Annotated in this window: 102 protein-coding genes, 1 rRNA gene, 2 pseudogenes, 2 riboswitches and 1 other annotated feature; of the genes and pseudogenes, 32 read left to right on the top strand and 73 right to left on the bottom strand. The window is 37.1% G+C overall.

Annotated elements, in window-relative coordinates; translation table 11 throughout:
* A partial coding sequence (locus ACFTQ7_RS16765; protein ID WP_386830022.1) for an IS3 family transposase occupies positions 1–804 on the top strand: 804 nt, incomplete at its 5' end.
* 121 nt (positions 805–925) lie between these two features.
* Here the strand turns inward: ACFTQ7_RS16765 and ACFTQ7_RS16760 are convergent.
* The 6 genes from ACFTQ7_RS16760 to ACFTQ7_RS16735 form a co-directional block, all read right to left on the bottom strand.
* Positions 926–1,393: a hypothetical protein gene (locus ACFTQ7_RS16760; RefSeq protein ID WP_386830021.1), complete on the bottom strand. Its 468-nt coding sequence runs from the start codon at positions 1,391–1,393 to the stop codon at positions 926–928.
* Positions 1,390–1,653 (bottom strand): hypothetical protein, encoded by a 264-nt coding sequence (locus ACFTQ7_RS16755; RefSeq protein ID WP_386830020.1) that lies wholly within the window; start codon positions 1,651–1,653, stop codon positions 1,390–1,392. Before ACFTQ7_RS16755 ends, ACFTQ7_RS16760 begins: the two co-directional genes overlap by 4 nt.
* A 152-nt stretch (positions 1,654–1,805) precedes the next feature.
* A complete protein-coding gene (locus tag ACFTQ7_RS16750; protein ID WP_386830019.1) occupies positions 1,806–2,507 on the bottom strand; it encodes a hypothetical protein in 702 nt (233 codons plus the stop codon).
* A 408-nt stretch (positions 2,508–2,915) separates the two neighbouring features.
* Positions 2,916–3,593: a hypothetical protein gene (locus ACFTQ7_RS16745; RefSeq protein WP_386830018.1), complete on the bottom strand. Its 678-nt coding sequence runs from the start codon at positions 3,591–3,593 to the stop codon at positions 2,916–2,918.
* A gap of 10 nt (positions 3,594–3,603) precedes the next feature.
* Positions 3,604–3,924, bottom strand: coding sequence for a hypothetical protein (locus ACFTQ7_RS16740; protein WP_386830017.1), 321 nt, complete (start codon positions 3,922–3,924; stop codon positions 3,604–3,606).
* A complete protein-coding gene (locus ACFTQ7_RS16735) occupies positions 3,921–4,328 on the bottom strand; it encodes a hypothetical protein (RefSeq protein WP_386830016.1) in 408 nt (135 codons plus the stop codon). The genes ACFTQ7_RS16740 and ACFTQ7_RS16735 overlap by 4 nt, the downstream gene beginning before the upstream one ends.
* 49 nt (positions 4,329–4,377) lie before the next feature.
* On the opposite strand from ACFTQ7_RS16735, the pseudogene ACFTQ7_RS16730 reads away from it, so the two are divergent.
* Positions 4,378–5,560 (top strand): annotated as a pseudogene (locus ACFTQ7_RS16730) (site-specific integrase).
* A 225-nt stretch (positions 5,561–5,785) separates the two neighbouring features.
* On the top strand, positions 5,786–6,721 hold the full coding sequence (locus ACFTQ7_RS16725) for a threonine ammonia-lyase (protein ID WP_386830015.1): 936 nt from the start codon (positions 5,786–5,788) through the stop codon (positions 6,719–6,721).
* Positions 6,722–6,783: 62 nt separating this feature from the next.
* Here the strand turns inward: ACFTQ7_RS16725 and ACFTQ7_RS16720 are convergent, their stop codons facing one another.
* The 3 genes from ACFTQ7_RS16720 to ACFTQ7_RS16710 form a co-directional block, all read right to left on the bottom strand.
* Positions 6,784–7,545 (bottom strand): CPBP family intramembrane glutamic endopeptidase, encoded by a 762-nt coding sequence (locus ACFTQ7_RS16720; RefSeq protein WP_386830014.1) that lies wholly within the window; start codon positions 7,543–7,545, stop codon positions 6,784–6,786.
* A complete protein-coding gene (locus ACFTQ7_RS16715; protein WP_386830013.1) occupies positions 7,542–8,111 on the bottom strand; it encodes a TetR/AcrR family transcriptional regulator in 570 nt (189 codons plus the stop codon). The genes ACFTQ7_RS16720 and ACFTQ7_RS16715 overlap by 4 nt, the downstream gene beginning before the upstream one ends.
* A gap of 204 nt (positions 8,112–8,315) precedes the next feature.
* Complete coding sequence (locus ACFTQ7_RS16710; protein ID WP_386830012.1) at positions 8,316–8,720, bottom strand: winged helix-turn-helix transcriptional regulator; 405 nt, start codon at positions 8,718–8,720, stop codon at positions 8,316–8,318.
* A gap of 165 nt (positions 8,721–8,885) precedes the next feature.
* Here ACFTQ7_RS16710 and ACFTQ7_RS16705 point away from each other — a divergent pair, with 165 nt between their 5' ends.
* The gene (locus ACFTQ7_RS16705; protein ID WP_349660674.1) at positions 8,886–9,602 is read left to right on the top strand and encodes a 3-ketoacyl-ACP reductase; all 717 of its coding nucleotides are present in this window, start codon (positions 8,886–8,888) and stop codon (positions 9,600–9,602) included.
* A gap of 858 nt (positions 9,603–10,460) precedes the next feature.
* Positions 10,461–10,907, top strand: coding sequence for an SRPBCC family protein (locus ACFTQ7_RS16700; protein WP_386830011.1), 447 nt, complete (start codon positions 10,461–10,463; stop codon positions 10,905–10,907).
* Between the two features lie 172 nt (positions 10,908–11,079).
* On the opposite strand, the gene speB is transcribed toward ACFTQ7_RS16700, so the two are convergent.
* On the bottom strand, positions 11,080–11,952 hold the full coding sequence (gene speB / locus ACFTQ7_RS16695; protein ID WP_386830010.1) for an agmatinase: 873 nt from the start codon (positions 11,950–11,952) through the stop codon (positions 11,080–11,082).
* A 417-nt stretch (positions 11,953–12,369) separates the two neighbouring features.
* On the opposite strand from speB, the gene ACFTQ7_RS16690 reads away from it, so the two are divergent.
* On the top strand, positions 12,370–14,427 hold the full coding sequence (locus tag ACFTQ7_RS16690) for a transglycosylase domain-containing protein (protein WP_386830009.1): 2,058 nt from the start codon (positions 12,370–12,372) through the stop codon (positions 14,425–14,427).
* A 349-nt stretch (positions 14,428–14,776) separates the two neighbouring features.
* Here the strand turns inward: ACFTQ7_RS16690 and ACFTQ7_RS16685 are convergent, their stop codons facing one another.
* A complete protein-coding gene (locus ACFTQ7_RS16685) occupies positions 14,777–15,292 on the bottom strand; it encodes a YwhD family protein (protein WP_386830008.1) in 516 nt (171 codons plus the stop codon).
* Between the two features lie 170 nt (positions 15,293–15,462).
* Between ACFTQ7_RS16685 and ACFTQ7_RS16680 the strand changes: the two genes are divergently transcribed.
* Both ACFTQ7_RS16680 and ACFTQ7_RS16675 read left to right on the top strand, forming a co-directional pair.
* Positions 15,463–15,648, top strand: a complete 186-nt coding sequence (locus ACFTQ7_RS16680; protein WP_053484500.1) for a 2-hydroxymuconate tautomerase — start codon at positions 15,463–15,465, stop codon at positions 15,646–15,648.
* A gap of 170 nt (positions 15,649–15,818) precedes the next feature.
* Positions 15,819–16,487: a class A sortase gene (locus ACFTQ7_RS16675; protein WP_386830007.1), complete on the top strand. Its 669-nt coding sequence runs from the start codon at positions 15,819–15,821 to the stop codon at positions 16,485–16,487.
* 51 nt (positions 16,488–16,538) lie between these two features.
* Here the strand turns inward: ACFTQ7_RS16675 and ACFTQ7_RS16670 are convergent, their stop codons facing one another.
* The 3 genes from ACFTQ7_RS16670 to ACFTQ7_RS16660 all read right to left on the bottom strand — a co-directional run bounded on the left by ACFTQ7_RS16670 (position 16,539) and on the right by ACFTQ7_RS16660 (position 24,138).
* Positions 16,539–21,731, bottom strand: a complete 5,193-nt coding sequence (locus tag ACFTQ7_RS16670; RefSeq protein ID WP_386830006.1) for a collagen binding domain-containing protein — start codon at positions 21,729–21,731, stop codon at positions 16,539–16,541.
* A gap of 501 nt (positions 21,732–22,232) precedes the next feature.
* Entirely contained in the window at positions 22,233–23,606 is a 1,374-nt protein-coding gene (locus ACFTQ7_RS16665) for an HD domain-containing protein (RefSeq protein ID WP_386830005.1), read from the bottom strand.
* Positions 23,607–23,913: 307 nt separating this feature from the next.
* Positions 23,914–24,138: a YuzB family protein gene (locus ACFTQ7_RS16660; protein WP_049667962.1), complete on the bottom strand. Its 225-nt coding sequence runs from the start codon at positions 24,136–24,138 to the stop codon at positions 23,914–23,916.
* A gap of 594 nt (positions 24,139–24,732) precedes the next feature.
* Here ACFTQ7_RS16660 and ACFTQ7_RS16655 point away from each other — a divergent pair.
* Entirely contained in the window at positions 24,733–25,380 is a 648-nt protein-coding gene (locus ACFTQ7_RS16655) for an RsfA family transcriptional regulator (RefSeq protein WP_386830004.1), read from the top strand.
* Between the two features lie 59 nt (positions 25,381–25,439).
* Here ACFTQ7_RS16655 and lipL read toward each other — a convergent pair whose 3' ends face one another.
* Positions 25,440–26,273 (bottom strand): octanoyl-[GcvH]:protein N-octanoyltransferase, encoded by an 834-nt coding sequence (gene lipL / locus ACFTQ7_RS16650; RefSeq protein ID WP_386830003.1) that lies wholly within the window; start codon positions 26,271–26,273, stop codon positions 25,440–25,442.
* Between the two features lie 157 nt (positions 26,274–26,430).
* Here lipL and hemQ point away from each other — a divergent pair, with 157 nt between their 5' ends.
* Positions 26,431–27,180 (top strand): hydrogen peroxide-dependent heme synthase, encoded by a 750-nt coding sequence (gene hemQ, locus ACFTQ7_RS16645; protein WP_197139591.1) that lies wholly within the window; start codon positions 26,431–26,433, stop codon positions 27,178–27,180.
* Positions 27,181–27,222: 42 nt separating this feature from the next.
* On the opposite strand, the gene ACFTQ7_RS16640 is transcribed toward hemQ, so the two are convergent.
* The gene (locus ACFTQ7_RS16640) at positions 27,223–27,405 is read right to left on the bottom strand and encodes a hypothetical protein (protein WP_079559343.1); all 183 of its coding nucleotides are present in this window, start codon (positions 27,403–27,405) and stop codon (positions 27,223–27,225) included.
* Positions 27,406–28,159: 754 nt separating this feature from the next.
* Between ACFTQ7_RS16640 and ACFTQ7_RS16635 the strand changes: the two genes are divergently transcribed.
* Both ACFTQ7_RS16635 and gerQ read left to right on the top strand, forming a co-directional pair.
* Positions 28,160–28,543: a cell wall hydrolase gene (locus ACFTQ7_RS16635; RefSeq protein ID WP_386830027.1), complete on the top strand. Its 384-nt coding sequence runs from the start codon at positions 28,160–28,162 to the stop codon at positions 28,541–28,543.
* A 21-nt stretch (positions 28,544–28,564) separates the two neighbouring features.
* Positions 28,565–28,906 (top strand): spore coat protein GerQ, encoded by a 342-nt coding sequence (gerQ, locus tag ACFTQ7_RS16630; protein WP_349660687.1) that lies wholly within the window; start codon positions 28,565–28,567, stop codon positions 28,904–28,906.
* A gap of 269 nt (positions 28,907–29,175) precedes the next feature.
* On the opposite strand, the gene ACFTQ7_RS16625 is transcribed toward gerQ, so the two are convergent.
* The 5 genes from ACFTQ7_RS16625 to ACFTQ7_RS16605 form a co-directional block, all read right to left on the bottom strand.
* Entirely contained in the window at positions 29,176–30,348 is a 1,173-nt protein-coding gene (locus ACFTQ7_RS16625) for a M20 family metallopeptidase (protein ID WP_386830002.1), read from the bottom strand.
* Between the two features lie 216 nt (positions 30,349–30,564).
* On the bottom strand, positions 30,565–30,945 hold the full coding sequence (locus ACFTQ7_RS16620) for a DUF423 domain-containing protein (protein WP_386830001.1): 381 nt from the start codon (positions 30,943–30,945) through the stop codon (positions 30,565–30,567).
* Between the two features lie 25 nt (positions 30,946–30,970).
* Positions 30,971–31,237 carry a YwdI family protein gene (locus ACFTQ7_RS16615; protein ID WP_349660690.1) on the bottom strand — a complete coding sequence of 89 codons (267 nt, stop codon included), beginning with the start codon at positions 31,235–31,237 and terminating at the stop codon, positions 30,971–30,973.
* Positions 31,234–31,413: a uracil-DNA glycosylase gene (locus ACFTQ7_RS16610; protein WP_386830000.1), complete on the bottom strand. Its 180-nt coding sequence runs from the start codon at positions 31,411–31,413 to the stop codon at positions 31,234–31,236. Before ACFTQ7_RS16610 ends, ACFTQ7_RS16615 begins: the two co-directional genes overlap by 4 nt.
* A 145-nt stretch (positions 31,414–31,558) precedes the next feature.
* Positions 31,559–32,236, bottom strand: a complete 678-nt coding sequence (locus ACFTQ7_RS16605; RefSeq protein ID WP_386829999.1) for a uracil-DNA glycosylase — start codon at positions 32,234–32,236, stop codon at positions 31,559–31,561.
* A gap of 342 nt (positions 32,237–32,578) precedes the next feature.
* Here ACFTQ7_RS16605 and thiD point away from each other — a divergent pair, with 342 nt between their 5' ends.
* Positions 32,579–33,409 carry a bifunctional hydroxymethylpyrimidine kinase/phosphomethylpyrimidine kinase gene (gene thiD, locus ACFTQ7_RS16600; protein WP_386829998.1) on the top strand — a complete coding sequence of 277 codons (831 nt, stop codon included), beginning with the start codon at positions 32,579–32,581 and terminating at the stop codon, positions 33,407–33,409.
* 68 nt (positions 33,410–33,477) lie between these two features.
* On the opposite strand, the gene ACFTQ7_RS16595 is transcribed toward thiD, so the two are convergent.
* The gene (locus ACFTQ7_RS16595; protein WP_349660714.1) at positions 33,478–33,957 is read right to left on the bottom strand and encodes an acyl-CoA thioesterase; all 480 of its coding nucleotides are present in this window, start codon (positions 33,955–33,957) and stop codon (positions 33,478–33,480) included.
* 234 nt (positions 33,958–34,191) lie between these two features.
* Between ACFTQ7_RS16595 and ACFTQ7_RS16590 the strand changes: the two genes are divergently transcribed.
* The gene (locus ACFTQ7_RS16590; RefSeq protein WP_349660694.1) at positions 34,192–34,518 is read left to right on the top strand and encodes a hypothetical protein; all 327 of its coding nucleotides are present in this window, start codon (positions 34,192–34,194) and stop codon (positions 34,516–34,518) included.
* Positions 34,519–35,187: 669 nt separating this feature from the next.
* Here ACFTQ7_RS16590 and ACFTQ7_RS16585 read toward each other — a convergent pair.
* Positions 35,188–35,550 carry a DUF779 domain-containing protein gene (locus tag ACFTQ7_RS16585; RefSeq protein WP_386829997.1) on the bottom strand — a complete coding sequence of 121 codons (363 nt, stop codon included), beginning with the start codon at positions 35,548–35,550 and terminating at the stop codon, positions 35,188–35,190.
* 21 nt (positions 35,551–35,571) lie between these two features.
* A complete protein-coding gene (gene exaC, locus ACFTQ7_RS16580) occupies positions 35,572–37,092 on the bottom strand; it encodes an acetaldehyde dehydrogenase ExaC (RefSeq protein WP_386829996.1) in 1,521 nt (506 codons plus the stop codon).
* Positions 37,093–37,370: 278 nt separating this feature from the next.
* On the opposite strand from exaC, the gene ACFTQ7_RS16575 reads away from it, so the two are divergent.
* Both ACFTQ7_RS16575 and bshB2 read left to right on the top strand, forming a co-directional pair.
* Positions 37,371–37,721: a YojF family protein gene (locus ACFTQ7_RS16575; RefSeq protein WP_079559334.1), complete on the top strand. Its 351-nt coding sequence runs from the start codon at positions 37,371–37,373 to the stop codon at positions 37,719–37,721.
* Between the two features lie 13 nt (positions 37,722–37,734).
* The gene (gene bshB2, locus ACFTQ7_RS16570) at positions 37,735–38,424 is read left to right on the top strand and encodes a bacillithiol biosynthesis deacetylase BshB2 (protein ID WP_349660697.1); all 690 of its coding nucleotides are present in this window, start codon (positions 37,735–37,737) and stop codon (positions 38,422–38,424) included.
* Between the two features lie 73 nt (positions 38,425–38,497).
* Here bshB2 and ACFTQ7_RS16565 read toward each other — a convergent pair whose 3' ends face one another.
* Positions 38,498–39,241 (bottom strand): TerC family protein, encoded by a 744-nt coding sequence (locus tag ACFTQ7_RS16565; RefSeq protein ID WP_349660698.1) that lies wholly within the window; start codon positions 39,239–39,241, stop codon positions 38,498–38,500.
* Positions 39,242–39,466: 225 nt separating this feature from the next.
* Between ACFTQ7_RS16565 and ilvA the strand changes: the two genes are divergently transcribed.
* On the top strand, positions 39,467–40,729 hold the full coding sequence (gene ilvA, locus ACFTQ7_RS16560; protein WP_349660699.1) for a threonine ammonia-lyase IlvA: 1,263 nt from the start codon (positions 39,467–39,469) through the stop codon (positions 40,727–40,729).
* Positions 40,730–40,920: 191 nt separating this feature from the next.
* Here ilvA and ACFTQ7_RS16555 read toward each other — a convergent pair whose 3' ends face one another.
* From ACFTQ7_RS16555 to ACFTQ7_RS16540, 4 genes are all read right to left on the bottom strand, one after another.
* Entirely contained in the window at positions 40,921–41,865 is a 945-nt protein-coding gene (locus ACFTQ7_RS16555; RefSeq protein ID WP_386829995.1) for a nuclease-related domain-containing protein, read from the bottom strand.
* A gap of 162 nt (positions 41,866–42,027) precedes the next feature.
* Positions 42,028–42,822, bottom strand: coding sequence for an ABC transporter ATP-binding protein (locus ACFTQ7_RS16550; protein WP_386829994.1), 795 nt, complete (start codon positions 42,820–42,822; stop codon positions 42,028–42,030).
* Positions 42,815–43,843 carry an ABC transporter permease gene (locus ACFTQ7_RS16545; protein ID WP_386829993.1) on the bottom strand — a complete coding sequence of 343 codons (1,029 nt, stop codon included), beginning with the start codon at positions 43,841–43,843 and terminating at the stop codon, positions 42,815–42,817. Before ACFTQ7_RS16545 ends, ACFTQ7_RS16550 begins: the two co-directional genes overlap by 8 nt.
* A gap of 823 nt (positions 43,844–44,666) precedes the next feature.
* The gene (locus ACFTQ7_RS16540) at positions 44,667–45,689 is read right to left on the bottom strand and encodes an ABC transporter substrate-binding protein (RefSeq protein WP_386829992.1); all 1,023 of its coding nucleotides are present in this window, start codon (positions 45,687–45,689) and stop codon (positions 44,667–44,669) included.
* A gap of 597 nt (positions 45,690–46,286) precedes the next feature.
* Here ACFTQ7_RS16540 and ACFTQ7_RS16535 point away from each other — a divergent pair.
* The gene (locus tag ACFTQ7_RS16535; protein ID WP_349660704.1) at positions 46,287–46,541 is read left to right on the top strand and encodes a hypothetical protein; all 255 of its coding nucleotides are present in this window, start codon (positions 46,287–46,289) and stop codon (positions 46,539–46,541) included.
* Complete coding sequence (locus ACFTQ7_RS16530) at positions 46,541–46,651, top strand: DUF1259 domain-containing protein (RefSeq protein WP_386829991.1); 111 nt, start codon at positions 46,541–46,543, stop codon at positions 46,649–46,651. Before ACFTQ7_RS16535 ends, ACFTQ7_RS16530 begins: the two co-directional genes overlap by 1 nt.
* A 4-nt stretch (positions 46,652–46,655) precedes the next feature.
* Here the strand turns inward: ACFTQ7_RS16530 and ACFTQ7_RS16525 are convergent, their stop codons facing one another.
* Together ACFTQ7_RS16525 and ACFTQ7_RS16520 are read right to left on the bottom strand one after the other, a co-directional pair.
* On the bottom strand, positions 46,656–46,916 hold the full coding sequence (locus ACFTQ7_RS16525; RefSeq protein WP_386829990.1) for a helix-turn-helix domain-containing protein: 261 nt from the start codon (positions 46,914–46,916) through the stop codon (positions 46,656–46,658).
* Positions 46,917–47,043: 127 nt separating this feature from the next.
* On the bottom strand, positions 47,044–47,574 hold the full coding sequence (locus tag ACFTQ7_RS16520) for a hypothetical protein (protein ID WP_386829989.1): 531 nt from the start codon (positions 47,572–47,574) through the stop codon (positions 47,044–47,046).
* Between the two features lie 185 nt (positions 47,575–47,759).
* On the opposite strand from ACFTQ7_RS16520, the gene ACFTQ7_RS16515 reads away from it, so the two are divergent.
* Complete coding sequence (locus ACFTQ7_RS16515) at positions 47,760–47,969, top strand: hypothetical protein (RefSeq protein WP_386829988.1); 210 nt, start codon at positions 47,760–47,762, stop codon at positions 47,967–47,969.
* Positions 47,970–47,989: 20 nt separating this feature from the next.
* On the opposite strand, the pseudogene ACFTQ7_RS16510 reads toward ACFTQ7_RS16515, so the two are convergent.
* Both ACFTQ7_RS16510 and ACFTQ7_RS16505 read right to left on the bottom strand, forming a co-directional pair.
* A pseudogene (locus ACFTQ7_RS16510) lies at positions 47,990–48,705 on the bottom strand (N-acetylmuramoyl-L-alanine amidase).
* The gene (locus tag ACFTQ7_RS16505) at positions 48,702–48,890 is read right to left on the bottom strand and encodes a phage holin family protein (RefSeq protein WP_386830026.1); all 189 of its coding nucleotides are present in this window, start codon (positions 48,888–48,890) and stop codon (positions 48,702–48,704) included. The pseudogene ACFTQ7_RS16510 and the gene ACFTQ7_RS16505 overlap by 4 nt, the downstream one beginning before the upstream one ends.
* A gap of 276 nt (positions 48,891–49,166) precedes the next feature.
* Here ACFTQ7_RS16505 and ACFTQ7_RS16500 point away from each other — a divergent pair, with 276 nt between their 5' ends.
* Positions 49,167–49,361 carry a site-specific integrase gene (locus ACFTQ7_RS16500; protein WP_386829987.1) on the top strand — a complete coding sequence of 65 codons (195 nt, stop codon included), beginning with the start codon at positions 49,167–49,169 and terminating at the stop codon, positions 49,359–49,361.
* An 84-nt stretch (positions 49,362–49,445) separates the two neighbouring features.
* Positions 49,446–49,490, top strand: a riboswitch (PreQ1 riboswitch).
* 6 nt (positions 49,491–49,496) lie between these two features.
* Positions 49,497–49,979, top strand: coding sequence for a QueT transporter family protein (locus ACFTQ7_RS16495; protein ID WP_386829986.1), 483 nt, complete (start codon positions 49,497–49,499; stop codon positions 49,977–49,979).
* A 192-nt stretch (positions 49,980–50,171) separates the two neighbouring features.
* Here the strand turns inward: ACFTQ7_RS16495 and ACFTQ7_RS16490 are convergent, their stop codons facing one another.
* The gene (locus ACFTQ7_RS16490; protein ID WP_386829985.1) at positions 50,172–50,909 is read right to left on the bottom strand and encodes a CPBP family intramembrane glutamic endopeptidase; all 738 of its coding nucleotides are present in this window, start codon (positions 50,907–50,909) and stop codon (positions 50,172–50,174) included.
* On the bottom strand, positions 50,906–51,637 hold the full coding sequence (locus tag ACFTQ7_RS16485) for a MerR family transcriptional regulator (RefSeq protein WP_386829984.1): 732 nt from the start codon (positions 51,635–51,637) through the stop codon (positions 50,906–50,908). Before ACFTQ7_RS16485 ends, ACFTQ7_RS16490 begins: the two co-directional genes overlap by 4 nt.
* 310 nt (positions 51,638–51,947) lie before the next feature.
* Positions 51,948–52,148 (top strand) — a binding site (T-box leader).
* Positions 52,149–52,207: 59 nt separating this feature from the next.
* Between ACFTQ7_RS16485 and trpB the strand changes: the two genes are divergently transcribed.
* Entirely contained in the window at positions 52,208–53,371 is a 1,164-nt protein-coding gene (gene trpB, locus ACFTQ7_RS16480; RefSeq protein WP_386829983.1) for a tryptophan synthase subunit beta, read from the top strand.
* A gap of 67 nt (positions 53,372–53,438) precedes the next feature.
* Here trpB and ACFTQ7_RS16475 read toward each other — a convergent pair whose 3' ends face one another.
* The 3 genes from ACFTQ7_RS16475 to ACFTQ7_RS16465 form a co-directional block, all read right to left on the bottom strand.
* Positions 53,439–55,064 carry a long-chain fatty acid--CoA ligase gene (locus tag ACFTQ7_RS16475; protein ID WP_386830025.1) on the bottom strand — a complete coding sequence of 542 codons (1,626 nt, stop codon included), beginning with the start codon at positions 55,062–55,064 and terminating at the stop codon, positions 53,439–53,441.
* A 615-nt stretch (positions 55,065–55,679) separates the two neighbouring features.
* Complete coding sequence (locus ACFTQ7_RS16470; protein ID WP_079559321.1) at positions 55,680–56,633, bottom strand: L-threonine 3-dehydrogenase; 954 nt, start codon at positions 56,631–56,633, stop codon at positions 55,680–55,682.
* A gap of 348 nt (positions 56,634–56,981) precedes the next feature.
* A complete protein-coding gene (locus tag ACFTQ7_RS16465) occupies positions 56,982–58,655 on the bottom strand; it encodes a methyl-accepting chemotaxis protein (protein WP_386829982.1) in 1,674 nt (557 codons plus the stop codon).
* A gap of 479 nt (positions 58,656–59,134) precedes the next feature.
* On the opposite strand from ACFTQ7_RS16465, the gene ACFTQ7_RS16460 reads away from it, so the two are divergent.
* The gene (locus ACFTQ7_RS16460; protein WP_386829981.1) at positions 59,135–60,304 is read left to right on the top strand and encodes an FtsW/RodA/SpoVE family cell cycle protein; all 1,170 of its coding nucleotides are present in this window, start codon (positions 59,135–59,137) and stop codon (positions 60,302–60,304) included.
* A gap of 175 nt (positions 60,305–60,479) precedes the next feature.
* Here the strand turns inward: ACFTQ7_RS16460 and ACFTQ7_RS16455 are convergent, their stop codons facing one another.
* From ACFTQ7_RS16455 to ACFTQ7_RS16445, 3 genes are read right to left on the bottom strand one after another with little or no spacing between them, the layout of a single operon-like run.
* Complete coding sequence (locus tag ACFTQ7_RS16455; protein WP_386829980.1) at positions 60,480–61,838, bottom strand: aspartate aminotransferase family protein; 1,359 nt, start codon at positions 61,836–61,838, stop codon at positions 60,480–60,482.
* A gap of 25 nt (positions 61,839–61,863) precedes the next feature.
* Entirely contained in the window at positions 61,864–63,393 is a 1,530-nt protein-coding gene (locus tag ACFTQ7_RS16450; protein ID WP_386829979.1) for a CoA-acylating methylmalonate-semialdehyde dehydrogenase, read from the bottom strand.
* Between the two features lie 24 nt (positions 63,394–63,417).
* The gene (locus ACFTQ7_RS16445; RefSeq protein ID WP_386829978.1) at positions 63,418–64,827 is read right to left on the bottom strand and encodes an amino acid permease; all 1,410 of its coding nucleotides are present in this window, start codon (positions 64,825–64,827) and stop codon (positions 63,418–63,420) included.
* 226 nt (positions 64,828–65,053) lie between these two features.
* Here ACFTQ7_RS16445 and ACFTQ7_RS16440 point away from each other — a divergent pair, with 226 nt between their 5' ends.
* Positions 65,054–66,622 (top strand): PucR family transcriptional regulator, encoded by a 1,569-nt coding sequence (locus tag ACFTQ7_RS16440; protein ID WP_386829977.1) that lies wholly within the window; start codon positions 65,054–65,056, stop codon positions 66,620–66,622.
* Between the two features lie 74 nt (positions 66,623–66,696).
* Here the strand turns inward: ACFTQ7_RS16440 and ACFTQ7_RS16435 are convergent, their stop codons facing one another.
* Positions 66,697–67,491 (bottom strand): carbon-nitrogen family hydrolase, encoded by a 795-nt coding sequence (locus tag ACFTQ7_RS16435; RefSeq protein WP_386829976.1) that lies wholly within the window; start codon positions 67,489–67,491, stop codon positions 66,697–66,699.
* A gap of 514 nt (positions 67,492–68,005) precedes the next feature.
* Between ACFTQ7_RS16435 and ACFTQ7_RS16430 the strand changes: the two genes are divergently transcribed.
* The 5 genes from ACFTQ7_RS16430 to ACFTQ7_RS16410 all read left to right on the top strand — a co-directional run bounded on the left by ACFTQ7_RS16430 (position 68,006) and on the right by ACFTQ7_RS16410 (position 73,622).
* Positions 68,006–69,175, top strand: a complete 1,170-nt coding sequence (locus tag ACFTQ7_RS16430) for a pyridoxal phosphate-dependent aminotransferase (protein ID WP_386829975.1) — start codon at positions 68,006–68,008, stop codon at positions 69,173–69,175.
* A 349-nt stretch (positions 69,176–69,524) separates the two neighbouring features.
* Positions 69,525–69,628: riboswitch (SAM riboswitch) on the top strand.
* A 204-nt stretch (positions 69,629–69,832) separates the two neighbouring features.
* A complete protein-coding gene (locus ACFTQ7_RS16425; RefSeq protein WP_386829974.1) occupies positions 69,833–70,663 on the top strand; it encodes a MetQ/NlpA family ABC transporter substrate-binding protein in 831 nt (276 codons plus the stop codon).
* A gap of 104 nt (positions 70,664–70,767) precedes the next feature.
* Positions 70,768–71,793 (top strand): methionine ABC transporter ATP-binding protein, encoded by a 1,026-nt coding sequence (locus ACFTQ7_RS16420; RefSeq protein WP_349662013.1) that lies wholly within the window; start codon positions 70,768–70,770, stop codon positions 71,791–71,793.
* Positions 71,786–72,457 carry a methionine ABC transporter permease gene (locus tag ACFTQ7_RS16415; RefSeq protein WP_386829973.1) on the top strand — a complete coding sequence of 224 codons (672 nt, stop codon included), beginning with the start codon at positions 71,786–71,788 and terminating at the stop codon, positions 72,455–72,457. Before ACFTQ7_RS16420 ends, ACFTQ7_RS16415 begins: the two co-directional genes overlap by 8 nt.
* 13 nt (positions 72,458–72,470) lie before the next feature.
* A complete protein-coding gene (locus tag ACFTQ7_RS16410) occupies positions 72,471–73,622 on the top strand; it encodes an alpha-hydroxy acid oxidase (protein WP_386829972.1) in 1,152 nt (383 codons plus the stop codon).
* A gap of 299 nt (positions 73,623–73,921) precedes the next feature.
* Here ACFTQ7_RS16410 and ACFTQ7_RS16405 read toward each other — a convergent pair whose 3' ends face one another.
* Both ACFTQ7_RS16405 and ACFTQ7_RS16400 read right to left on the bottom strand, forming a co-directional pair.
* A complete protein-coding gene (locus ACFTQ7_RS16405; RefSeq protein ID WP_386829971.1) occupies positions 73,922–75,121 on the bottom strand; it encodes a glycine C-acetyltransferase in 1,200 nt (399 codons plus the stop codon).
* A 58-nt stretch (positions 75,122–75,179) separates the two neighbouring features.
* Positions 75,180–76,256 carry a nucleotide kinase gene (locus tag ACFTQ7_RS16400; RefSeq protein WP_386829970.1) on the bottom strand — a complete coding sequence of 359 codons (1,077 nt, stop codon included), beginning with the start codon at positions 76,254–76,256 and terminating at the stop codon, positions 75,180–75,182.
* A gap of 166 nt (positions 76,257–76,422) precedes the next feature.
* Here ACFTQ7_RS16400 and ACFTQ7_RS16395 point away from each other — a divergent pair, with 166 nt between their 5' ends.
* Positions 76,423–76,590 carry a hypothetical protein gene (locus ACFTQ7_RS16395; RefSeq protein ID WP_386829969.1) on the top strand — a complete coding sequence of 56 codons (168 nt, stop codon included), beginning with the start codon at positions 76,423–76,425 and terminating at the stop codon, positions 76,588–76,590.
* Between the two features lie 224 nt (positions 76,591–76,814).
* Here the strand turns inward: ACFTQ7_RS16395 and ACFTQ7_RS16390 are convergent, their stop codons facing one another.
* The 28 genes from ACFTQ7_RS16390 to ACFTQ7_RS16255 form a co-directional block, all read right to left on the bottom strand.
* Positions 76,815–77,534 carry a LytR/AlgR family response regulator transcription factor gene (locus tag ACFTQ7_RS16390; protein WP_386829968.1) on the bottom strand — a complete coding sequence of 240 codons (720 nt, stop codon included), beginning with the start codon at positions 77,532–77,534 and terminating at the stop codon, positions 76,815–76,817.
* Between the two features lie 5 nt (positions 77,535–77,539).
* A complete protein-coding gene (locus tag ACFTQ7_RS16385) occupies positions 77,540–78,838 on the bottom strand; it encodes a sensor histidine kinase (RefSeq protein ID WP_386829967.1) in 1,299 nt (432 codons plus the stop codon).
* A gap of 349 nt (positions 78,839–79,187) precedes the next feature.
* Positions 79,188–79,595: an accessory gene regulator B family protein gene (locus ACFTQ7_RS16380; RefSeq protein ID WP_386829966.1), complete on the bottom strand. Its 408-nt coding sequence runs from the start codon at positions 79,593–79,595 to the stop codon at positions 79,188–79,190.
* Positions 79,596–79,754: 159 nt separating this feature from the next.
* Positions 79,755–82,859: a type 2 lanthipeptide synthetase LanM family protein gene (locus ACFTQ7_RS16375; RefSeq protein WP_386829965.1), complete on the bottom strand. Its 3,105-nt coding sequence runs from the start codon at positions 82,857–82,859 to the stop codon at positions 79,755–79,757.
* Positions 82,860–82,993: 134 nt separating this feature from the next.
* Positions 82,994–83,248 (bottom strand): mersacidin family lantibiotic, encoded by a 255-nt coding sequence (locus ACFTQ7_RS16370; protein ID WP_386829964.1) that lies wholly within the window; start codon positions 83,246–83,248, stop codon positions 82,994–82,996.
* Positions 83,249–83,444: 196 nt separating this feature from the next.
* The gene (locus ACFTQ7_RS16365) at positions 83,445–83,621 is read right to left on the bottom strand and encodes a hypothetical protein (protein WP_386829963.1); all 177 of its coding nucleotides are present in this window, start codon (positions 83,619–83,621) and stop codon (positions 83,445–83,447) included.
* Between the two features lie 11 nt (positions 83,622–83,632).
* The gene (locus ACFTQ7_RS16360; protein WP_386829962.1) at positions 83,633–84,838 is read right to left on the bottom strand and encodes an ABC transporter permease; all 1,206 of its coding nucleotides are present in this window, start codon (positions 84,836–84,838) and stop codon (positions 83,633–83,635) included.
* The gene (locus ACFTQ7_RS16355) at positions 84,839–85,726 is read right to left on the bottom strand and encodes an ABC transporter ATP-binding protein (RefSeq protein ID WP_386829961.1); all 888 of its coding nucleotides are present in this window, start codon (positions 85,724–85,726) and stop codon (positions 84,839–84,841) included. It lies immediately after the preceding gene.
* Positions 85,727–85,817: 91 nt separating this feature from the next.
* The gene (locus ACFTQ7_RS16350) at positions 85,818–87,170 is read right to left on the bottom strand and encodes a S8 family serine peptidase (protein ID WP_386829960.1); all 1,353 of its coding nucleotides are present in this window, start codon (positions 87,168–87,170) and stop codon (positions 85,818–85,820) included.
* The gene (locus ACFTQ7_RS16345; RefSeq protein ID WP_386829959.1) at positions 87,151–89,304 is read right to left on the bottom strand and encodes a peptidase domain-containing ABC transporter; all 2,154 of its coding nucleotides are present in this window, start codon (positions 89,302–89,304) and stop codon (positions 87,151–87,153) included. The genes ACFTQ7_RS16350 and ACFTQ7_RS16345 overlap by 20 nt, the downstream gene beginning before the upstream one ends.
* Before the next feature lie 15 nt (positions 89,305–89,319).
* Positions 89,320–89,556: a response regulator transcription factor gene (locus ACFTQ7_RS16340; RefSeq protein ID WP_386829958.1), complete on the bottom strand. Its 237-nt coding sequence runs from the start codon at positions 89,554–89,556 to the stop codon at positions 89,320–89,322.
* Positions 89,557–89,872: 316 nt separating this feature from the next.
* On the bottom strand, positions 89,873–90,232 hold the full coding sequence (locus ACFTQ7_RS16335) for a hypothetical protein (RefSeq protein ID WP_386829957.1): 360 nt from the start codon (positions 90,230–90,232) through the stop codon (positions 89,873–89,875).
* Positions 90,233–90,647: 415 nt separating this feature from the next.
* The gene (gene ybaK / locus ACFTQ7_RS16330; RefSeq protein WP_386829956.1) at positions 90,648–91,142 is read right to left on the bottom strand and encodes a Cys-tRNA(Pro) deacylase; all 495 of its coding nucleotides are present in this window, start codon (positions 91,140–91,142) and stop codon (positions 90,648–90,650) included.
* Between the two features lie 24 nt (positions 91,143–91,166).
* Complete coding sequence (locus tag ACFTQ7_RS16325; RefSeq protein WP_386829955.1) at positions 91,167–91,871, bottom strand: hypothetical protein; 705 nt, start codon at positions 91,869–91,871, stop codon at positions 91,167–91,169.
* A 307-nt stretch (positions 91,872–92,178) separates the two neighbouring features.
* On the bottom strand, positions 92,179–92,742 hold the full coding sequence (locus ACFTQ7_RS16320) for a VanZ family protein (protein WP_386829954.1): 564 nt from the start codon (positions 92,740–92,742) through the stop codon (positions 92,179–92,181).
* A 232-nt stretch (positions 92,743–92,974) separates the two neighbouring features.
* The gene (locus ACFTQ7_RS16315) at positions 92,975–94,513 is read right to left on the bottom strand and encodes an acyl-CoA carboxylase subunit beta (protein ID WP_197139540.1); all 1,539 of its coding nucleotides are present in this window, start codon (positions 94,511–94,513) and stop codon (positions 92,975–92,977) included.
* A 425-nt stretch (positions 94,514–94,938) separates the two neighbouring features.
* On the bottom strand, positions 94,939–95,721 hold the full coding sequence (locus ACFTQ7_RS16310) for an enoyl-CoA hydratase (RefSeq protein ID WP_386829953.1): 783 nt from the start codon (positions 95,719–95,721) through the stop codon (positions 94,939–94,941).
* Positions 95,718–96,635, bottom strand: a complete 918-nt coding sequence (locus ACFTQ7_RS16305) for a hydroxymethylglutaryl-CoA lyase (RefSeq protein ID WP_386829952.1) — start codon at positions 96,633–96,635, stop codon at positions 95,718–95,720. Before ACFTQ7_RS16305 ends, ACFTQ7_RS16310 begins: the two co-directional genes overlap by 4 nt.
* Before the next feature lie 12 nt (positions 96,636–96,647).
* Positions 96,648–96,860: an acetyl-CoA carboxylase biotin carboxyl carrier protein subunit gene (locus ACFTQ7_RS16300; protein ID WP_031418413.1), complete on the bottom strand. Its 213-nt coding sequence runs from the start codon at positions 96,858–96,860 to the stop codon at positions 96,648–96,650.
* A gap of 353 nt (positions 96,861–97,213) precedes the next feature.
* Positions 97,214–98,572, bottom strand: coding sequence for an acetyl-CoA carboxylase biotin carboxylase subunit (locus ACFTQ7_RS16295; RefSeq protein ID WP_386829951.1), 1,359 nt, complete (start codon positions 98,570–98,572; stop codon positions 97,214–97,216).
* Positions 98,573–98,588: 16 nt separating this feature from the next.
* On the bottom strand, positions 98,589–100,223 hold the full coding sequence (locus ACFTQ7_RS16290) for an AMP-binding protein (RefSeq protein ID WP_386829950.1): 1,635 nt from the start codon (positions 100,221–100,223) through the stop codon (positions 98,589–98,591).
* Positions 100,224–100,502: 279 nt separating this feature from the next.
* Entirely contained in the window at positions 100,503–101,645 is a 1,143-nt protein-coding gene (locus ACFTQ7_RS16285; RefSeq protein WP_386829949.1) for an acyl-CoA dehydrogenase, read from the bottom strand.
* Positions 101,646–101,879: 234 nt separating this feature from the next.
* Positions 101,880–102,527 (bottom strand): TetR/AcrR family transcriptional regulator, encoded by a 648-nt coding sequence (locus ACFTQ7_RS16280; protein WP_386830024.1) that lies wholly within the window; start codon positions 102,525–102,527, stop codon positions 101,880–101,882.
* 433 nt (positions 102,528–102,960) lie between these two features.
* Positions 102,961–104,013 carry a YkvI family membrane protein gene (locus ACFTQ7_RS16275; RefSeq protein ID WP_386829948.1) on the bottom strand — a complete coding sequence of 351 codons (1,053 nt, stop codon included), beginning with the start codon at positions 104,011–104,013 and terminating at the stop codon, positions 102,961–102,963.
* Positions 104,014–104,205: 192 nt separating this feature from the next.
* Complete coding sequence (menC, locus tag ACFTQ7_RS16270) at positions 104,206–105,312, bottom strand: o-succinylbenzoate synthase (protein WP_386829947.1); 1,107 nt, start codon at positions 105,310–105,312, stop codon at positions 104,206–104,208.
* Positions 105,287–106,126: a GNAT family N-acetyltransferase gene (locus ACFTQ7_RS16265; protein WP_386829946.1), complete on the bottom strand. Its 840-nt coding sequence runs from the start codon at positions 106,124–106,126 to the stop codon at positions 105,287–105,289. Before ACFTQ7_RS16265 ends, menC begins: the two co-directional genes overlap by 26 nt.
* Positions 106,127–106,171: 45 nt before the next feature.
* Positions 106,172–107,287, bottom strand: coding sequence for a M20 peptidase aminoacylase family protein (locus tag ACFTQ7_RS16260; protein ID WP_386829945.1), 1,116 nt, complete (start codon positions 107,285–107,287; stop codon positions 106,172–106,174).
* 5 nt (positions 107,288–107,292) lie between these two features.
* On the bottom strand, positions 107,293–108,159 hold the full coding sequence (locus tag ACFTQ7_RS16255; RefSeq protein WP_386830023.1) for a MurR/RpiR family transcriptional regulator: 867 nt from the start codon (positions 108,157–108,159) through the stop codon (positions 107,293–107,295).
* Positions 108,160–108,474: 315 nt separating this feature from the next.
* Here ACFTQ7_RS16255 and ACFTQ7_RS16250 point away from each other — a divergent pair, with 315 nt between their 5' ends.
* Positions 108,475–108,774 carry a hypothetical protein gene (locus tag ACFTQ7_RS16250; RefSeq protein WP_386829944.1) on the top strand — a complete coding sequence of 100 codons (300 nt, stop codon included), beginning with the start codon at positions 108,475–108,477 and terminating at the stop codon, positions 108,772–108,774.
* Positions 108,775–108,984: 210 nt separating this feature from the next.
* On the opposite strand, the gene rrf is transcribed toward ACFTQ7_RS16250, so the two are convergent.
* A 5S ribosomal RNA gene (rrf, locus tag ACFTQ7_RS16245) occupies positions 108,985–109,075 on the bottom strand; the annotation flags it as partial.

Below are 109,075 nucleotides of genomic sequence, written 5' to 3'. Positions count from 1 at the left end.
GGTTACTATCGCTATTTTAAGGAAGAAGCTGTCTTGACTCGTCAAAAACAGAATGAAGAAGATGAAGTGGTGAAGGAAGTTATTTTAAAGGCCTTTCATTTCCGAGGACGAAAGGAAGGTGCACGTCAAATAAAAATGACACTCGAAAACCAATATGGAACTACATACAACCTCAAGCGAATCCGTCGCATTATGAAGAAATTTAATATCATCTGCCCCATTCGAAAAGCGAATCCAGCACGTCGTATGGCAAAAGCAACGAAGGAACATCGCACATGCCCTAATAATTTACACCGTAACTTTAAGCAAGGTGTGGCAGGAAAAGTATTACTAACCGATATCACATATTTAACATATGGAGGCGGTAAACGTGCTTATTTATCAACGATAAAAGACGCCGAAACAAATGAAATTCTAGCCTATGAAGTATCTTCTACATTGAGTATAGAAATTGCGCTCAACACGTTACATAAATTGAAGAAGCATCGCCATTTAAGGGAAGATGCCTTTATCCATTCGGATCAAGGTTTCCACTATACGAATCCCAAATTCCGAGCCTTAGTGAAGAAGATTGGCTTAGGACAGTCCATGTCACGCCGTGGAAATTGTTGGGATAATGCACCTCAAGAATCATTCTTTGGGCATTTTAAAGATGAAACAACTATTAGAACATGTGAATCGTTAGAAGAAGTAAAGAAAGAAATTAAGAGTTATATGATTTACTACAATCATTATCGAGGGCAATGGAATTTAAAAAAGCTACCGCCTGCAAGATACAGACAGCAGCTTCAAAAAGTTTCCTAACCTTTTTTAAAATGTCCTTTACAAAGGGTACAATTTAAAAGTCAATTTGTCCTTTTGTAAATTTGATTAGGACTACGCAATTTTGCGCAGTCCCCATCTTTGTGTTAAAATACTATTTACATTATGCTTTATTAGTCGATGTTGGCGCATCGGCTTTTTTATTTTCTCCGTTTTTATCTACAACTTTTGCTACAGTTTCAGTAATATACGTTAAAACTTCCTCAAAGCTTTCTGGTTCTCTACCAAATTCATTGATAAATGTTTTTATGTTGTTTTCCATAGTAAAGTAGTTCCAACCTTCTACACTGTTCATGTCAGGCTTGGTAGCTTCATCACTTGATTGTTCTGACATACCATTAATTACTGTATCAAATAGTGCATCAGAATGAATGTTAATGGCCCCAACTTCTTTTGCCATTTCTTTATACAACGGATAGAACCCCATATCAATTAATCGCACAGTATCTTTTATTTCATTTATTGATAGATACGACATCCCAGGATCTTTATCCCAACCTTTAAAAACAATTTCATCAATTCTTTCCCTTAGCCTTGATACAGCGTTTTTCAAAACCTCTAGTTGAATCATCCTTTTCTTTTAATCATTGTTAATCCACATTTACATTTAGGATAATTTGCTTCTTCCCATTTTTTTCTTTCTTCTTGCTTCGCCATTCTCTCATGGTACACACTACATTCTTCAATTGAATAAAAATATGTTCCTTTAGGATAACTATATATTTCTTTTCCACATTTACAATTTAATGTAGCTCCTTCATCTTTATACGGAGCTCTAAATTCTCGGAGATAAAATTCAGTTTTACAATTTGAACATATAATATCAGCCATAATATCCCTCCTTAACACTTATCATAAAGATAAAGGAATTATATGTCGCAAATAGAAATATAAGGATAATAAAAAACCGCACCCGATTGGATGCGACTTTTTTATTTACTTATAATTTTGATATCACCTTTGATATAATAGAAAGTTATATCTTAGTAGAAACATTTGTTAAAACAATGATTAAATTCAAACGACAAGAATATTCCCATCCCTTGAATACACGGAGCACATCCTACTACAGTTATACACGCCGCGGCACAAGCAACTCCGATCATTGCTAAAACCCAATTCGCAATTCCCATATCTGCCAAGCATTTATTCATACATGACCAAGATTTTGTACTTACTCCACCTTCATATTTCGTTTTATCTACTTTTTGATCGAAAGTAAGTTCTCCATTTTTCCAATATTGAGCAAGTCCAAACTTACTGTCAATATTAGAGAATTGATATTCATGTGTATTCAAAACATCTCCATTACTATTATAAGCCACCGTAAATATACTACCTTTTTCTAGCTCATCAGTAAAAGGAACTGAAATTAAGTATTCATTAGTTTCTCCATTTAAGTATCCACTAACGATTGCATTTTCTAAATCCAATTTAATAGAAGAGTTCATATGTAGTACTAATACTTTACTTTCTAAATCCGCATTAAATTGATTTACATAAAATTGTTTCTCTTCTTCTGATAATTCAAAAGCTCTTTCATCAAATGCTTTTGCCATATCTACAACAGGATCAATGTTACTTGCTGCACTTGCCTCATCGGCTCTCAACAAACTTCCACCAGAAACAGAAATTAACAAACACAAGACCAAGACAACAGATAATGCTTTATAAATTTTCCCCAAAAATATCACCTCCTTTTTATAACCAAAGTTTACCACTTTTTGTAATAATTGTAAATGTTTTGTATTGAAATATTTCTATTTTTCTTTTTTTATAATCTTGATATTGACATAAAAAGCTGTGCCAAAAATAAATAAACCTATGGTTACTACTAGTGATATACTTGAGTATAAACTATCAAAAATTGTAGTATTTATTAATTCCACCAATAGCATAAGAAACATAACAATATACATTCCTGTTATAAACTTCATAAAAATAACACCTCCATTTTTTACCTTTTAATTAAAATTTTACAACTATATACATTATAACACCCTTACAAATTTCAGGTTAATAAATGCAAAAAAAGTAAAATATTCATTAGTTCATATAAAAGAGAGACTACCAATTTAGTAGCCTCAAAAAGTTTAATTTATTTCTTGATTTTGCAATTCTGTCCTACCTTCAAAATGCATTACTTCTCCATTAACTAGGGCCAACACATAATAACAAAAAGTATTCGAAATTTCATCTGGGTAATCGTTCATTAATTCATAATGCAAATGCATTGAGTAATTAATTAGATCTTCTATTAATGTGGAAATATCGTACTTATTTCTAATCGCACTGTTAACGTCACCTAAACGATCATATGCTTTTGTAACGTCTCCTGGAGCAATCGTATTGCCTCCTACACCTACTGAAGGTACTATAGATATTTTAACTCCATCATCCACATTGTAAGTAATGCTGTACATACTCCCAACCTCAATATCAAATCCGATGATCTGAACAGCAAAGAATATGTCTTTGTGTATGTTAAATGCTGTAGCGAATTTTTCAGGAATTGTATGTGCTAAACTATTCAAACGTATAAAAATTTCAGTTGCTTTGTTTGAGTTCAAACTTATCAATTCCTTAATCACATATTCATAAATAGAATTGAACCCACCGCCTGCAGCAATAAAATTATCAGATATTCGATGGATTTTAGTTTCCATATCAGGTAGTTTCAATGTCTTTCCAAACAACTTAAAAACTTGTTTGGTATCACCACTTATTAAACAAACTGATCGGCCATCTCCAAAAGTAGAAATGAGTGTCATGCTCTACCTCCTACTGGTTCAATTTTAATTCATTAGCAATCTTTAAGCGTTCTTCCTCTGTTTCGATATCACATTTGTAATAAAATGTGTACGTTAAGGTTAAAGGTTTTGTACGGTTAAAGCGTTCATGTACATTTTTTAAACTATCTTTTGTTCTTGCATCGAAATTTAAAAACCTACTGGCATTAAATGCAGGTGCATTGTAAACATCGAATAACGGCTTGCATTCAGCCTTTAACGCTTTAAATTCTGCAACATAACGTATTTTTGGTACTTGCTTTTCTATCATTGCCATTCGCTTTTGGTATGAATTTAATCGATGAGTGTTCATTTAAACACCTCGGCTTCTTTGATAAGGCTAACGATTGATTGAATGTGTTCTGCCGCTGATTCGCGAACTAGATTAGCTTTTACTACTTCCTGTAACGGGAATTGAACCAAATCTTTAGATTGATTGTTTGGTAAATAGTTTTGTATAGAATGAACATCTAAACGATGTTTTTCTATTAATGCCAATTCATCTGCAATTTTTTGTAGCTCTTCCACACTATTTTTCATTGCTTTATTTGCTCTACTAATTAGCAAATTATATTTCTTTGCAGCTACGTTCATTTCGTCATTGTATTGTTGAATAACTGCAGTAGCTTCAGCTTCTGTGAAAGTTTCCTTCGTGCTCATATATCCTGGTTTAGCAATTAAATTTTCCGCTTGTTGGATAGACCATTTTATATCCAAAATCCCTACACATATGCTCACCAAAAGCGATGAAGGGATTGTAATTACATTGGAATTAGTTAAATCAACAAAAGAAAAAGAAGTCTATTCCTACCTCAATAATAAAGGTGAAAAATTGTGGATGTTCCGCCATAAGTATTACGATGGTTTAACTGGTAAACGGAAAGAAAAGAAAAAAAGTGGTTTTAAAACAGAAAAAGCAGCGATTAAAGCCCTTGTGGATGTAAAGGCTTCAACGCTGCGCGGACAAACAAAGCATATAGAAAATGAGAATCTAACTGTTGGTGACTGGTTAGATATGTGGTATGCAGAGAATAAAAAGGACTGGAGCATAAAAACGTTGATGCAACGCGAATCGGCTATACGTTTGCAAATGAAGCCATTACTTGGTCATTACAAGCTCCAAAAGTTAGACAAAGCCACATATCAACGTGAGTTCATTAACGTGTTAGAAAAGCGTTATGCGCCCTCTATGTTGAAATTATTACACACTCTTTTTAAAATTGCTATCAACGCTGCTATTGAAGCTGAGGTGTTAGATCGTAATCGTTTTACAAAAGTTAAATTATCAGACGATGCCAAAATAGAAAATTTCCTTACACCTGCTCAATTAGTCGTTTTCTTAGAAGATGCAAAGAAAAACGAAAATATAACAAGCTATACTTTTTTATTGACTGTTGCTTATACTGGCTTGCGTTGCGGTGAAGCATGGGGGCTCCAATGGAGAGATATTGATTTTGAAAACAATACAATTACTATCGCCCGTTCTCGTGGTCAATATGGTGTTGGTAAAACTAAAACTAGAAATAGTGAACGAACAATTATGGTTGATCCAATTGTTATCGATCAATTAGAGATGTATCAGAAATGGTGTAAAAAGAAATTGTTATCGCGTGGGAAAAAGTTGAAGGATGTAAATGACGATACATTTATTTTCATTTCGGAACATTTAGGAGAACCTATTTCAACAAATAATACAAATTTAGCTATTAAGAGAATTATTCAAAGGACCAACCTTCCTAAAACAACACTGCATGGTTTACGGCATACGCATTGTACGGTGCTATTAAATAACAAGCTACCAGTGAAGGTAATTGCCGAAAGTGGGTAACACACCTCAGATGGTCCACACAGTTTATGGACATGTACTAAAGGAAATGGAGCAAGAATCGGTGACAGTATTTAGTCAAAGTTTAAATGCTGTTGGGGCTAATATTGGGGCTAACTCTTAATGAGAGAGCCCCTAAAGCGTTGATATTAGAGGCTTTCTTAGTATAGAAATAACCTTTTTATTATAGGATGTATACTCATATTTTTTCAAGATAGAAGTAAGTATTCTATCCGATGTTTGTTCAGAATTACTTACCATTTAAGTATTTACATAATTCCCCTGTAAATCTACAGTTATATTATAAAGTTTGAATTTTTAATCATTTTATTGAAATGGGGGTTGCTTTATGTTAACACTTGAACAAATTCATGCTGCTAAACGAAGAATTTCTCCTTATATATTTGAAACGCCTATTATTCGATTAAATGGGCTCGATCATCTTTTAGGCTGTCACGTCTACATAAAAGCCGAGAATATGCAAAAAACAAACTCCTTTAAGCTTCGAGGGGCTCTCAATAAAATGCTTTCCACACCATTAGAACAATTACAAAAAGGCGTAGTTGCTGCATCCTCAGGAAATCATGGCAAAGGTGTTGCATATGCTGCCAAACTGTTAAATAGTAAGGCAACAATTGTTCTACCGGATTCAGCTCCTACCGTTAAGGTTGAGGGAATACGTGCCTTAGGTGCAGAAGTTGTACAGTGTAAGCTAACAGAAAGACATACCCTAACTGAAAGACTTAGTCGTGATCATGGCTATTGCAACATACATCCTTATGATGATTACGATATTATGGCAGGACAAGGAACAGTAGGCTTGGAAATAGTAGCACAGCTCCCAGATGTCGATACTATAGTTGTGCCTATTGGTGGTGGTGGATTATTAAGTGGCATTGCAACTGCTGTCAAATCCATAGCCCCTCGTATCAAAATAATCGGTGTGGAGCCAGCTGCTGTTTCGCGTTATACAAAAAGCTTAGAAGCTGGTGAAAGATTGCTTTTAGCCGAACACAAATCTTTGGCAGATGCCCTACTAACTTTACAGCCAGGGGAACGGAATTTTCCAATTGTCCAAGAGCTTGTCGATGAGGTTGTAAGTGTAGATGAGGCTTTGATCCAACGTGGGATGAAAACCTTACTCTCCGAGGGTAAAATTATCGCAGAACCCTCCTCTTCTATAGGAATTGGCGCTGCCCTACAAGGAGCTTTACCTATTCATAAAAACGAAAAAGTATGTTTCCTCATTACAGGAGGCAATGTCGGATTAGAGGCTTGGACTTAAAGGTATTAGCAAAAAAGGCATCCACTCAAATGAATGAGTAGATGCCTTTTTGACTGTCGAGTTTAAACATAGCTTTCAGGATTTTTTAAATTTATAGCATTCTTCTTAGGAAATAAAACTCTCCAGAAATAAATTGCAAGTACCATTAACACAATACAATGGAAGATATAAATAGAAACAGCAAGAACATCTGGCTCACTTTTATCGGTCATGAACGCAATAAAATCATGCGTAGCGTGCCATATAATCGGAAACATAATACTTTTTGTCTTTGCAACAATTTCAGCACAAACTAGCCCAAAGAGGAATGCAAAAGTTATTTGGAGTAATATCATTAATAAATCAGCACCGGAAAGTATATTTGCAAAATGTCCAATACCAAACAAAATTGAGGAGCCTATAATAGCCACTTTAAGCCCTTTCGCTGATAAATATTTGAAAATTAGGCCTCGGAAAATAAACTCTTCACAAAGACCCACGGCAATAACAAATAAAAGTAAAATAAGTACGTATCGCGCAGAAGAACCATCTTGATCTGTAATACCATTAAAGAATGCAACTAGCTCAAAAATAACGATAACAACCATCCACGCCTCTGCTTTAAACTTTCTAAATCCGAAATCTTGGAAAGAAAATTTACTTTTTTTCATAATCCAAAGAGTGACTAGTACACCAACTGCAAAGGCAATAAATTGAATCAAAAATATAGAGTTCAAGCTACTTATATTTTTCACCGTAATAAATGCACCAGCTATGGTAGGAAAAACAATTGCCAGCAAAGTAAATAATATTGATAAAAGAATAGGTGAATTTTTCTTTTTCATTTATTTTCTCCATTCAATAATTTTAGTTTAACGCCTTCAAAAACATCTTTTAAAATACTCTCAATTTCTGAGCTATCTAAATCGCAAGTATTCGTCGCACACATTGTCGCAATACCATGTGAAGTTAACCATGTATCGATAAATAGGGATTTAGCGGAGGTTTGAGTTAATCCTGTTAATTTTGAAATTATTGCTATAATCCCTTGGTTTTCTACGTCATTTAATAAATCCGAAAAGCTGGAGATTTTATATTTATTGGATAGAAATAATAGCTCAAATAGCTTTTTTTCTTCGCGAGCAAAGTTAATATAAGCCAAACCCATCCCTAAAAAAGAACTTTCTTGCAAGCCTTGAAACATTCTTTCGTTGTATAGATTGCCAGCCCTTTCATATATTGAATACTTCAATTCATCCATATTCGAGAATAATCGAAATATAGGCTTTGTCGAACAACCTAACTCTTTTGCTAAATCCCTTGCATTAATACTATCAATCCCACTTTTTCTAGCCATTTCAAAAGCACAATCCAATAATATTTCCTCTGTAAACCGTTCTTTTGGTGCCAAAAAATTCGCCTCCCTTAATAGGTAACATTTGTTACCTATAATGTAACAATATTTTCCTGGTCATGTCAATAAGATATCTATTGGTACCTGGAAATATTTTATTAGCCAAATTTTAAAAGCAGATGGGGCTAAAAGTGATCTCATTATGCCTCCCCACTTTTTAGCCCCACATTATTTACGACTGACATATTGCTTTCGCTAATATCACTGACAATTTAAATCCTCCGAGATGACCTCATTATTGCTTTCTTTTTTAATTTGACCGATTCTATTTTTTCCCCATTCATACATCATTTCAACGATTGGTAATAACGTCATCCCTAGCTCAGTCATTGAATACTCGACTTTCGGAGGAACTTCTGGAAACACTTCTCGATGAACAATCCCATCTTCCATCAGTTCACGTAATTGGTTTGATAATATTTTATGAGATATTTTCGGAAAAAGTCTTTGAAGCTCACTGAAGCGATGCGGTCCGTCGACGCCTAAATGCCACAGAATAACAACCTTCCATTTACCGCTTATGATCGATAAGGTAAGTTCTTTTTCACAATGATAATCGTTATTTATTATTCTCTCTTTTATCTCTTCTCTTAATTTATCTGTCATAAAGCGTACTCCCTTTTCCTATAAGTAACTTTTAGTAACCTCCGCACAAAAAAGTGCACTCTTCACAATGTAGAAAACCGTAGTAAAATGAGGTTAGTCTTAAAGACAAATCTTAATCTATTTTTTCGTCTAAATAAAACGATCTTATCTAAAGGAGAGAAAAACATGCAAGCAATCGCAGGTAAAGTGGCGTTAGTTACAGGAGCTGGACGTGGAATTGGACGCGCAACAGCAGTAGCTTTTGCGCAAGAAGGTATTCACGTAGGTCTTGTTGGACGTACGCTTGAAAATTTACAACAAGTAGCAGAGGAACTAAAACAATATGATGTGAAGGTAGCCATCGCTACGGCAAACGTAGCGGATTTAGACTCTATTACTACAGCCGTTGAATCTATTCGCGGTGAGCTTGGCGCGATCGATATTTTAGTAAACAATGCTGGTATTTCAAAATTCGGTGGCTTCATGGACTTAACGCCTGAAGAATGGACAAATATTATCGATGTCAACGTAAAAGGTGTGTACTACACAACACGCGCTGTATTACCAGAAATGATCGAGCGCAATACAGGCGATATCATTAATATTTCCTCAACAGCTGGTCAAAAAGGTGCACCAATTACAAGCGCATACTCGGCTTCAAAAGCTGCAGTTATTGGACTAAGTGAGTCATTAATGCTTGAAGTGCGTAAGAAAAATATTCGCGTTACAACATTAACGCCAAGTACAGTTGCTACAGATATGGCTGTTGAACTAAACTTAACAGACGGCAATCCAGAAAAAGTAATGCAAGCAGAAGATTTAGCAGATTTAATGGTTGCACAACTAAAACTTCATCCACGTGTTGTCTTAAAACACGCAGGACTTTGGTCGACGAACCCTTAATAGAATTCTTTGAAAGATCAAGGCGCTATCCGATGTATGTTGGATGGCGTCTTCTTTTTTTATATTTAGTCAAAATATAAAATGGGGATAGCTTAAAGCTATCCCCCACTCCAACTTCATTACTTATTTTACCCATTCTAAAGTTGAATCCATGCACAAACGAAATTAGACATAAACAAACTCGTGCTCTAAAGACTTATCAAAAGGGTACGAGTTTATTTAGCTCTAGTTATAAATTTTCATCTATTTTTTTCTTTTCACCAATGACTTCTTCTGCTTCATTATTTTCTCCAACTATATGAATAGCCTCCAATAACTTAATAATAGTAACTGATGGTAATGGTACAGGTGGTATTCCGGAGATAGAAGTGAGTGTTGAAATATGAGCACGTAAATAAGGAAATAATACACTAACTGCATTTACAAAATAATCTTGTACCTTACTTTTTCCACGCTAAAGATACCCACTATTGAAACCTCTATAGCAAATAGCACATCTTGAAATTTTTCATTTGAATTAATCCCACACTCTAACAAAACGATTCTAGATTTCTCGTTTTCTACACTGACCAGAAATCCACATCATGGTTGAGAAAATGGTGAAAAAATCTAATGACAACAAAAAAAACATCTACTCCCCATAATATTAATACAATGCTAAACATTACTAGATTCATTATTTTATCAACAAAGTGAAATGTTATTTAAAGTAATAACTCTCAATAGATATATTCCTTTACAACGATCTAGTACAATTACATTTAGTGATAGCCTTAAATTTTCTGTTTGAGGCACAGATTTAAAGGATAAAATAAAAAAAATCAATAATTTTATTATTGAAAGTAGAGGTGTTTTTTGATGAAAACATGGACAAAGACTATTAACATAAATGCTCCCATAGAAAACGTTTGGAGATTGCTTGATGGCTCTTTAGCTGATTTGCAAAAGATTATGCCACAAGTAGTTGAAAACAAACCTATAAAAATAACGGAAGAAGTAGTTGGCAGTGTTTATCGCCAAAAATATAAAGAAGGAAAACGTATCGAAGAGTATGATGTAGAAACATTTGAATATACGAATACACCTGATAAAAAAATATTGAAAGTAGGCTTTACACTCGCTAATATGTTTGAAATTACGGCTTACTATGAATTAAGTAAAATAAATGAAACAGAAACTTCTTTTACTTATACTGTAACAAATAATCCGTTAAAATGGTTCGTAAAATTATTTTTATTGTTTGCTTCGGACAAAGTAGTCATTGAATTTTTAGAACGTGTCAAAAAAGTGGCTGAAGCACAATAATAGTCACTTATTAACAACTCAAAAAGCATCTACTCTCCTTAACGATTGCGTATACAGGTATGCGTAAAGGTGAGGCTTTAGGGCTTCAATGTCAGAGTTTAAAGGAAAGTGGGGCTAGCTCATAGCTAAACCCCACTCAAAGCGCTTCATATCAACATTTAGAAAGCCTTACTTATTTTACCCAGCCTAAAATCATTTCTCTCAATAACTTCGAAGCTGTATTTGCTGTCATTTCTGATGTGTCGTAGATTGGTGCTACTTCAACTAGGTCAAAGCCCACTACATTGACGTTACTTGCCGCAATCGCATGGATTGACGCTAGTAATTCTTTGGATGTAATGCCCCCGCAATCTACTGTTCCTGTACCTGGTGCATGTGCTGGATCAAGTACATCTATATCAATCGTAACGTAAACATTGCGACCTGCTAAAGACGGTAATACCTCTTTTAATGGCTCTAGCACTTCGAATTTTGAAATGTGCATGCCGTTTTCCTTCGCCCATTCGAATTCTTCTTTCATACCTGAACGAATACCAAATGAATATACATTTTTCGGTCCGATATGTTCAGCAATTTTGCGAATAGGTGTTGAGTGTGAAAGTGGCTCCCCTTCATATTCTTCACGTAAGTCTGTATGTGCATCGAAGTGGATAATTGCTAAGTCATCATATTTTGCTGAAACAGCTTTCATAACAGGCCACGATACTAAATGTTCGCCACCCATACCTACAGGGATTTTACCATCTGCTAAAAGCGTCTTTATATATTTTTCAATTTCATCTAACGAGCGCTGTGCGTTGCCGAATGGTAACGGAATATCACCCGCATCAAAATATTTCACTTCTTCTAACTCACGGTCTAAATATGGGCTGTATTCTTCTAGACCAATGGATACTTCACGAATACGCTGTGGGCCAAAACGTGAGCCCGGACGGTAACTAACTGTCCAGTCCATTGGCATACCATAAATGACCGCCTGAGCATCCTCATATGTAGGATGACTTTTTATAAAAACATTTCCTGAATAAGCTTCATCAAATCTCATTAATAGACCTCCACTTTTAGAAATTAGAAATTAGAAATTAATCCTATTACATTCATTTTCATCAGTTCATTACAAAATTGATTTCCGTTCCAATTGAGGGTGTCCAATCCCCCTCCAATCATTTTTCCACATGAAATCTATTTTATAACTTTTGATAATGAACCTCTATTAAGGGCTTACAGGATTGTAATGAAACCTCTATCCCTGTATCCTCGTATACATTATTGGAACGTCTAGCAGAATTCGATTAAAATCTACAATGTGTTATTCTTTTGTCGAATGCTAGCATTTCAAACAGTACAAAAAAAGTATAGATGTTTTTGAATAAAGTGCAATAGTTTTTACCAATAATTTCGATTAAATATGAATGTTCAAACACATACTATACGCAAGTGTGAGAAAACGAGGTGAAGTCGGATGAAGAGAAAAAGCTATCAACGTAAGCAAAAACGTTCAAAGCGTACACGTAAAGCACTTACCTATTTTGTTGCCTTTACATCCGCAATTGTAGTAGCATTTATAGCTTTACGCGTCTATGTTCAAGTGGCTGGTGCCCCGCCTTTAACCGTACCGAAAGCCTCTATTTTTTTAGATGAAAATGAGAACCAAATTGGGGATCACTTTGCGAATGAACGACGTTACTGGGTTAGTCTTGATGAGATGTCTCCCTATTTAAAGCAAGCAGTAGTAGCTGTTGAGGATAAAGATTTTTATAAGCATGGCGGTTTGGATTTTTCTCGTATCGCTGGTGCAATATTAGTTGATATTAAGGCTGGAAGTAAAGTTCAGGGAGCAAGTACAATTACACAACAATACGCTCGGAATCTATATCTTTCACATGAGAAATCGTGGACACGAAAATTAAATGAAGCACTGTATGCTTATAGATTAGAAGTTTTTTATGATAAAGATGAAATACTAGAAGGTTACTTAAATACTGTTTACTACGGCCACGGTATGTACGGCGTAGAAGCTGCAAGCCGATTTTATTATGGAAAATCTGCAAAAGATTTAACACTTGCGGAAGCAGCAATGCTAACCGGCGTTCCAAAAGGGCCAAGTATTTACTCACCTATTGCTAATTTAGAGAAGGCAACTAATCGCCAACACGTTATTTTAAAATTGATGACCGATCAAGGTGCTATTACGCAAGATGAAAGAACACGTGCAGAAAGTGAAAAGCTTGTCTTAAAGAATGATAGCTGGGTAGCCACAAAATCTGTAGCACCATTTTTCCTTGACGTAGCATGGCAAGAGGCTAGTGAAATTTTGAAATCAAAAAATCTCGACATTAGTGAGGGTGGCTGGACTATCCAAACAACGATTAATCTAGAACATCAGAAGGCAGCTGAAGAAGCTGTAGCTAAACATATGCCTGCTGATGATCTACAAACTGCTTTTGTTAGTATGAAATCCAATACAGGCTCCGTTACAGCATTAGTTGGAGGTCGTGACTATGCTGCAAGTTCTTTTAACAGAGTTACACAGGCAAAACGTCAGCCAGGCTCGACCATTAAACCTATTTTATATGCGGCAGCTTTAGAGAATGGTTATACACCATTAACATCTTTAGATGTAGGTGAGACAACTTTCACTTATGATCATGGACGGGCCACATATTCACCTAAAAATGTTAACGGTCAATTTGCTAACCATGATATGTCGCTAGCACAAGCTATCGCTATTTCTGATAATATTTACGCTGTTAAAACTTTAGAGGAGATTGGCTTTAAACCATTTCACGAAATGGCTGATCGCTTCGACGTGACTATTGGTAAGAAGGACAATTTATCCATGGCACTTGGCACGACAGAAACAACATTATATGAAATGACGAATGCTTATAATATTTTAGCATCGCAAGGTAAAAAAACTACGCCTACTACTATTGTTTCTATTAAAAATGCTAACGGTGATACTATCTACGAAAATAAAGAAGTTAGTAAAGAAGCTGAAACCGTTCTCTCAAAAGAAAATACGTATATCTTAACAGAGATGATGACAGGTATTTTCGATCCAGTCTTTAGTGATTATTCTCCCGCTACAGGGATTAGCATTCGCTCTCGTATGACGCATACGTATGCAGCAAAATCTGGCTCTACTAATAGCGATCAGTGGCTGATTGGATTTACACCTAGCTTAACCGCAGGTGTATGGAACGGCTATGATCAAGGAAAAAATCTAACGGAAAAAGAAGATACTGCTGCTACTAAGCAAATTTGGATCGACTTTATGGAGACTGTCAATAAAGGAACAAAGAACGAGGATTTCAAAAAACCGAAAGGCGTTAAAGGTGCGGTCATCGATATTGAATCAGGTAAATTAGCGACAAATGCCTGCCCTCAACAACGTCTCATCTATATGGATGCTAAAGATGTACCAACTGAAAAATGTTCTTCAAACTTTGATATTCTCGATACCGATACGTGGGGAGAGTTCTGGAATATGCTCCCATTCAACATTTTTAAAAATTAACGAATCATGCGGAACCTTTATTAGCAATAAGCGTTTTATTAGCGAAGGCTCTCGACAAAGTAACAGACATATACGAAAAAGAAAAGCTTCCTCTTCCCCGGAGCTGTGTCCGTGGGAACAGAAAGCTTTTCTTATTTATGGTTCGCGAAGTAGATGAGAATCATGGGGCATTTGGCTTGGGTTTGGGTTGTTCAAATGCCGCATAGCGCTCATCACATTCGCAGAACCAAGTGTCCTAGCTTACTAAAATGTAAGTTCTTTATCAAGTTTACTTGGTTTCAAACCCACTTTCAACCTTATATGAAAGCGATTATGAAATGTCACAGATTGTTCAATCATTGTAGGTCTATTAAACAAATAAACCTTGACGCAATTGCTCCTCACTACGAGCCCATAAGTCCGGATTTAGCTCATCTAGGAAAGAAGCTAACACCTTTTTAGACGGCGCATCCATATGCTCTACAATAATGTGACGCTTCATAGATTTATCCATTTTATTCACATGATCAGCTAAAACTTTATAGCCACGACGCTTTTCACGATTAACTACCATTTCACACGCAGTTACACCCGCATAGTAAGGTCCATCCGCTTTATGGTCGATTGTCACCCATACTAGCCAATACGCTTTCCCACCTTCTGAATCAGCGCGATCTGTCGTAAATTTAATACCTCGTTCCACATCACTGCGAGCATGCATAGCACCGATTTCAACTGATGCCGTCCCCTCTTCTATATCGATAATGACTGGCGATACGTTTTCAAGCGAAAGCGAACCGATACCAAATCCCTTATGTCCGTCTGTTGGATCATTTTTAATAATAGTAAAGCCCATTTTTTGTTTTGGTTTTTCTTCATTTGCCATACTTTAACTACCTCCATTCTGCTATTATAAAAGTAAAGCATTGTTAAGCGCATTAGCATCGTAATGAACGCTACTAGCTTTGCGCAAATGCCTACATATAAGTAAGAAGTTTATATAATACTTTCTTATAAACTAACTATACAACATTATTCAATAAAGGAGGCAATATTATGCCATACGTAACAGTGAAAATGCTTGAAGGTCGTACAGAAGAACAAAAACGTGCACTCGTAAAAGAAGTAACAGAAGCCGTTTCTCGTACAGTGAATGCGCCACCAGAAAATGTAACAGTCTTCATCGAGGAAATGTCTAAAAACCATTACGGTGTTGCAGGCGTACGCTTCAGCGATAAATAAAGATTAGAACGGGTAGAGCACATAAAGCTCTACCCATTTTTAACGTATGGTAGCCTTCTAGTGCTTTGTAACGTTTAGAAGCTTGTGACAGGTGTTTTTACGGTTCTAGATACGGAATAGGACCACTCCCCCTCAACTCGTAATTTGAATACTAGGATGTGTTTTATGACATGAATAAATTTAAACTGCCACTACTCATTTGTATGCTTATCGTTGGCCTCTTACTTATTTTCATTAACCCCATTCAACATGCAATTATCGCCCATTTGAGTAAACAATTAAATACAACTGATTACAGCGCTGAGGAGATGGCCAAAAACAAAAATGCAGATGCCGATTTTGAATTTGAAGCCGTACAATCCCTTTCCATAGCGGAAGTCTTAAAAGCTCAGACAACCGCCAGTAAAATGCCTGTCATCGGTAGTATCGCAGTCCCTAGTGTGGATATGAAACTTCCTATCGTCAAAGGAGTTGGTAACGCTTCTCTTGCCGTTGGAGCAGGCACGATGAAGCCTACTCAAAAACTTGGACAAGGAAACTACGCATTAGCAGGTCATTATTTTGAGGAAAAAGATATTTTATTTGGCCCCTTATATAAAGCTAGCATAGGAGATACAATTTATTTAACGGATTTAACGAATATTTATGAGTACAAGATCACAACTAAGGAAATCATCTCTGCAACAGATGTTTATGTTATTGATGATATCTCTGATAAAACTCTTCTAACCCTCGTTACATGTGCTGATGAGGGTACGAAACGACTTGCCGTTCAAGCAGAATTTGTCGAGCAATATCCATTCGACAAAGCACCTGCAAAACTATCAGATACCTTCTAGTATAAGAAAAACCCCAAGATTTTTACGATCTTGGGGTTTTCTTATTGAAAATTATTTCACTTCTGTATTGCGACGACGCAATAAGAATAATGCACCTAGAACAAGCGTTACACCAATTAGTGTAAGAGCTGTTTGGTTTGCTCCATTTGTTTGTGGCAGTTTGCCTTGCGCGTTTAACTGCGCTTCCATTTCTTTTGCATCTGCTTTGATTTTATCAATATCCAGATATTTATCTACTTCTGCCTGTTCCTCTTTAGATAACTTGTTGTATTTATCGAGGAAATCCTTATATTCATCTAATGTATCTTTATCCGCTGTAGAAGGATTGTATGGCTTTAATTCTTTTCCTTGATCAATAACTTCTTCTACAGTTGGTTTTTCAGGTTTTGTTGGGTTTGTTGGATCTTTTGGATCTATTTCGTTACCTGAACCATCTGGATTTGTTGGATTGACTGGCTTCTCTGTCTCTGGTGTTGGTTTTGTTGGTTTTTCTGGATCAACCGGCTTTTCTGGATCCGGATCTGGGTCAACTGGTTTCCCTGGATCAACTGGTTTTCCTGGATCTGGATCTGGGTCAACTGGTTTTCCTGGATCAACTGGCTTTTCTGGATTTGGATCTGGATCTGGACCTGGGTTAGGCGTCCAGCCACCATCGCCGCCTCCGCCTGTTGATTTAGGTTGCACGGTTGCAGCGCATGTATCTTTTACAGTAAATGAGCCAATTAAACTACTTCCCTCATATACATTGTACGTACCTTGTTTAATAGTTTTGTTTGGTAATAGAACCGTTCCTGCAATACTAGTTGTGAAAACTTCACTACCGTCCTCACCTTTAACGATATTACCTTTAGCATCTTTTATTGTTATCTTTGCATTCACATTAGGCGTTCCAAGTTCAGTTAGTACTGTTAATATAAATGAAGGACAAGCAGGTGCTGCTGATACTTCTGCTTCACATTTAACTGAATATTTAACTGTTATTTGACCAATGAATAGATCACCTTGATATACACTATATTCACCTGAAGGAATGTCTTTAGATTGAATCGTAATTTGACCTAATTCATTTGTCGTTTTGCCTGTAGCAATAATTGCTCCTGTTGCTTTATCTTTAATTGTGATATTGCTAACATTAGGGCGTGGATTGCCATTTTCATCCTTCACCATTAATGTGAATAGCTCACATTTTGGTGCTGGTTGAACCGTTTTTTCACATTCGATATTTGTTTCGAAAGTACCAATTTCTTCACCATTTACTTCAACTGTGTAAACACCTGGTTCTAAATCAGTTAATTCAATAACACCTGTCGTAGTTGTTGTGCTAATAATTTCATTTTTGTTAGCATCTTTAACAACGATTTTTGAAGTATCGTCAGTTATATTATTGCCATCAACATCTTTTACAGTTAATTTAAACTCTTCGCATTTTGGTGCCTGTTCAACAATAAATTCATGCCCACAGTCTTTTGTATACGTTAAAGTTACTGTCCCCAAGAATTGGTTACCTTCGTATACATTATATTCACCTGGCTTCACGCCATTATCAGAATTAGTTTTGTTTGATTCAAAAATAAACTTACCTGATGCATCAGTTGATGCCTTTACTTCTGTAGTACCTGATTTTAATGTTAACTCTTTAATATTTGTACGGATGTTTCCGTCTATATCTTTAACTACGATTGTGAAGTTCTCGCACTTAGGTGCTGGTTGAATACTCGCGTTACAGTTTTCACTGTACTCTACAGTAATCGTTTTTAACGTCTCACCATTATAAATAACATCGTACTGACCTGCTTTAACTTGGTCTGGAGTAAAAGTAACTTTACCTTTTTCAACAATATGATTTTCTGATAATCCCGTCGCTTTGCTTACTAATGTTACTGTTCCATCCACTAATTTACCGTCAATATCGTATACTGTTAATTCAAACAGTGAACATTTCAATGGGCTCTCTGGTATGTTGGCGATTTCAACAATTTGTTTACCCTCAAAAGGACCTGATATTGCTTCTTTATCTCGATTTAATGTAAAGATTACGTCCGGATTTTCAAAACCATCAACTTTTGTTTCTTTTAATGTATATTTACCCTCAGCTAATTTTAATCCGAAGTCTAACACACCGTCTTCATCTGTTTTAGCACTAATTAATGGTTTATTTCCTGTGTATTGGCTGTATAAAGTAAACTCAACATCTTTCATTACTTCGCCTGTTGCAGCATTCGTTTTTAAAATGACAAATGGTACTTTAACTGTTGATGCTTGGTTACCATACTTAAAATCAGCAATTGACCAGCTATCTTTTCCACTTGTTTGACTGCCACCTTGATAGCTTACTTCTACTTCATTTTCAGCATCAGAGCCTGATTCACCTGTAAATACTGTTTCGTATTCTATATAGTATCCTTCAGTCACATTACCTAAATTAAGAGTGAATGTACCATTTTTCATATCTACATTTAATGTATACTCACTTGGATCTACAAGTGTCTTCTCTTCAGCTGGATTACTTGGAGTTGTTCCAGACAATGCAACTTTATATACTTTAAATGTATCTTCTAAAATCAATTGTTCTGGGTTACCTTCAGCATCCTTACCTACTGTGTCGGTAATGACTACATTGTCTAATTTGGATTGTGCGTAGTTAAACTCAAAATTCCACTTAGCTACTGCAGAACCACGATCAGCTTGAAGACCCATTTTGTTTAAAATTTTGTCTGTATGATTTACATTAACTGTTTTTGACCACGATGCATTCTCACCTTCATCGCTTGTTAATGTAGCTGTATTTGTAATACTTACTGGGTTACCATGAGGGAAAATGCCATCTGCATCTACTGATTCATACGTCACTTTATAAGGACGATCAATATTCCCTAATACAAGCTTAATTTCGTTCGCTTTACCTGAAGAGTTTTTAATTCCTAATGGTTCTCCTGTCGGTTCGAAATCACCACTTGCATTTAGTTCACCTTTTTGCACTACAATATTTCGAACTATTTGTGTATCTGGTAATTTATCCTCAAATACAGCATTTTTTAAAGTATTGTAGTTAAAGTTAAATTCAACATCCCAGGAGAAGGTTTTAGTTTTGTAATTATAATGACCTTCTTTTTTTCCATTTGTTTTTTGTTCAGTTCGAATCTCTTGCTCAGCCGAAGCAGATGGAGATTTTGGTAAATTTTCATTTGTCATTGTTACATTATTATGATATTCAATTGTATTTGTTCCAACATGTCGAATATCGTACTCTGTATCATACGTAATCTCGATAGGTTCATTTATTGCTTTGTTTAAAGTAATTGTAAATCCAGTTTCATTGTTAGTACTTAACTCGTAATCTTCATCTTTTAATTTTGTATTACCTACTTTTACTTCTAAAGTATTCACTATTAAAGATAGATTTTTATCTGTAAAAGTATCAACAAACTTCGTACCAGCAGCTAAATTATAACCAGCTTGGTTCGCCACAATCTTCCATGACATCGTTTTATTTTGATAGTCAATACCATTTGCATATTTGTTTAGTAATAAATATTCTTTATAATAATAAGAATTATCTTCTACCGGTATTGACATATCTTTGCGTGTTACTTCATTTTTTACCGTGAAACTATCTGTTGGATACACACCCTCTTTTGGCTTTGTTGCATATTTGATAACATATGGTTTTGTTACGGGAGCATTAAATATTAATTTAAAGCTATGTCCATCTTCCTTCTTAACTTCGTAAGAAATAGTGGCAGGAGTCCCACCTGCCTCAAATACTGCCACCTCTCCAACTAATTCTTGAGTATCGCTCCAGATATCCGTTAGTACAGCGTTTTCCTGAGATATATTGCGGTTATTGAAGTTGTAATTAATTGTCCAATATGTTGCTAAATCAGTAGCAGTAGGACCTGTATGCGTTTTTGCTAATGGATCACCAAAATTCACGTTTACTGGTGAAGTAGTGGATTTCCCATTATAAGCTGCCTCATTTTTAAAGATAGCACTTTTAACGTTACCTGGGTCACCAACTTCTGTTTGATACGTAATGAGGTAAGCCGTATGCTTTTCATTCGGCAATGCAATTGTCATTTTGTTGTCATCGAAGGTTGGAGTCACATTGACAGGGTCTTTAGAGACTGTTGTTGCGCCATTAGGTGATACATTTAACTTTGTAATTTTTACAGAATCTTGTCTAAATGTATGCGCTCCTTCTAGTGTATCAACAAAATTTGTTGTGCCTGATGCTTCATTAACTCGTAAATCTGTATTAACCTCTACTGTCCAGTCAATAAACTTACTGTTTTGTGCGTGATTATCTGCTACACCTGATTTGGACACAGGTTTACCGTTATTCGTTTTAGGTTGAAAATTCAACTTGATGTTTTCAGTGCCAGGTAAATTAATTGTTTCTTCCCATTCCGTATTACCGCTTGCAAAGTTTGCTTGTACGCTAAAGTACGCACCTGGCTCAAGGGCAACACCCGTTCCGAATTCATCTCTTAACTCATCGTTAAATGTAATGACGATCTCATTTCCAGTTTTTGAAATTGTACCTACCTCACCATAAGCCGTTCCATTCGGGAATGTGATATTTTCAAAAATAGCTGGTAAAGTGTACGTTAATGTTGTGCCTGGACCATAGTTATGTCCCGCCGCTAGTTCTAAATGAAATTTAAACTCTGCAGATTGTCCGTTAGTAACATTAATACTTTCATTTGAACTTACCTTTTGTTTATCCACAGTAAACTCAACATTTTTAATTACATCAACAGACATAATTGGGTCATACGATGGTGGTGTAGTTTCATCATCCTTATCTTCTTTTGGATTTCCTCCTTCATCACTAACAACACCTTTTTCAGGTTCAGTTTGTGTTTCAGGTAGTTCACCTACACCATTAGAACCAGTAATAGTACCAACACCTTTTTCATGTTCAGTTGAGGTTTCAGGTAGTTCACCTACCCCCTCGGAACCAGTAATAAGACCATCGCCTTTTTCAGGTTCAGTTGAGGTTTCAGGTAGTTCACCTACTCCCGTGGTACTAGTAATAGAAGCATCACCTTTTTCAGGTTCAGTTAAGGTTTGAGGTGATTCACCTACGCCCGTGTTATCACTAGTACCCGCTTCTCCTGATTTCACTGAATGTGCTAATGATTGTGCTCCCTCTACAGCAAACACCGAAATCGGTGAAAGGACTGTTTGGAATACAAGTAGCATTAAGATTACTGCTATGTTTAGTTTTTTAAATTTTTGCATGTTTCTCTCCTTTTCTAAGTTCAGAGAGTTACCTGTTGGTGTTTGCTGACGACGTTGCACCTTTTCGTCATGTCGAAAAGTATGCCGCAAACAATAGGTTCGTCCCTCTTACCTTCTATTCAATGGTCGTCTATATGAATACACTCGAATAAGTACTCACGAATAGGCACTTACGATGACTTATGTATGTGCGATGTACAATTAGAATATATCCATAGTACTTTGGTGATACCTTTATTAATAGGTCTCACCCCCACTAGGGTTTAAGTCTCATTATAAAAGAGTATACTAAACAATTTCTAAACATTCTCGGACTTTCTATTTATAAAATTCTAAAAACTTCTATATAGTTTCCACTTTTTTCATCTTTATACAATGACAAAAAAACAGCGAAAATAACTCAAATAGAGTACTTTCGCTGTTTTTCACTATTGGTATGTTGGAATACTATTTATTCCACTTTATTTAATATACACATTTTTATACAAAAAAATTTTTTAATTATTTTTTTCCCTGCCCTTGAATCAAGGCTAATATTTGTTTCTTCACAACGGGATGGGCACTGTTGTCCTCTAAGAAATCTAGTGGGAAATATACTTTATGATCTCGTTTCATACGACCAGAAATAGAATCAACAATAATAGATTCACGTGATAGCTCTCGTAGCTCTCCATTTTTCATTTCTAAAAAAATAGGAACACGGACTTCCTCTTCTCCTGGTCGATAAAAGTCATAAGGTAAATCTGCTGTCGTATCGTGGACAAGATAATAATCTGGATTTAAATCAGCTTGCTTGAAGAGCTCTTGTAGTTTTTGATATTTATCTAACTCTACTCCTGGATCTAAATCGATGTACTGAAATAGCTTTCGGTTAACAAAGCGGCGGCTTAAGTCACTTAATATAGCATCTTCTTCTTGCATCCAAAGTTGAAAATATGTAAAAAGAATACTCTCATCTAATGCAAGATAGTCATCTAGCGTAATGGAGTTGCGGAAAAATGCTAAAAAGTGTGTAGGCTCGTGCTTAAATTTATAGCCAGCCAAGCTTAGTTGCTTAGCTCTTTTTAGAATATTATTCAATACGACCTCTGCACTTCGAGATACTGGGTGGAAATAAATTTGTAAGTACATTTGATAGCGGCTCATTATATAGTCCTCTACCGCATGCATTCCCGTTGCCTTGATAACGACCTGATTTTTCCGTGGACGCATTACTCTTAATATACGCTCCATATCAAAGTGACCGTAGCTTACGCCTGTGAAATAAGCATCACGCTGTAGGTAATCCATACGATCAGCGTCGATTTGACTCGATATTAAACTAACGACCTGCTTATTCGGATATGTTTTTTCAATGACCTGTGATACTTTCTCCGGGAAGTCAGCCGAGACTTTTTTTAATACGGCATTCACTTCTGTATCACCGAGCAAAATTTGTCTTGTATAAAATTCATGATCAAGCTCAAAAACATTTTCAAAGGCATGTGAAAATGGCCCATGCCCTAAATCGTGTAAAAGGGCTGCACAAAGCACTAGAAGGCGTTCATCCTCATCCCATTCCGGACGACCTGCAAATATATCATCTACTATGCGGCGTACAATTTCGTAAACGCCAAGTGAGTGACTAAAGCGACTATGCTCTGCACCGTGGAATACTAAAAATGTTGTACCGAGCTGGCGAATTCGACGTAGTCGCTGAAATTCTTTCGTACCAACTAGATCCCAAATCACTTGATCCCGTACATGCACATAACGATGCACTGGATCCTTGAATACTTTTTCCTCTTGTAATTTAGCTTTTGCATAATGTGTCAATTGTACAGCACCCCCGTTTCCTATTAGTTCTATTATATGCGATAAATACAGGACTAGCATACATATTGCCTTTTAATTATAGAGACTATCAACCTAACTCACTGTATTCTCGTCTTATTTTAGGTTTCTATCGACCTAATTTCCAAAAGATGAGGCGATGTGAACATGTACCTTCCGTCGCTTTGCTGGTTCTATCCGTCGCCTTCATGGCTTTCCGTCTCTCTGACTCTTCTTTCCGTCACTTCGACTCTTCTTTCCGTCGCTCTAACTCTTCCTTCCGTCAATTCATCGATTCTATCCATCGACAATAAAAATCCAAACAAAAACTATCTTCAACTAGACTAGCGAAGATAGCTTTTTGTTTTACCTATTTCTTTAACTTTGCTAAAACCTTTTCCATTAGTTCTTCTTCCGTTAATGCAGCAACAGGACGGCTATTTACAAAGGTAAATGTTTTTTTACGTCCCGGGCCACAGTAAGAATGACAGCCAATTTCGATGGTTGCATCAGGATCGATTTCCTTTAATTTTGGAATTAACGTTTTTAAGTTAACGGCCTGACATTCATCGCAAACTTTAAATTCGTTTGCCATTTTGTCAACAACCCTTTCTATATATTATTTTTGTAACTTCTTTCAGCTGAAAGTCTCCCACCTCATAGGTGGTGAAATAATTGCGGTTTTAAATCACTTTTCAGCGGGTCTCAAACCATCCGCTGAAAGAAGTTAAAGCCTCCGGCGGATGTCACGGAATCAGAATGGAGTTCTTAGGGGATGTTAGCCTAAAGACATCGCATCCATGCGATAACGGCTAACTGACCTGCATCGGTAAAAACGCCACGAACTGTGGCATTACCGAAATGACCGACATCGTGTCGGCCCTCGTGTTGCTGACGCTACGTTAGCACTGCGCTTTCGCACAAAAAACATCTGCAGGACTAAGCACAAAGCCGATTCCGGACGCAATTATGCCAAGGCATAATTGATTCAAAAATCCGTTTCTATTGAACGTATGACTTTCACATATTTAAGTATGTAGCATACGTACAAACCTACAACGGGTATTGTATCGCATTATTCCCCTTGTATTCAAGCATAATTCCTTCCACATGGATGAATAAAAGGTTAAAAGATTGGTCATGCTAGTTGTAAATAAAAAGTTCCAAATAAAGGTGGGAGGATTTTAATATGAGTAAAGTTAGACAAGATGCTTGGTTAGAAGAAAACGATGAATTGTTAGCAGAGGCGGTTATTCGCCATGTGACGGAAGGTAGTACACAGTTAAATGCCTTTGAAGAAGCTGGTGATGCTTTGAATCGTACTGCTGCTGCATGTGGTTTTCGTTGGAATGCTGTTGTTCGTAAAGAATACGAGGAACAATTATCAGAAGCAAAAAAAGAAAGAAAAGAAAGAATGCGAGTGTTGGGAGCTCCGGCAAGACGCCGTGCTTCTAGTATGTTTACAGTTAATAGTACTGCCGCAGAGGGTAAATCAATTCCTCTATCTGCATTAAATCTTGATATTGTCATAGCCTATTTATTACGTTTACAGCACTCTGGTGAAATAGGTAATGAGTCTACAAAATGGAGACAACTAGTACACGTAACATCTGAGAAAAATAAAAAACTAGAGAAAACCATTACACAGCTAGAAGAAGAAAATAGAGCTATTCGAAAAGATTACGAGCAATTTGTACAAATTATGAACCGTGCTAGACGACTAGTTACACTAGATGAAGAGGACGAACGAATTGCACCTGTTTTCAAAATGGAGAAAAACGGAAATCTTGTTGTAAGTAGCCCTTATACACAAGAAAATGGCGATGCGCTTATTTAGCAGCATCGCTTTTTTTTGCAACGATCTCTCATTGACATCCGCTCAAGGCTTTCGCTTCATCACTTCGGTTCAAGCATTTTCGTATTTCGTTCTAAAATACGTTGTAAATAAAACGCATATAGCGTTATTTCTTCATCATGAAAAGATTCAACTCGAATTTCTTCTGCCATATTGTTAAGAAGTTGCTGTAAACGAATAACAACGGCTTCCACTGTTAATGATACGTCCATTAGTTCAGATAATGACGCCATCACATCAGGGTCAATATTAGGATACGTAAATTTCGTTTCCTCTCCTTTTAGACTTTCCTCATAAAAGTCACGAATGAGTGCAGCTCGATCTGAACCGCTTCCTTCAACACATAAATAAATTTGCACTGCTACACCTTGACGTAAACGTCTCTGAGAAATACCAGCAAATTTCTTTCCTTTAATACTTAAATCATAGGAACCTGGACAATAGGAGCCTACAATTTCATAGGCTTCAATTTGATCTGCTACTTCAGGGAACAAGCTTTTTACTAAAGCTACCATTACATCATAGCCATCATTAATACTTAGCGCTTCCGTTTGTTCAGATAATACAATTGAAATATTCAGTACACCTTCATCCAGCACAACTGCTAATCCGCCTGAATTGCGTACAATAGGTTGATAGCCTTGTGCTTTAAGCAAATCCATGCCCTGCTGCACATATGGTAAACGGTGATCCTGAATACCAAGCACAACAGATGCATCATGTACCCATGTACGAATAGTTGGCGGAGAGGCTAATTGCCCAACTAGCTGACATAAAGTATCGTCTGTTGCAAAGGATTCAAGCGGCGATCTTTGCTTCGCGCTAATGGATTGATCGTAAAAACGCCAAATCGGCTGTTGTAAAATACTTTTCATGATTGGAGCTCCTCTATTTACATCTCTTCTCTTTAGAATACATTATCTATGGAAGGTGTCAAATTCGTGAAATGCAATCATGAACTTAGGGATTTTGTACAAACTATGATAAACTAAATTTCGAATGATATTCACTTATAAAGGAGTGTTTTTAATAATGAATGAAGCAGCTATTACTTTAGATGGTTGGTACGCTTTACATGATTTCCGCTCAATCGATTGGGCTTCATGGAAACTAGTTTCTGCTGAAGAACGCCAAGCAGCAGTAGAAGAATTCATTGCATATTTAGAAAAATTAAACGAAGCTGATATCGCTAAAACAGGTGCCCATGCATTTTACGCAATCGTTGGTCAAAAAGCTGACTTTATGATTATGACTTTACGTGAAACAATGGAAGAACTACAAGAGCTTGAAGCTGAATTCAATAAATTAGCGATCGCTGATTTTACAATTCCTACATATTCATATGTATCTGTTGTAGAACTTTCTAACTATTTAGCAGGTGATTCAGACGAAGATCCTTACCAAAATCCACATGTGCGTGCTCGTCTATATCCTGAACTTCCACGCGCTAAGCATGTATGCTTCTATCCAATGGATAAGCGTCGTCAAGGCAATGACAACTGGTACATGCTTTCAATGGATGAACGCAAATCGCTAATGCGTTCTCACGGTATGATTGGTCGTGGCTATGCTGGTAAAGTAAAACAAATCATTACTGGTTCTGTTGGCTTCGACGATCACGAATGGGGCGTAACTCTATTCGCAGATGACGTACTACAATTCAAAAAATTAGTATATGAAATGCGTTTTGATGAAGTTTCAGCTCGCTACGGTGAGTTTGGCGCATTCTTCGTTGGTAACCTTCTTGATCAAGAAAAACTTGTGAAATTCTTAACTGTTTAATTAAATATAAAAATGCGAGTCCACCAATCGGACTCGCATTTTTTAATATTCGCTTTCTTCGCTGTTCTCTGATTCCAATATTAAAATAATTGTATGAATAAAAAAACCAGCTAGAATCATTAGGAAAACTAAATACCAATTATACGGTTGCTGATAGTACTCTGCTATCCCAACGGCGATGAATGCACTTATGATAATTGCTACAAACGTACCAAAAGTATGCATTATAACACTCCTTCATGAAAGCAAAAAAATAATTTTCAACTTTAGTATGTCACCGTTTATATTTAATATACTTGCAAAACATCAGATTCCATTTACTCCATTAAAAAAATAAGAAAGTGTCATCGTAATGGACGACACTTTCTTATTTTCATATGACCGTGCTGCGCTTCAAGACCTTTCATCTTTAACTTTCAAAATTAATATAATCGTATTGATGAAAAATCCGACTACGATTATTAGTATAAAGAGATACCAATGGAGTGGCTGTCCGTAAAAACTCCCCACTAAAAATGCCAGCACAGCACTCAAAAAAATACCTACCCAAACACCAATCTCCATACCCTGTCACCTCACATGTATTCAATACACATGCAATGCCCATCTCACGTTCCCCGATATAGTTTCTATTCTCTTTTCACCCATTTTTATACGCGTAACACCAAAGTTGAAAAGCATGCCATTTAATAGCTGGTAGATTCCTTGGGGGTTAGCTTCATTTCTGGAACTAACGTAGTAGAGAAATGAAGGATAAACACACACGGCCTGTGCGATTCAACTCCACGTTATAGTCATGAATAAAAAATTTTTTCGCCTCTTTTACATACGACTCGTCATTATTAATATATGCTTAGCCATTTTAAACTGTGAATTTCTTTCATCGAAATTGAACATGTCTACGATACCATCATGCATATACTGTCTGCGAGGAGGAGTAAAAATCGCTGTTATCAAAACGAATGATGCACAAACAGCCATGCTAGCAAGGCTTATGCGTGCCGAGGCAGAGGGTGAAGGGAACCAAGGTATGCTGATGGTCGGCAATGTTGGCGTCAATCGTGTACGAGCAGATTGTTTAGATTTTACGGATGTTCGTACAATTGAACAAATGGTATATCAGCGTCCAGGGGGCTTTGAAGCGACACTAAAAGGCTACTTTTATCAGCGAGCACGTGATCAAGACCTTCGATTAGCAAGGAGAGTTATTCAAGGTGAAAGATTCCATCCAGCAACACGTTCACTATGGTTTTTCAGACCTGAGGGAGATTGTCCAGCACAATGGTATGGTCAGTGGAACACGGGAAGATTCAAAGCGCATTGCTTCTTCTCGCCAACCGAAGAAGATTGTCCTCAAATCTAAAAGAAAGAAGGTTGATAACTTATGATGCCTTATTATTGGACACCGACAACGCAACAACAACAAATGCCTCAAGTGCCTCCACAAGTACTTCCCGGAGCACGCCAACCTGGACGGGAGCAATCGTATATTGAAAATATTTTTCGTTTAAATCGTGGAAAACCTGGTACTTTCCATTTTTCCTTCGAGCATGCGATTGAGCCAGGGAAAAACACGAAAGTAGTGCGAGGCGTTGTAGAAGCTGCTGGTAGAGATCATGTTATTTTACGTGAACTCAAATCGAATCATCGTTTCCTATTCCCAATGATTTACTTTGATTTTGCTGAATATGATGAGGAAATGGCATACTTTGACCAAACTCCATAATTGAAATGAGCTATTCATAAGTTCGTATTTTCTAAATTCCACTCCTCAATAGCAAGGAGGACCGAGCAAAGGGGTGCTCCTTCGCTACTTCTTGCTCATACTTCGTTGCAATACAGTTTCGTTGTGACTCCCAATTAGGTCTCATGTTTTTGATTGCCCGCAAATGTTTTTCGTATGGAATGAGGAATCTACGTGGGCATTTACCATTAAATAAAAATTAGCATGGTAGGATACTTCCTAGCATGCTAATTTTTATTTAATGGAGCTAACTATTCATGTAAAAATTGCAATGTTGCTTTCCCTAAAGTTTTGGCAGCAATCAACATTGCACGTTCATCAAAATCAAAGCGTGCATGATGATGAGGATATGCCACTTCCCATTCTGGCTTTTTAGCACCCGTGAAGAAAAATGTACCTGGTACATTTTCTAAATAATACCCAAAATCCTCACCAATCATAAATGGTGGGCACGTTATAATATTTTCTACTCCTGGTATATCTACCGCAAGTTGTGCAACAAATTCTGTTTCTTTCACATGGTTGTAAACAGGTGGATAGCCCCTCGTATAACGATAATTATAGCTTGCACCAAAGGCTAAACAAGTAGCATTTAAAACGGCCTCAAGCTCTTGCTCCATTTGTTTGCGTACCGGCTCCTCAAAAGTTCGGACTGTTCCAGCTAACACTACTCGCTCTGCAATCACATTAAAAGGATTAATGGCCTCAAAATGACCAATTGTTAAGACGGCTGATTTTAATGGATCGATACGTCGAGATATAATCTGCTGTGCATTAACTACAAACTGTGACGCAAGAGTAACTGCATCAATAGAATGATGAGGCTCCGCACCGTGACCACCTTTACCTTGAATCGTAATTTCCACTTTATCCGCGGCAGCCATAATTGCCCCATCTCTCACCAATATATCGCCTAATGGCGTTGGTGCCCATAAATGTGTACCGAAAATAACGTCTACTCCTTCTAGGCAGCCATCTTCAATCATAGGTTTTGCTCCACCTGGCGCCATTTCTTCTGCATGCTGATGAATGAAAACTACATTGCCCGCAATATCATCTTTCAATGCATGAAGCACTTTAGCAAGTACTAGTAATGTCGCAGTATGACCATCATGTCCACATGCATGCATTTTACCATCTACTTTTGACTTATAAGGAACGTCATTTTCCTCCTGAATGGCTAATGCATCAAAATCAGCGCGTAATGCTACTTTTTTACCTGGCTTCCCCCCACGTAAAGTTGCAACAACACCCCGTCCACCTACATGCTCACGAACCTCATGTCCTAACGCTCGATGAAAAGCCGCTACATACGCTGGTGTTTCCACTTCCTCAAAGGATAATTCCGGATATTCATGTAGATGACGACGAATCGCTACCATTTCATCATAGTTATTATCTAGTAAAGTAAAAAGCTTCTCCATATCACAAAACCTCACTTTTTATTTGTCGAACTTATTTGATAATTATAGTGTACTATAAATCCTTACAAAAACAATAGGAATTAAAACTACCATTCTATAGTAATTATATTGTTGATCCGGAAGAAAAATTCTCTTGATTCATTACTAGTAGTTATCCATAAAAAAACAAAAACTCCCTCACACATAGTGTGAGGGAGTAAGTTTGTAGTCTTATTTTTATCGAGCATGTTTAAGCGCAGCTACTATAATTAGAACCCAGCCAGTTAAAAATAGAACACCACCAATTGGTGTGATGGCGCCTAGAACTTTAACGCCGCTGATTGCCAGTACATATAAGCTTCCCGAAAAGAAGACAATCCCTAGGTTGAAAAAGATTCCCGCTAAATTTAACTGCTTGACCTCACCTAGTATTTTAGAGCTCATCAATAGTCCAATGACGAGGATTGCCGTAGCTTGAAACATCTGGTACTGCACAGCTGTTTCCCAAATCCCACGACTATAATCGTCTAGAACTTCTTTTAAAGCATGTGCACCGAATGCACCTAGTGCCACTGCTAAAAAGCCATGAAGTGCACCTGTCACGATAAATTTTTTCATATCATTTCCCTACCTTTAATCATGATTAAAAGTCAAAAATTGAATCGCCATTTGCTCCGTCTTCTTCTTCAATTTTTGCTGTATATAAACTTGGTTGCTTCGGCTCTGACACTAGCATTTGTGGCAAATGTTTTGACTGCGCTTTAGAAATGCCGTCAGATGTGTCTAATACCACATCGCATAATGCTCGGATTGCTGTTAAGGCTTCACGAATTTGTTGTTCGTCTCCAGTATTTTTGACACCGGATAATTGTTTTTCAAGTTGTTGAATAACGGCTTGATAAGGAATCATTGCATTCCCCCACTTTCTGCTTTTGGCATAAATTTCAGACAGTCTGTGCCAGAGGATTGTTTAACGACAACGGATGGTATTTGCTTTGTTTTAAAGCCATACGCTGCACAAGCCCGTGGAGTTTGCGGGTCCCATGTTACTTTAAAATATTGACATTTGAAACAATTCACCTTCATCATTGTCCCCCACTTTCTTCTATTATTAAATGTAACACGAAACGATAAGCGCTTCAATTTCGCTTTGGCGAGCCGCTTCGCTTTCGCACAGAAAACATTTGTTGCTGTCGCTACACAAACATTTACTTAATGAAGATAAAGAACACTAAGCTAGGAACCAATTAATCGGTTGCTCTCCCCATTCCTCTAGCTGTGCATTGATTTTCGAGTATGGTTTACTGCCAAAAAACCCTCGATAAGCACTTAGTGGGCTTGGATGAGGCGCTTCTAAAATAATATGTTGCGTTGAGTATTGACCAATTAATTGTTTTTTTCGTTGTGCTGGTCTACCCCAAAGTACAAAAATAACGGGTTTATCTCTAGATGCTAATTTATCGATGACAGCATCAGTGAATTGCTCCCAGCCTTGTTCTTTATGGGAATTCGCTTCGCCTTCTCGAACAGTTAATACAGTATTTAATAACATTACACCTTGTTGTGCCCATTTTGTTAATGTTCCGTCTGAAGGGATTGGACATCCAAGATCATCCTGTAACTCTTTTAGCATATTTCGTAAGCTTGGTGGATGTGAGATTCCTGGCATGACCGAAAAGCTTAAGCCATGTGCTTGGTTTGGTCCATGATAAGGATCCTGACCTAAAATTACGACCTTCACATCTTGATAAGCTGTTGTATAAAATGCATTCATGATATCATTCATCGGTGGATAAATTGCTTGTGTTGAATACTCATGTTCTACAAATTGACAGAGCTTTGTAAAGTATGTTTTTTCTATCTCTTCTGCAAGTATTGCTTGCCAATCATTCGGGAATGCTTGTTTCATCTTAATATAAGCCCCTTTCTCTTCTTACAACGGTACAAAAAAATAATGTCGAATTCAAGCTTCAATTCAATTATACATTGGCATCATTAAGTCCAAAATCAGCTTTTAGTTTAGGCCTTCATAAGGACCGTATTGCTTCTTGCAGGTCAGTTATGGGTGGATGCGATGATGTTAGGCTAACACCCTATATGAACTCCTTTCCTATATATAGGGGAGATTTCTACTGATAGAAGTTAAACTGACCTTATAAAAATATATAATACTGACTATTTTTATACAACCAGGATAAGACTATACTAGATGATAATTTTAAAAATTCCATCTATAAAGGAGATCTTCCACATGGTTCTTAAAAAAACTTTAACGATTGCTGGTTCAGATACATCAGGTGGCGCAGGTATGCAAGCCGACCTTAAAACATTTCAAGAGCACGGCACATACGGCATGGTGGCATTAACGGTTGTCGTAACAATGGATCCAAACGGTTGGACTCATAACGTAACGCCATTACCGACAGAGCTTTTGCAAAAACAAATCGATACGGCTCTGTCAACAGGCATTGACGCAATAAAAACTGGTATGCTGTCAACGGAAGAGATTATTCGTATTGCAGGTGAGGCTATTGCGAAATCTGGTACCACAAATGTTGTTATTGACCCTGTAATGGTATGTAAAGGAGAAGATGAAGTATTGAACCCTGGTAACACAGATGCAATGATTCAACATCTTTTACCATTAGCTGCAGTTACAATACCTAACCTGTTTGAGGCTGGACAATTAGCTGGGACTGGAACACCGAAAACAATCGCGGAAATGAAAACAACTGCTCGTAAAATCCACGAGCTTGGTGCTAAAGCTGTTGTCATTAAAGGTGGAAAAGCGCTAGCTACTGAAAAAGCGACTGACTTGTTTTTCGACGGTGAAAAATTTTACTTATTAGAATCTGAAAAAGTTGCTTCTACTTATAACCACGGGGCTGGCTGTACATTTGCTGCTTCAGTAACAGCAAACTTGGCAAACGGTCTTTCAGTAAAAGAGGCTGTAATTGAAGCAAAAGAATTTGTTTCAGCTGCAATCGCTCACGGTTGGGCATTAAATGACTATGTAGGACCAGTTATGCACGGTGCTAAATCTCATTTTGGCGCACCACAAGTAACGGTGACTGAAATTTAATGACGAAAGAGGCATCTGAATATCAGATGCCTCTTTTACATATAGTGGTTCCCCATCATTTAAAGCCGTTAATCCCATGGATTGTTCATCGAAATGAATTTGGCCAAAGCCTTACTTTCCTTTTTACGCTCTGCACGCGCTTTTGCTCGTACAGCTGCGGTTTCATGTAGCTTTGTCTCCTCTACTGTTTCCGGAATGACAGATGGAACTGGAGTTGGTTTATTATTTTCATCTAATGCAACAAAGGTTAATAATGCTGTAGCCGCTACCTTTCGTTCACCCGTTTTCAAATTCTCAGAAATAACCTTTACGAAAACCTCCATTGAAGATGTTCCTGTCCACGATACATATGATTCGAAATATACAGAATCAGTTTGGCGTATTGGATGCAAGAAGTCTACTGAATCCGTTGAGGCTGTTACACAATCTCTACGACTATGCTTCGCAGCAGAAATTGAAGCTACTTGATCGATATCACTCATTAATCGACCACCAAACAGTGTATTATGATTGTTAATATCATTCGGAAAAACCCGACTTGTACGCATGACTCTTGATTCTTTACAATATTTAAAGTCTTTATTCACATCTATCCCCCCTAAAAACGACTGTTTATTTTTACTATATTGCTCTATTTTTCCATAAAAATCAAATAAATTGACGGAAAATTAAGAAATTTAAACTTAGAACCTAGGGAATTATTACTCAAATGTAAAAAGCTCAGGACAAGATACGCTACTTCTTCCTATACCATATATTAGCTGTATATGGGAGGGAGAAAAATGAAAAGACGTAAACAACAAAACATAAATGTTGATCCAACTAATCTAGGTGGTCAAGAAGCCGGTCTCCTAGGTGAAGGCACAGGTATTCTAGCTGGAGATATAACGTCTACCAAAGTAGAAGTGATATCTTCAATGATTTTAACAATAGGATATTCATTAGCAACCCTCTCCACCATTTTAGCATTGCAAGAGGAAGAGCAACTGGAACAAACAAGAACCTCAAACGCACAAAATCAAAATTTACAGTTTAGAAACATGCACAAGCATCTACAACATCTCAACAATCGTCTAGATTCCATTGAACGAAAACTCAACCGATATTAACAAATACATACTCCCAAAAACCAAACATTATAAAAAGCCGCGATTCTCCGTCATAAAAGAGAATCGCGGCTATTTACTATACTATGATAATTAGCTTTCCGTCTTCTTTCCTTGCCGTGGCCATGCATAAAATGTTAAAGGAACGTCATCTATTGTACCAAGATAGATTTCGTTATTACCTAGTTTTTAATTCCCTTCAACACTATGCACTTCTTATCCGTCAATTCAAGAAGAAATCGTGGTCGCAGTATCTTTTCAGTTGTGAAACCTCATACAATACAAAACGACACATTTTGTACAAAATTGCTTTCACCTTTATTATATTGATATATTTCAATATTTTTTTCAAGAATATTGCTCGATACATCTTCATAGATTAAAGGATGCCATCAATTATACTTCGGCATAATTGCGTCTGGATTCGGCTTTATGCTTAGGCCTGTAGGAGGGTTGACACGATGTCGATCATTTCGATAATGCCACAGGACGTGGCGTTCTTAGACTGAGACCCTCTATTTCAGCAAATGTCTATTAAACCGAAAGCGTAGCGACAGGTGTAGGTGTTTGGACACCTGCTGAAATAGTAACTTAAACCCGCATTCATCTCACCATCTATAGAGATGGGAGACTTCCTTACCTGTCGCTACACAAAACATGCGCTGAAAGAAGTTAAAAGAGCTTTATTACTTCTTTATACTCTTCTGTTGTGAATACTCTAGAGTTCGTAATGAAATGCATATTTTCAACACTATCTAAAGAAAAACTTGCACCTCTTCCCTCAATCGCATGAATAATCAATTGCGTATGCTTAAAATATTCATATTGCGCTCTATGAATGTAAAAAGGAACGTCACCTATTTTACCAAGATAGATATCGTTTTCTCCAATTTTAAAGTCTCCTTCTACATAACACATCGGTGCAGAGCCATCACAGCAACCCCCAGATTGATAAAACATGATAGCGCCATGCCGACTCTTAATTAGTTCTATCAAATTTAAAGCCTCTTTTGTTGCAGTAACTCGTTCTACCATGTTGTTATTCATCCTCTGGTATTAGAAAAATCCTTGTGCTTCTTTTTTGTAGCTCACTAGAAGGCATTTAGTTTGTTGGTAGTGATCTAACATCATTGCGTGGTTTTCACGACCGATACCAGAAAGTTTGAATCCACCAAATGCAGCACCTGCTGGATATTGATGATAAGTGTTTGTCCACACACGACCAGCTTGAATAGCTCGGCCTGCACGATATGCAATGTCACCAGAACGTGACCAAACACCAGCACCTAAACCATATTCTGTATCATTTGCAATTTCCATTGCTTCATCGAAATCTTTGAATGTAGTTACGCCAAGCACTGGACCAAAGATTTCTTCTTGGAAGATTCGCATTTTATTATGACCTTTGAATACTGTTGGTTTAATGTAGTTACCGCCTGCAAGATCGCCTTCAAGAATATTTTCTTCTCCACCAATTAAGCACTCAGCACCTTCTTCTTTACCAAGTTTTAAGTAAGAAAGGATTTTTTGTTTTTGTTCGTTAGAAGCTTGAGCACCCATCATGACTTCGGTATCTAATGGATTACCAATTTTAATAGCTTTTACGCGTTCTATTGCTAGTTCAATAAATTTATCGTAAATGGACTCTTGAACAAGTGCACGTGAAGGACAAGTACAAATTTCACCTGAATTTAATGCGAACATCACAAAGCCTTCAATTGCTTTATTTAAATATTCATCATCTGAAGCCATTACGTCCTCAAAGAATACGTTTGGTGATTTACCACCTAGCTCTAACGTTACAGGAATAATATTTTCAGTTGCATATTGCATAATTTGGCGACCAACTGCTGTTGAACCAGTAAAAGCAATTTTTGCAATTCGTTTGTTCGTTGCAAGTGGTTTACCAACTTCAACACCAAAGCCGTTTACAATGTTAAGTACGCCTTTTGGTAGGATATCTTGAATTGTTTCAATTAACACTAATAATGAAACTGGCGTTTGCTCAGCTGGTTTCATCACAATACAGTTACCTGCTGCAAGTGCAGGAGCAATTTTCCAAGCAGCCATTAAGATTGGGAAATTCCAAGGAATGATTTGGCCAACTACACCTAGTGGCTCTTGGAAGTGGTATGCAACAGTGTCGTTATCTAATTGTGTTGTACGCCCTTCTTGTGCACGGATGACACCTGCAAAATAGCGGAAGTGATCAATTGCTAAAGGAATATCTGCGTTTAAAGTTTCGCGAACCGCTTTACCATTATCCCATGTTTCTGCAACAGCGATCTTTTCTAAGTTTTCTTCAATACGATCTGCGATTTTATTTAAAATAGATGCACGCTCAGTTGCGCTTGTTTTCCCCCATGCATCTTTTGCTGCGTGTGCTGCATCAAGAGCAAGCTCAATATCTTCAACTGTTGAACGAGCTGCTTTTGTGAAAACTTGACCTGTTACAGGTGTTTTATTTTCAAAGTATTGCCCTTTTACTGGAGGAACCCATTCGCCACCGATAAAGTTATCATATTTTTCTTTGAAATTTACTACTGCGCCCGGAGTATTAGGATTTGCATAAATCATAGTATCAATCTCCCCATATTTTATTTATGAAACCGCATACAAATTATAACGACACAATTTATATAAACCCGTTTCATGTGTCCTATATTGATACATTAGAATAACTTTTTCAAGTAATTAACCCTATACAAATAGTAAATATAATTATCTTAAGATAAAGAAATTTCTGTATTTTACCAACAGCATTTATTGTTATTTTGACAACAAAAGCCTTTCAATTTCCCTTTGTCATCTTTTTTGACTATACTTAAATAGAAATAATCGAGAGGAGTGTTAAGATGCAAGAGGTACAAGTAAAGACGTTACAGGAATTATTGAATTCTTTCGCCAACAAAGACGTTTATATCCATCTTGAGACGACGAACGGTTCTTATGCAGCACACTTTGATGAAAAATTTTTTAATGCAGGTGCTTTTATTCGTAATGCTAAAATCAACTATGAACTTGCTAAAGTGGTAGATGATTCACCCCATCGTGTTGGCTTGAAAATGGCACATGGCTGGGTTTATGCACAAGGCATCACACATTTTGAACTAGATGATCTCGGCCGTTTATTAATGGCTGGACTAGATTACTCAGGTAAACTGGCGATTGCACTTGAAATTAGCGAAACGCCGTTTGCTTATTAAGGGGGACGACTTTTTGAATTTACAACCACAACGTCATATTTTAATTGTTTACCCTCACCCAGATGATGAGGCTTTTTCAATTGCTGGAACAATTGCCTACTATACGAAGAAAATGAATACACCTGTTACATATGCCTGTTTAACTTTAGGCGAAATGGGGCGTAATTTAGGAAATCCACCTTTTGCAACACGTGAATCCTTACCAGAAATTCGACGTAAGGAGCTTATTGCAGCAGCAGATGCTATGGGCATACAAGATTTACGTATGCTTGGTTTCCGTGATAAAACGATTGAATTTGAAGACGATGAAAAAATGGTAAAGCTTGTTGAAGGTTTAATTGAAGAGTTAATGCCTTCTCTTATCTTTACATTCTTACCTGGTTTTGCAGTGCATCCTGACCATGAGGCAACAGCACGTGCAGTAGTAGAAGCTGTTCGTCGTATGCCAAAAGCCGCTCGTCCACAAGTATTGGGCTGTGCCTTTGCAAATGATACGATTGAAAAAAATGGGGAGCCACATGTTGTCGTCAATATAAGCGAAATGAAGGCAGATAAAATTAGTGCCTTACAAGCACACTCATCCCAAACTGCTTGGATGATGCAAGAAACAGAAAAACGCATCGATGACGGTGAACCAATGAGCGAAAGCTGGCTTAATATTGAAAAGTTCTATATTGTGAATCCTGATCATTATGTAAAATAAAAGTTTTCGTTTTGTTACTGACAATAAAGCGGATCTGTCCTCTTTTTAAATGGAGAACAGATCCGCTTTTATGTTAAGCGGTCCTCATTTTTTTTAAGAAATGAATCATGAAGGTTATAGCAAATATAATAATTAGCACAACGAAAAACATATAATGCGGAATGTGAATACCGATGACGCTAGCTAGCATTTTCAGTGCAATAATACCAATTATAATAAATGCTGTTGCCTCTAATTCTGGTATTTTTTCAATAATGACTAAAAATAAGCCTGCAATCGTTCGCATCATTAAAATACCTAGTACTCCCCCGATGAGTAATATCCAAATTTGATTGGATATCGCAAAGGCTGCAAAAATCGCATCAATTGAAAAGGCAATATCCATCAGTTCTACAGAAATAACGGTTGCCCAAAACGTTCCAAAAATGCGAACCATCAACCCTGTTTTTTTCATTTCCTTAGCACTATCAGCTTCCCCTATCTGTAAGAAATGAGCGACACATAGCCAACCTAAATACAGAGCTCCTAGCACTTTAATAAACCAGAATTCTACCAAGTAAACGCCTACCCCAATAAATAAAAATCGGAAAAAATAGGCTCCCAACATTCCGTACATTAATGCTCGTTTGCGTTGCTTGGTTGGCAAATGCTTCACTAGCACAGCTAATACAAGTGCGTTATCAGCCGAAAGCAAACCTTCTATTATAATAAGTGTTGATATTAACCCCCAAGATACAGGGTCAGTCAAAATTTCTTTCCACATTTCCCAATTGAAAAATTGAATGTATGTAGATAGAATTCCTTGAATGATTTCCAATTACATACCCTCCTACTTGTCCTAAGGTATTCTAGTATATGCTGGACCATTTCCGTTATGAGGAAATGCGTGCATCCTATATTTCTCCAAAAAATTCTCGAATAAATCTATTTTGCATTAAATAGACACCGAAAATTTAGAATTTACTAAAAATTAATGACAAAAAGCTTATAAAGTGTGCTATCATAGATAAATGTTTTATACGCATAACGGAGGATGAATATTATGGAAGCTGCTGACACTAGAACCGTGCAAGTAGAAAATATCTTGATTGCACATCATTTCTTAAAAGACGTAGTGGTGCACACGCCGCTACAAAAAAATGACTATTTATCCGAGAAATACGGAGCTAATATTTATTTTAAACGCGAAGATTTACAGCATGTACGCTCATTTAAACTTCGTGGTGCCTATTATAAGATTAAAAAAATTGAAGAAGAGGCTCGTAAAACTGGCGTTGTTTGCGCAAGTGCGGGCAATCATGCTCAAGGTGTTGCCTACGCCTGTGCACAATTGAAAATTCAAGCAAGTATTTTTATGCCTCAAACAACGCCTAAACAAAAAATCGACCAAGTTCGTATGTTTGGTCGTGATTATGTAGAAATTATTTTAGCAGGTGATACTTTTGATGATTCTGCAGAAGGTGCATTAGCTTACTGTGAAGAGCACGAAAAAATCTTTATCCACCCATTTGATGATTTTGATGTCATTGCTGGTCAAGGAACTGTCGCTGTTGAAATTATGAATGACATGGAGGAGCCAATTGACTACGTATTTGGTAGTATTGGTGGCGGTGGCTTAATGTCCGGTGTTTCTGCCTATGTGAAAAACCTTTCTCCTCATAGCAAAATTATCGGTGTAGAACCTGCTGGGGCAGGCAGTATGAAAGCTGCATTTGCAGAAGGCGGCGCAGTGGCACTTGATTGGATTGACAAATTCGTAGATGGGGCCGCGGTAAAATGCGTCGGTAATCACACATACGATGTTTGTCGTCGCTACTTAGACGACATCGTACTAGTACCAGAAGGGAAAGTATGTACAACCATCTTAGATCTTTACAATAAACACGCCATTATCGCAGAGCCTGCTGGAGCATTATCAGTAGCAGCCCTCGATTCTTATAAAGAGGAAATTAAAGGCAAATCAGTCGTTATCATCATTAGTGGTGGTAATAATGATATCGGTCGTATGCAGGAGATTAAAGAAAAATCTTTAATTCACGAAGGCTTACTATACTACTTCATCGTAAGCTTCCCACAACGTGCCGGCGCCCTTCGCCAATTCTTAACAAGCGTTGTAGGACCAAATGACGACATTACAACTTTCGAATATACTAAGAAAAACAACAAAGAAAGTGGTCCTGCCTTAGTCGGCATCGAACTCGGCAATCGAGAAGACTACGAAGGTTTACTAGTACGCATGAATGAATTCGGCTTCAAATACAAAGAAGTAAACAACGACATTCAACTATTCGGCTTACTCGTCTAAAATAAAGAGTCACACTTGCTATGTGAGTGTGGCTTTTTTGTGTGGATGAGAGGTTTATCGGAATGATTTTGTGTTTTATCGGAACAATTTTGAGATTTATCGGAACAATTTTAGATTTTATCGGAATGATTTATTAATTTATCGGAACATTTTAGAAAATACAGTCTATCTGACCGCATTGATAGACTATATTATTTAATAATATACTTCCGCCCCTTCTTTGCACCTACTTCTTGAAGCTGCAAAGACTTCAATATTTTATATACCGTTTTAGCGCAAGAGATACCGAAAAAATCTTGAAATAAACTGTTGGATATAAATTCACCATACATATGACGGTAATCTTTCAGTGCATTATTGAATGCTTGATCATCTCCCCCACCACAATTCTCACACCGCCACTTACCTTGACGATAGTGCATGACAAATCGATAATCGCACTTAAAGCATAATACACCTTTCTTTAGTTCATCCACTTTCATATCTAGCGTCCAATGTGCCGGTTTATGCATCTTTAGAATACGTTCAGAGAATTCTCTTAAAACTTCTTTACTTAAATAGGCTCGTTGATGTTGCTTGAACAACTGCTCTACCCTCTCAGCCAAGCCACTCACATGAAAAATCGGTTGCGCGGACAAACTGGACGTCATAATCATATTCGGATTTGCAGAAACGACTATATATTCAATCGGTATATGATGCCCACTCATTTGAACTAATCTACGCAACATTCCGGCGTGCCGCTTCACTTGGTCAAAGGGATTGCGAAAACCATCTACTTTGTCATCAGACGTAATTCGAATAAATTGATGGTTATCTTCCATATATTCTACACGCCCAACGATATTTTTAATTTCCACTATTAAAATGAAGTTCTGCGCCATCAACAATGTATCCATTTGATGTATGAATCCACCTTCTTCTTTAAGCACAACATCATGTAATAAATAATGCGTTTGCTCTAAATAGATACTTTGCCATTCTTGATCTACTCGTTGCTCACCTGCATACCCCGCTCTTGTTCTATTTAGCATTTCTTGATAGTAAGTAGTTTTTGGGTGAGATTTCGGTAATCGCCTTTCAAGCATTTCTAATGTGAGTTGCTTTGATGAAACTTCACGCTTTTTGAGTAACATTTTTTCACCTCCTTTAGCTAGATTATAATGTACTTCTTCTAATATTAACTGAATTTTCAGCTTTTCATCAACCAACTTTATTGCTTTATCACCCAACTTTTTAAAAATATCGATATCCAACGAAAAAACGCCCACACCTATGTATGAGCGTTTTATCGTTTATTATCCTAGTAACGCACGGTCTGAGTTCATTTTCTCACCGCGGATACGTTTGAACTCTGCCATTAAATCTGGGATAGTTAATTCATGCTTGCGATCCTCGCCAACCTCTAAAATAATTTGACCTTTATCCATCATAATCAGTCGATTTCCTAAGTCTAAAGCTTGTTGCATATTGTGCGTGACCATTAAGGTCGTTAAGTTGTCTTTCTCGACTAAATATTTCGTAATACGTGTGATTAACTCGGCACGAGATGGGTCAAGTGCCGCAGTATGCTCATCTAGCAATAAAATCGAAGGCTTCGTGAAGGTCGCCATTAAAAGAGACAGCGCCTGACGCTCACCTCCCGACAGTAAGCCAACTTTTGCAGACAGACGATTTTCCAAATTTAAGCCCAACATCTCCAACGATTCCTTAAAAAATTCTCGACGCTTTTTATCAACACCGAAACGCATACCTCTACTCTTATTACGTGAGTAAGCTAATGCTAAATTTTCCTCAATCGTCATTGTTGGTGCTGTACCAGCCATTGGATCCTGGAATACGCGACCGATGTAATGGGAGCGCTTATATTCTGGTAAAGACGTAACCTCATTTCCATCAATTGAAACCGTGCCAAAGTCTGGTGTTAGTGCGCCAGAAATCATATTCATCATAGTCGATTTACCAGCACCATTACTGCCGATAATTGTGACGAAATCCCCTGGCTTTAAGTGCAAATTAATTTCTGCAAGTGCAATTTTTTCATCAGGCGTACCTTCATTGAAAACCTTATTAATACCGTGTAATTTAAGCAAGGTCCTTCCCTCCCTGCTCAACCGTCTTTACTCGTGTTTTCTCCGCTGCGCGCTTCACCCTACGCTTGTGCTCCTTACTCTTATTGATAAATTGAGGTAAAATCAACGCTATAATAACAATGATAGCTGTTATTAATTTCATATCTCCTGAATCAAGGAAGTCTACTCGTAAAGCTAATGCTAAAATAATGCGGTAAATGATAGCTCCGGCAATGACGGCGAAAGTTGTGCGCATAATCGTTTTTGTACCGAAGATTGCTTCGCCGATAATTACAGATGCCAGACCGATAACAATCATCCCGATCCCCATACTTACATCTGAGAACTTCGAATATTGAGCGATTAAAGCTCCCGAAAATGCGACAAGTGCATTAGAAAGTCCAAGCCCAAGAATAATAAGAGTATCTGTGTTTGCCGAGAAACTACGAATCATACGCTTATTATCACCAGTTGCTCGAATAGCCAGGCCGATTTCTGTTTTCAAGAACCAGTCTGCAATAAACTTAATTAAAATCGTGATGATTAATACTACGATTATTGTGCTCCATGTTGAAGGTTGTTGCTGAACACCAAAACCTTTTAGCACGTTATTTAATGCCGTATCGATTCCTAAATTACTCCAAAATGCTTGAAACTTTGAAAATAAAGTTTCTGAATTTAAAAGTGGAATATTCGGACGACCTATCGTATTTTCTGCAGTGGATCCCATAATACGTAGGTTAATAGAATACAAAGCAATCATCATTAAAATCCCCGATAATAGAGGATTAATTTTCCCCTTTGTGTGAAGAATTCCTGTCATACATCCAGCAATAAATCCAGCAACAATTGCCACTAAAGTCGCTAAGATCGGGTGGTAGCCAAGCAGAATCATCGTCGCCGCTGTAGCCGCCCCTGTTACAAAGCTTCCATCAACCGTTAAATCCGGAAAATCTAACACGCGGAATGTTAAATACACACCAAGTGCCATAATCGCATAGATGATTCCTTGCTCCGTTGCGCCAAAAATTGCTATAAACATAGTTGAATCATCTCCTAATAATTTCTTAAACTAATTTTCATTAAAAATTCTTATCTGAGATCCATCCATTTAAACGATGGAGCTTAAAATTAAGACCATTGAAATCCATACATAAAAAATCTAGGGATTTAGCGCGACGACTGTGATAAAACCTTCGTGACCAACATTCATATTGCCAGGAGTAGGTTCCGTGCTCACTTGTAGAAAGCTTTACTAAATCCACTTGTTCAATAATGGCTCATCACCAAAAGTTGGAGATGATTTAATTAATACTATTCAATGTATATAAGTTGATTGGAGTGGAGACTGGGCGACTCCTTGGGGATCAGCGATAGGGGAACGAAGGCTAAGAGCATCACATCCTGTGATAACGCCTTCGTGACCAACATCCTGCTGCTGCCGCTACGTTGCACTCACGCTTTCGCGCAAAAGACATCTGTTGGCCCAAGCGACTCATCGGACGCCCCCAGGAAGCTTTGCTCTGTGCGAAAGCGTAGCGACAGCTACAATTGTTTTATCTGTACGAAAGCGAAGCGACAGTAACAACAAATGTTTTCTGTAGCGAAAGCAAAGCGGCAGCTACAAATGTTTTAACTGTGCGAAAGCAAAGCGGCAGCTACAAATGTTTTAACTGTGCGAAAGCGAAGCGGCAGCAGCAAAGCGCCCAGTCGGAACGGAAATCAACCCTACGTTATGATACTAGGCAAATTTTAAATAGGAATTACATGAATTCACCATCGCCCCAAAACACTCTAAAAGAAGATAAAGCGGAGGCAGTTTTAGTTCTCCCCCGCTTCGCTCCATAAGATGATATGTCAGGTCATTACTTTTCTAAAAGCTCCGCACCCCAAGAATCTTTAATGTCGATTCCTAAATCATCTGCTACTTTTTTATTGATTAATAGTTTTAGCTTTTGTGGATATTGAGCTGGAATATCAGCAGGAGTTCCTTCACCTTTTAGAATCTTCACAGCCATTTGCCCTGCTTCATAACCGATGTCGAAATATTCAAAACCATATGCACCTAAGCCACCACGTGCCACAGAGTCAAGCTCACCTACAACTAATGGTAATTTATTAGCATTCGCTACATCAATGACAGACTCAAGTGCCGAAACTACTGTATTATCAGTAATAATATAGAATGCATCAGCTTTACCGATTAACGATTCAGCAGCTTGTTTTACTTCTGCAGACGTTGCCGCAGATGCCTCAACCACCGTTAAGCCTTGCTCATCCATCACTTTTTTCACTTCTTTTACTTGTGCCACTGAGTTTTGCTCACCAGCATTGTAAACCATCCCTACTTTTTTCGCTCCCAAATCCTTTAAGAACGCCACTGTTTTCGAAATAGTATCAGGATGTAAATCGATTGTTCCTGTTACATTTTTCCCTGGCTTCTCTATAGAATCAATGAGCTGTGCGCCAACAGCATCTGTTACAGAAGTAAAGATAATTGGAATATCGCTAGTTGCTGTTGCTGCCGCTTGTGCAGAAGGCGTAGAGTTCGCAAAGATTAAATCTACGTTTGCACTTACTAGATTGTTTGCAATCGTCGTGTTAAGACTGTTATCCCCTTGCGCTATTTGTGGATCGTAATCTACTTTTAAGCCTGATTCTTCAATCGCTTTTTTGAAACCTTCAGTTGCAGCATTTAAAGATGGATGCTCCACAATTTGAGTAATCCCGATCTTATATGTTTTATCGTCTGCATTACCGCTCTCACTTGCGTTATTCGTTCCGTTCCCTTTCGAATCCGACGAACTAGAACCACTGCCACCACAAGCAGCAAGTATTAAAACTAACCCAAATAACAGGAACGAAAGCTTTTTTAAATTGCTTTTCACAAATAATCCCCCCGATTTTGATCTCTTATATTTATCACACTTTATCCAAGCGAAGTGTGAACGTATCGCTATATTATCGTTATTAGCAAGGTTCGTCAACAACATTATGAATCTTCTGACTATTAATTCCAGTCGAATATTTTTCTTTTCAATCAATTTGTCGCTTTAAACCGCTAAACTACGCTGTTTTTACAATTTGATTTCTTTTTCTAACATAACAAAAAATTTTTTTACAATTTAGCGAAGTTATTTTTCCGACATCTAATTTTAAGTAATATATGTAAAAACTAAAAAACCTGACAGTGAAAATGTCAGGCCTTATAACAGGTTTAATTCGCTCTTACTTTTTCAAGTTTTCTACTAGCCAACTACTTTGAGTAAAGGGATATATTAGAAGTTTGAGTAACGTCTTAAATTGCTGAATAAAAACAACCTGCGAGTGCTTTAGAAGTATTACTCCCTTTATGGTTAGACGTGCAATATTCATTTATTTCTTGCTAGTAGATCTACAGAAAGTGTTCATTTTAGTCCCCCTTTTTACATTTAATGCATATGATGCATATGAGATTAGTGCCGTTCCCAAAAAGGAGGAATACCATGAATAATGATAAAATCGATTTAAATCAACCTTCTTATTCACAAGAACATCAAAATGCAACTACAGGAAATATTGATACAATCATTTCTAATCTATGTGACAGTCTATTTGAATTTGCTCTGGATTTCACCCTAAATGCCTTAGAGTATACAAAAGAAATGGAAGAGGAATTAGAATATACAGATGAATTCAAGAAACAAGTGAACGATTTAATTTTTGAAATAGAAGAAATTAAAAATACTTTAGAGGAGTAATGTCTAAAAGCGCTGTTCATAGTCATCGGATATATTCATCCCCCACTATTTTGTACGTCCATTTTCAATCAATAGAGCCTCCACTCACCATTGCCCCAAAATTTGCTTAATTATTTAGTGTTTTAAACTACTGAAATGGTCACTTGTTAAAAGTACTATTTTAACAAGTGATCGGCCAGATCCACGACTTCTAACATCATGCTTTGTTTTCAGTTGTAAACCTTTTTCTCCAAAAGCTTTATAAGCCCTAACCCAACGTTTGATTGGAGTTGGAGATGGAATCCCATATTTTTGCGCTAATAATAGGTATCCTAGATTTCCTTTTAAATACTCTTGAACAATCTTTAATTTAAAGCCTTGGCTATATTTCGCCATACAAAAACACCCCAAAAGTTAGATTTATTACTCTAACTTTTGGGGTGCAGCACCTGAGTACCTGGGCTTAAGTTTTTTCTGTGTGTTAGTAATAAGTGTTTAAAAAACGAGTTTTAATAAAATTATATCATTGCCAATCCTCTTGGTTGTTAAGACAGTGCCATAATATTGATGTTAATGAACCTGCAATTACAAAAACATTACCTTTTACACCAAAATTAATTAAATGTTTTGCAGCATCTTTATATTTACCTTCATTTAACATTTGGTAAAGCAAAGTCCATGCTGATGGTGCAAGAAATGCACCAAAATAATCAGCTACTTTACTATTTACACATCTATCAACAGCAACATTATAAGCCACAATAATACCTGATTGATCTTTATTATTAATTCCTTCATTTAAGGCGCCGCCTTTTGATAAATTAAAATCAATAATATCTTCTACAGCTTTCTGATCTTCAACAGTGCTTGGTCCATATTTATTTTCAATTTTTTCAAGATCAATACCGATAATTTTACCGGACCCATCTTTAATAGATGCTTCTTCCCAAATAAATTTTAATTGTTCTTCGACTTCTTCAATTCGTTGTTCCTCAGTTGTGAATGGACTTTCCTGTGCATTTGCAATAGGACTAACTATAAATGCATACATCATGACAGATACAATAATAGTTGCTAGATATTTAATTTTTTTAAAAATGTAAAATCCTCCCTTTTTTATAATATATTTTATATCTGTAACTATTCCAATATAAGTATGGAAAATAAAGCATTTATTGTAAAATATTAAAATGTTATACTTATTTAAATAAAGAAATCTTAAAAGGGGCGTCTTTTATTTTGGATATTAATATTCGAAAAGCTATTTTAACAATCGTATTTTTCTTTTTAATCTTTGTTTCTTTTGTTGCATATGATTATTTTAAGTTTGATAAGTTTGAGTGGTGTATGAACTTTTTAAAAACCTTCATGACCTTTTTCTTTATGTTCCTTTATAAATGGGCGTCTAATGATAAAAAACAAGTGAGAAAAGACCAAGACGGTAATTAAGCTATCTTGGTCTTTACATTTTACTTACTACGCTGTGCAATGATAAGTTTCAAACCTTCATAATCACCATTTGTCATAGTTCCAGAATCGAATTTATCTAACCACGACTTATCTATTACCTTTTTGTCTACAGATTGTTTAATGTAGTCACGTACTGCAGCTTTTGTAGTTTCGTTTGTGAATTGCATTTTATCATCATCATTTTCAGTTCGTTTATCTAAGCCGTTTTTAATGTCTAATTTGAATTGTTCCTCTGAAATCCCCATGCTCTGCAAATACGAAAATAGATCTCTATGTGTTGTACCCTTTAAATTGTCCGTAATTCAACGGTGTGACTTAATGTCGTTACCTGTTCCATCTAGCACAACAGGTATTCCAGTACTTTTAGCAAGTTCTCTTAAAAGCCAAATATAAGCAGCGTAATCCTTTTTAAATTGCTCCTTATCATTTGTACGAGCCAACTCTACTTGTGCGTAGCTAAGTGGATTACCTTTAGGGCAACAACCGTACTGCACACGATTAACTGGCGCAACTTGTACAATTTACCTCCACCGCCTACCCAATGTGATGTGAACGCATTGGCATTATTACGGTTCATGTATGCAATTTCATTTTCTAAAGCATTTGAGCCACAGTTGTTTGGATTCCCTGATTCATGGGCAATGACGTATTTAGCAGCTGTCAAAGCGTAGTTTGGCAATCCTGACATCAAGCGTTGTTCGATAATATAAGTCATTTGCTCCCACCTTCTTTATTAAATTTTTCAAGTGATTCTCCAACAATTCCTGGCATATCTACACCTAATGTTTGAAGGTTTTCTGCGATTGAACCACCTTCTTTGTATAGAAATAATGCTAATGTGAAGCCTGTTAAATAGAAGTCTAAGCCAAAAATCAAATCAAGTAGAATAACAAATGTAATAGCAACCAGTTCTCACGAGACAAGATAGTGAATCAATTAGCTGTTGCTGAATTAGTAGAAACATTAACAAACAAGGAGGTTTTATAATGGCTAAACTATATTAGGATTTAATTAAAGAGAATTTGCCAACAGTTGATCAGGTGCCGTTGTTGTGGCGAGAAGCTGTACAAGCATTACTCAATAACGAAAACAAGTAAACGCAGCATAAGCTAGCGTTATTTTTATGCCTTCCACAGATTGTAGAGGGCTTTTATTATACAAAAAGGAAGGTGTCTTATGGACATTGCACAATTAATTCAATATCCATTTTTATCATTAGTACCAGCAACGAATGCTAGTATTTTGTTTTACAAGGGAATTTCTGTGCAGTATGTTTCAGAAAGACTTGGAAATGCAGACGTAGATACAACTATTCGTATTTATACACACTTGATTAAAGAGCTCCCGAAGAGGATGAAAAAAATACAATGAGTGTACTTGCTGCTTTATGATTTTACACAAATTTTACACTTTGCTATTTACAAATAAGCATGAACATTGATATGATTGCATTTGCTTCACGTGGTTCGTAACCATCCCACGTAAAAAAACTAAGGAGAAATAAATATGAAAATAAAATTTTTAGCAACGAGTGGCATTATTGCAGCACTTTACATTGCTATTACATTATTAGTCGCGCCATTTGGTTTTACAGAGGTGCAGTTCCGAATATCGGAAATGTTTAACCATTTAGTTGCATTTAATCCACGCTTTGCTGTTGGGATTATTATTGGTGTATTCATCTCTAACCTCTTTTCACCACTTGGCATCTATGATTTAGTTTTCGGTGTAGGCCATTCGATGATTACTCTTGGGTTGTTCATTCTTATTTGTAAATTTGTCAAAAATATTTGGGCACGTTTAATCATCAATACATTGTTATTTACATGCACAATGTTCATCATTGCATTTGAATTGAATTTAGCGTTAGAATTACCATTCTTCTGGACATGGTTAACTGTTGCTGCAGGTGAATTTGTTGTCTTGGCGGTTGGTGCACCGATTATGTATGTATTGAACAAACGCTTAAACTTCAAAAATTTAATTTAACTGACGGATCTTAATAGAGTAGTGTTTAATAAAAGGAGGAACGGTTTCACCGTTCCTCCTTTTTGTTGTATTCAATTAAAGAATAAAAATCAATAACATAGCTTATGTTTAATTCTAATATTTTTCATATAAATAAAATTTAATACTTACCAAAAGAGTGTTGCAATGGATAATCAGAAAGAAAATAATATATTATTTTAAATCCTTTTCATTCTCATCACCTAATTTCCCCACGTAATCAATCAAAGCATGAAGAAGTATTAAAGGTATAATGGAATTCAATGCGACTGCAAGCATCCCGAATACAAAGCCAAAAATGGTTGTCCGAATGACACCAGATAAACTCTGATATGTATGTGCAAGACCAAATATTATGGAGGTACACAATAGAACGAACCAAATTGACCACTCTGTAAATAATGTGTTAAATGCAAATATAAGCAATCCACGGTAAATAATTTCTTCTGTGACCCCCGCTGTCCATGCCACTTGATTCCAAATAGCTTTTTCTTTCTTTGTAACAGGTAGTAACTCAGTAAACGCTATTTGCTTCATTTGTTTTTGCTTCGTTATTTTCATCTTATTTTTAACTTTATCACTTATAAAATATCCAATCGCATAATATAAAAGTAAAACACTATATAATAGAGCTACCCCTATAACAATATATGTAACAATTGTTCCTAATGCTTTTGTGTTAATACTAGGCATTATTACACGTAGTTCTTCTAATGTAAGTTCAGAATTTACCACTACTATTAAAATAATAAGTGTTGGTAACCACAAACCTAGCATAACAATCTTATAATAGTGTATCCTGCTTGTTGGATTAGTCAGAACACGTATTTTAAATCTTTGATATAACCAATAACCTATAATTGGTTCATATAAAAGAGTAAACCCAATGAATCCCCATAATAGTATATTCATTTTGTTTTATACTCCTTTAGCATGTACTCTAATTTTTCAATTAACCATTCTTCTTCTTGTTTACTAAATGGTGACGAAAATAACATTCTATCCACCTGTATCTCCATTAGTTTTGGTTCTGTTAGTAATCGATTAAATAGTTCAAGTGGTAGTAGAGAAAAAAACTCTTTGAGAATAGTATGTACTTCGGTATCCGTAAATTGGTTCTTATAAGCTATTTTCAATTGATTGATAATTTTTATTAACTGTGCATCGTAACGAACGTTGTGACTATTTGATACTGCATAAATTTCATCTACAATTTCATTTGGAAAATAACCTTTTAACCATCGCTGCTGAGATTCCATGTGTAAATTATTTTGAATTAATGCAATAAATATCTCTGGTTCGATTACCTGATTTGATTGGGCTAGCGAAATTGTATATTCAAGTAGTTCAATATTCTTTTTAATGTCCACCAATTTATGAAGCAATTTCTCCTTTTGGTACTCTAAAGATTCTGTTATGTCCCATTGTGATTGCCTCATTAGCTGTTGAATATCTTTTAACGAAAATCCTAACGTTTTTAATTCTGTAATTTTTTGTAGTGTAATGATATCCTCATTTTCATAAAATCTACGTCCCGTTTCCGAAATGTAAGATGGCTTTAACAAATTCATTTCATCATAATAGCGAAGAGTTCGGATCGAGACACCTGTCTTCTTCGAAAATTGACCAATCGGATACATCTATATTTCTCCTTTTCTTTTAATTCATTCATTATAGTTTCTAACGTAACGGTAGAATCAATAGTGATTTTGCTTTTATAAAGAATTAAAGAGTTTATTATTAGTTATAGCCTTCTTAAATTAGCTTGCCCGTTAGTGACACTAACATTGTTCTTTATTTTTAAACCAACTTTATTTAACGGCTTTATTGTTTGCGAACAGTTCGTCTTTTTTTCTTTCTGCAGACGTCGCCAATGATGACGAGGAACAAGTGGCTTTCTTTGCACAGACACCTTGACAATATTCTGAAAATATTCTACAATTCATTTCAATAAATGCTAGGAAAAAGAATAGTAGCAAGCGCTAGTACTTAAAGAGAGCTGATGGTTGGTGCAAATCAGTAGTACCTACTTGTGAATGGACTTTGGAGCAGCCTCATCAAATGTGAGGACGAAGTTACTCCCCGTTATCGGAGTACGAAAGCGCGCAATTATTGCGAATGAAGGTGGCACCACGGTTACTCGTCCTTTTTACAGAAGGATTGTAGTGGCTTTTTTTTATGGGAAAATTAGATAGAGGAGTCGAGAGAAGATGAGTACAGTAGCAGAGAAAAAAGGATATTTTGGTGAATTTGGCGGTAGCTTTGTTCCTGATGAGCTTCAAAATGTTTTAAGTATTTTAGATGAAAACTTTCAAAAATATAAAGACGATGAAGACTTTAATAAAGAGCTAAATTATTATTTCCGTGAATATGTTGGACGCAAATCTCCACTTTATTTTGCTGAAAATTTAACAAAACAATTAGGTGGCGCAAAAATTTATTTAAAACGTGAAGATCTTAACCATACTGGTTCACATAAAATTAATAACGTTCTTGGACAGATTTTATTGGCCAAGCGCATGGGTGCTCATCGTGTTATCGCCGAAACAGGTGCAGGTCAGCATGGTGTAGCAACAGCAACTGCTTGTGCAATGTTCGGGATGGATTGCACAATTTATATGGGTTTAGAGGATACAAAACGCCAAGCATTAAACGTCTTCCGTATGGAGCTTCTTGGTGCAAAGGTAGTAGCTGTTGATAAAGGTCAAGGGCGATTAAAGGATGCAGTGGATGAAGCATTTGCTGATTTAGTAGAAAACTACGAGACGACTTTCTATTTACTAGGTTCTGCTGTTGGGCCTCACCCGTTCCCTTCAATGGTGAAGCATTTCCAATCCGTTATTAGCCGTGAAAGTCGCGAACAAATTTTAGAAAAGGAAGGCAAGCTACCAGCAGCAGTACTTGCTTGTGTCGGCGGCGGTAGTAATGCGATCGGTGCGTTTGCAGAGTATATTGCAGATGAAAACGTTCGCCTCATCGGTATTGAGCCAGATAAGGCTGCCACATTAAATGAAGGAACACCGGGTGAATTACACGGCTTCAAATGTTTAGTACTGCAAGATGCAGAAGGCAATCCATTACCAACCTATTCGATTGCCGCTGGACTAGATTATCCTGGAGCTGGTCCAGAGCATAGCTATTTAAAAACAATTGGTCGTGGAGAATACGTAACGGTGACGAATGAAGAGGTGCTTGAAGCCTTCCAAGTGCTATCAAAGGTTGAAGGCATTATTCCTGCACTTGAAAGCTCCCACGCCGTGGCTCATGCACTTAAGCTTGCGCCAACATTATCTCCAGAAGAAAGCATTATTATCAATATCTCTGGTCGTGGAGACAAAGACGTTGAACAAGTATTCCAAATGCTAAATAAATAAATAAATAAAGATAAAGATAAAGATAAAGATAAAGAGCGACTTCCCTTTGTGGAAATCGCTCTTTAATCTATACGAGTGAACCTAATTTCGGATAAATTTCTGCTACATTATCTCGAAGCCTAGCTTTCAAAAACTTTCCAACTGATGTTTTTGGTATTTCATCTAAAAATACCACATCGTCTGGTACCCACCATTTTGCAAACTGGCTTTCTAAAAATGCAAGAAGCTCCTCTTCACTTGCTGACATTCCTTCCTTCAATACTACACAAGCTAACGGGCGTTCTTGCCATTTGACATGCGGAATTGCGATAACTGCTGCTTCCAGCACAGCGTCATGAGTCATTAATGCATTTTCTAAATCAACCGAGGATATCCACTCCCCACCCGACTTAATTAAATCCTTCGTACGATCTGTTATTTTGATAAAGCCATCCTCTGTTCGTACCGCAATGTCCCCTGTATATAACCAACCGTCTCGATAGGCATCATTGGTACGCTCATCCCGATAATACTCGTGAGAAATCCACGGACCTCGTAAACGTAACTCACCCATCGTCTCTCCATCCCACGGCACTTCCCCATTGTCATTGATAATACTCGATTCAATACCAGCCATCGTCATTCCTTGCATTGCTCGCGATTCAATACGCTTTTCAATAGGCCATTCATTCATCCAAGACATATAATTTGATAACGCTACAATTGGAGTAGTTTCAGTCATTCCATACACGACAATATACGGAATGCCATATTGCTCTTCAAATGTACGAATAAGTCGAGTAGGTGAAGCTGACCCGCCACAACAAATAGCACGTAACGAACTTATATCTCGCTCTCGCTTCTCCTGTTCCTGCAACGCACCAATCCAAATTGTCGGTACCCCAGCTGTTAATGTAACCTTCTCCTGCTCTACTAAATCCAATATGATTGCTGATGTGAATTGTGGACCAGGCAATACTTGTGTAGCACCTACATTGACACTAGCAAATGGTAGGCCCCATGCATTTGCATGAAACATCGGTACAATTGGCATCACGACATCACGCTCAGAAATGCCCATTGAATCAGACATACTCAGCATCATACTATGTAGCACTAGACCTCGATGTGAATATACAACCCCTTTTGGATTTCCTGTTGTAGCACTTGTATAGCACATTCCAGCAGGCTCCTCTTCCCCTATATCCTCTGGGAATTGATAGTTTTCATCTGCTGCTGCTAATAGATCCTCATAGGATAAGGCATTCGGTAATGTCGTTTCTGGCAAAGTATCCTCGTCCGTCATAATAATATAATGCTTCACTGTCTTAAGCTCAGGCGCAATGTTTTCGATGATTGGTAGCAAGTCCACATCAATCATTAAAATTTTATCTTCTGCATGATTAATAATATAAATTAAATGCTCTTCTGATAAACGAATATTCACCATGTGCAAAATAGCGCCGGAACATGGCACCGCAAAATAAGCCTCTAAGTGGCGATGCTGATTCCAAGCAAAGGAGCCAACCTTCATTCCTCTTGTCATCCCCAGCTTTGTGAGCGCATCCGCTAAGCGACGCGTTCTTTTCGCCCATTCTCCATATGTTAAACGGTGAATCTTCTGTGGACTCGTCCGAGAAACAATAGTCTTTCTAGCAAAATAGCTTTCTGCTCGTTTAATAAAGTTTGTTAATACTAACGGCGTCTGCATCATAAAAACCATCCATCCCCTCTTCTTGTGAACTCCCTTTTTTACCTTAGTGAAAAATTAACAGTTAATTTAATTGAATACTATTAATATTCTGAATATGATTATATTGGAAAATTATAAATTACGCTATATATTCCAATAATTTTCTTTTTATTGTTAACTTTTTCTAAAATAACTTATCCACATAACGTGGGGTTGATTTCCGTTCCGACTGGGCGCATTGTAGCTGCCGCTTTGCTTTCGCTACAGAAAACATTTGTTGTTACTGTCGCTTCGCTTTCGTACAGATAAAACATTTGCCGCTGCCGCTTCGCTTTCGCACAGAAAACATCCGCTTTGCTGCATGGTCTCGGGCCAACAGATGTCTATTGCGCGAAAGCGTGAGTGCAACGTAGCGGCAGCAGCACGATGTTGGTCATGAAGGCGTTATCACAGGATGTGATGGTTTTTAGCCTTCGTTCCCCTATTGCTGATCCCCGAGGAGTCGCCCAGTCTCCACTCCAATCAGCTTTTATATAGATACGTTTACCAAATGTCATCCCAAACTTTAATAATTACCCGTCAAAATAAAAAAGACGAAGAAATTAAATTCTTCGTCCGATTTTTAGGATTATTTATTTATGAACAAGCTTTTGTTTGCAGTTTGATTTTTAATTTTTCTAGCATATCAACTGTCATTTTTGCTAAGTCATACTGTGCTTTAAAGCCCCATTCTTTTTGTGCCGCTTCTACATTTATAGAATTTGGCCAGCTATCTGCTATCGCTTGACGTACTGGATCTACATGATAATCCATACGGAAATGTGGCAAATGCTTTTTAATTTCTGCCGCAATTTCAGATGGCTCGAAGCTCATTGCAGTGATATTAAAGGCATTGCGATGGATTAGTTTGCTACTATCAGCTTCCATCAAATCTACAATAGCTTGCAATGCATCTGGCATGTACATCATGTCCATGTACGTACCTTCTTGAATATAAGACGTGTACTTTCCTTGCTTGATCGCCTCATAGAAGATTTCTACTGCATAGTCTGTCGTTCCTCCTCCTGGAGGAGTTACGTATGAAATTAACCCTGGGAAGCGGACACCACGAGTATCTACACCAAATCGATCGAAATAATAATCACATAATAGCTCACCAGCAACTTTATTTACCCCATACATTGTTGTTGGACGCTGTAATGTATCCTGTGGCGTATTATCCTTCGGTGTCGACGGACCGAACGCGCCTATTGAGCTCGGCGTGAAAAATTGCAAGTTTAACTCACGTGATACTTCTAACGCATTCATTAAACCACCCATATTTAAATTCCACGCAAGCAATGGATTTTTTTCCGCTGTTGCTGATAATAACGCTGCTAAATGCATCATTGTATCTGCACCAAAATCTTTCGCTAAATCATGCATTCTTTGTCCATCTGTCACGTCCAATACTTCAAACGGACCTTTAGAATGCTCAAGCTTCCGGATATCTGTCGCTAATATATTGTCCTCTCCATAAATACCACGAAGTTTTTCTACAAGCTCAGAACCTATTTGACCTAGCGCACCTGTAACCATTATCTTTTTCATTTCTCCAAACCTCCACCTGTGAACAATTGTACTTCTCAAGAGTACATTAATATATAAACAAACATTGATTTAACAACGCTTCTGATGATTATCATTATAATTTGTTCATATTAAAAATACAACCATAATATTTAGAATTTTGAAAGATAGACAGTAAAAATCCTTTACTATCAGTATATGAGTCCTACAAAACATTGTGCTAGACAAACATACAAAATACATATGTACACCCAGAAAGTACATATGTTCATTTTTTTATAATAGCATTGTACATTGAAATGATCCTTGCCCCTACTTGCCCCAAAAAAAGACCCCCCTTGTATTCAAAGAAAGGTCCTTTTGTTCTTATTAAATTAAGAAGCGCTTTACGGCTATTTGTAAAACTTTCGATACTTTATGTAGTTCTTTAATATAATCATGGAATTGCTGCTGCGCGGTTAACTGATCAGTAGTTAAAGTAGCTACATGTTTAGTTGATGCTGCATTTGTATCCGAAAATGATGTTAACATTGCCGCATCATCACTAACTTTTTTCGTATGGTTAGCAATTTCTTGAAGGGTTGCAGATACTTCCACTATATACGGCTTCATTGTATGTACTTTTTCTAAAATTTGATCAAAGCTTGTTGCTGTATCCCCGGTGACCTGTACGCCCTTTTCAGTTGCGACTAACACTCCATCCATCATTTGCACAGCATAGCTAGAATCTAAATGAATGTTTTGTACGATGGACGTAATCGTTTTTGTTGAGTGGACTGTCTGCTCCGCAAGCTTTCGTACTTCATTGGCCACAACCGCAAATCCTTTACCGTGCTCCCCTGCTCTAGCAGCTTCAATAGATGCATTTAAGGCTAGGAGATTTGTTTGCGCTGTAATTTTTTCAATTACCTCAACCATTTGATCGATTGTAGCTGCTCTTTCTACAAGATTGAAAATGGCAGTATTCGATTTTTCAACTGCACGTTTAATAGCTTGTATTTGTGTTAAATTTGCCTGTACAATTTCCGTACCACTTTCTGCATCACGTGCAGTTTTATGAGCAAAGTTTTCAACAACCTGTACTTTTTCTAAAATCACTTGCACACCATTTAGCACTTCCTCTAGCGATGCTGTATTGGAAGCTAATTTCTCAGTAGAAGCAGCAGTTGAATTTGAAATGGACTGCACATCCTTTGCAATTTTACGTGTCGTGTTAGACGATTGCTCGGAGGATTTCTGCAGTTTCCCTGTCATTTCTTCAACCTCATGCGCACTATTTGATACTGTGTGAAGTAGTCTTTTCACCTCTGTGACCATTTGATTGTAAGACAATACGACTTCGCCAAGCTCATCCTGTGCCACATAACTAGCATTCGCGGTGAAGTCACCCTGCTCTGCACGCTTTAATAATGACTTCAATTGGCGCGTTGGTATATTCACAGCTTTTGTTGCTATAAATCCTATACAGATGACTAGCAAAACAACAAATAAACATACTCCGCCTAATAGCCAATAACCAAATTGCACATCTTTCTGATATGTCTGTTGCTGTTCCGTAGCCTTCTGAACCAAATAGTTTTGAATTTCTTCTAATAATGAATGACTTTGCTGACTTACAGGCAAATACGACTGCGCATAAAGTGATTGTTGTTCATTGTGCCCCAATTGCTTATAGCGATTAATCAAGTCTACTTGCTGAGCTAGCAAGGTCTTCAATTTCTTCATCTGATGGTTCATCTTTTTATCGATTTCTACACTTTCTAAATGATTTAAAGGCTGCTCAGCATTTATTAAAATGTCAGACATTTCTCGATAATCCCTAGCTGAACTCACTAAATAATCTAATTGTCGTTGTGATTCTTCTAGTTCATTTAACCATCCGATCGGCACAAGTCCTTCTGTATAGCTTTCACTTGCATGCCATGACATTTTCCGTAAATAATCAACGCTAAAAATACCTAGCAATACATTCGATAGTACACAAACAATCATCAGTACAAGTAGCTTGTCCTTCACCATTATGTATCGAAAAAAACGCATCATCTTCGGCTCCTTCTCCAACTCTTACCAATAATAATAGTATGGCAATATAAAGCTAGTGTTTTGTTTTTGTAAAGATTTCGCGAAGAGTTATGAAATTTATCCCATTACTTCTACTATAATAGGTGCATATTCCCCTCATGGTAACGTGATATTAGTCCTCATAATACCTTTAGGAACACGCCCATACGATCCGGAAATTACCTCCACATTATGGTGAAGAGCCTCACTCCCCTGCAACCTTCCATTCTTACCAATCGTCGCCTATTAATAGTTGGTTTATCTTCATTCAGTAGAAAACTCTCCTTTCGAAAGGTAGTGAGATGAATGCAGATATGTTAAACCACAATGTTTTCTGTGCGAAAGCGCAGTGGTAACGTAGCGTCAGCAACAATTGTTTTTTCTGTGCGAAAGCGCAGTGGTAACGTAGCGTCAGCAACAATTACAACAAGGCGAAGTTGATCAAAAAAGGGGGTGTTTGAATGTTACAGTTCAAGAAGTTAGATAAAAATTTAGTCATTAGCTTGTCATTGCTCGGTATTATTAGTTGTCTCTTTGTCCATTCCAGTAGCACGGTGTTTGAGCAGTATACAAGCTCGTTCATTATAAAGCAGCTTTTTTATTACCTAATCGGATTTTTCATTATGTATGGAGTAGCAACACTTGATATTGAGCAGCTAAAAAAAATAGGCTGGCCATTTTATTGGGCGATGGTCTTGTTAACATTTGGCTTATTCATTGCCCCCGAAAGTATAGCCCGCACTGTCAATGAAGCGAAACGTTGGTACCATATTCCTGTGTTAGGATCCATTCAGCCATCAGAGTTTTTAAAGTTGGCGTTTTTAATCGTGGTCAGTAAGGTTATTGTTGCGCATAGAGAAAAATATGTGCGCCCTACCTTTTTAACGGATATGCGGCTACTCTTAATCATCGCTGTTATCACTCTTCCACCTACGCTTGCTGTTTACAAGCAACCTGATACGGGCATGGTCATGCTTTATATGTCGATGATTGTACCGATGCTTTTCTTTTCAGGTATACAAAGAAAATTGCTAATCATTTTCACAGCTATCCCAGTATCAATTCTCAGCGTTATGGTTATTCTTTATGTAAAATTCAATGATTTTTTTACAGATAAAATTTTAAATAAATTATCAGGGCATCAAGTATCTCGCATTTATGGATGGTTGCAGCCTAATGAATATCCGGACTCATCTTTTCAAACAAGGCAGGGTTTTTCGGCAATTGGTTCAGGACAGTTTACCGGAAAAGGTTACATGAACAATGATGTCTATGTCGTGGAAAAGCATACAGATTTCATTTTTGCGAACATTGCTGAAGAGCTCGGGTTCATCGGAGGGGCATTTGTCATTGTTCTTTTATTCTTTGTTATTTACCGTATAGTTCTTATTACAGTAGAAGCAAAGGACCCATTTATGACGCTGATGGGAGCCGGTATTGCCAGTTTATTAGCTTTCCAAATTACACAAAATATCGGTATGACCATTGGACTTTTACCTGTAACAGGTATGACATTGCCATTTTTAAGCTATGGTGGTAGTTCACTCATCTCCAATTTCATGTTAATGGGCATTGTGATGATTATCTATAATTCATATAGCGGCTACATGTTTAATAAAACAAAAGAGTAAGGTGAAGGGTATGAACAACACTATTAAAAAGAGAATTTTATTATTGCTATTCCTAGCAGGAGGAGCTTTGTTCATACTCCTACTCCGCCTTGCCTTTCTTATGCTATAAGACATTCAAAAAGCTGTCTCAAAAGTTTTTACGACTTTTGAGACAGCTTTACTTTTAGATTTTATATTATGCCTGCACTTTATGAATACTATCAATCACAACTTTTATGATTGTATCAAGATCCTCTTGTACAATATTAAGTGGTGGAGATAATGTTAATACGTTATTAAAGCCTGCAACAGTTGCACCATTTTTACCTATAATAACACCCTGCTCCTTACATGCAGCAATAATAGCATTTACTTTATCTACTGGTAAAGGCTCCTTCGACGTTTTATCTGACACTAACTCGATGCCCAGTAATAAGCCTTTGCCTCGAACATCCCCAACGTTCGGGTGATTACCTAATGCTTGCTGAAGTGTTTGGAGGGAAGTTGCTCCAACCTCAGTAGATCTTTCAAATAATGCTTCTTGCTGAAGAATCTCAATATTTTTTAATGCAACCGCACATGCGACTGGTGACCCACCAAATGTATTAACATGGCGGAAATAGCCGTATGCATCAGAGCCAGTGAATGCCTCATAAATTTCTCGTTTTACCGCTGTAGCTGATAATGGTAAATAGGCACTCGTAATCCCTTTGGCCATCGTAATAATATCTGGTTTTACACCGTAGTTCATGAATCCAAACGGCTTTCCTGTTCGACCGAAGCCACAAATTACTTCGTCTACAATCATTAATGCTCCATGTTTTTTACATACTTCTTCAATGCCCTTTAAGTAGTCCTCAGGAGGCATAATGACGCCCCCACCTGTAATAATCGGCTCTAAAATCATCGCGGCTATTGTTTCACTTAGCTCCCACGTCATCGTCTTATCGACAGCCTTAACGCTTGTTAAATCTATTGGAGCAAGTGTATCACTTTCGTGTTCTCGATATTGATCTGGTGGTGCTACATGAATAAAGCCAGGAGATAATGGTTCATATTTATATTTGCGTTCCGCTTGCCCTGTCGCAGCCAATGCTCCGAAAGAATTCCCATGATAGGCACGGTAGCGAGAAACGATTTTATAGCGAGAGCTTTCTCCTTTTTGTTGATGATACTGACGTGCAATTTTAAACGCAGTTTCATTAGCCTCTGACCCACTATTAGAGAAGAAAATAACATAATCTCCACCAAGCATTTCATTGATTTTTTCTGCCAGTTCAACTGCTGGTAAATGCCCCTGCGATAAAGGAGCATAAGCGTTTTTCATCATTTGCTCATGGGCAACATCTGCTAATTCCTTGCGTCCATAGCCTACATTTACACACCATAAACCTGCCATTGCATCGATGTATTCAACACCATCTGTATCAACGATCCTCGCACCATTTGATTTTTCAACTACATATGTCGCTTGTGGATTGTAAGGTTTCATTGAATGCCATACATATTGTTCATCTTTCTTTAAAATATCACTTTTAAGATTTACTTGAACCATATCTATACACCCCTTTAAGTTATTTTCACTTAGTCACATCGTTATTGCTTGGAAACGCAAATGAACTTGCCGTATCCTCTGTTTCATCAGGCCAGCGTTCCGAAATCGTTTTCGCTTTCGTAAAGAATCGTGCTTGGTCCGGTCCAAACATATGCCCTTCACCAAACTTAGAGCGCTTCCATCCTCCAAAATTGTGATAGCCAACTGGAATCGGAATCGGAACATTAACACCTACCATGCCTACTTCAATTTCTTCCTGGAATTTACGCGCCGCCGAACCGCTGCTCGTAAACATTGTGACACCATTTCCAAGTTCGTGGTCATTAATTAAATCAATAGCTTCTTGTAAGGATTCGACGCCTACAACAATGCGAGCAGGGCCAAAAACTTCCTCTTTAAAAATAGTCATTTGTGGAGTTATGTTATTTAACAATGTCGGTCCAAGGTAAAAGCCTTTAGACGTTTCGCATATTTTCGGATTTCGGCCGTCCGTTACAAGGTTAGCCCCTTCTTCAACAGCATCATCGATATATCGAAGAATCGACTCTTTTGATTGTTGCGTAATAACTGGGCCAAAATCTACCTCGCTATCTGTATATGGACCAACCTTTAATTTCAAGATTTTGTCCTTCAATATTTCTGTAAAGCGTTGTTCCGTATCTTTCCCAACGACGATTGCTCCAGAAATAGCCATACAACGCTGAGACGCCGCTCCAAATGCTGCACCTAAAAAGGCATTAGCTGTTTGCTCTAGGTTTGCATCGGGCATTACAATCATAAAGTTCTTCCCGCCACCAAATGCAGCGACACGTTTATTGTTCTTCGTCCCTGTTTGATAAATATATTCCGCAACAGGTGTGGATCCAACAAATGAAATTGCTTGTATCTCTTTATTTTCAAGCAGTTCATTAACCGCTTCTTTATCACCATTAACGACTGTCCAAATTCCATCTGGCAGTCCTGCCTCTTTCCATAACTTACTTAAATATAATGCCGAGATTGGCACACGCTCAGATGGCTTTAAAATCACTGCATTTCCTACTGCAACCGCCATACTTGTAATTGCCAATGGCACCATAACAGGGAAATTAAATGGAGCAATTGTAGCAACAACTCCAAGTGGGGCTTTTGTAGAGAAGGCATTAATATTGCCGCCTACATTCACCGAGTATTCTCCCTTCAGCATTTGCGGGGCACTGATTGCCATATCTACGGATTCAATGCCACGAACAATTTCGCCCTTTGCATCTTCCTTCGTTTTCCCACTTTCCTCACAAATGACTTCAATGAGCTCATCCTGTTTTTCTACTAACAACTGACGGAAACGATGTAAAACCTCAACCCTTTTGCCAATCGATGTCTTTTTCCATGAAGGGAATGCTGCCTTCGCTAGCTGGATAGCCTGCTTCACTTCATCTTTAGTTGCTAACGGTACTTGCGCAATGATCTCTCCTGTTGTTGGATTATACACGTCTGCGTAGCGACCACTAGTACCGGCTGTTTCAACACCATTAATAAAATGTGATAATGTTTTCATTTTTTGCTGAACTGTCATAATTTCCCCACTCCTCGTTTATAGTTATTCAAAATCCAACTCTTCCTTTTGGAAAATAGAGCTAGCTTCATCTACCGGGTTAGGCGACTTTTTCTTTTGTGTAACTAAATAGAAAATCATCACTACTGCCACTACAATGCATGTGAATAAAATTTGTGAACGCATCGATTCAATAAAGAACATGGCGATTAGTAATGCTGTTATAACCAAGATTGTGAAATACGTTAAATACGGGAATAACCACATTTTCACTTTTAATAGCTCGGGATTTTCTTTCTCCATTTTCCGGCGCATTTTTAATTGTGAAAACGCAATGATTAAGTAAAGAATCAATGTAATTGCACTACATGAACTAAGTAAAAACATAAACACTTTATCTGGTGAAACATAGTTCATAATAACGGCAATATAAGAGAAGAATGTCGCTGTTAATATGGCATTAACAGGTGCACCCTTTTTATTTAATTTCAAAAATGCTTTTGGGGCCTCCCCCTTCTCCGCTAAAGAAAATACCATTCGAGATGTAGCGTAAAGCGCAGAGTTTAAGCAAGATAAAACCGCTGTTAATACAACAAAATTCATAATTTGTGCAGCTGCGGGAATTCCGATGTAATCCAACACTGCTACATAGGGACTTGTTAAAATATCCGAGGAATGCCAAGGTAATAATGTGACAACTACCGTTATCGATCCCACGTAGAAAATCAAAATACGCCAAGTAATTGAATTCGTAGCTTTTGTCACCGCTGCTAACGGTTCGTCAGATTCCCCTGCCGCAATGGCCACAATTTCTGTGCCCATAAAGGAGAAAATAACAATAACTACCCCCATCAAGACTGCTCCAAAACCATTCGGTAAAAAGCCACCCTCACCGATCAAATTAGCAGTACCTACTGCATTAAAATTAGGTGCGATACCAAAAATAATGAATGCACCTAGTCCAAGAAAAGCTATAATACTCGCAACCTTAATAAGAGAGAACCAATATTCAAATTCACCAAAAGCTTTTACGGAAATGACATTTGTTAAAGTAAGTGCGACAGTTAATAAAAGACTTAGTAACCATAAAGGAATCCCGTCATACCAATATTGAATGATTGCAGCTGCTGCAGTTGCCTCTAAAGCAATAGCAACAACCCAGAAAAACCAATATAACCAACCAATCATAAAACCTGCCCACGGACCAATGGCTTCATGTGCATAATGCGCAAAAGACCCACTTGTTGGATTGACAGCTGCCATTTCTCCAAGCATTCGCATGACAAGAATAACGATAATACCCGCAAATATATAAGATAAAATTGCGCCAGGGCCGGCAAGGTTAATTACTGAGCCACTTCCCATAAATAGACCTGCTCCGATAACCCCCGCAATCGCGATCATCGTCATATGCCTTTTCTTTAACCCTTTCTGTAATTGCGTTTGTTGCTCCATATTCAGCTCACCTCTTTTATTAGATTGGATTACCGCTTACAAAAATTTTACATGTTACATAGAAACGAAGGTATAGACAAACTGTAAAATTCTATGCATTTGTTTTAAACATAATGTAAAATAGACTAAACATTCTAAAAATACAATATTTAAGTTAATTTCAGCAAAAATAACACATCAATGAGAAAACTAGATAAATATCTATGTTAAAAGGAGGGAGGGTAACATGAGTCAATTTAAGCTTCAAGTGAAGGATGTATTAGAAAACACATACTTCCAAAATGCAGAGGTCGTAGCTGGTGAAGATGGTTTATTACGAATTGTAAAGTGGGCTCATGTCATTGAAATTATACAAGTAGATAATTTTCTAGCTGGTGATGAATTAGTTTTAACAACGGGGATCAGCCTTCAGCACAGCATCGAAAACTTTATCTTTTTCGTAGAATCTTTAATCGAAAAAAATTGCGCGGCACTATGCATTGAATACGGGACTTCCATACAGACCATCCCGGAAGTGATTGTAGCTCTTGCTAACCGTCATAGCTTCCCTATTATCGTTTTTCATGACACGGTTCCTTTCGTCCGTATTACACAAGATTTACATAGTCAAATTATGAATCAACAATATTTAATGATCTCTACTTTAGAATCCTACTCTCAAACATTAAATAAAAATGCTCTATTAGGACAAAACGCAGAAGAAATTTTACAAAATATGTATTATGAATTGAAGACACAAATCATCTTTTCTATTAAAGGTCGAGAGCCTATCTTTTTTCCAAATATGCCGCATACTAAGCGCCAACAACTAGTTACGCTGGAAAAATCAGCAACCGTGTTTAAAAATGAGCCTATCTTTATTTTTGATCAGCATTATGCAGATTTAACGCTCTATAGAGAAGATGGTCTATTCTCAGAGTTTGAATTACTTATTTTAGACCGTACAGCTACTGCCTTGGCACAGCTGTTAATGAGAGAATTTTATATTGAAGAGAAAAGGGACATTGAGGATGCCTCTTTTTTAGGAGATTGGATCGATCAAAAACTATCGAAAGAGGAAATTTATAAATTTATCGTCAGCTATCATTCTAGCTATAAGCTTTCTAGCGGGGCCGTTTTTATGTTAGCAATGCCTAATGCAGTCTCTAAAGTACAAGAGGATATTGTCTACAGCAAGCTCTACTATCGAAATCTTTTTGAGCAAAATGGATTTATACCATTTCTATACGAAAGGAAAAGCTATGTCATTTTTATTTTACTTCATAAGAAAGATAGTAAATCGAGTCGCGAATTATTAAATACATTAGTTTCTTCCCTGCTGAAAACTGATTTTTATAAAAAACAAATGATTCAAGGGTATCAAGTAGCCATTGGCAAAGTCGTAGCAGACGTAGAGGAAATACCGAAGAGTTATCAAACTGCACTCGAAACATTGTATATTTGCAGTAAAGTACAAACTACATCTTACTTTTATGATGATTTACATTTGTATCACCTCATCTATAAATTACAGATGCAAGTAAATTTGCAGGAAGTGATTCAAGATTATTTACAGCCCGTTATTGAATACGACAAAAAAAATAATAGTAAGCTATTAGAAACGCTACAAGTATACTTGCAAACGAACGGCTCTAAACAACAAACCGCTAATCAACTGTTCATCGTACGCCAAACGCTCTACCATCGTTTAAAAAAGCTTGAAAGTCTTTTAGGGAAAAATTTCATGAAGGGGCATAATCGAATTACGCTTGAATTTATGTTGCTCGCCAATTCTTTAATTGAGGATAAAAACTAACTACATGTTTATGATTGATCAGCGATGTTGCAAGAATAGCACGCTCAAAATCGCTATGAGCGTGCTATCAGATTTTAATTTTCGGTAACTACTCCACTATATAATGCTGGTCTGCGGTCGTCATAAACTGGAATTCTGCCTCGTACTTCATCGACAATCGAAAAGTCCACGTCAATGACAGCTACTTCCTCGTCCTCTGCACCAACCCAAAGCACTTCGCCCCACGGTTGAATAATCATTGATTGACCATTAAAGTTTTCTACTTTTCTCGATATACGATTAACAGCGATCACGAAGCATTGATTTTCGATGGCACGTGCTTGCAGCAATGTGTTCCAATGATCGATACGTGGCGTCGGCCATTGTGCCGGCACGAACAATACTTTTGCGCCCTCTAAAGCGTGAGCACGTAGCCATTCTGGGAAGCGAATATCATAGCAAATCACACCTGCAGCCTCGATATCACCAAGGGCAAAGCGATTCATTTCATCCCCTGCTTCTAAATATAGATGCTCGTCCATCAATCGGAAAAGATGTGCCTTGTTATATTCACCTACTAACTCACCATTGTTATCAAACGTATACATCGTGTTGTAAAATTTATCGCCCTTCTTCGTTGAAACAGAGCCTCCAACAATATGTACGCCAAGCTCTTTCGCTAGGTTTGATAAAAATGCTTTCGAACGTTCTCCATTCACATCTGCAAGCTCTGATAATTTTTCAAGCGCATAGCCTGTATTCCACATTTCCGGTAATACAATAATTTCTGCACCTTGTTTTGCCGCTTCACGAATCTTTTCTTCCGCACGAGCAAAATTTTCTTCTACTTTGCCAAAACCAACATTTAGTTGGATACACCCAATTTTCATCTTAATTCCTACCCTTCTCCCAAAAGTATTTCTTTTACTGCATTTGTGCTTTTCTATATTTCATTATACTACAATTGAAAATGATATCGCTGTTGTCTGAGCTTAGAGCAGCTTTGGAACAAAAACAAAAAGGCCAGGATCTCAGCAATAAAGTGAGCCCTGGCCTTTTCGCGAAAGTGAATCTTACTAATCATTTTTGCTCTTAGTTTTAGATTCTATTAATTAGTACGATTAAGTTTAATAAAAGTTACAGTAATTAAAAAAAAAATTAAATATTATTTTAAAGGGCTTAAAAGTAATGTCAAAACCTATGTTTTATGGGCATTGTTAAGATGCCTCAGATGTTGTTACAATGACAAGGCATAATTACGTTCGGAATCGGCTTTGTACTTAGGCTCGCATGCTCTCTGTTTGTATTTTGTGCGTCCATCTTTGTAAATTGAGACTCTAGACAATTAGTAAAAAAAGTAATAATATTTGCATCAATTATTATTTTTTAAAAAGGAGAACATGCATGGAATTCTCAAAAAAACTACAGCAACTCCCGACTCAATTTTTTGCAGCATTGGTGCAAAAAGTGAATAGTGCTTTAGCAGAAGGGCGCGATGTTATCAATCTCGGTCAAGGCAATCCAGATCAGCCCACTCCCCAACACGTTATAAAAGCGTTACAGGAGGCAGCTGAAAACCCTCAAAATCATAAATATTCTCCATTCCGCGGCCTAGTAGAATTACGTCAAGCAGCTGCAGACTTCTACAAACGTGAATACAATGTTGATATTGACCCTGAAACTGAGGTAGCTATTCTTGGTGGTACAAAAATTGGTCTTGTTGAGCTGCCATTAGCGGTTTTAAACCCCGGTGATACAATGTTATTACCCGATCCTGGATATCCAGATTACTTATCTGGTGTTGTATTAGGTGATGTTAATTTTGAAGTCATGCCACTTTTTGCAGAAAATGATTTCCTGCCTGATTATCATGCTCTTTCTGATGACGTAAAAGAAAAGGCTAAGCTACTTTACTTAAATTACCCGAACAACCCAACTGGTGGTACTGCAACACTTGAATTTTTCGAGGAAACGGCGCGCTTTGCTAAAGAACACAACATGATCGTCTCACATGATTTCGCTTACGGTGCAATTGGATTTGACGGCAAGAAACCTATTAGTTTCCTGCAAGCGGAAGGTGCCAAAGAGGTCGGCATCGAGATGTATACATTATCTAAAACATATAATATGGCAGGCTGGCGTATTGGATTTGCAGTTGGTAACGCTGATATTGTTGCGGCTATTAATCTTATTCAAGATCATCTATTTTGTAGTCAATTCCCTGCCGTACAACAAGCAGCAGCGGTTGCCCTTACAGCATCACAGGATTGCGCAAATACGCTAAGAGCGACTTATGAGCGTCGACGAAATGTTCTTATCGAAGAAGCACAGCGAATTGGTTGGCAAGTAACCTCACCAAAGGGCTCTTTCTTTGCATGGCTCCCTGTTCCATTAGGTTATACAAGCGAGCAGTTTGCTGATGCATTGCTCGATAAAGCTGATATCGCAGTAGCTGCAGGCAATGGCTTCGGTCTATACGGTGAAGGCTATGTTCGTGTAGGTTTACTCGTAAGTGAAGAACGCTTACGTGAAGCGGTCAGCAGAATTGAAAAATTAAACCTATTTAACTCATGAGCATTTGATTCCCTCTATCAAAAAAACTGTCCCATCAGCTCACGCTTGCTAAGGGACAGTCTTTTCATCTCACTATCTTTTGTGGTAGCTCTAGCCCTTCTTCTATTGGATAACATTGGTCATAACCCGTTTCTTCATACCGACACACCCCCCCACTAATCGCTCATAGAGCCATGAAAATGCGTTTCATATCTCCCATCCCACACATAGTTGACTCTCACTAACATTCCCACCCATCTCCCTTAATGGAATATTGTAATAAAATAAAAAATTTTAAAAATTCCATTGACTTACCATAACCAATAATTTATATTAGTCCTATCGGATTTACAAAAAAATATTTATAAATCTCTTATCAAGAGTAGCTGAGGGACTGGCCCTATGAAGCTCGGCAACCTCCTTTTTTAAGGAAGGTGCTAAATCCTGCAAACGATATCGTTTGAAAGATAAGAGAGGACACTTTTTTATGAGCCTCTCTTAATTTTTTAAGAGAGTTTTTTTTATCTTCATTTACATGAAGATAAAAGCCTCCGGCGGATGTCACGGATTTTGAAAGGAATGAATTGTGCTAGCACAATTCAAAATCCGGACAGCAATTACGCCAAGGCGAAATTGTTTTTTATACAAACCGATAAAACAACTTTGGAGGTATGTCTCATGAAAAAGAAAAACAAAATTTTACTAGGTTTAGCAAGTCTCACATTAGTAGCAGCATTAGTAGGTTGCGGTACTAAAGAAGATAAAGGTAGTCAAGGTAAGGCTACTAATGAAAATAAAGTTGTAGTAGGTGTAACTTCTGGTCCACACGAACAAATTGCAGAAGTTGCTGCAAAAGTTGCCAAAGAAAATGGCTTAGAGGTAGAACTAAAAACGTTCTCTGATTATGTTTTACCAAATACATCGTTAGCCGAGGGTGATCTTGATGTAAACAGCTATCAACACAAGCCTTTCCTCGATGCATTTAACAAAGATCACAAAACAGATTTAGTGCCAGTAGGAAAAACAATTTTAACTCCAATGGGCATTTACTCTGAGAAATATAAATCATTGGATGAAGTTCCTGATGGTGCTACATTCGGATTACCAAATGATCCAACAAACGGTGCCCGTGCTCTATTTGTCCTTCAAGAGGCAGGCATCATTAAATTAAAAGAAGGTGCAGACTTAACAGCTTCTACTCGCGATGTGGAAGAAAACAAAAAGAATTTTAAATTCATTGAATTAGAGGCTGCACAAATTCCGAAGCAGCTTAGTGAAGTAGATGTGGCAGCTATTAATACGAACTTCGCTCTTGATGCTGGTATTGATCCTAAAAAAGACTCCATTCTTTTAGAATCTACTAACTCTCCATATGTAAACTACATCGCGGTACGTTCTGAAAACGAGGATGACCCAGCGATTAAAAAATTTGTTGAAGCCTATCAATCTGATGAAGTACGCAAATTTATTGAAGAGGAATTCAAAGGTTCTATTATTCCAAGCTGGTAAGTAACGATGAAGGGCCTTTCATAAATTAAGAATCTGCGAGACTCCTATAGGAATGCTAGCAGATTCTTGCTTTATAAAAGGACTTAGAAAGGAGATATCACAGTATGATTCAACTAGAAAATATAACAAAAGAATTTAAAACTAAAAAAGGTATCGTTAAAGCAGTAGATGGCATTAACCTACATGTCAAAAAAGGTGAAATTCATGGGGTTATTGGCTACAGTGGTGCAGGAAAAAGTACCCTTATTCGCTGTGTTAATTTATTAGAACGTCCAACAACAGGAAAAGTATTGATCGACAATGTAGATATTACTTCCCTTTCTTTAAACGACCTTCGCGAAACACGTCAAAAGATCGGCATGATCTTCCAGCATTTTAATCTCTTAAAAACAGCGACCGTTTACAACAATATCTCGGTCCCATTAAAACTTCTAGGCTATAACGACTCTGAAGTGAAAAAACGCGTTGCAAAATATGCAGAAATTGTTGGCCTAACAGAGAAATTAGATAGTTATCCTAGCCAGCTTTCGGGTGGTCAAAAGCAACGTGTCGCTATTGCACGTGCCCTCGCCCAAGAGCCTGAGATTTTACTCAGTGATGAAGCGACAAGTGCTCTCGATCCTGAAACAACTGACGCTATTCTTGAGCTTCTCTTAAAAATTAACCGTGAGCTGGGCATCACTATTTTACTCATTACACATGAAATGAATGTTATTCAAAAAATTTGCGATGATGTATCCGTTCTTGAATCAGGGACGGTTGTGGAATATGGCTCTGCTATAGAACTATTTTCGAAGCCTCAGCACCCAACGACACGAAAGTTTTTAAACACTATTTCTCAACGTAATTTATCTCCTTCCCTTATCGAGCAATTAAATCTTTCCGGAAGTGTGATTCGTTTAACATTCCTTGGTGAAAGTACCGGGAAGCCATTACTTGCAGAAGTGAGCAAAGTTTATGATGTACAACCAAATATTTTAACAGCCAATATCATTGAATTAAAAAACGGCATCGTCGGGAATATTGTCGTGCATCTTCACGGTGAGGCACATATCGTAGAAAAGGCACTTAAATATTTTACAGAAAACGGGGTAGACGTTGAGGAATTAGGAGGCGAATTAAATGAATAGCATTCAAAGCTTCTTTGCAGACTGGTCAGATGTTATTGGGCAATCCATTATCGAAACCTTTCAAATGGTCGGGATTTCATTATTGTTCTCTATTTTAATTGGGATCCCTTTAGGGCTTTTAATCGTTTTAACCCGACCAGGGCAATCATTTGAAAGTAAATTTCTCTATCAATTTTTCAATTTATTTATTAATATTATTCGCTCTGTACCGTTCATTATATTACTATTCTTCATTTTACCGTTCACGAAGCTGATCGTTGGCACAACTATTGGTGTAAAAGGTGTTATTGTGCCGCTTGTTGTTTATACAGCGCCTTATATTGCGCGCCTTATGGAAACGGCACTTTTAGAAGTTGATCCAGGTGTTGTGGAAGCTTATACAGCAATGGGTATTAAACGTCGTCACATCATTTGGAATGTCTTACTACGTGAGGCTCGTCCATCCATTATTTTAGGCTTAACAATTGCCACAATCGGTCTGATAGGAGCAACAGCAATGGCTGGAATGGTTGGTGCTGGTGGTTTAGGTGATCTCGCATATCGTTACGGTCATTTACGCTATGAGGTCGATGTGATGTATGCGACAGTGTTTATCTTAATCATCCTTGTTCAGATTATTCAATCAATGGGTAACCGCTTTGCTGCGAAACTAAAGAAAGATTGATAGGAGGATTACGATGACAAAAACAACACATGGTGATCTACTGTTAAAAAATATAAATGCACAAGTCCCCTTCCCTATTTGCTTTGCAGATTTAGAAAAGGCTGTTGCAGAAAAGATGGAAGCTGGTTCGTTTGGCTACATTCGTTCAGGTGCTGGGGGTGAACAAACATTACGAAATAACCGTGCCGCCTTTGAAAAATACTCTATTATTCCACGCTTTTTACAGGATGTTTCAAGTATTGATACATCGATTGAGCTGTTCGGAAAAGTACATCCAACTCCGCTCTTATTTGCTCCTGTTGGCATGAACAAAATGGCACATGACGAGGGAGAGCTTGCCGTGGCACGTGCGGCTGATCAGTTAAAAATTCCTTATATTCAAAGTACAGTTTCAAGCTATGCACTTGAAGATGTGGCACAAACAGCCCCTACTGCTACTAAATGGTTTCAATTATATTGGTCAACAAATGAGGAAATTGCATATAGCATGGCCGCCCGAGCCGAGGCTGCTGGTTTTGAGGCTATTGTTTTAACTGTAGATACCGTCATGCTTGGCTGGCGTGAAGAAGATGTTCGCAATCAATTTTCACCTTTAAAACTTGGGTATGCTCGAGGAAACTATATGAATGATCCTGTTTTTACTGCTTCTTTACCAGATGATTCATTCGAGTCATATGTACAGGGCGTTTTGCAAAATGTGTTCCATCCTACATTAAATTGGGAGAATGTACGTGAATTAAAGCGCCGTTCTAATCTCCCTATTTTACTGAAGGGAATCTTACATCCTGAAGACGCAAAACTAGCTATTGAAAACGGCATTGACGGTATTATCGTATCAAACCACGGTGGTCGCCAATTGGATGGCGTAATTGGTTCACTCGATGCCCTTCCTGATATTGTGAAAGCTGTAAAAGGACGATTTCCTGTTATTTTAGATAGCGGTGTGTATCGCGGTATGGATGCTCTTAAGGCACTCGCTTTAGGAGCAGATGCTGTTGCCATTGGTCGTCCCTACGTCTACGGACTAGCATTAGATGGGCAGCAAGGAGTCGAAAAAGTAATGACGAATTTATATGATGAATTAAAAGTTTCCATCGCTTTAGCGGGGGCAATATCAATAAAAGGACTACGTGATATCACATTAGTGAAAAAAGATGGAGCGTAAATAAAGCTTCCGGCAGTTTGAGATGGAGATAAAAGATTTATCGGAATAAATTTGTGTTTTATCGGAACAATTTTGTGATTTGTCGGAACAATTACAGATTTTATCGGAATGTTTCACCGATTTATCGGAACATTAATATAAATTGAGGCTGGGACAAAAAAGAAAAAATGTTAGACCGATTGTATTGGTCTAACATTTTTTTGATTTAGGAAGGAATACTCTAATCATCGAAGCGAAAAAGTTATTATCTATTTTCGCTATTTTTCAAAATAATCGAGTTCTGTCCCAGCCTCAATTTTTTATTGAATTACGCCTAGCTCACGGCCGACTTTTTCATAGATTGCTAGAGCGTCGTCCAGCATTTCTTTTGTATGTGCCGCTGTAGGCATGTTACGAACACGTCCTGTGCCTTTTGGAACCGTTGGGAAAACGATTGATTTAGCATAGACGCCCTCTTCAAATAAACGACGTGAAAATTCCTGCGTAAGCTTTTCATCACCAATAATACATGGTGTGATTGGCGTTTCAGATTCACCGATATTAAAGCCTAGCTTAGCAAGACCCGCTTTTAGATAATCGCCATTTTCCCAAAGCTTATCGTGAAGCTCTGTTGAGTCAATCAGCATTTGCACTGCCGCTGTAATCGCAGCAACATCACCTGGTGGTAATGCTGTTGAGAATAAAAATGGACGAGAACGCACTTTCAGCCAGTCAATTAAATTTTTCTTACCTGCTACATATCCACCAACAACACCAATTGCTTTAGAAAGTGTACCAATTTGGAAGTCGATTTCTTTTTCTAAACCGAAATGCTTCACAGTACCCTTTCCTTTACCTGTTACACCTGAACCGTGTGCATCATCAACATACGTTATTAAATCAAACTCTTTCGCAATCTCAACGATTTCTGGTAATTTTGCAATATCACCATCCATTGAGAATACGCCATCAGTAATGACCATGACTTTATTATATAAGCCTGATTCTTTCGCTTCCTTTGCTTTCGCACGTAAATCATCCATGTCAGAGTGATTATAGGCAATGATTTTCGCACGTGATAAACGACAGCCATCGATAATCGAAGCATGATTTAATTGGTCTGAAAGAATCGCATCATTTTTATCCATAACAGCTGAAATAGCTGCCATATTACAGTTAAAACCAGATTGATAAGAGATCGCTGCCTCTGTTCCTTTAAACTCAGCAAGCTTTTCCTCTAATTTTACGTGTAAATCAAGTGTACCGTTAATCGTACGGACTGCTCCAGCCCCCACACCGTATGTCTCAATTGTTTCTTTGGCAATACGCTTTAAATCTTCATTCGTTGCTAAGCCAAGATAGTTGTTTGAGGATAGATTAATTAGATTTTTGCCACGTACCTGAATAATCGGTCCGTTTGCTCCCTCTACTGGATCAATTTCGTTGTATAAGCCTTGATTGCGTAAGGCTTGTAGGTTTTCATCTAAAAATGCATTCAATACTTTTGACAAGCGTATCATCCTTTCCTAGGAACACTATTCTAGTTCCTAGTGTAGCACAAGCATGCTATTAGAAAAATTACTTTGTTAATCTTTCGAATAGTGGGGCAGTTTTTTCTCGCCAAAGAGATGATGATATACAATTATCTATTAATCGACGCACTGTATACTCTGCTTCCGCATAACGTTTCGAATAACCCATTGCATCTTGCATTGCTTCTTTATAATTTGCTCGAATATCTTCAATTTGCGCCTCTGCTTTCTGTGAAATTGCGCAATGTTTCCCTATATCGAAAATTTCATCCCCTAGTCTGCCGTCCTCTGGATCAAAGATATGAGGATCCGTACTATCAAAGATGCAGAAATTTAATTCCGGGATAAGAACCATATCAACAGAGTTTGCATCCAACCCACACCAAATAATTTGCGCATCGAGCCCTCTCGCATTCGCTTCGTCTGCCAAACCTTTCATTAACGAAGATTTACCTGTACCCGGCTTTCCTTTGATCATCAATCTCCGAGATACATTTTTCGTTATACTATCTACTGTATTTTCGGCCCCCCTCGGTGTTAATGTTCCGAGTAAGCGATGCGTGCGCACACCTGTTTTGTTTAAGACCATCGATTGGAAAACATCTGCCTTTAAATTTTCAACCTGGTCATTTAATGCCTCCCAGTTCATACAGCTCTGTGTGACTACTTCCCAATCATCATGAATCTTTATAGCTTTAGTAAGAGACGAAATACACTTCACACGCCATGACTCTCGTTCCGTCATCGTATTAGCAAGCTGTTCGCCAACCTTTTCAAGCTGAACTTCTTCTAAACAATCATAAAATGACATCACCCGATGCTTTGTGCCAAGAAAAGTGGGTTCAATCCCCCACTCCGATGACCATACAAATAATCGATTACAGCCTTGAACGTATACTGCCTCTACAACATTCTCCAGCAAAGCATGCTTAAACCACTCCACCGCAAAGCCTTGTTTCACATAAAAATAACCTAGCTCTTTAATAAGCTCTGATCCTTTAAACGTAGGCGCACCTTGCAAAATATAAACTAATTCTGCCTCATCCATCAGTTCTTTATATAAATGTTTAATTCCTTGCCCAGTCAGTGCGTGCCCATAATAATAGGTCACATTTCCGTTCAATAACGCTCCCCCTTTATCTTATGCCTTGCATTATATGAAGGAACATTTTAAAAAATGAAGAGCTACTTTTATTTTTTATAAATAAAAGTAGCTTCCTATTTAATAGAATTAGTTAAAACAGGAATATCCAAAATGAAATCGAATGTTTAAGTTTGGAGGGAGATGTATGATAAAAAAAGTTGGGATTGTTTTGTTTGCAATTGGTATAGTAATGATTTTTATAGGTATGCCTTATTTATTGGGTTATTCAACAAATGAATTTTTAAAGTATCCTTTATATTTAGGTTTGTTAGTAACGGTTATATTTGCTCCTACTCCAGCAAAAAGAAAGTAATGTTCTTGAATTACTGGTAAGTATCTTAGCCGAGCAGCCTTCACTCTGCCTAAACACTTCTTCCACTTGGAAGAGTATATTACGCTTCATGAAAGCTTCATGATATATCATTAATAACCAACTTAACGCACTTCATTATAAGGACTCAATAGAGGGTGAAAAAAATATGGCCTTCTCTTTTTAGCAACAACATTCACTAAAAGAGAAGGCTACGAATTTTGCTCTTACTTCATTAAACCTTTAATCAGTCGAGCTGAGACATAACAAACTTCACCATTATCTAAAAAAATAATTCTTTCCTTTGAATCGATATTTTTAATTTTGCTTCTATTTACAATAAATGATTTGTGACAGCGATAAAAATCTTCATGTAAATCTTCATAATCCTTCAATCGACCGTAAAATTCAAGATGTTCATTTTCTAAATGTAAGATAATTTTATGTGAGCCTGGGGAAGCTTCAAAAAAATAAACATTTTGAAAATCAATATTATGAGTACGTCCTGTTGTTTTGATTTGAAATTTTTGAACGTTATCTTGTTCCCCTATTTTTAAATAACGTCGATGCGCTTCTTTCAAAGTAGATAATAATTTATCCTTTAAAATATCTGGATTATCTTTAATTATAAAATCTAACGCAGCTAGTTTGTAAATAAATGTGAGATAACTCATTTCTGCATGTGTTGTAATATACACTAGATTGGCAATAGGGTCTTTTTCTCGAATCTTACTACCTAATGAGATACCTGTAATTTCATGACTTAGGTCAATATCAAAAAAATAGCAATCAGCTTTACCATTTTCTAAGAATGATAGAACCTCTTCAGGATTTGTAGTGGCAAGCACAATTTTCATCCCATTGTCCTCTATCATAGCGTAGTTTTCGATTGTTTTTTTTACTCTCTCTAATTGAACGATATCATCTTCACAAATAACAATATCCATCTTATCTACTCCTTTTGAAACTCAACTTCTTGAATAAAATAAGGAGAACTAATTTTTGTGTTCAAATTGACGTTATGTAAATCATTTGTCATTTGACGTAAATAAGCTAAGCCTAGACCTCGATTTTCTCCTTTTGTTGAAAAGCCTTCTTGATAAATTTCATGTACCTTTATAGCTATTTTCTTATCAAATGTGTTACTCACAACTAATAAGATCACCTCATCTATACGTATAAACGCCATGCGGACTTCGCCATTTTCAACTCCTCGTGCAGCTTCAATTGCATTATCTAGAAGAATGCCGACCATGCGATTCAAAACAATTGGGTCTACATCAATATCAGTAATCTCCTCAACAATTTCAATGTAAAACGGTACATGATGTGATTGGGCTTGTAAAATTTTCGTTGTTACTAACCCTTTCAAACTATTTATTTTCAAGTTATTTAGCATCATCATCGCTTGCCGATTTAATTGTTGTTCATCATGATTCGCTTCTAAAATATGATCATAGAAGTATGTATGTAGACCTTCGTAATTTTTATCATCAATAAATGTACGCAATGTAGACAAAATATTAATATAATCATGTTTAAACTTGCGCATATCTTGGTTAATTTGTTCAATTGATGCAACATAGGATTCGAAGTTTTTCATTTCTTGTTCACGTTGCTTCATTTTATATTGTTTAAATGCTAAATATAGAACGACAAATATACTAATTGAGAGTAATACAAAATAAATTAAGAACATCGCTAAATTATTTTGAACACTCTCATAAAAATTATCATGGTCAATTGCCATGATATTGATGTACATAAAAACGACTGTAGCAACACCAAGGAATACGGAAATATACGAAACAAAGCTATAGAATACCCAGCGACTGATTAAATATTTCACAATTTTTTTGTAACAAAAAGCAAATGTTATACCAAATACTATATAAAAAAAGAAATAACTAATTAATGATAGGTACTCATTCCCTATCCCATTAAACAAACGAAAAGTCAGTATATTAGAAATATTGTCGCCGATTACTAAAAAAATCAGTGCCATAAACACATGAAGAATGCTCATAATAACTTTTGTTTCTCGATAAATCATGATTGCTAATACTGATAAATAATACAAAATGGATATCGGTCCAAAAAAAGGGAATAATATAAAGGTTGGTAAAAATATAACAAATAAAATGATTAAAAATTGTTTTTTGGACCAATATAAGTCTAGTACATATGTGCCGAAGAATAATAACATTGAAAACTGAACAATGGCCATTAGTATAAATTCAATCGATAGCACGTCTATTCCGCACTTCCTTTAATAAATTTGAACTACATAGCCATTATATATTAAAATTCTGTATTTTTCATTTCTTCTGTCAATTCTATTTCATCCATCCTGCACACATCATATTAATACTGCTCTCCGCAATTCCAATAAATACTGCTGCACTAAACACTGCAAGAGATTTTAAATACTTTTTCATTTCATTTCCTCCTTTGATTTTAACCATGAATATATAATAATCAATGTTTCAATTAACATACCTGCTACTATAAATTTAGAAATTACTATGGGTAATACTATAATTGCTATGCTAGTTATCAAAAATCTTGTATACATTTTTTTTCGTAAATAATTTATATGCCTAGCACTTCTTATTTTGTTTTTTTTGTGAACCAATAGGCGCTAATAATGTAAGGACCCCAACACAAACTAAAAAAATGCCCCAAATAATAATTAAAGAAAAATTATTAATATGAAAGAAATATGTAAAACTGAGAAATAAAATAGTACTTGTTACTAAACATGTTTTAAAAGAAGTACAATGTATTCCAAAAGCTACTTGTCGAAAATAGAAAAATCCAATATGAACTATAGCTAATTGCCATGCTATTCCTAGAATAAAAGCAAGTAAGTAAATAATAACGAACTTCTTAAAATCCATAAGAAAAATACGTAATCCATGAATTAATTTAATTTCATCAAGCTCTGAAATATCTACAATTTTTTTATACTGGCCTAGTATTGTTTGTTCTTTTAACGTGTATACCATATTATCCCTCCCTGTTCTAATTTTATTTTAATAAACTAAAACAGAATATTCACATTCTTCCCACAGAATGCCATTTTTCTGTAATATACGTATTACTTTTGAAATATTTTTTCCCTGAACGTATTATTTTTCATCTTCAACGTAAAGAAGCCTTGGAAATTAATCCAAAGCTTCTGCTAATCCTAGAGTTAAAATTGAAGGTACCTCATCTGGGTTATTCATTCTTAATAGTTGATAACCAATTCCAGCTACGCCATTAAACAACCCTTTTGCCTCAAAGTCAAATACATTTTCTACTCCATAACTAGATTTCTCAAAAATATTGTTTAAACTTTCATTCACTAAAGATAAAGCTTTATCTTTCAATTGATCATCTTCTAATTTCTGACCGGCTAACAAGTACAATTCACTATCGCCTAAATTACCATCTTTTAAAGAATTGTTTTGTTTTTTCGCTTGTGCTTCTAACACGGTGAACGCATTTTGGATCACATCCGTATATTTTTTGTTATCATTTAATACATGAACGATTCCTATGCCTGTCGTTCCGTGTGTCCAAGCATGCTTGTATTGTAGATCTTTGGATCTTAAATCTTTCCAACCTTTACCTTGAACAAATAACTCTTTTTCGTACTCTAAAGCTTCATGTGAAAATTCAATTAAACTTTGATCGTTTAAGGCTTTTCCAGCAGCATATAAAGCTAATCCAATCCCAGAAGTTCCGTGTGATAGACCGCCTAATCTTGTATTTACATGCCTATTTATCCATACTCTTTTACCATCTTTTATATCAGAATTAGATAGTAAATGTTGAACGTATACCTTGATAATTTCTTTGTAAATTTCCTCTTTAGTTTCCTCATATAACGTCGATGCCAAACTAATAATCCCAGCTGAACCACTTAAAAAGTCTAATTCTGCATCATTTTTTACTTCTTCTAGGATCTTAGATTGAATTTTTTTAATCTTTTCTTCATATTTTGGATTTGGATCGTTTTCCTTCATTTTGTGTAGTGTGTACAATAAAGAACATTCTCCGAAAAATGCTGAAATTAATCCTTGTGGTTGTTTAAATGTTTGGAATGCTGACTCAATAGCTGCCTGGGCTACAACTTTATATTTTTCCTGCTTTGTTTCTTTATAAAGCTGTGAAAAGAATAAAGCTATTCCCGCCAAACCATCATATAAATTTATACTCATTGGCATGACATTCCAACCATTCTCATCACTTTGGATAGTCAACCATGATACTGTCTTTTTATCTTCAGACCAAGTTGCTTCTTCAATTAAAGAATCTCCTATTTGACATGCAAACTCTTTCAACGAAGGTTTTGTTGCACTAGATTGAATTAAAGTTGTCTCTGTTTCTTCCTCAGTTTTTACTTCTTGTGCATCCATTCCTATAGCGAGGATAAGCCATCTTTTTTGATCTTGAATTTCTTTTTCAGATAAGTTGCTAATTTTTTCAGTCACTATTTCTAGCCCTGTTTTCTTAAAGAAATTTGGAATACTCTTATCGTGACTCGTATATAGATTTTTGCTATTAACTGTTGTGTAGAAATATGGAATATCTCTTTGTAATAAGTCTTTTAATTCATGAGGTATTACTCGACTATCTTTAAATGGATATAGCCATAGACGTTCAAACATTTGCTCTAACACTACTGCTTTTCCTGAATAATCAGGATGTGTCGCCTCCATTAAAAAATTAGCATAATGTTGCGTAGCTCTTAAGATTATTCTAATTTTGCTATTTGCAAATTTTTGAATAGGTCCTTCAATCAAATGCTTCTTGAACTTTAAAATGAATTGCATAATTTGTTCGTATCCATCGACAACCTGAGATAAATAAGCACGAGCATCTACTTTTTGACCATTTAAGTATGGAATGTTTTTAGCTCCTGTTGTATAACCTTCTTTCAGCTTAAAGACCATTTCATCGGTATTTGCTTGATCTATTTGCAATACTTGGAACGGCAACTTCTGGCTTTCTCCATTTAAAGCACTTAAATCGATACCTTTACCATCTGCATTTTGGAATAATGACTGAGGCAATAACCCTGTTCCTATTACAGATTCACTTTGAGTATACTTCAACTTAACTTCAGCTGTATCCGGGAAATCTAGTTTTGGATACTGGTGGAAAATAGTCTCTAAATCAATTAGATATGGATATTGTCCGTTAGCAATGATATTTTCATAATGCATATCTGCACCGCTAATCATGTGCATTAATCCTACGAGTTGTCCAAAACGTGTGTAATATTTCTTTACTTCTTCTTCTGAATCACATGGTTTTTGAATAATACATTCTTCAAATCCATATTCTCCATAATCTAATACTTTATAAGTTGGCAAGCTAATATTAAAATTATGTTTATTAATCCAAAGAATCAATTCATTATATTTTTCAACAATGTCTAAAGATTTTGGCTTATACATAATAGATTTTTCATTTGAATAATTTAGCTTAGCAACGGTTTGTCCTTTTTGATGGGTATCTCCTAATCCAATTTCAATATTCAATAATTTTGCATCTGTTAAATCAAACTTCCTATTTAAATCTATCCAGCTTTCATTTACTCTTTTGAATAAAGATGAAATATTATTAACAAAAAATTCGGTGCGTTCTATACAAGCTCTTGTTAATAATGGATACTCATCATAAAATCCATACAAATGTTCTAAATTTCTAACATTTTTAATAATAAATGATTCGAATCTTTCCTCAGATGTTTCTCCTTCTAAGTTTTCTCGTAACTTCTCAATTTGTAACTCTAATGTAGCCGTTTTTGAAATAAGACCTACCAGCTCTGTTGCAATAGCATCAGCTAGGGATTGTTTGATGTTTTTCCAGTCGTATCGATCTAGTGTTAGTTCCATTTTAATAACTTCTTCGATTTGATTAATAGCATATAGAACAAAAGGATAAATGAATTCTACTAAAACTGGCCTTTCTAATTCATGCTGCAATTCGCTATATAACTTTGCACCTTCTTCTATCATATTTAAGTTTAACTTCTGAGTAATGTAATTTTTAAATGCATCATTAGAATCGACATTAACAATATTCAAAAATTCTTCTTTATTATATCCCTCTACCTCTAATCTTTTTTCGAATAGTGATGGTTTATTTGTGTATACAGCTGGAGCCCATTCGTTTTTAAATATATTTGATTGCTCAATTTTATCTATCAATGAACGCTTTTCAGATGTGTAAATTGTTGCTTGAAATTTATCAGTGTTAATCATTTGTTTTAACAATGGAATCACTCTCTTTCATAATTTTATAAAAATAATCACGACCTACTTATCTGTTTTATTAAATAGGCCCTGATTATTTTTAAAGCGAGGAGTAAAACCCCGCTTTAAAAATATCTGTATTTATAGCTAAGAGATTAGCAAATTTTCAAATTGTATGATGTTGGTGATCCTGGAAATGTTGGAAGTGTTGGAAATGGCCCAGTTATACAATATATCGTTGTTTCTGGTTTTACATCTGATGCACCTTGAATTTGTGCTAATTCTTCTTCTGTTAATTCACCAAAACTTTTACCTGATGGATGAACTGGTACACTGTTGAACTTTTCACGTACTTCTGGATTCTTCCACGCTGCGATAATGTCTTCTTTTGTTACGTTTGTGTTTGTCATATTCATACCTCCTTTGTTTTTTTGTTCTTCATTGTTTCTTACAAAACTAACTTTAAATCATTCGAAAAATTATTTGCACTTCGCAAAATTGCACAATTTTTAAAATTTAGATTTTTTGTTTTTTATAGGTTCTTTTATACAAAATAAAAAAGTCTTCTCAAAAACTTAATAAGTTTTTGAGAAGACCTGTTTAAATTTAAGAAATATATGGATTGGATCGATGAATTGGTGTCACTGCCTCATATAAATGCTCATTAGACATATACGATGAAGCACCGTGTACCATTTTCAACTCTTCTACTGACATTTTCTTCATATTTTCATTACTCGCATTTATTTTATGTGATTTATTTCGAAAAATACTAAATTTCATAATAACTCCTCCTATCGGTTAAATTGAATTAGTTGTTTAAATGTTAAGCTATCTGATTTTAAAACGCCTTTTGGATAGATTTTCGCTGCTATTGCTGCAAATAGAGCAATAAACGAAATCATGACGAATAGGGAAACAACAATTTCGACTGGTGAAATCGTGTTATAGACAATACGGATTATTACACTCATTGGCGCTGTAAATGGAATATAAGAAGTTATATTCGTCATCATTCCTTCTGGAGAATCCGTCACAAAGAGCAATTCTACTGTTAAACTTGCCATTAATAAAATCACAATTGGCATCGTTGCGCCAGATAAATCATCTGGGCGACTTACCATGGATCCGACAATCGCAAACAAAGTTGCATAGATAAAATATCCAATGGTACAGAAAATAAGAATATACCCTGCTGTTCCCCATGTAATAGTTTCCATCACAGTTTGTACAACCGAGCCTTCAGGAACTTCAAAAATACCTACGTTTGCCCATAATAAAAGGGCACCTATAAAAATAAATAATTGTGTTAAACTAGCTAAACCAATGCCTAAAATTTTCCCGTACATCATAGGGACTGGCGCAACTTTTGTAATCATGACTTCCATGACACGTGAAGATTTTTCAGATGCAATCGCTGTTGCAACGTTGGTACCGTATACTGAAATAGAAAAGAACATAATAGTTATTAAACCGTAAATAATAATCCACGCATTTGGTTCTGTTTCATATAATGGTTGAACACTGCTTTGGAGTGGTGTATTCAATGCTTGAAGGACATTTGTATCAACCGATTGTGTAGCAACAATTGACGCTACTTTCTTTTGTTCAATATAAGATTCTAACGTGAGTAACACTTCATTGTTTACTTTTGGCATATAGATATCCAATTGCATCATATTCGCCTGTTCTTCTAATACAAAGAATCCTGTTAATTCCTCTGCTTTGATATCTTCTTTTAGATCTTCTATATTTGCATTGTCTACTATTTTCCAGCTTCCACCTAACCCTGTTAACTCTTTTTCAGATGGTTCTAAAGATGTTTGATTGACGATTTTATACGTTTCATCTGGGCTGTTCTTAGTAAAGACTTTCATGATTGTTGGTGAGACAAAGAGAAGTAAACTTAGTGCTACCAAACCAATCGTAATATATAAATATGCCTTTGTTTTAACAGCCTCTTTAAAAACGGTGTTAAATACAATACTAAAATTTCGCATTTATGCTCCTCCTGTCCGTTCAATAAAGATTTCATGTAAACTTGGTTCTTTTAATGAAACTCCTTGTAACTCAAACTTTTCATCCACTTCCCGAATCGTTTGATGAATTTTTTCATTTCGTGAAATACGCAATTTATAACGATTGTTTTCTTGTGTAAATTTGTATTGTTTCGAAGCCAAGTAATCTTTAATGTTAGATGTGGTATCTAACTCTAGGTAACGATAATCATAAGATTTTTTCACATTTGCTAACTGGTCTGAAACGATTAAATTCCCGTCTTTTAAAATACAAATTTGGCTACAAAACGATTCAACTTGCTCCATTTGGTGACTACAGAATATAATCGTTTTCTTTTGAGTGATTAATTCTTTTACAACGCTTTTTAACATATCCGCATTGACTGGGTCTAACCCACTGAACGGTTCATCTAATATGATAAACTCCGGATCATGTATAATTGCTGTAATTAATTGCACTTTTTGCTGATTCCCTTTAGATAATTGTTCTGTACGCTTCTTCGCTGCATAGGAAATTTCAAGCTTCTCTAGCCATTTGATAGCCTCTCTTTTAGCCTCATTTTTTCTCATTCCCTCTAACATACCAAAATAAATAATTTGATCTAAAACATTCATTTTCGCATAAAGGCCGCGTTCTTCTGGTAGATAGCCAATTTTCAAGTTTTTCTTGGAGAAAGGTTTCCCTTTCCATAAAATTTGGCCACTATCTTTTGGAATTAACTCTAACATCATTCGAATAGTAGTTGTTTTTCCAGCGCCATTTCGACCTAGCATACCTAGAATTTGGCCTTCTTCTAGCTGGATGGAAATATTATTCACTGCTTTTTTATCACCAAAGCTTTTATTTAAATTTTCGATTTTAAATGTCATAAAGCACCTCTCCTAATTAACCATTTTTACGATAGCAATAACAACGATTCCAATAATTACTCCACCTAAAAGACTTAAAAATTTCTTCATATTATTTTTCCTCCTTAATTGCTTTTAAAGATCCATAAGCATTTACAATTCCTGCACCTACTTCGTTTCTAGGAGCACTTACTTTGCTTACACCTTCATATAAATATTTTTTAATCTGATTAACACTAGGTTTTTTATTATAATTTTCTTGATATTCCGCAATAATTAACGCTGCAACTGCACTTACTTTAGGAGCAGCTAAACTTGTTCCTATCATGAATTCATAACCATGCTCAAAACCTGCATATTGACTTAATTCAGACTGTGGTATGTTTAAAGGATATGTTGTAATAGTCATTGCTTCTAACTTAATATTCCCTAACGTTTTATAATCTTCACCATAATCTCCTGCTGGCGCTGCAATATTTACTTGAGGGCCAAAGTTCGAATAGAATGCTAATTGATCTAAATTATTAGTTGCTGAGACTGTCACAACATCAGATAATCCACCACCTGGTAAATGTATCTGTACATCATTCGGTTCTCCGAGTTGCTCAGATAAATCTTTAGGATTACTCATGTTATAGCCATCTGTACCAGCAGAAGCAATAATAATACTACCTTCATTAATAGCGAATTTTGCAGCTCGTTGATACGCTTTAATAACAGCTTGATCCTCTTTATTTTTCAACGATTTATATGTTCCTAAACTCAGGTTAATAACATCCATATCATCTTTGGCTGCTTCTACAATTGCCTCTATAATCCACATAGAATCTGCAACATCTGTATGAAATACCTTATATGGTACTAGCCCTACATTCGGTGCTATACCCTGTAAATTACCATTGGCGGCAATTATACCGGCAACCATCGTTCCATGCCCTAAATAATCTTGTGTTGTCGTAATGCCAGGTACAAAGCTTTTTCCAGGATCAACAATATTTGAAGCTAAATCGGGGTGATTAAAATCTATACCACTATCTACTACCGCCACTTTTACAGTATGATTTCCTTTTTCAATCCCATAACTTGCCCCATTATTGGTAACACGATTGATATCCCATCTCCAAGAATCGTAAAGTGAAGCTGTTTTTTCTTTTATAGCTTGAGGGACCATTGCTGTTTTTGTTTCAACTTCTATTACTTGTTCTGGTCCACTCCATTCAATAAATGAATCATATTTATCTAATGCGTGATTACTTGTGTCTCCCTCGACACTAAGCATTTGGATTTCTTCAATAAAATTGTATTCTAAAGATTTTTTTTCTAATGTCTTTATGATTTCCTCAATAGGAGCACTATCTTTTAAACCGTATAATTGGGTTTCTTCTGCTGCTTTCGTTTCCTCTTGTGATGTTATAAAAAGTAATCCTAATGATAAAAGTAAACATTTAAACGACCATTTCTTCATTTTTTCCCTCCTCTAATTGTTGAGTTGTATAAAGACGATAATAAAATCCTTTTTTATTTAGTAACTCTTGATGATTTCCAATTTCTACGACTTCGCCTTTATCCATAACGATAATCCGATCCACATCTCTTATAGTACTTAAACGGTGTGCAATTAAAATTTGAGTGGAATCTAAAGTTTTCAAATAATCTGTTATTTTCTTTTCTGAAACAGTATCTAATGCACTTGTAGCCTCGTCTAAAATTAATATTGATGGATCTTGAGCGAGAGCACGAGCTAAAATCATCCGTTGTCGCTGTCCGCCTGAGAAGTTTATTCCGAATTCGGAAACTGTAGTATGATAGTTTAACGGAAGCTTCATAATTTCTTCATGAATGTTTGCCCTATATGCAGCTACCACAGCCTCTTCTAAAGGCATATCTTCCTTAGCTAAAGCTATATTTTCATAAATAGTTTTATTAAATAGTCGGGCTTCTTGAAAAACTACCCCCATATTTTGTCTAAGTTGTCCTAATTCATATTCATTTATAGACTTTTGATCAACATAAACGTCTCCTTCGGTAGGCTTATAAAGACCCAATAAAATCTTTACTAATGTACTTTTTCCTGAACCAGATGAACCTACTATTGCGAGTCGTTCACCGGGGTTAACTTTAAAAGAAATATTTTTTAGAGAGTGTTCACTAAAGAAATTATGTTTATAGGAAACGTTTTTTAATTCAATTTCTCCTTTGAGGGACAGATTTTTTTGAACTTCACCTTGCTTTTCTTCTGTTCCGGTGATCACATCATATAATTTTTGAATATACGTTCCTAAATATATAAGTTCACCATAACTATTTCCTAAAGAGATAATTGGAGCAATAAATGCTGTAGATAAAGCATTAAACGCTAAGACCATCCCAAGTGACATACTGCCATTTATCAACGCTTTCCCACTTAACCAAAGAAGTAAGACAGGCAATATAAATTGCAAAGCAGTAGCTATCGTATTAATAAACATTGTCCAAATAGATCGACGTTCCGCATACTTTATTTGCTTTTTAAATACTTTATGCCATTGTTCATAGACACTTTTCTCCATGCCCATTACCTTAACGTCACCAATACCATTCAAACTTTCTGAAAGAATACCTTGAACTCTTGCCTGATGAGAAACTTCTTTTTCCGCTAATTTTCGTGATATCTTGGTACTCGATATTAATGTTACGAAAATAAGAATACCTAAAGATAAAACCACACCCATTAGTTTCAGTGAATACGAGGCCATCATTACAAGATAGGAAATTAATAAAACAACATCAATAAAAACTGTAATTACTTTGGTTGATAATATCTGCCTAATATAAACATTCGAATTTGCCCTAAATAGTAATTCACCAGTAGAACGGTTTTCAAAAAATGAATATGTTAATTTCATTAATTTACTTACAAAGTCTGTCATTAAAGATTTATCTACTGCTGTTTGTAATTTAGCAATTAATATTCCTCGCAATCCTGAGAAAACGAAATAACCGCTAAATAATAGAAGAACGCCGTATCCTACTAAAGACAATAAATTTTGATCTTTCGGAACAAATAGCGTATCTGTCATCCATTGAATAAGCCATGGAACACCTAAAGCTACAACTTGAGCTATAAGTGATGTAAAAACAATTGCTGCCACTAATTTTTTACTTTTTAAAATATAGTTTAAGAAATAACGAACATGTGAAGTACCTTTTCTTAATTGGAAATCCTCATTAGGACTCAAGGTTAAAGCAATCCCTGAATATTTACTTTCGAACTCCTTAAACGTTATACTCTTTCTTCCCTGAGCCGGATCAACAATAATTGCTTTTCTATTATTGATGCGCTCTAATACAACGTAATGTTTATTTTCCCAGTGCAAAATAGCTGGTAATTTTATATTTTTCAAATCCTCGGCGATAACTCTGTAACCTTCTGTATTGAGGTTATAACTCTCTGCAATCTTAGTAATTTGATACAGAGAGGTCCCTCCTTTAGAAACTCCATAAATTTCTCGAAGTTCAGAAAGAGATATACAATGACCATAGTAATTAAGTAACATCGCTAACGAGGCTAAACCACATTCACTATGATGCATTTGTTCAATATACGGAATTTTTCTCATATGTGCCCCTTCCTTCTAGATAACAACCTCCACATTATCCCAATTAGTATTTAACACCACTAAACCTTTTTGATATGCTAAAATACCAATTTGAACTCTAGATTGAATATTTAGCTTTTGCTTAATTGACGCTATTATTTCTCCCACTCTTCTGCGACTAATAAATAACGTTTTTGAAATTTCAACATCTTTTAGTCCTTGTGCTACTAAAGCTGCTACTTCAGATTCTCTTTGACTTACTTCAACTTTCATTCCTTCATAACACCTTCTTACTTAGTTTTTTCACCGATAGATTGGTGTTCATTTTAAAAACTTTCGCTTAGTCAATATCTTTGCATTTTCAATTTGTAATTATTTTCTGTTCAAATGCTTTAACGATGGATTCTATATAATTTGGTACTTTAAAATGAGTATTAATTCGGTAAAGTGATTGATCAATTTCTTCAGCCGATAGCTCTTGTGTACGTTGGATAAATTCAAATGAGTGTCCTACCGCTAACTCTTTTAGAATCTTTTTATCTACCTCCCTTAAAGAGACATCTGGTATATCAGGTATATTACCTCCAAATTATTCCAGTAATATTAAAAATTCGTCAAGACTTGTATTTTTAGTAACACTAGTCCACCTTTTTTCATCTTTTAGGTGATGGTAGACCTCACCCATCCTTGAATCCACAAGTAACATGATGTCTATTTCTGGACACTTTAATTTCTTCAAACTATCAATTGTCATTGTAAAATGTTGATTAGTTGCTTCCACTACTACAATATCAAGGCATTGCTCTTTAATTTTTTTCATCAAGGTTTGATCAAATATAGGAGTTTGAATTTGATAAGTATCTACTTGCCAAGTTGAACGCCTATCACGAATAGCTATTTGTAATGCTTCAATAAATAAAGTAGAAGTTGAAACAATTAACACTTTCAAAACATCCCCCCCTTTCCGTCTGAGAATTACCTTAACTACACTATACTTTTGTTTTTCTTTTTATTGTTTAAGTGCTCTCCAAAACTAATTAATTGCACATTATTGTTCTTTTTTAATAAAAAAATACGTTCATGCAATCATGAACGTATACTTTCTTATTTACAGGAGATCCCATATGCGTTTTTACAATGTAAAGGAAAAGCATTCAGACTATCGAGATTGAACGGATATAAAGGGCTTTTCCGACTTAGCCGAGCAATTTACCGAGCTACCCGAACGAACTCTTTGCTTACCTGAACATTTTGCCAAGTAACCTAAGTGTTTCTTCCACATCGCCAAGCGGATTAACCATAAACCAAGCAATCTTTTTCTACTGTCACTACTTAAAAAACCAATAAAAAAACTACCCAACATATCATGCTTGGGTAGTGGTAATTGGTGCGAGCTTTGCCTTTGTTGCAGCAACTAAATCATCTAGTTGTAGGTGGACTTGCATGCCGATTTTTCCGGCACTCACAATAATCTTTCCTTGCTCTTGAGCTGACGCATCAATGACAGTAGGATAAAGCTTCTTCATGCCGACTGGAGAGCATCCACCTCGTACATAGCCTGTATAGCCGAGTAACTCCTTAACCGGAAGCATGTCGATTTTCTTCTCTCCTACAACCTTTGCAGCAGCTTTTAAATCAAGCTCTTCTGCTACAGGAATAACAAATACAAAAAGCTTTTGTGCACTTGCCTTTGCTACTAATGTTTTGAAAACCTGAGAAACCGGGTGACCAATTTTTTCAGCAACCGAAATTCCGTCAACTTGGCCGTCACCTGTTTCATATTCAATTACTTCGAACTGAATTTTTTGTTGTTCCAATAATCTTATAGCATTCGTTTTCGCATGCTTTGCCTTAGCCATATTAAAAAACTCCCATCTGCAGCATTAGGCTATCATGGAGAACATAGAGTCATTTCCTGGTAGATAGCCATCTTTCGCCATTTGAATATGAGTGGTATATTTTTCAGAAGCATATTTAAATGTTCGCGCCTTATATGCCTCTGCATAACTCTTACCGAAAATTGTATCTGCAAATGGATCCAATTTCAATTCCTTCGAAAAACGTTCAGGTACTTTAACTTCAATTACTTCACGTACAAAAGCAGGCTGACTGTCGTCTAGTTCACTTTCATCTAGCTCTTGACCATTTTGTATTTGAGCATTTGCACTCGCCGCTACACGTAAATCCTGTGGTGATGGCTGCGAGGGGGCTAGCGCTGTATTCCTCACCTGATCTAATATTTGTAACGTCTCCACATCTACATGCTCTAGCTGTGAATACGCAAGAGCTTCAGCTTTTTGCGTTTGCTCATGAGCGAGCACATTCTTTTTCGTTTGTTGCAAATCTTGAATGATCGCTTGTTGTTGAGGCGTGACTTCTTTAGATTCCTCTTTTTGTTGTTCATAGAGTTCTTGATCTGTATGCCCTAAAAGTAAATTTTCTAGCTCAAGCAATAATGGATTTTTCTTTGGTGGAAAATACATTGCATTTTTTCGATATGCATCACCTGCTTGTTTTCGCTGTAAAATCTTTTTACGATTATAGTGTGATGACAGTCTTTCTTGTTCTATTAAACTTGATAGTTTCATATGATTCACCTCGGCTTTCTTATTTAATATGCGAGTTAAAAAATAGATATGATAATTTCTTCTCTGAATAGTTTCTGTACCTTAATTATCGGAATTTTCTTTATCAAATTCAAGAGCAAATTAATACTAAGCTCCTAACGAAATAATTCGCTTTCGACAAAATAGGTACAAAAACCTATAGTTAAATTTATTTTTTCGTTCATTTATTACTGCAATATATAATTTCAATAAAAATTATTACTGTTATTACTTTATAAATGGTGTTAATTCACCACTAAAAAAACAGCCCTTTAGCAAGGACTGTTTTCTATCTATCTTTTTTAGGTTTAATAAGTATACTTTTATAGGCTAGATAGCCAAGCCATGCTCCTAGCGTATTTAAAATTAAATCATCTATATCTGCTGAGCCAACCGTAAAAATAAACTGGATAGTTTCTACCGCTAGGCTTGAGATAAAGCCTATACAAATAACGATCCAAGCTTTGCGGCACTTTTTTGATAATAGTGGTAGTAAAAAGCCCATTGGGGTAAATATTAATAAATTGCCGAGTAAATTAATAATAATGATATCAACATTAAAATACTGAGCGTAATTTATATAGCGAAGAATTGTATCAAAGGGAATAAAATTTGTCGTTAATCGCCAGTTACTATAATCAAACAGCCCTAATTCACCAAGAGAATATTCACCATTGAACAACATAACGACCACATTCACTAGACGATCAATGACTAGTTTATAAAAAGCTATTACAGAATAGATACAAAAAAAGATCCACCCTGCTATCTTTATCGGTAAATAATATGTATCTATTAATGAACGATAAGGTAACGGTAGCTTGGCTCCACTATGTATACTATTTTTTGTCATGCCTATACCACCTACTTCCCTATATCCTCACATAATTTTAATATTCCCTGCTTCCCTAAGCAAGTGGTAATAATAAGATGGATAAAGCGTTATAGCATACTATCGCAAATTGTATAGCCTTCACGTCTGTCCGATCTCGCTTAGAAAAGAGATGACTGAACAACATGTCAAATACAACACAAAATAAAAAAGCTGCCTCAATTATTAGCTGAGACAGCGTTATTTCAAGGTTTTATACTGGATTTACTCCATGCTTACGTTCTGAGAATAATAAGTACTTTGACATATAAAGCTCTAAACGTGATTCAAGTGCTTTTCTTAAATCATTCGGCTCAATAACATCGTCAATGATCAGCTCTGAAGCTAGACGATAGACATCGATTTCCTCTTGATATTCTTTGCGTTTCTCTGCAATAAAGCTTGCTTGCTCCTCTTTTGGGAGTTCAGCAATTTTATTGGCATAGACTGCGTTAACTGCAGCTTCAGGTCCCATTACAGCAATTTGTGCGTTGGATAATGCAATACAGCAGTCTGGCTCAAAAGCTGGACCTGCCATTGCATACAGCCCTGCACCATATGCCTTTCGAACAATGACCGTTAATTTAGGAACGGTTGCCTCGCTCATTGCAAAAATCATTTTCGCACCATGGCGTATTATCCCTGCTTTTTCAACCTGTGTACCAATCATAAAGCCTGGTACATCGGCAAGGAAAAGAAGCGGAATATTAAACGCATCACAAAGTGAAATGAACTTTGCAGCTTTATCAGCTGAATCGTGGAACAAAACGCCTCCCTTTACGCGCGGTTGGTTGGCGATAATTCCAACGGGTTGCCCATTAATGCGTCCTAGCCCTGTAATTAATTCTGGAGCGAATAATTTTTTTACTTCACAGAACGAATCTTCATCAATAATACGTTCAATTAGCTTATACATATCAAAAGGAACGTTTTGATTTTTCGGTATTAGCTCATCAATCGATTTTTCAAACGAAGCTGGTGGTTTTGGAGCTTCTACCTTACTACGCTCTGCATAGTTATTCGGGAAATAGCTCAAGTATTTACGAGCATAGGAAATAGCTTCCTGTTCTGATTTAGCAAGCACATCTCCACAACCGGAAACAGAACAGTGCATTTTCGCTCCACCCATTGTTTCCAAATCTACCTTCTCGCCTATAACCATTTCCGCCATACGAGGAGATCCTAAATACATCGATGCATTGCCCTCTACCATGACAACGATATCGCAGAATGCAGGGATATAGGCACCACCTGCCGCAGAAGGGCCAAACAGTAAGCATATTTGAGGAATTTTACCTGAAAGCTTTACCTGATTATAGAAGATGCGTCCTGCTCCTCTGCGACCTGGAAACATTTCTAATTGGTCAGTAATACGTGCACCTGCTGAATCGACTAGATACAGTAATGGGCAATTTAGCTTTTCAGCTGTTTCTTGAATACGAATCATTTTTTCTACTGTACGTTTACCCCAAGAGCCAGCTTTAATCGTCGAATCGTTTGCTAAAACACAAACAGTACGACCATGGATTTTACCGATTCCTGTGATAACGCCATCTGCTGGTAGGTCCCCTGCTAAGCAGTTCGCGTACAAGCCATCTTCGGATTGAAGCCCATCATCTAATAATAATTCGAGTCGTTCACGTACAAATAGCTTTCCTTGTTGTGCATTTTTATCGTGATATTTTGGCAGGCCACCTGCTAAAATTTGTTCCTTCATTGTTTTCGTCGTATTTTCTGTCGGTACATTGCTCATAGTTAATTCCTCCTTTTGCCCATTCGGTTACGCCTTAGCACAGATAATTAATAAATATAACTAGATCTCGGTTCATTATCATAACGTGAGGTTGATTTCCGTTACGGCTGGGCGCTTTCCTGGGGGGCGTTCGATGAGCCGCTTCGCTTCGCTGCAGGGTCTCATCTGTAACGCTAATCCCCGAGGAGTCGCCCAGCCTTCACTCCAATCAACTTATATGCATTGTATATGTTTCAAACTTCTGATGATGGACCAAAATCTATTAAAAATACTTGTATGGCTCATCACCCTATCGTGGATTTGATTTCTTTTACACTTAGCGCTTCCCTGAGGGCTCCCCAAGAAGTCACTAGCCTCCACTTTTGATGATACGCCTATTTTTAAAATCCTACTTTAAAACTATTCAAAATCTATCAACAGAGCTTTTATTTCCCTAAGTATTGCGGTGTTCGCTTTTCCTGGAAAGCAAGTAAGCCCTCTAATCGATCTTCTGTAGGAATCAGAGCATTATATGCAAGTGATTCGATTTTTAAACCAGTTGCTAAATCGACTTCAACACCTTGATTCATGGCGATTTTCGCCTGTACTAAAGAAAGTGGAGCATTTTTTGCCATTTCAAGTGCAAGCTGCTGTGCCTTTTCAAGTACTTCATGTCCCTCATGAACATACTCTACAATGCCGTAACTTCTTGCTTCCTCTGCATTTAATCGACGCGCTGTATAAATTAATTCCTTCGCTTTTCCAATACCAATTAGTCGCGGAAGTCGTTGTGTACCTCCTGCCCCCGGGATGATGCCGAGAGAGGTTTCCGTAAGGCCTATCTTGGCATGGGCAGCCGCCAGGCGAAAATCACAGGCTAAGGCTAACTCGAGTCCGCCACCAAAAGCGACGCCATTTAATACGGCAATAACTGGTTGAGCGAGAGCTTCTACTTTTGCCACTGTTGCTCCGATTAATTGTACAATCTGCTTTACTTGTCGGTCTGGCATCCCTTTACGCTCTTTTAAATCTGCTCCTGCGCAAAAAGCTTTTTCTCCTGCCCCTGTTAGTAGGACAACTCGCAATGCCGGATCACCGTTTATGTTGTCTAGTGTCGTGCTAAGTTCTTGGAGTAGTTGTACAGACATTGCATTCGCAGCTTCAGGTCTGGAAAGTGTAATAAGCCCAATGCAACCATCTAATAATTCAAAACGAACGAGTTGCGTCATATTTGACTCGCACTCCTTTCATTACGGGCAATCGCCATTTGTTTAGAGGCAACTGCCTTCCCTAGTTTCTGTTCCATAAACAGTGCAGCCTCTAGCACTTTATTCAGTTCTACACCCGTTTTAATACCCATTCCATTTAATAAATACAATAAATCTTCCGTAGCCACATTACCTGATGCTCCTTTGGCATATGGACAGCCCCCAAGTCCACCAAGCGCACTATCAAACTTCGTAATGCCCATTTCTAAAGATTTAACGATATTTGCTAGCGCTGTGCCACGTGTATCATGAAAATGCATCGCAAAATTTTCTACAGGGTATCTTTTTAATAATTCTTCTAAAAGGCTTTCCACCTGTGTCGGTACACCAACGCCAATCGTGTCACCAAGAGAAATTTCATCGACGCCCATTTCCAGTAATTTTTCTGTTACTCGCAAAACTTTTTCTGGTTGTATGTAACCTTCATACGGGCACCCAATCACCGTTGAGATATAGCCCCGTACGTTTTTATGCGCTGCCTTTGCCCCGTCCACAACTTCCTGTAATATCGGAAATGTTTCATCGATTGATTTATTAATATTACTTTGGTTATGGCTCTCACTTGCCGACATAAAAACGCTCACTTCGTCTACTTCAACCTGCAATGCACGTTCTAAGCCACGCATGTTCGGTACTAGTGCCGCATACGTGATATCTTTTTGGCGTTTAATGGCTTGAAGAACCTCCACTGCATCAGCCAGCTGTGGAATCCACTTCGGATGCACAAAAGACGTTACCTCGATATAATTCAATCCAGTTTGACTAAGTAAATTTACTAGCTGTACTTTATCGGCAGTTGCAATATGCGTTTTCTCATTTTGCAAGCCGTCACGAGGACCAACTTCCTTTAACGTTACATGCTTTGGTAGCTGCATAAAGAAGCCTCCTTATTCGATTTCTAAAATATCGTCATCTACGTTAATGAAATCCCCTTCATTCGCAATGATTTTTGTAACTACGCCATCTTCTTCTGCTGCAATAGGAATCTCCATTTTCATCGACTCTAAAATTGCCACATCTTGTCCTGCAGTCACTTTCTCGCCTTCTGCTACAACGATTTTCCATACTGTTCCTGCCATGCTCGCTTTAACTGTTGCCATTGTAAATCCCTCCAAATGTATGAATAACGCATCCGCACTCATTGTTTAAGTGCGAATGCTTTTATCAATTTCGCCTTGGCGTAATTGCCGCTGACGCTTCGCTTTCGCGCAGATAAACAATGCGTCCGGATTTTGAATTGTGCACAGGCCTGCACGAGGGCCGACACGATGTCGGTCATTTCGGTAATGCCACAGGACGTGGCGTTTTTACCGATGCAGGTCAGTTAGCCGTTTTCGCAGGATGCGAAGGTGTTAGGCTAACATCCTTTATTCATTCCTTTTAAAATCCGTGACATCCGCCGGAGGCCATTATCTTCATTCAGCAGGAATCTGCTGAATGAGGATAAATATTCTTACTTCGTCTCTGCTAATTGAGGTAAATAATATTCATCCACAAATTTAGTTGTTGTATAGCCCTTTAAAAATTGTTCATGTGTCACTGTTTTCAACAACATCGGAATATTTGTTTGAATACCTTCTACTTTATACGCGTTAAGTGCCTTAATCAGTCTTTCACACGCAATTGCTCGTGTTTCTCCCCACACAACTAATTTGCTAATCATGGGGTCGTAAAAAGGTGTTACCGCAGTGCCAGCCTCTACGCCGCATTCATGGCGAATACCTTCACCTGTAGGCAATTCAAATGCCGTAATGGTGCCTGGAGAAGGGAAAAAGGTTGACGGATTTTCGGCATAAATACGTACTTCAATCGCATGTCCTTGTCTTTGTATACTATCGCGAGTAAATGCTAGCGGTTGTTTTGCCGCAATTTTTAATTGCTCCTCCACAAGATCTAGCATTGTAATTTCCTCCGTCACCGGATGTTCCACTTGTAGGCGCGTATTCATCTCTAAAAAATAAAAGTTTTGCTCCGCATCTACTAAATACTCAATCGTACCAGCATTCACATAGCCAATATGCTGAACTGCCTTAACTGATGCATCTAGCATTCTTTTTCTTGTTTCCTCAGAAATGAATGGAGATGGCGCTTCCTCGACTACTTTTTGATTTCTACGTTGAATCGAACACTCACGTTCAAATAGTGGTACGACATTGCCTTCATGGTCTGCAATAATTTGTACCTCGACGTGGTGAGGATCCGCAATAAATCGTTCCATATACATCGTGCCATCACCAAAGAATGACTGTGCACGCTTTTGATTCCCCTCAAAGGCTTTTGCTAATTGCTCGGCATTTTCAACGAGCTGCATGCCGATCCCCCCACCGCCAGCAGAGGCTTTTAACATAATCGGATAGCCTAGGCGGGAAGCAATTTCAATAGCTTCCGTGACATCTTTTACCGGTGTCTCTACACCTTCAACAATTGGTACACCGGCAGCTTTCATTGTTTTTCGAGCTTCTAATTTACTACCCATCGAAGCAATTACGTCCGCGCTTGGCCCAATAAATACGAGGCCCGCTTCTGTACAACGTTTAGCAAACTCAGCGTTTTCTGATAATAAGCCATAGCCAGGATGAATTGCGTCAGCGCCGCTTTCCTTCGCAACTTCAAGAATAAGATCAATATTTAAATAGCTTTGGGCAACAGGTGGCTTTCCAAGGCAGAACGCCTCATCTGCATCCTTCACATGTAAGCTTTCAGCGTCTGCCTCAGAATACACTGCAACTGTTTGAACATTTAGTCGTTTGCATGTTCTTATAACACGTCTAGCTATCTCTCCACGATTGGCAATTAACACCTTCTTGAACATAAGTCTGACCCCCTTCTTACTTCACTGTAGGAACAAAATTTTCTCGTAATTTAAACTTTTGTACTTTTCCAGATGCAGTCATTGGATAGTCCTCGATAAAGAAAATATGTCGTGGTATTTTATGTCTAGAGATTTTATCCCGACAATAATCTCGAATCTCTTCCTCTGTTGCCTGCTCTTCTTCTCGCAAAATAATCCAGGCTGCCGCTTCCTCTCCATAAACAGGATCAGGAACACCTGCAACCTGTACATCCGCAATTTTTGGGTGTGTATAAAGGAATTCTTCAATTTCTCGAGGAGATATATTTTCACCGCCACGAATAATCATATCTTTTAAACGCCCTGTTACACGTATATAGCCCGCCTCATCCATTGTTGCCAAATCCCCAGTATGCAGCCAGTTATCCTCATCTATTGCAAGAAGCGTTTCTTCTTGGTTATTATAGTAACCTTTCATGACTTGGTAGCCTCTCGTACATAGCTCCCCTTGCTCATTCGGCGCAGCTTCTTCGTTCGTACCTGGAATGACAATTTTAACTTCTAGATTTGGCAATGCGCGGCCAACTGTTTCCACCTTTAACAGTAGCGGGTCATCAGCTCTCGTTTGTGTAATAACAGGTGAGGCTTCTGTTTGCCCGTAACAAATCGTAATATCCTTCATGCCCATTTTGTCGATAACTGCTTTCATAACCTCGATTGGACAGTTAGAGCCAGCCATTACTCCAGTACGCAACGTCGATAGATTAAAAGACGCAAAATTCGGTAAATTAAGCTCACTAATGAACATCGTTGGTACGCCATGTAACGCGGTACACTTTTCTTTTTCAACCGTTTGTAACACCTCAGTAGGTGAAAACTCTTGTACTGGTATCATCGTCCCACCACTAGTAGTAATCGCTAATGTTCCAATTACACAGCCAAAGCAATGGAAGAATGGGACAGGAATGCACAAGCGATCTTCGTAAGTTAAACGCATACATTCTGCAATATTAATCGCATTATTGACTAAGTTATAATGCGTTAACATAACACCTTTCGGAAAACCTGTTGTTCCTGAAGTATATTGAATATTAATAACATCATCATAATGAAGTGCTTGCTGTCTTTGATCTAATTGCTCCTCTGTTATTTGCTCTGCAGCAGATAACACATCAGACCAGTTTAGCATTCCGGGATATTTTGTCTCGCCAATTAAAATAACATTTTTTAATAAAGGTAGTCGCTCTGATTGCAAATTACCTGGTTCACAATGTTCTAGCTCTGGACATAACTCTTGCAGTGTATTTATAAAAGAATGGTCTCGATAATTTTCAATTAAAATAATCGTTTTTGCATCGGATTGCTTCAATAAATATTCCAACTCGCTTGAACGATAATTAGTGTTTACAGTGACGATTGGGGCTCCCATTTTACCTGTACCAAATTGCAGCTGTACCCATTCTGGAACATTAGTCGTCCAAACTGCAATATGCTCACCCTTCTCTATTCCAAGAGCCATCAACCCTCTAGCGACTAAACGACTTTGCCGATTGAGCTCCTCATAAGTCATACGTAAATCCCTATCTGCATACACTAATGCTTCGCGTTGTGGATATTGTTTAGATTGTTCATCTAGCAATTGACCAATAGTTTGATACACAAGTTCTGCCATGAAAATCCCCCTATGCTATTTAACTTCTTTCAGCATTCATCTCACATCTCTATAGGTGGTGAAATGAATGCTTGTTTAAGCTACTTTCCAGTGGATGTCCAAACCTGCTGAAATAGAGGAACTCAGTCTAAGAACGCCACGTCCTGTGGCAAAGACTGAGTAACCAACATCACGTTGGCCCAAAGCCTCCGGCGGATGTCACAGAATCGGAAAGGAGTGCTTTGTGCTAGCACAAAGCCGATTCCGGACGCAATTATGCCGAGCCATAATTGATTATGATTAGCAACCAATTAGACGAGAAATAACGAGACGTTGAATTTCAGACGTTCCCTCACCGATTTCCATTAACTTAATGTCACGCAGATGACGCTCTACGTCGTATTCTTTCATATACCCTGAACCACCGTGAATTTGAATTGCTTGATTACAAGTGCGAAAGCCCATTTCAGAGGCAAATAATTTTGCCATTGCCGCTTCCTTCCCGAATGGTTTCTTTTGATCTTTAAGCCATGCCGCCTTATGTACTAACGTACGTGCAAGCTCTATTTCCATTGCCATATCGGCTAATTTAAATTGTATTGCCTGAAGTTTTGATATAGGTGCACCAAATTGTTCACGTTCTTTAGCGTATTTTAATGCTTTCTCATAAGCTGCCTGTGCAATTCCTACTGATAATGCAGCAATGGAAATACGCCCACCGTCTAACGTATTTAAAAATTGGCTAAATCCTCGTTTTTCATCCCCTAAAAGATTAGCCCTTGGTACACGAACATTTTGCAAAATAATCTCACACGTATTGGAACCACGTACGCCCATTTTGTCGTAATTGCAGTTGATCGTTACGCCAGGAGTGTTAGTTGGTACAATGATAGATGAAATAATTTTTTTACCATCTTCACGTTTACCTGTCACTGCTGTCACAATAATTTGGCGTGCAAAGCCCGCGTTTGTGATCCAGCATTTTTCACCATTAATGATGTAATCATCACCATCAATTACAGCTGTTGTAAGTGTTCCACCAGCATCTGAACCTGCATTTGGCTCTGTTAGACCAAACGAACCTAATGTTTCTCCCTTCGCTAACGGAACAAGCCATTCTTGCTTTTGCTCCTCTGTGCCGAAATTGTAAATAGGCGAAGCACCTAAGCTAACTGCGGCTGCATAGCTTAATCCTGTGCCACCACATGCACGTCCGATTTCTTCAACAGCAAGTGCATAGGAAACAGTATCTCCGCCTGAACCGCCGTACTCTTCAGGAAACGGGATCCCTAATAAGCCTAGCTCTGCCATCTTTTTAAAGCTCTCTATTCTCATCGTCGATGTCTCGTCAGCCTCACGAGCATACGGTTTAATTTCTTTTTCAGCAAAATCACGTACCATATCTCGAATCATCTCTTGCTCTTTCGTTAGTTCAAAGTTCATCCCCAGTCCCCCTAATGTTTAATTTGCCATAGCAGATTTCGTTCAGATGACAGCTGTAATAAATCAATTATGCCTCGGCATAACTCCGTGACATTTGCCGAAGGCTTTGGACCAACGTGATGCTGGTCATTCAGTCGTTGCCACAGGACGTGGCGGTCTTAGACTGAGTTCCTCTATTTCAACGGGTGGTTGGATACGCGTTGAAAGAAGTTAATACCGACTAGTCGGTTTGTTTTAAATATTAATAAAACCAGTCGTTGCTGGCTTCCCCTTGACCATAAATTGAACTGCTTCGTCCATTGCTTGTTCAGTGACAATCGCACGCAATATCATATCCGTAAATACTTCTGTAATTTCCTCCATTGTTAATGGACCTGATTGCTTAAACCATTTGTATGTCCAGTTAATCATCCCGACAATAGCCATCGTTACAATAGTACAAGGTAGTTCTGTACGAAAATCCTTTGTTTGCTGGCCTTCCTCTATGACTCTTTGTAAAATATCCCGATATTGGTCTCGTTTTTTATGAATGATTTCACTATATTCCTGTGCCAAGGAATGACTTTCCTCGTAAAAAACCGTAATATGCGCTTGATACATATCAAACACTTGTGTTAGTGTTTGCAGCATTGCACATAAACGTGTAATCGGTGTCTCGTATTTGTCATATGCCTCCTGTGACTGTTTAATCACATACGAAATAAATACATCGTGAATTTCATACAACAGTTCATCTTTCGATTTAAAATTATGATAAAATCCACCCTTTGATGCACCAATGTATTCAACAATGCGATCAACAGTTACATTGTGATAGCCATCTTGCTGAAATAGCACTACAGAAGCGTCAACAATGCGTTGTTTTAATGTTTTCTTTACCATAGGCATCTATCATCCTTCTTATAACTCTTTACTCAATCACTTCTTATAATTAGAAAAGGTTGTAGGTTATCGCATAATGTATGTTGATTTCCGTTCCGACTGAGCGCTTTCTTAAGGGCGTCCAGTCTCTATGACATACGTTTTAACAATATGCAATGCCACCCTATAATTCTGTTGACAACCCCTTAATTTTCCTAATTATTAAAAAACTATGACATCATTAATATAGCATTTCTAAAAATTAGTGTCTAGCGCCTGTATAGAATATAATTATTTTTTCGAGAATTTATTTTACATAAAGTAGAATTATAAAAACCACTACAAATAAAAAAACCTACAATTACTGTATGCTTTCCATCTTATTTTTATTACTAAAATCTCAAAAAAATTCTCTAGTGCTGTACAAAAACACTAGAGAATCTACAAAACATAGTTATGAAACTTTTGGTATTCTACGTAACCACGAGATGATGATTGCAATAATTAATGCAAAACCTAAATAGCCCATTGTTGAATAAACCTTTCCAACTAATGTCGTGAACCCAACTAAACTCGCAACAAAGCCTATTAAACCAATTACCACGATTCCTATTTTAAAACATTTATGGTCAGGCGCTATAAAACGTACTGTAAAGGCGTAAAGCATTCCTACAGCCGTATTGTACATCATGCCTAATAAAGCAATAGACATTAAAATCCCCACTACAGGATGAATTTGTTTGGCTAGCTCTAATGTTGGCATTGCTGTCCCACCAACTACGTCCATTTTAACGAATAAAGCAATATTAATAAGTATGATTAAAACACCGAGCATAATACCACCAAGAAAACCGCCTAAACCAGCAATCTTACGCTCTTTAACCGTCCCCCCCATAACAATTAGCATCGCCGTACCAGCAGCTATGTTATAAGATACATAGAGGAGTGCACCTACTAGCCAATTGGAAGCCGCAGATGATTGCTCTTTCGCTAACACATTCTGTTCTGCAATTGTTAAGTCCATTGTGAAAATAGAGTAAATTAATATGATAAAAACAATCCCCATTAAATATGGCGTCACTAAAGCTATTATTTTAATAATGTTTTTCACATTTAATAGCAGCGTTAAAATCGTAATGATTACCATGAAAATGCTGCCGATCATCGGGTTCATACCAAACATTTGCTCAAACGTTGACCCTGAACCCGCAAACATAACAACCGCTACACCAAATAAGAAGAACGTTATGACTATATCTAATAGTACGCCAACATAACGCCCACCGATTTGATAGATTACTTCTTTATGAGATGTCGTTTGTGAATCTGCCCCTAATTGCGCTAGACTCATCCCTAAAAAAGCAAAGGCGATTGTTGCGACAATTCCTCCTGCTATACCGTAAAGACCAAAACTCGTAAAGTATTGCATAATTTCTTGTCCTGATGCAAAGCCAGCACCAACGATTAATCCTACAAATGCGCCACCTATCTGCCAACTTTTTTTCATAGAACACCTGCTTTTCTATTTAAATCAATTATGCCTCGGCATAATTCCGGGACATCCGCTGGAGGCTATAGGCCAACAAATGTCTTTTTCGTGAAAGCGTAGCGCCAGCAACAGCACTATCCTGATCATTCCGGCGTTTTCACAGGATGTGAAGTTCTTAGCCTGAGCTCCTCTATTTCAGCGGAAGTCACATTATTTATAAGTTTTCTGTGCTACTGTAAACAAGTCGATCGTCTCTCTATTTACTTCATAACCGATACCCGCTTTTTGAGGAACTTCAATCAGACCGTCATTCACCACAACTTCTGGGTCGATAATGTCTTTTTCCCAATATCGACTGGAACCTGCTGTATCGCCAGGTAAAATAAAATTCGTTAATGTAGTTAACGCCACATTATGTGCACGACCAATACCCGACTCCAGCATACCGCCACACCAAACAGGAATGTCATTCACCTCACAATAATCATGTATTTTCTTGGCTTCAGTTAAGCCACCAACACGTCCAATTTTAATGTTAATAATTTTAGTACTGCCCAATTCAACAGCTTTACGTGCATCTTCTAATGAATGGATACTTTCATCTAAGCAGATAGGCGTATCGATTAATTTTTGTAAAGCTGCGTGATCAATAATGTCATCTGACGCCAATGGCTGCTCAATCATTGTTAAATTAAAAGCATCTAGCTGTTTGAGCGTTTCAGCATCTGTGAGACGATAAGCTGAGTTCGCATCCGCCATAAACGCCACATCTGGGAACGTCTCACGTAATGTACGCATTACTTCTACATCCCAACCCGGTTTGATTTTAATCTTCATTCGTTTATAGCCTTCATTCACAAAACCATCTACTAACGCCACTAAGTCCTCGATTGATTTTTGAATACCGATACTGATCCCAACTTCAATATTGTCCTTTTTGCCACCAAGTGCAGCCGCGAGAGATTGATTCGTCTGTTGGGCGTAAATATCCCAAATAGCACCTTCTATCGTTGATTTCGCCATATTATTTTTACGAATCGGTTTAAATAGCTCATTGACCTCATCTGGATGCTGAAGTTCTTTATTTAAAATAAGAGGAATTAAGAAATCTTCTAGCATGTGCCAGTTCGTTTGTAATGTTTCCTCGTTGTACCAAGGAGAATGAAAGGCAACAGATTCTCCCCAACCGATTGTTCCTGATTCATCTTTAGCCTCTAAAACTAAAAAATCCTTATCATTAAATGTGCCAAAGCTTGTTGTAAATGGTTCTTTTAATTTCATCTTTAAATGTCTAATGGTAAATTCCGTTATTTTCATATTGCTTTGCCCCTTCCAGTCCTAAAGTTTCTAATTTAACAAGAACATACTCGTTGTAATTTTCTTGCTGTTGCAATTGAACAGCTGCATAACCTTGTGCAAACAATTGTTGTAATAAGCGTCTCGTTTTGAAGCGCCAGTCCAATGCTAATGTCGGGTCTTGCAACTTCAATGCTTGAAAATCCTTTGGTACAGGCAGCGTATATAAAACGCTGTTATATTTTAAATTTTCAGTTATTTCCAAATGTAAGAATCCTTGTTCATTTTGTACACAGATAGCCACAGGTATGGCATTCTTTGCATCTATTGAAACGCTTTTATTGACGTAATCAGAGGCTATATACCAGCTCACCTCAAAACGATCAGAAGGTAACCCCTTATTTAACCCATCCTGCATTTCTCCATAGCAATTTTCTATATACGTATAACAAATGCCATTTAATTTGGAGAGATTAAGATAACCATTACGTGTTTCCAGCGGATCAAAGGTCCATACCATTAAATCATAGCCCCGCTCTATAGCAATGGCTTGCTGGGCATATTTTAATTTTTCACCGATTCCTTGAGAGCGGTAATTTTCGGCTATCCCCAACATATGGGAGCACAAATAGCTTTTTCCCTCTCGAAACCCCGAAAAGCCATAGCTAAAGCCAACTAATTTTTCACCATCATAGGCACCCACAACGATCCCACCGTTTTTCACAGCAGTTAATGTTTGATGAATAGGAATAGAAGGCATCCCCCAAATGTTATATTCCAATTGCTGAACTTGTTCCAGCTGCTCGATTGTCTTTATTTCCCTTATGTCAATCATCCTATCACTTCTTTCTATATCTTTATCCTATATGAACGGCTCGTTCTATAAAGTTCGTAAAATCGCTCTCGTAATAATGTTTACTCCTGTAATAAGCCGCTCTCGATTAAAGGTCATTTTCGGATGATGTAAGCCTGGTGTTACACCACAACCTAAGCCAAGCATTGTTGCTTTAAGGTTTGGACGCTCATACGTATAAAAATGAAAATCCTCTCCTCCAGGGGTAACGACTGGTGGAGCACATGCGCTTTCACCAACCACGTCAACAATAGCGGAATTCATATGCTGTAAGGCCTCATCATTCACTAATGCTGCAACGATATGTGCATCTACAGTTAAAGAAATTTTGGCTCCATACATCGCTTCAACCGATGCCTTTACACGTTCAACACCATCCGTGAGAGACTCCATTACTTCATTTGTTTGTGCCCGTGCATCAATGCTAAATGTTGCTTTCCCAGGAATAATATTTGTAGAGGTTCCTCCTGCATTAAATTGCGTCATTTTGACTGACGAAGAGACATTAGGGTCTGTCCAGATTTTTTGTAAGCCTTCAATAATTGCGGACCCTACCTCAATGGCATTAATGCCAAGTTCAGGTCGTGCACCATGAGCCTCTTCTCCAATAATAGTCCCCGTAAAAAGCTTTGCCGCACCGTGGTACAAGGCCGGGGCGTACGTTCCGTCCCGTAATTCTTTCAACGGACGAACATGGACACCAAATAAGTATTCTAGAGGATCAATAAGCCCCTTATCAACGAATGCTCGAGCACCTTGTGCTTTTTCTTCAGCAGGCTGAAAAAGAATACGTACGGCACCGGGAAGCAAATGCTCCATATCCTTCAACACTAGTGCTGTCCCAATAGCCATCGTCATATGACCATCATGACCACAAGAATGATTCGCCTTAAATTCACCATCTACTTCCTGCCATAGTGCATCGATATCCGTACGAAATCCAACGCTCGGTGTTCCTTTCCCAATATCTACATACAGTCCGGTCATATCTTCGAATAACTGAGGCTCCATCTGTGCCTCCTTCAACAAATTGGCGATGTATTTCGTTGTCTGCTTTTCCTGCCAGCTAATTTCCGGATGCTCATGTAAATGTGTAAAAATCTCTGCCAATCTCGGCTGTAAGTTAGGTAATACTTGATTCATATTATTCAACTCCATCGATTTGCTAAAAAGCTATTTTGGAAATCATCATATTTTACGCGTTGATTTTCATAATAGTCGTGATCCTGTGCAGTCATACCTGCAATTAATGTATTTAAAAATGAAATCAGTGCTGGCATTGCATCAATCGTAGACATTTCTTGTTGTTCATTTATAAAAGTAATCGTCGCATATTGTGTAATAGGTGCAATTTTAGAATCTGTAATGCCGATGATTTCACAATGTTTTTCTTGAATTTCAGCTGCAAATTGAATCGGCTCTTTAAAATAGCGATGGTACGATAAAATAATGACCACACTATCCTCATCAATTTCTTGTAAAGCTCTAATGATTTCACTTGTATCAAAATCTAAAATCACGACGTTAGGACGTAGCATATTTAACGTAAAATACAACCATTGTGCCGCTAAATGGGACGAACCATTCCCAACAATATAAATTTTTTTCTTCGTATGCAGCCAGACGGAAGCACGATTAAAATCTTCTTCGTTAATGTTCTTTGCAACGTTTAAAATGCTAGATGCATCCTTTTCCATCGTTTTTTCATAAAACCGCGGCGTTTCAAAAAGTGCCTGTTTTGATTGCAAATAATTTTGCAAGCTACTAGTATTTCCTTCATTGAATAAATGCATCGTTATCTCACGTTGCAACTCAGCATAACCCGATAATCCTATAGCGTAGCAAAAGCGGATAACTGTCGTTTCACTTACCCCTGCCCTATCCCCCACATATGCAGCTGAATGAATACCTGCAGTCTGCATATTTTTGAGAATAAAGACAGCTACCTTCTGCTGACTCTTTGAAAGTTCCTGGTATTTATGTTGAATGACTTGGTGAATTGTTTGATTATCCATCAAAGAAGTACATCCTTTTTTATTTTATTTTTGAAGTTTGAACTTCATTCTGCATGATACATAGCCTAGCACAGTTTTTTTCACAATACAATATATTTTCTGAAAGTTCTGTTTATATATTCTGAAATCAATGAAAATGGCTGTTTTTTAAAAGATTGTTGCTTTTCAATCAATCGAGTGGGTTTGTTCAATAAGCAGGAATGAATTTTAGTTAATCTTCAATGGTAGATTTGTTTATAATTGGAACTCCTGTTCATTTCGAACGTTTTAAAGTAAAGGAGCAGGAAAGTTATTATTTAATTTAGGAGGGATTTAGTGGGTGTTTTTGAACCATTGTATATTTTCTTCTTTTTAATTTTGCTTGGTTTGATTTATATTCTAGTAACTATCTATACAATCTGCAAATTTAAATTTAATATGATTGGGCTACTACTGATTATTCTTTCTATATCTAGTTATTTGTTAATTGGTAAATATTTGGTTGATGCCGGTAATTATGCAGATAAACATTCTTCATTATTCGGGTTAGGCTTTCTTGAATTGACACTTCTATCATATCCGTATATTTTTCTTGGATTATTAGTTGTTTTAGGAAAAAAGGGTGAGCGTAGTTAGAGGCGGCTTTCGTAAAAAATTCGGTTTGTGGAAAATAAAAAAGCAGAGTTAATCTTAAGAAATTAACTCTGTTTTGCTGACTTCAAGATTTTGTGTAGCATTCTAACGAATTAGGTTATTGCCCTACACACCTTGAGGAAGGAGAGTTCTCTCGTTCTAAAAAATTGTAAACAAAAAAAGCCAAGGAATAAATCCTCGACTTTTTCAGGTGCCTAGCGACGTCCTACTCTCACAGGGGGAAGCCCCCAACTACCATCGGCGCTAAAGAGCTTAACTTCCGTGTTCGGTATGGGAACGGGTG

Origin of the sequence: Lysinibacillus sp. NPDC056959 (assembly GCF_042674095.1) — a bacterium.
Taxonomy (GTDB): domain Bacteria; phylum Bacillota; class Bacilli; order Bacillales_A; family Planococcaceae; genus Lysinibacillus; species Lysinibacillus zambalensis.
This window is presented reverse-complemented; position numbering and strand designations above follow the sequence as displayed.

Excerpts from the sequence above, each read along its gene's own strand:
- ACFTQ7_RS16760 (WP_386830021.1), bottom strand. The coding sequence starts at position 1,393 with ATGATTCAACTAGAGGTTTTGAAAAACGCTGTATCAAGGCTAAGGGAA.
- ACFTQ7_RS16755 (WP_386830020.1), bottom strand. The coding sequence starts at position 1,653 with ATGGCTGATATTATATGTTCAAATTGTAAAACTGAATTTTATCTCCGA.
- ACFTQ7_RS16745 (WP_386830018.1), bottom strand. The coding sequence starts at position 3,593 with ATGACACTCATTTCTACTTTTGGAGATGGCCGATCAGTTTGTTTAATA.
- ACFTQ7_RS16740 (WP_386830017.1), bottom strand. The coding sequence starts at position 3,924 with ATGAACACTCATCGATTAAATTCATACCAAAAGCGAATGGCAATGATA.
- ACFTQ7_RS16725 (WP_386830015.1), top strand. The coding sequence starts at position 5,786 with ATGTTAACACTTGAACAAATTCATGCTGCTAAACGAAGAATTTCTCCT.
- ACFTQ7_RS16720 (WP_386830014.1), bottom strand. The coding sequence starts at position 7,545 with ATGAAAAAGAAAAATTCACCTATTCTTTTATCAATATTATTTACTTTG.
- ACFTQ7_RS16710 (WP_386830012.1), bottom strand. The coding sequence starts at position 8,720 with ATGACAGATAAATTAAGAGAAGAGATAAAAGAGAGAATAATAAATAAC.
- ACFTQ7_RS16705 (WP_349660674.1), top strand. The coding sequence starts at position 8,886 with ATGCAAGCAATCGCAGGTAAAGTGGCGTTAGTTACAGGAGCTGGACGT.
- ACFTQ7_RS16700 (WP_386830011.1), top strand. The coding sequence starts at position 10,461 with ATGAAAACATGGACAAAGACTATTAACATAAATGCTCCCATAGAAAAC.
- speB (WP_386830010.1), bottom strand. The coding sequence starts at position 11,952 with ATGAGATTTGATGAAGCTTATTCAGGAAATGTTTTTATAAAAAGTCAT.
- ACFTQ7_RS16690 (WP_386830009.1), top strand. The coding sequence starts at position 12,370 with ATGAAGAGAAAAAGCTATCAACGTAAGCAAAAACGTTCAAAGCGTACA.
- ACFTQ7_RS16685 (WP_386830008.1), bottom strand. The coding sequence starts at position 15,292 with ATGGCAAATGAAGAAAAACCAAAACAAAAAATGGGCTTTACTATTATT.
- ACFTQ7_RS16680 (WP_053484500.1), top strand. The coding sequence starts at position 15,463 with ATGCCATACGTAACAGTGAAAATGCTTGAAGGTCGTACAGAAGAACAA.
- ACFTQ7_RS16675 (WP_386830007.1), top strand. The coding sequence starts at position 15,819 with ATGAATAAATTTAAACTGCCACTACTCATTTGTATGCTTATCGTTGGC.
- ACFTQ7_RS16670 (WP_386830006.1), bottom strand. The coding sequence starts at position 21,731 with ATGCAAAAATTTAAAAAACTAAACATAGCAGTAATCTTAATGCTACTT.
- ACFTQ7_RS16665 (WP_386830005.1), bottom strand. The coding sequence starts at position 23,606 with ATGCTAGTCCTGTATTTATCGCATATAATAGAACTAATAGGAAACGGG.
- ACFTQ7_RS16660 (WP_049667962.1), bottom strand. The coding sequence starts at position 24,138 with ATGGCAAACGAATTTAAAGTTTGCGATGAATGTCAGGCCGTTAACTTA.
- ACFTQ7_RS16655 (WP_386830004.1), top strand. The coding sequence starts at position 24,733 with ATGAGTAAAGTTAGACAAGATGCTTGGTTAGAAGAAAACGATGAATTG.
- lipL (WP_386830003.1), bottom strand. The coding sequence starts at position 26,273 with ATGAAAAGTATTTTACAACAGCCGATTTGGCGTTTTTACGATCAATCC.
- hemQ (WP_197139591.1), top strand. The coding sequence starts at position 26,431 with ATGAATGAAGCAGCTATTACTTTAGATGGTTGGTACGCTTTACATGAT.
- ACFTQ7_RS16640 (WP_079559343.1), bottom strand. The coding sequence starts at position 27,405 with ATGCATACTTTTGGTACGTTTGTAGCAATTATCATAAGTGCATTCATC.
- ACFTQ7_RS16635 (WP_386830027.1), top strand. The coding sequence starts at position 28,160 with ATGCTAGCAAGGCTTATGCGTGCCGAGGCAGAGGGTGAAGGGAACCAA.
- gerQ (WP_349660687.1), top strand. The coding sequence starts at position 28,565 with ATGATGCCTTATTATTGGACACCGACAACGCAACAACAACAAATGCCT.
- ACFTQ7_RS16625 (WP_386830002.1), bottom strand. The coding sequence starts at position 30,348 with ATGGAGAAGCTTTTTACTTTACTAGATAATAACTATGATGAAATGGTA.
- ACFTQ7_RS16620 (WP_386830001.1), bottom strand. The coding sequence starts at position 30,945 with ATGAAAAAATTTATCGTGACAGGTGCACTTCATGGCTTTTTAGCAGTG.
- ACFTQ7_RS16615 (WP_349660690.1), bottom strand. The coding sequence starts at position 31,237 with ATGATTCCTTATCAAGCCGTTATTCAACAACTTGAAAAACAATTATCC.
- ACFTQ7_RS16610 (WP_386830000.1), bottom strand. The coding sequence starts at position 31,413 with ATGAAGGTGAATTGTTTCAAATGTCAATATTTTAAAGTAACATGGGAC.
- ACFTQ7_RS16605 (WP_386829999.1), bottom strand. The coding sequence starts at position 32,236 with ATGAAACAAGCATTCCCGAATGATTGGCAAGCAATACTTGCAGAAGAG.
- thiD (WP_386829998.1), top strand. The coding sequence starts at position 32,579 with ATGGTTCTTAAAAAAACTTTAACGATTGCTGGTTCAGATACATCAGGT.
- ACFTQ7_RS16595 (WP_349660714.1), bottom strand. The coding sequence starts at position 33,957 with ATGCGTACAAGTCGGGTTTTTCCGAATGATATTAACAATCATAATACA.
- ACFTQ7_RS16590 (WP_349660694.1), top strand. The coding sequence starts at position 34,192 with ATGAAAAGACGTAAACAACAAAACATAAATGTTGATCCAACTAATCTA.
- ACFTQ7_RS16585 (WP_386829997.1), bottom strand. The coding sequence starts at position 35,550 with ATGGTAGAACGAGTTACTGCAACAAAAGAGGCTTTAAATTTGATAGAA.
- exaC (WP_386829996.1), bottom strand. The coding sequence starts at position 37,092 with ATGATTTATGCAAATCCTAATACTCCGGGCGCAGTAGTAAATTTCAAA.
- ACFTQ7_RS16575 (WP_079559334.1), top strand. The coding sequence starts at position 37,371 with ATGCAAGAGGTACAAGTAAAGACGTTACAGGAATTATTGAATTCTTTC.
- ilvA (WP_349660699.1), top strand. The coding sequence starts at position 39,467 with ATGGAAGCTGCTGACACTAGAACCGTGCAAGTAGAAAATATCTTGATT.
- ACFTQ7_RS16555 (WP_386829995.1), bottom strand. The coding sequence starts at position 41,865 with ATGTTACTCAAAAAGCGTGAAGTTTCATCAAAGCAACTCACATTAGAA.
- ACFTQ7_RS16545 (WP_386829993.1), bottom strand. The coding sequence starts at position 43,843 with ATGTTTATAGCAATTTTTGGCGCAACGGAGCAAGGAATCATCTATGCG.
- ACFTQ7_RS16535 (WP_349660704.1), top strand. The coding sequence starts at position 46,287 with ATGAATAATGATAAAATCGATTTAAATCAACCTTCTTATTCACAAGAA.
- ACFTQ7_RS16530 (WP_386829991.1), top strand. The coding sequence starts at position 46,541 with ATGTCTAAAAGCGCTGTTCATAGTCATCGGATATATTCATCCCCCACT.
- ACFTQ7_RS16525 (WP_386829990.1), bottom strand. The coding sequence starts at position 46,916 with ATGGCGAAATATAGCCAAGGCTTTAAATTAAAGATTGTTCAAGAGTAT.
- ACFTQ7_RS16520 (WP_386829989.1), bottom strand. The coding sequence starts at position 47,574 with ATGATGTATGCATTTATAGTTAGTCCTATTGCAAATGCACAGGAAAGT.
- ACFTQ7_RS16500 (WP_386829987.1), top strand. The coding sequence starts at position 49,167 with ATGGACATTGCACAATTAATTCAATATCCATTTTTATCATTAGTACCA.
- ACFTQ7_RS16495 (WP_386829986.1), top strand. The coding sequence starts at position 49,497 with ATGAAAATAAAATTTTTAGCAACGAGTGGCATTATTGCAGCACTTTAC.
- ACFTQ7_RS16490 (WP_386829985.1), bottom strand. The coding sequence starts at position 50,909 with ATGAATATACTATTATGGGGATTCATTGGGTTTACTCTTTTATATGAA.
- ACFTQ7_RS16485 (WP_386829984.1), bottom strand. The coding sequence starts at position 51,637 with ATGTATCCGATTGGTCAATTTTCGAAGAAGACAGGTGTCTCGATCCGA.
- trpB (WP_386829983.1), top strand. The coding sequence starts at position 52,208 with ATGAGTACAGTAGCAGAGAAAAAAGGATATTTTGGTGAATTTGGCGGT.
- ACFTQ7_RS16475 (WP_386830025.1), bottom strand. The coding sequence starts at position 55,064 with ATGATGCAGACGCCGTTAGTATTAACAAACTTTATTAAACGAGCAGAA.
- ACFTQ7_RS16470 (WP_079559321.1), bottom strand. The coding sequence starts at position 56,633 with ATGAAAAAGATAATGGTTACAGGTGCGCTAGGTCAAATAGGTTCTGAG.
- ACFTQ7_RS16465 (WP_386829982.1), bottom strand. The coding sequence starts at position 58,655 with ATGATGCGTTTTTTTCGATACATAATGGTGAAGGACAAGCTACTTGTA.
- ACFTQ7_RS16460 (WP_386829981.1), top strand. The coding sequence starts at position 59,135 with ATGTTACAGTTCAAGAAGTTAGATAAAAATTTAGTCATTAGCTTGTCA.
- ACFTQ7_RS16455 (WP_386829980.1), bottom strand. The coding sequence starts at position 61,838 with ATGGTTCAAGTAAATCTTAAAAGTGATATTTTAAAGAAAGATGAACAA.
- ACFTQ7_RS16450 (WP_386829979.1), bottom strand. The coding sequence starts at position 63,393 with ATGACAGTTCAGCAAAAAATGAAAACATTATCACATTTTATTAATGGT.
- ACFTQ7_RS16445 (WP_386829978.1), bottom strand. The coding sequence starts at position 64,827 with ATGGAGCAACAAACGCAATTACAGAAAGGGTTAAAGAAAAGGCATATG.
- ACFTQ7_RS16440 (WP_386829977.1), top strand. The coding sequence starts at position 65,054 with ATGAGTCAATTTAAGCTTCAAGTGAAGGATGTATTAGAAAACACATAC.
- ACFTQ7_RS16435 (WP_386829976.1), bottom strand. The coding sequence starts at position 67,491 with ATGAAAATTGGGTGTATCCAACTAAATGTTGGTTTTGGCAAAGTAGAA.
- ACFTQ7_RS16430 (WP_386829975.1), top strand. The coding sequence starts at position 68,006 with ATGGAATTCTCAAAAAAACTACAGCAACTCCCGACTCAATTTTTTGCA.
- ACFTQ7_RS16425 (WP_386829974.1), top strand. The coding sequence starts at position 69,833 with ATGAAAAAGAAAAACAAAATTTTACTAGGTTTAGCAAGTCTCACATTA.
- ACFTQ7_RS16420 (WP_349662013.1), top strand. The coding sequence starts at position 70,768 with ATGATTCAACTAGAAAATATAACAAAAGAATTTAAAACTAAAAAAGGT.
- ACFTQ7_RS16415 (WP_386829973.1), top strand. The coding sequence starts at position 71,786 with ATGAATAGCATTCAAAGCTTCTTTGCAGACTGGTCAGATGTTATTGGG.
- ACFTQ7_RS16410 (WP_386829972.1), top strand. The coding sequence starts at position 72,471 with ATGACAAAAACAACACATGGTGATCTACTGTTAAAAAATATAAATGCA.
- ACFTQ7_RS16405 (WP_386829971.1), bottom strand. The coding sequence starts at position 75,121 with ATGATACGCTTGTCAAAAGTATTGAATGCATTTTTAGATGAAAACCTA.
- ACFTQ7_RS16395 (WP_386829969.1), top strand. The coding sequence starts at position 76,423 with ATGATAAAAAAAGTTGGGATTGTTTTGTTTGCAATTGGTATAGTAATG.
- ACFTQ7_RS16390 (WP_386829968.1), bottom strand. The coding sequence starts at position 77,534 with ATGGATATTGTTATTTGTGAAGATGATATCGTTCAATTAGAGAGAGTA.
- ACFTQ7_RS16380 (WP_386829966.1), bottom strand. The coding sequence starts at position 79,595 with ATGGTATACACGTTAAAAGAACAAACAATACTAGGCCAGTATAAAAAA.
- ACFTQ7_RS16370 (WP_386829964.1), bottom strand. The coding sequence starts at position 83,248 with ATGACAAACACAAACGTAACAAAAGAAGACATTATCGCAGCGTGGAAG.
- ACFTQ7_RS16365 (WP_386829963.1), bottom strand. The coding sequence starts at position 83,621 with ATGAAATTTAGTATTTTTCGAAATAAATCACATAAAATAAATGCGAGT.
- ACFTQ7_RS16360 (WP_386829962.1), bottom strand. The coding sequence starts at position 84,838 with ATGCGAAATTTTAGTATTGTATTTAACACCGTTTTTAAAGAGGCTGTT.
- ACFTQ7_RS16355 (WP_386829961.1), bottom strand. The coding sequence starts at position 85,726 with ATGACATTTAAAATCGAAAATTTAAATAAAAGCTTTGGTGATAAAAAA.
- ACFTQ7_RS16350 (WP_386829960.1), bottom strand. The coding sequence starts at position 87,170 with ATGAAGAAATGGTCGTTTAAATGTTTACTTTTATCATTAGGATTACTT.
- ACFTQ7_RS16345 (WP_386829959.1), bottom strand. The coding sequence starts at position 89,304 with ATGAGAAAAATTCCGTATATTGAACAAATGCATCATAGTGAATGTGGT.
- ACFTQ7_RS16340 (WP_386829958.1), bottom strand. The coding sequence starts at position 89,556 with ATGAAAGTTGAAGTAAGTCAAAGAGAATCTGAAGTAGCAGCTTTAGTA.
- ybaK (WP_386829956.1), bottom strand. The coding sequence starts at position 91,142 with ATGGCTAAGGCAAAGCATGCGAAAACGAATGCTATAAGATTATTGGAA.
- ACFTQ7_RS16325 (WP_386829955.1), bottom strand. The coding sequence starts at position 91,871 with ATGAAACTATCAAGTTTAATAGAACAAGAAAGACTGTCATCACACTAT.
- ACFTQ7_RS16320 (WP_386829954.1), bottom strand. The coding sequence starts at position 92,742 with ATGACAAAAAATAGTATACATAGTGGAGCCAAGCTACCGTTACCTTAT.
- ACFTQ7_RS16315 (WP_197139540.1), bottom strand. The coding sequence starts at position 94,513 with ATGAGCAATGTACCGACAGAAAATACGACGAAAACAATGAAGGAACAA.
- ACFTQ7_RS16310 (WP_386829953.1), bottom strand. The coding sequence starts at position 95,721 with ATGACGCAACTCGTTCGTTTTGAATTATTAGATGGTTGCATTGGGCTT.
- ACFTQ7_RS16305 (WP_386829952.1), bottom strand. The coding sequence starts at position 96,635 with ATGCAGCTACCAAAGCATGTAACGTTAAAGGAAGTTGGTCCTCGTGAC.
- ACFTQ7_RS16300 (WP_031418413.1), bottom strand. The coding sequence starts at position 96,860 with ATGGCAACAGTTAAAGCGAGCATGGCAGGAACAGTATGGAAAATCGTT.
- ACFTQ7_RS16295 (WP_386829951.1), bottom strand. The coding sequence starts at position 98,572 with ATGTTCAAGAAGGTGTTAATTGCCAATCGTGGAGAGATAGCTAGACGT.
- ACFTQ7_RS16290 (WP_386829950.1), bottom strand. The coding sequence starts at position 100,223 with ATGGCAGAACTTGTGTATCAAACTATTGGTCAATTGCTAGATGAACAA.
- ACFTQ7_RS16285 (WP_386829949.1), bottom strand. The coding sequence starts at position 101,645 with ATGAACTTTGAACTAACGAAAGAGCAAGAGATGATTCGAGATATGGTA.
- ACFTQ7_RS16280 (WP_386830024.1), bottom strand. The coding sequence starts at position 102,527 with ATGGTAAAGAAAACATTAAAACAACGCATTGTTGACGCTTCTGTAGTG.
- ACFTQ7_RS16275 (WP_386829948.1), bottom strand. The coding sequence starts at position 104,013 with ATGAAAAAAAGTTGGCAGATAGGTGGCGCATTTGTAGGATTAATCGTT.
- menC (WP_386829947.1), bottom strand. The coding sequence starts at position 105,312 with ATGAAAATAACGGAATTTACCATTAGACATTTAAAGATGAAATTAAAA.
- ACFTQ7_RS16265 (WP_386829946.1), bottom strand. The coding sequence starts at position 106,126 with ATGATTGACATAAGGGAAATAAAGACAATCGAGCAGCTGGAACAAGTT.
- ACFTQ7_RS16260 (WP_386829945.1), bottom strand. The coding sequence starts at position 107,287 with ATGAATCAAGTATTACCTAACTTACAGCCGAGATTGGCAGAGATTTTT.
- ACFTQ7_RS16255 (WP_386830023.1), bottom strand. The coding sequence starts at position 108,159 with ATGGATAATCAAACAATTCACCAAGTCATTCAACATAAATACCAGGAA.